The organism is Rhizobium sp. AB2/73, assembly GCF_020871915.1.
GTDB classification, from domain to species: domain Bacteria; phylum Pseudomonadota; class Alphaproteobacteria; order Rhizobiales; family Rhizobiaceae; genus Rhizobium; species Rhizobium dioscoreae.
The window spans coordinates 3142281-3257623 of the sequence record NZ_CP067071.1 but is presented as its reverse complement, the minus strand read 5'-3'; the positions used below and the strand labels follow the sequence as shown (position 1 = coordinate 3257623).

General features: G+C 61.0%; 98 protein-coding genes and 2 riboswitches (2 of these 100 cut by a window edge). Of the genes, 41 read left to right on the top strand and 57 right to left on the bottom strand.

Annotated elements, in window-relative coordinates:
• Positions 1-301: the 3' portion of a CarD family transcriptional regulator gene (locus tag I8E17_RS15985; protein ID WP_069611538.1), read on the top strand. Its footprint begins 272 nt before the window's first position; only the last 301 of its 573 coding nucleotides appear in the window; the start codon falls outside the window, past its left edge; it ends in the stop codon at positions 299-301.
• Positions 302-710: 409 nt separating this feature from the next.
• Entirely contained in the window at positions 711-1574 is an 864-nt protein-coding gene (locus tag I8E17_RS15980; RefSeq protein ID WP_069611539.1) for an RNA polymerase factor sigma-32, read from the top strand.
• A gap of 28 nt (positions 1575-1602) precedes the next feature.
• Here I8E17_RS15980 and I8E17_RS15975 read toward each other — a convergent pair whose 3' ends face one another.
• The 5 genes from I8E17_RS15975 to I8E17_RS15955 all read right to left on the bottom strand — a co-directional run bounded on the left by I8E17_RS15975 (position 1603) and on the right by I8E17_RS15955 (position 8573).
• Positions 1603-3027: a M48 family metalloprotease gene (locus I8E17_RS15975; protein WP_229002121.1), complete on the bottom strand. Its 1425-nt coding sequence runs from the start codon at positions 3025-3027 to the stop codon at positions 1603-1605.
• Positions 3028-3402: 375 nt separating this feature from the next.
• Positions 3403-4131, bottom strand: a complete 729-nt coding sequence (locus I8E17_RS15970; RefSeq protein WP_113367195.1) for an ATP-binding cassette domain-containing protein — start codon at positions 4129-4131, stop codon at positions 3403-3405.
• The gene (gene thiP / locus I8E17_RS15965; protein ID WP_113367230.1) at positions 4124-5761 is read right to left on the bottom strand and encodes a thiamine/thiamine pyrophosphate ABC transporter permease ThiP; all 1638 of its coding nucleotides are present in this window, start codon (positions 5759-5761) and stop codon (positions 4124-4126) included. The genes I8E17_RS15970 and thiP overlap by 8 nt, the downstream gene beginning before the upstream one ends.
• A gap of 10 nt (positions 5762-5771) precedes the next feature.
• Positions 5772-6800: a thiamine ABC transporter substrate binding subunit gene (thiB, locus tag I8E17_RS15960; RefSeq protein WP_113367196.1), complete on the bottom strand. Its 1029-nt coding sequence runs from the start codon at positions 6798-6800 to the stop codon at positions 5772-5774.
• 50 nt (positions 6801-6850) lie between these two features.
• Positions 6851-6967, bottom strand: a riboswitch (TPP riboswitch).
• A gap of 70 nt (positions 6968-7037) precedes the next feature.
• Complete coding sequence (locus tag I8E17_RS15955) at positions 7038-8573, bottom strand: MDR family MFS transporter (protein WP_069611542.1); 1536 nt, start codon at positions 8571-8573, stop codon at positions 7038-7040.
• Between the two features lie 166 nt (positions 8574-8739).
• Between I8E17_RS15955 and I8E17_RS15950 the strand changes: the two genes are divergently transcribed.
• From I8E17_RS15950 to I8E17_RS15930, 5 genes are all read left to right on the top strand, one after another.
• On the top strand, positions 8740-9267 hold the full coding sequence (locus I8E17_RS15950; protein WP_069611543.1) for a MarR family winged helix-turn-helix transcriptional regulator: 528 nt from the start codon (positions 8740-8742) through the stop codon (positions 9265-9267).
• A gap of 72 nt (positions 9268-9339) precedes the next feature.
• Positions 9340-9993 carry a thiamine diphosphokinase gene (locus tag I8E17_RS15945; RefSeq protein ID WP_113331469.1) on the top strand — a complete coding sequence of 218 codons (654 nt, stop codon included), beginning with the start codon at positions 9340-9342 and terminating at the stop codon, positions 9991-9993.
• A gap of 2 nt (positions 9994-9995) precedes the next feature.
• Positions 9996-11825 carry an ABC-F family ATP-binding cassette domain-containing protein gene (locus I8E17_RS15940; RefSeq protein ID WP_113367197.1) on the top strand — a complete coding sequence of 610 codons (1830 nt, stop codon included), beginning with the start codon at positions 9996-9998 and terminating at the stop codon, positions 11823-11825.
• Positions 11826-12147: 322 nt separating this feature from the next.
• Positions 12148-13323 carry an efflux RND transporter periplasmic adaptor subunit gene (locus I8E17_RS15935; protein WP_219511504.1) on the top strand — a complete coding sequence of 392 codons (1176 nt, stop codon included), beginning with the start codon at positions 12148-12150 and terminating at the stop codon, positions 13321-13323.
• The gene (locus tag I8E17_RS15930; protein ID WP_112724167.1) at positions 13320-16496 is read left to right on the top strand and encodes a multidrug efflux RND transporter permease subunit; all 3177 of its coding nucleotides are present in this window, start codon (positions 13320-13322) and stop codon (positions 16494-16496) included. Before I8E17_RS15935 ends, I8E17_RS15930 begins: the two co-directional genes overlap by 4 nt.
• Before the next feature lie 206 nt (positions 16497-16702).
• Here I8E17_RS15930 and I8E17_RS15925 read toward each other — a convergent pair whose 3' ends face one another.
• The 9 genes from I8E17_RS15925 to I8E17_RS15885 form a co-directional block, all read right to left on the bottom strand.
• Positions 16703-17431, bottom strand: a complete 729-nt coding sequence (locus I8E17_RS15925; RefSeq protein WP_113367198.1) for an SIS domain-containing protein — start codon at positions 17429-17431, stop codon at positions 16703-16705.
• A 21-nt stretch (positions 17432-17452) separates the two neighbouring features.
• Positions 17453-18610, bottom strand: coding sequence for an N-acetylglucosamine-6-phosphate deacetylase (gene nagA / locus I8E17_RS15920; protein WP_113367199.1), 1158 nt, complete (start codon positions 18608-18610; stop codon positions 17453-17455).
• Positions 18610-19641: an SIS domain-containing protein gene (locus I8E17_RS15915; RefSeq protein WP_113367200.1), complete on the bottom strand. Its 1032-nt coding sequence runs from the start codon at positions 19639-19641 to the stop codon at positions 18610-18612. Before I8E17_RS15915 ends, nagA begins: the two co-directional genes overlap by 1 nt.
• The gene (locus I8E17_RS15910; protein ID WP_219511416.1) at positions 19638-20411 is read right to left on the bottom strand and encodes a GntR family transcriptional regulator; all 774 of its coding nucleotides are present in this window, start codon (positions 20409-20411) and stop codon (positions 19638-19640) included. Before I8E17_RS15910 ends, I8E17_RS15915 begins: the two co-directional genes overlap by 4 nt.
• Positions 20412-20532: 121 nt before the next feature.
• Positions 20533-21558: an aldose epimerase family protein gene (locus I8E17_RS15905; RefSeq protein ID WP_113367201.1), complete on the bottom strand. Its 1026-nt coding sequence runs from the start codon at positions 21556-21558 to the stop codon at positions 20533-20535.
• A 437-nt stretch (positions 21559-21995) separates the two neighbouring features.
• The gene (locus I8E17_RS15900; protein ID WP_113367202.1) at positions 21996-23189 is read right to left on the bottom strand and encodes a VWA domain-containing protein; all 1194 of its coding nucleotides are present in this window, start codon (positions 23187-23189) and stop codon (positions 21996-21998) included.
• A gap of 3 nt (positions 23190-23192) precedes the next feature.
• Positions 23193-24119, bottom strand: coding sequence for a homoserine O-succinyltransferase (gene metA, locus I8E17_RS15895; protein WP_069611554.1), 927 nt, complete (start codon positions 24117-24119; stop codon positions 23193-23195).
• 48 nt (positions 24120-24167) lie between these two features.
• Positions 24168-24245, bottom strand: a riboswitch (SAM riboswitch).
• A gap of 80 nt (positions 24246-24325) precedes the next feature.
• The gene (locus I8E17_RS15890) at positions 24326-24748 is read right to left on the bottom strand and encodes an NUDIX domain-containing protein (RefSeq protein ID WP_069611555.1); all 423 of its coding nucleotides are present in this window, start codon (positions 24746-24748) and stop codon (positions 24326-24328) included.
• A complete protein-coding gene (locus I8E17_RS15885) occupies positions 24748-25590 on the bottom strand; it encodes a MoxR family ATPase (protein ID WP_113367203.1) in 843 nt (280 codons plus the stop codon). The genes I8E17_RS15890 and I8E17_RS15885 overlap by 1 nt, the downstream gene beginning before the upstream one ends.
• 163 nt (positions 25591-25753) lie before the next feature.
• Here I8E17_RS15885 and I8E17_RS15880 point away from each other — a divergent pair, with 163 nt between their 5' ends.
• Positions 25754-27604 carry an ABC transporter ATP-binding protein/permease gene (locus I8E17_RS15880; protein ID WP_069611557.1) on the top strand — a complete coding sequence of 617 codons (1851 nt, stop codon included), beginning with the start codon at positions 25754-25756 and terminating at the stop codon, positions 27602-27604.
• Positions 27605-27709: 105 nt separating this feature from the next.
• Here I8E17_RS15880 and efp read toward each other — a convergent pair whose 3' ends face one another.
• The gene (gene efp / locus I8E17_RS15875; RefSeq protein ID WP_069611558.1) at positions 27710-28279 is read right to left on the bottom strand and encodes an elongation factor P; all 570 of its coding nucleotides are present in this window, start codon (positions 28277-28279) and stop codon (positions 27710-27712) included.
• A 151-nt stretch (positions 28280-28430) separates the two neighbouring features.
• On the opposite strand from efp, the gene epmA reads away from it, so the two are divergent.
• The 7 genes from epmA to I8E17_RS15840 all read left to right on the top strand — a co-directional run bounded on the left by epmA (position 28431) and on the right by I8E17_RS15840 (position 36774).
• Positions 28431-29495, top strand: coding sequence for an EF-P lysine aminoacylase EpmA (gene epmA / locus I8E17_RS15870; protein ID WP_112724175.1), 1065 nt, complete (start codon positions 28431-28433; stop codon positions 29493-29495).
• Positions 29492-30544 (top strand): lysine-2,3-aminomutase-like protein, encoded by a 1053-nt coding sequence (locus I8E17_RS15865; RefSeq protein ID WP_069611560.1) that lies wholly within the window; start codon positions 29492-29494, stop codon positions 30542-30544. The genes epmA and I8E17_RS15865 overlap by 4 nt, the downstream gene beginning before the upstream one ends.
• Positions 30545-30901: 357 nt before the next feature.
• Positions 30902-31153, top strand: a complete 252-nt coding sequence (locus tag I8E17_RS15860; protein ID WP_069611561.1) for an acyl carrier protein — start codon at positions 30902-30904, stop codon at positions 31151-31153.
• On the top strand, positions 31153-32346 hold the full coding sequence (locus I8E17_RS15855; protein ID WP_069611562.1) for an acyl-CoA dehydrogenase family protein: 1194 nt from the start codon (positions 31153-31155) through the stop codon (positions 32344-32346). Before I8E17_RS15860 ends, I8E17_RS15855 begins: the two co-directional genes overlap by 1 nt.
• Positions 32347-32351: 5 nt before the next feature.
• On the top strand, positions 32352-33260 hold the full coding sequence (locus tag I8E17_RS15850; protein WP_069611563.1) for an amino acid--[acyl-carrier-protein] ligase: 909 nt from the start codon (positions 32352-32354) through the stop codon (positions 33258-33260).
• 8 nt (positions 33261-33268) lie between these two features.
• On the top strand, positions 33269-34228 hold the full coding sequence (locus I8E17_RS15845) for a DUF1839 family protein (RefSeq protein ID WP_112724227.1): 960 nt from the start codon (positions 33269-33271) through the stop codon (positions 34226-34228).
• Positions 34229-34305: 77 nt separating this feature from the next.
• A complete protein-coding gene (locus I8E17_RS15840) occupies positions 34306-36774 on the top strand; it encodes a glycoside hydrolase family 2 protein (protein WP_113367204.1) in 2469 nt (822 codons plus the stop codon).
• Between the two features lie 300 nt (positions 36775-37074).
• Here the strand turns inward: I8E17_RS15840 and ugpC (I8E17_RS15835) are convergent, their stop codons facing one another.
• From ugpC (I8E17_RS15835) to I8E17_RS15810, 6 genes are all read right to left on the bottom strand, one after another.
• Complete coding sequence (gene ugpC / locus I8E17_RS15835) at positions 37075-38154, bottom strand: sn-glycerol-3-phosphate ABC transporter ATP-binding protein UgpC (RefSeq protein WP_069611653.1); 1080 nt, start codon at positions 38152-38154, stop codon at positions 37075-37077.
• 44 nt (positions 38155-38198) lie between these two features.
• On the bottom strand, positions 38199-39269 hold the full coding sequence (locus I8E17_RS15830; RefSeq protein WP_069611565.1) for a Gfo/Idh/MocA family oxidoreductase: 1071 nt from the start codon (positions 39267-39269) through the stop codon (positions 38199-38201).
• 7 nt (positions 39270-39276) lie between these two features.
• Entirely contained in the window at positions 39277-40302 is a 1026-nt protein-coding gene (locus I8E17_RS15825; protein WP_113367205.1) for a Gfo/Idh/MocA family oxidoreductase, read from the bottom strand.
• A 73-nt stretch (positions 40303-40375) separates the two neighbouring features.
• A complete protein-coding gene (locus I8E17_RS15820; RefSeq protein ID WP_229002120.1) occupies positions 40376-41224 on the bottom strand; it encodes a carbohydrate ABC transporter permease in 849 nt (282 codons plus the stop codon).
• Between the two features lie 28 nt (positions 41225-41252).
• Positions 41253-42164 (bottom strand): sugar ABC transporter permease, encoded by a 912-nt coding sequence (locus tag I8E17_RS15815; protein WP_229002119.1) that lies wholly within the window; start codon positions 42162-42164, stop codon positions 41253-41255.
• A 61-nt stretch (positions 42165-42225) separates the two neighbouring features.
• Positions 42226-43509: an ABC transporter substrate-binding protein gene (locus tag I8E17_RS15810; protein WP_112724179.1), complete on the bottom strand. Its 1284-nt coding sequence runs from the start codon at positions 43507-43509 to the stop codon at positions 42226-42228.
• A gap of 180 nt (positions 43510-43689) precedes the next feature.
• On the opposite strand from I8E17_RS15810, the gene I8E17_RS15805 reads away from it, so the two are divergent.
• From I8E17_RS15805 to I8E17_RS15795, 3 genes are all read left to right on the top strand, one after another.
• Positions 43690-44385, top strand: a complete 696-nt coding sequence (locus I8E17_RS15805; protein WP_113367206.1) for a TetR/AcrR family transcriptional regulator — start codon at positions 43690-43692, stop codon at positions 44383-44385.
• Between the two features lie 279 nt (positions 44386-44664).
• Positions 44665-46086, top strand: coding sequence for a mandelate racemase (locus I8E17_RS15800; protein ID WP_113367207.1), 1422 nt, complete (start codon positions 44665-44667; stop codon positions 46084-46086).
• Between the two features lie 385 nt (positions 46087-46471).
• Positions 46472-47734, top strand: coding sequence for a Gfo/Idh/MocA family oxidoreductase (locus tag I8E17_RS15795; RefSeq protein ID WP_113367208.1), 1263 nt, complete (start codon positions 46472-46474; stop codon positions 47732-47734).
• 30 nt (positions 47735-47764) lie between these two features.
• On the opposite strand, the gene I8E17_RS15790 is transcribed toward I8E17_RS15795, so the two are convergent.
• The 4 genes from I8E17_RS15790 to I8E17_RS15775 all read right to left on the bottom strand — a co-directional run bounded on the left by I8E17_RS15790 (position 47765) and on the right by I8E17_RS15775 (position 52513).
• Positions 47765-48352: a transglycosylase SLT domain-containing protein gene (locus I8E17_RS15790; protein ID WP_113367209.1), complete on the bottom strand. Its 588-nt coding sequence runs from the start codon at positions 48350-48352 to the stop codon at positions 47765-47767.
• Positions 48353-48569: 217 nt separating this feature from the next.
• A complete protein-coding gene (locus I8E17_RS15785; RefSeq protein ID WP_113367210.1) occupies positions 48570-49595 on the bottom strand; it encodes a hydroxyacid dehydrogenase in 1026 nt (341 codons plus the stop codon).
• A complete protein-coding gene (locus I8E17_RS15780; protein WP_113367211.1) occupies positions 49592-51448 on the bottom strand; it encodes a DUF2264 domain-containing protein in 1857 nt (618 codons plus the stop codon). The genes I8E17_RS15785 and I8E17_RS15780 overlap by 4 nt, the downstream gene beginning before the upstream one ends.
• Before the next feature lie 42 nt (positions 51449-51490).
• A complete protein-coding gene (locus tag I8E17_RS15775; protein ID WP_113367212.1) occupies positions 51491-52513 on the bottom strand; it encodes a LacI family DNA-binding transcriptional regulator in 1023 nt (340 codons plus the stop codon).
• A 151-nt stretch (positions 52514-52664) separates the two neighbouring features.
• On the opposite strand from I8E17_RS15775, the gene I8E17_RS15770 reads away from it, so the two are divergent.
• The gene (locus I8E17_RS15770) at positions 52665-53960 is read left to right on the top strand and encodes an ABC transporter substrate-binding protein (protein WP_113367213.1); all 1296 of its coding nucleotides are present in this window, start codon (positions 52665-52667) and stop codon (positions 53958-53960) included.
• Positions 53961-54214: 254 nt separating this feature from the next.
• On the opposite strand, the gene I8E17_RS15765 is transcribed toward I8E17_RS15770, so the two are convergent.
• From I8E17_RS15765 to I8E17_RS15720, 10 genes are all read right to left on the bottom strand, one after another.
• Complete coding sequence (locus tag I8E17_RS15765) at positions 54215-55069, bottom strand: 5'-nucleotidase, lipoprotein e(P4) family (protein WP_113367214.1); 855 nt, start codon at positions 55067-55069, stop codon at positions 54215-54217.
• 286 nt (positions 55070-55355) lie between these two features.
• Positions 55356-57086 carry an ABC transporter substrate-binding protein gene (locus tag I8E17_RS15760; RefSeq protein ID WP_069611579.1) on the bottom strand — a complete coding sequence of 577 codons (1731 nt, stop codon included), beginning with the start codon at positions 57084-57086 and terminating at the stop codon, positions 55356-55358.
• A gap of 126 nt (positions 57087-57212) precedes the next feature.
• On the bottom strand, positions 57213-57500 hold the full coding sequence (locus I8E17_RS15755; protein WP_069611580.1) for a DUF2160 domain-containing protein: 288 nt from the start codon (positions 57498-57500) through the stop codon (positions 57213-57215).
• Positions 57501-57512: 12 nt separating this feature from the next.
• Positions 57513-58385 carry a carbohydrate ABC transporter permease gene (locus I8E17_RS15750; protein ID WP_229002118.1) on the bottom strand — a complete coding sequence of 291 codons (873 nt, stop codon included), beginning with the start codon at positions 58383-58385 and terminating at the stop codon, positions 57513-57515.
• A 47-nt stretch (positions 58386-58432) separates the two neighbouring features.
• A complete protein-coding gene (locus tag I8E17_RS15745) occupies positions 58433-59305 on the bottom strand; it encodes a sugar ABC transporter permease (protein ID WP_069611582.1) in 873 nt (290 codons plus the stop codon).
• A 2-nt stretch (positions 59306-59307) separates the two neighbouring features.
• On the bottom strand, positions 59308-60378 hold the full coding sequence (locus tag I8E17_RS15740; protein ID WP_112724189.1) for an ABC transporter ATP-binding protein: 1071 nt from the start codon (positions 60376-60378) through the stop codon (positions 59308-59310).
• A gap of 9 nt (positions 60379-60387) precedes the next feature.
• Positions 60388-61470 (bottom strand): ABC transporter ATP-binding protein, encoded by a 1083-nt coding sequence (locus tag I8E17_RS15735; RefSeq protein WP_113367215.1) that lies wholly within the window; start codon positions 61468-61470, stop codon positions 60388-60390.
• Between the two features lie 757 nt (positions 61471-62227).
• Positions 62228-62869: a ThuA domain-containing protein gene (locus tag I8E17_RS15730; RefSeq protein WP_069611585.1), complete on the bottom strand. Its 642-nt coding sequence runs from the start codon at positions 62867-62869 to the stop codon at positions 62228-62230.
• A gap of 24 nt (positions 62870-62893) precedes the next feature.
• On the bottom strand, positions 62894-63994 hold the full coding sequence (locus I8E17_RS15725) for a Gfo/Idh/MocA family oxidoreductase (RefSeq protein WP_113367216.1): 1101 nt from the start codon (positions 63992-63994) through the stop codon (positions 62894-62896).
• Between the two features lie 40 nt (positions 63995-64034).
• Positions 64035-65237, bottom strand: a complete 1203-nt coding sequence (locus tag I8E17_RS15720) for an ROK family transcriptional regulator (protein WP_113367217.1) — start codon at positions 65235-65237, stop codon at positions 64035-64037.
• A gap of 221 nt (positions 65238-65458) precedes the next feature.
• Between I8E17_RS15720 and I8E17_RS15715 the strand changes: the two genes are divergently transcribed.
• The 4 genes from I8E17_RS15715 to ugpC (I8E17_RS15700) all read left to right on the top strand — a co-directional run bounded on the left by I8E17_RS15715 (position 65459) and on the right by ugpC (I8E17_RS15700) (position 69805).
• The gene (locus I8E17_RS15715; RefSeq protein WP_113367218.1) at positions 65459-66760 is read left to right on the top strand and encodes an extracellular solute-binding protein; all 1302 of its coding nucleotides are present in this window, start codon (positions 65459-65461) and stop codon (positions 66758-66760) included.
• 99 nt (positions 66761-66859) lie between these two features.
• Positions 66860-67771: a sugar ABC transporter permease gene (locus tag I8E17_RS15710; protein WP_229002117.1), complete on the top strand. Its 912-nt coding sequence runs from the start codon at positions 66860-66862 to the stop codon at positions 67769-67771.
• Entirely contained in the window at positions 67764-68612 is an 849-nt protein-coding gene (locus I8E17_RS15705; protein ID WP_112336233.1) for a carbohydrate ABC transporter permease, read from the top strand. The genes I8E17_RS15710 and I8E17_RS15705 overlap by 8 nt, the downstream gene beginning before the upstream one ends.
• A 122-nt stretch (positions 68613-68734) precedes the next feature.
• The gene (ugpC, locus tag I8E17_RS15700; protein ID WP_069611654.1) at positions 68735-69805 is read left to right on the top strand and encodes a sn-glycerol-3-phosphate ABC transporter ATP-binding protein UgpC; all 1071 of its coding nucleotides are present in this window, start codon (positions 68735-68737) and stop codon (positions 69803-69805) included.
• Here ugpC (I8E17_RS15700) and I8E17_RS15695 read toward each other — a convergent pair.
• The 5 genes from I8E17_RS15695 to I8E17_RS15675 form a co-directional block, all read right to left on the bottom strand.
• Positions 69802-70179, bottom strand: a complete 378-nt coding sequence (locus I8E17_RS15695; RefSeq protein ID WP_069611590.1) for a DUF427 domain-containing protein — start codon at positions 70177-70179, stop codon at positions 69802-69804. The genes ugpC (I8E17_RS15700) and I8E17_RS15695 overlap by 4 nt on opposite strands.
• A gap of 107 nt (positions 70180-70286) precedes the next feature.
• Positions 70287-70868, bottom strand: a complete 582-nt coding sequence (locus I8E17_RS15690; protein ID WP_069611655.1) for a TetR family transcriptional regulator — start codon at positions 70866-70868, stop codon at positions 70287-70289.
• A 219-nt stretch (positions 70869-71087) separates the two neighbouring features.
• Positions 71088-72959, bottom strand: a complete 1872-nt coding sequence (locus I8E17_RS15685) for a M23 family metallopeptidase (protein ID WP_069611591.1) — start codon at positions 72957-72959, stop codon at positions 71088-71090.
• 132 nt (positions 72960-73091) lie between these two features.
• On the bottom strand, positions 73092-74450 hold the full coding sequence (locus I8E17_RS15680) for an Nramp family divalent metal transporter (protein ID WP_069611592.1): 1359 nt from the start codon (positions 74448-74450) through the stop codon (positions 73092-73094).
• A gap of 457 nt (positions 74451-74907) precedes the next feature.
• On the bottom strand, positions 74908-75657 hold the full coding sequence (locus tag I8E17_RS15675; RefSeq protein WP_069611656.1) for a tryptophan 2,3-dioxygenase family protein: 750 nt from the start codon (positions 75655-75657) through the stop codon (positions 74908-74910).
• A gap of 146 nt (positions 75658-75803) precedes the next feature.
• On the opposite strand from I8E17_RS15675, the gene I8E17_RS15670 reads away from it, so the two are divergent.
• Positions 75804-76274: an Lrp/AsnC family transcriptional regulator gene (locus I8E17_RS15670; RefSeq protein WP_069611593.1), complete on the top strand. Its 471-nt coding sequence runs from the start codon at positions 75804-75806 to the stop codon at positions 76272-76274.
• Between the two features lie 96 nt (positions 76275-76370).
• Here I8E17_RS15670 and I8E17_RS15665 read toward each other — a convergent pair whose 3' ends face one another.
• Positions 76371-76985 carry a hypothetical protein gene (locus tag I8E17_RS15665; RefSeq protein ID WP_069611594.1) on the bottom strand — a complete coding sequence of 205 codons (615 nt, stop codon included), beginning with the start codon at positions 76983-76985 and terminating at the stop codon, positions 76371-76373.
• A gap of 312 nt (positions 76986-77297) precedes the next feature.
• Between I8E17_RS15665 and I8E17_RS15660 the strand changes: the two genes are divergently transcribed.
• Complete coding sequence (locus tag I8E17_RS15660) at positions 77298-77450, top strand: hypothetical protein (protein WP_173002556.1); 153 nt, start codon at positions 77298-77300, stop codon at positions 77448-77450.
• A 17-nt stretch (positions 77451-77467) separates the two neighbouring features.
• On the opposite strand, the gene hutC is transcribed toward I8E17_RS15660, so the two are convergent.
• Positions 77468-78187, bottom strand: coding sequence for a histidine utilization repressor (hutC, locus tag I8E17_RS15655; protein ID WP_069611657.1), 720 nt, complete (start codon positions 78185-78187; stop codon positions 77468-77470).
• 79 nt (positions 78188-78266) lie between these two features.
• Positions 78267-79610: a formimidoylglutamate deiminase gene (locus I8E17_RS15650; protein ID WP_069611595.1), complete on the bottom strand. Its 1344-nt coding sequence runs from the start codon at positions 79608-79610 to the stop codon at positions 78267-78269.
• Between the two features lie 101 nt (positions 79611-79711).
• On the opposite strand from I8E17_RS15650, the gene hutI reads away from it, so the two are divergent.
• Genes hutI through hutU form a run of 3 tightly spaced genes read left to right on the top strand, consistent with a single transcriptional unit; the run spans position 79712 to position 84199 of the window.
• Positions 79712-80980: an imidazolonepropionase gene (gene hutI, locus I8E17_RS15645; protein ID WP_069611596.1), complete on the top strand. Its 1269-nt coding sequence runs from the start codon at positions 79712-79714 to the stop codon at positions 80978-80980.
• Positions 80977-82512 carry a histidine ammonia-lyase gene (gene hutH / locus I8E17_RS15640; RefSeq protein ID WP_069611597.1) on the top strand — a complete coding sequence of 512 codons (1536 nt, stop codon included), beginning with the start codon at positions 80977-80979 and terminating at the stop codon, positions 82510-82512. The genes hutI and hutH overlap by 4 nt, the downstream gene beginning before the upstream one ends.
• 1 nt (position 82513) lies before the next feature.
• The gene (gene hutU / locus I8E17_RS15635) at positions 82514-84199 is read left to right on the top strand and encodes a urocanate hydratase (protein ID WP_069611598.1); all 1686 of its coding nucleotides are present in this window, start codon (positions 82514-82516) and stop codon (positions 84197-84199) included.
• Positions 84200-84202: 3 nt separating this feature from the next.
• Here hutU and I8E17_RS15630 read toward each other — a convergent pair whose 3' ends face one another.
• Entirely contained in the window at positions 84203-84589 is a 387-nt protein-coding gene (locus tag I8E17_RS15630) for a type II toxin-antitoxin system VapC family toxin (RefSeq protein WP_069611599.1), read from the bottom strand.
• Positions 84586-84858: a type II toxin-antitoxin system Phd/YefM family antitoxin gene (locus I8E17_RS15625; protein WP_069611600.1), complete on the bottom strand. Its 273-nt coding sequence runs from the start codon at positions 84856-84858 to the stop codon at positions 84586-84588. Before I8E17_RS15625 ends, I8E17_RS15630 begins: the two co-directional genes overlap by 4 nt.
• Positions 84859-84948: 90 nt before the next feature.
• Between I8E17_RS15625 and I8E17_RS15620 the strand changes: the two genes are divergently transcribed.
• From I8E17_RS15620 to I8E17_RS15605, 4 genes are all read left to right on the top strand, one after another.
• A complete protein-coding gene (locus tag I8E17_RS15620) occupies positions 84949-85512 on the top strand; it encodes a HutD family protein (protein ID WP_069611658.1) in 564 nt (187 codons plus the stop codon).
• Positions 85513-85590: 78 nt separating this feature from the next.
• A complete protein-coding gene (locus tag I8E17_RS15615; RefSeq protein WP_069611601.1) occupies positions 85591-86253 on the top strand; it encodes a sulfite oxidase-like oxidoreductase in 663 nt (220 codons plus the stop codon).
• 195 nt (positions 86254-86448) lie between these two features.
• Positions 86449-87888 (top strand): MFS transporter, encoded by a 1440-nt coding sequence (locus I8E17_RS15610; RefSeq protein WP_069611602.1) that lies wholly within the window; start codon positions 86449-86451, stop codon positions 87886-87888.
• A gap of 103 nt (positions 87889-87991) precedes the next feature.
• Positions 87992-88297 (top strand): hypothetical protein, encoded by a 306-nt coding sequence (locus tag I8E17_RS15605; protein WP_015341559.1) that lies wholly within the window; start codon positions 87992-87994, stop codon positions 88295-88297.
• 23 nt (positions 88298-88320) lie between these two features.
• Here I8E17_RS15605 and I8E17_RS15600 read toward each other — a convergent pair whose 3' ends face one another.
• Both I8E17_RS15600 and I8E17_RS15595 read right to left on the bottom strand, forming a co-directional pair.
• Positions 88321-88716, bottom strand: a complete 396-nt coding sequence (locus I8E17_RS15600; protein WP_069611603.1) for a type II toxin-antitoxin system VapC family toxin — start codon at positions 88714-88716, stop codon at positions 88321-88323.
• Entirely contained in the window at positions 88716-88943 is a 228-nt protein-coding gene (locus tag I8E17_RS15595; protein WP_069611604.1) for a type II toxin-antitoxin system VapB family antitoxin, read from the bottom strand. Before I8E17_RS15595 ends, I8E17_RS15600 begins: the two co-directional genes overlap by 1 nt.
• A gap of 168 nt (positions 88944-89111) precedes the next feature.
• On the opposite strand from I8E17_RS15595, the gene I8E17_RS15590 reads away from it, so the two are divergent.
• The gene (locus I8E17_RS15590) at positions 89112-90302 is read left to right on the top strand and encodes an acetyl-CoA C-acyltransferase (RefSeq protein WP_069611605.1); all 1191 of its coding nucleotides are present in this window, start codon (positions 89112-89114) and stop codon (positions 90300-90302) included.
• Positions 90303-90449: 147 nt separating this feature from the next.
• On the opposite strand, the gene I8E17_RS15585 is transcribed toward I8E17_RS15590, so the two are convergent.
• Positions 90450-92957: a heavy metal translocating P-type ATPase gene (locus I8E17_RS15585; RefSeq protein ID WP_069611606.1), complete on the bottom strand. Its 2508-nt coding sequence runs from the start codon at positions 92955-92957 to the stop codon at positions 90450-90452.
• 171 nt (positions 92958-93128) lie between these two features.
• On the opposite strand from I8E17_RS15585, the gene I8E17_RS15580 reads away from it, so the two are divergent.
• The 4 genes from I8E17_RS15580 (at position 93129) to I8E17_RS15565 (ending at position 102172) form a co-directional block, all read left to right on the top strand.
• Positions 93129-94238: an RHE_PE00001 family protein gene (locus I8E17_RS15580; protein WP_069611607.1), complete on the top strand. Its 1110-nt coding sequence runs from the start codon at positions 93129-93131 to the stop codon at positions 94236-94238.
• Between the two features lie 214 nt (positions 94239-94452).
• Positions 94453-95949, top strand: a complete 1497-nt coding sequence (locus tag I8E17_RS15575) for an efflux RND transporter periplasmic adaptor subunit (protein ID WP_113367220.1) — start codon at positions 94453-94455, stop codon at positions 95947-95949.
• Positions 95946-99065 (top strand): efflux RND transporter permease subunit, encoded by a 3120-nt coding sequence (locus I8E17_RS15570; RefSeq protein ID WP_069611609.1) that lies wholly within the window; start codon positions 95946-95948, stop codon positions 99063-99065. The genes I8E17_RS15575 and I8E17_RS15570 overlap by 4 nt, the downstream gene beginning before the upstream one ends.
• On the top strand, positions 99062-102172 hold the full coding sequence (locus tag I8E17_RS15565) for an efflux RND transporter permease subunit (protein WP_069611610.1): 3111 nt from the start codon (positions 99062-99064) through the stop codon (positions 102170-102172). The genes I8E17_RS15570 and I8E17_RS15565 overlap by 4 nt, the downstream gene beginning before the upstream one ends.
• A 141-nt stretch (positions 102173-102313) precedes the next feature.
• On the opposite strand, the gene I8E17_RS15560 is transcribed toward I8E17_RS15565, so the two are convergent.
• The 4 genes from I8E17_RS15560 to I8E17_RS15545 form a co-directional block, all read right to left on the bottom strand.
• Entirely contained in the window at positions 102314-102739 is a 426-nt protein-coding gene (locus I8E17_RS15560) for a type II toxin-antitoxin system VapC family toxin (protein WP_069611611.1), read from the bottom strand.
• Positions 102736-102981, bottom strand: a complete 246-nt coding sequence (locus tag I8E17_RS15555; RefSeq protein WP_069611612.1) for a plasmid stabilization protein — start codon at positions 102979-102981, stop codon at positions 102736-102738. The genes I8E17_RS15560 and I8E17_RS15555 overlap by 4 nt, the downstream gene beginning before the upstream one ends.
• Positions 102982-103110: 129 nt before the next feature.
• Entirely contained in the window at positions 103111-106254 is a 3144-nt protein-coding gene (locus I8E17_RS15550) for an efflux RND transporter permease subunit (RefSeq protein ID WP_069611613.1), read from the bottom strand.
• Between the two features lie 9 nt (positions 106255-106263).
• Positions 106264-107568: an efflux RND transporter periplasmic adaptor subunit gene (locus I8E17_RS15545; protein ID WP_069611614.1), complete on the bottom strand. Its 1305-nt coding sequence runs from the start codon at positions 107566-107568 to the stop codon at positions 106264-106266.
• Positions 107569-107669: 101 nt separating this feature from the next.
• Between I8E17_RS15545 and I8E17_RS15540 the strand changes: the two genes are divergently transcribed.
• The gene (locus I8E17_RS15540) at positions 107670-108347 is read left to right on the top strand and encodes a TetR/AcrR family transcriptional regulator (protein ID WP_229002032.1); all 678 of its coding nucleotides are present in this window, start codon (positions 107670-107672) and stop codon (positions 108345-108347) included.
• 206 nt (positions 108348-108553) lie between these two features.
• Here I8E17_RS15540 and I8E17_RS15535 read toward each other — a convergent pair whose 3' ends face one another.
• From I8E17_RS15535 to I8E17_RS15525, 3 genes are all read right to left on the bottom strand, one after another.
• The gene (locus I8E17_RS15535; RefSeq protein ID WP_069611616.1) at positions 108554-108793 is read right to left on the bottom strand and encodes a hypothetical protein; all 240 of its coding nucleotides are present in this window, start codon (positions 108791-108793) and stop codon (positions 108554-108556) included.
• A gap of 433 nt (positions 108794-109226) precedes the next feature.
• Positions 109227-109685 (bottom strand): helix-turn-helix transcriptional regulator, encoded by a 459-nt coding sequence (locus I8E17_RS15530; protein WP_069611617.1) that lies wholly within the window; start codon positions 109683-109685, stop codon positions 109227-109229.
• A 184-nt stretch (positions 109686-109869) separates the two neighbouring features.
• Positions 109870-110178 carry a hypothetical protein gene (locus I8E17_RS15525; protein ID WP_069611618.1) on the bottom strand — a complete coding sequence of 103 codons (309 nt, stop codon included), beginning with the start codon at positions 110176-110178 and terminating at the stop codon, positions 109870-109872.
• A gap of 385 nt (positions 110179-110563) precedes the next feature.
• Between I8E17_RS15525 and I8E17_RS15520 the strand changes: the two genes are divergently transcribed.
• The 3 genes from I8E17_RS15520 to I8E17_RS15510 all read left to right on the top strand — a co-directional run bounded on the left by I8E17_RS15520 (position 110564) and on the right by I8E17_RS15510 (position 113411).
• Positions 110564-111577, top strand: a complete 1014-nt coding sequence (locus tag I8E17_RS15520) for an ABC transporter substrate-binding protein (RefSeq protein ID WP_069611619.1) — start codon at positions 110564-110566, stop codon at positions 111575-111577.
• Positions 111578-111697: 120 nt separating this feature from the next.
• Entirely contained in the window at positions 111698-112516 is an 819-nt protein-coding gene (locus I8E17_RS15515) for an ABC transporter ATP-binding protein (protein WP_069611620.1), read from the top strand.
• Positions 112517-112529: 13 nt separating this feature from the next.
• Positions 112530-113411 carry an ABC transporter permease gene (locus I8E17_RS15510; protein ID WP_069611621.1) on the top strand — a complete coding sequence of 294 codons (882 nt, stop codon included), beginning with the start codon at positions 112530-112532 and terminating at the stop codon, positions 113409-113411.
• Positions 113412-113767: 356 nt separating this feature from the next.
• Here the strand turns inward: I8E17_RS15510 and I8E17_RS15505 are convergent, their stop codons facing one another.
• Positions 113768-115183, bottom strand: a complete 1416-nt coding sequence (locus I8E17_RS15505; protein ID WP_069611623.1) for a sensor histidine kinase — start codon at positions 115181-115183, stop codon at positions 113768-113770.
• On the bottom strand, positions 115173-115343 hold the 3' portion of the coding sequence (locus I8E17_RS15500; protein ID WP_069611659.1) for a response regulator. It continues 498 nt past the right edge of the window; only the last 171 of its 669 coding nucleotides appear in the window; its start codon lies beyond the right edge, outside the window; the stop codon is at positions 115173-115175. The genes I8E17_RS15505 and I8E17_RS15500 overlap by 11 nt, the downstream gene beginning before the upstream one ends.

The following is a 115343-nucleotide window of genomic DNA, read 5'->3' as shown; positions in this document are numbered from 1 at the left end:
CGTAAAGCGCACCATGTGGTCGCGCCGCGCGCAGGAATACGATGCCAAGATCAATTCCGGCGATCTGATCTCGATCGCGGAGGTCGTTCGCGATCTCTATCGTGCCGAGAACCAGCCGGAGCAATCTTATTCGGAGCGCCAGCTTTACGAAGCTGCTCTTGATCGCATGGCGCGCGAAATTGCCGCCGTCAACAAGATGTCGGAAACCGAAGCCGTTCGCCTTGTCGAAACCAATTTGAACAAAGGCCCGAAGCGCGGCAAGGTCGTCGACGACGACGACTCGCAGGACGAAGCCGCATAAGGCCAAGACGCCACCATTGCTTCAAAAACCCGGCCTTCGTGCCGGGTTTTTTTCTTTGGAACCTTTTCCGTTCTGCCGCGTTTAAGCCTCGTGTTGGCGGTCGGTGTGGGTGCTCTCCTGTGGAGAAGGGGTTCCATACAGGCCGTATTGTAGACATTCACGAGGACCGGCCTATGCGTTTTCACTCGAAGCTCCCAGGCGATCTGAAGATGATTAAATTGGCAGACCCGTTCGATGAGATCGAACTAGATTAGTCATCGATGATCCGGCGATCCGGATAATCGATTTCCAATTCGCAATTTCATTCATTGATTTCCATCCGAGCAGCGATGTTCGGAAACGATGCTTGCTGCCCTTTTCGTCGACCGCGGCATAGAGACGATTTGAGGGCGAAACCCAGGAGATGCATATGACGAATATGTCTGCAGATCGGCGCATGATCAAAGTTGCGATGGCTGCTCCCTATCTCGATCGCGACGAAGAACACGATCTCGCCATACGCTGGAAAGACCACGACGATCGCGGTGCCCGCAATCAGATCGCAACCGCCCATATGCGCCTCGTCATTTCCATGGCGGGGAAATTTCGCAATTTCGGGCTGCCGATGAGCGATCTGGTGCAGGAAGGCTATGTCGGACTGCTGGAAGCGGCCGCCCGCTTCGAACCGGAGCGCGAAGTTCGCTTCTCCACCTATGCAAGCTGGTGGATCCGCGCTTCGATCCAGGATTATATCCTGCGTAACTGGTCGATCGTACGCGGCGGCACGAGCTCCGCCCAGAAAGCGCTGTTCTTCAATCTACGCCGCTTGCGCGCCAAGCTTGCCCGCAGCAATTCCAACGTCACCGTCCAGTCCATCCACGAGGAAATCGCCGTCACGCTCGGCGTCAGCCTCGCGGATGTGCAGACGATGGATGCGCGTCTTTCCAGCAGCGATACCTCACTGCAGGCACCCTCCATCTCGGGCGATTCCGAAAGCGCCGAACGCATCGATTTCCTGATCAGCGACGAACCGCTTCCCGACGAGCAGGTCTCCGATATGATCGATGGCGAGCGCCGTCGTGTCTGGCTGGCATCAGCTCTGAAGCATCTCAACGAGCGCGAAATGAAGATCATCCGGGCGCGCCGCCTAGTCGAAGATGGTGCGACGCTCGAAGAGCTCGGCGCCGACCTCGGTATTTCAAAGGAGCGCGTGCGGCAGATCGAAAGCCGCGCCATGGACAAGCTCCGCAATGCGCTTGTCGATGCGGACCCGCGCATGGCAAGCTACGCCTGAGGCAGATCTTCTCCCGGCTGGGAGCGATCTATTCCGAGATAATTTTGACCCTATCGCCCGGCACAATCGTCGCCCCGGTTGGTAGGGCATTGATCAGTTTGAACAGGTCGAGCTTGCGATCGGTGCCCATCATGCGGGCAGCGAGCGTGGTGATAGTGTCGCCAGGCTTGACGGTGACGACACGCACGCGCAACGGCTTCAGCGAGGCCGCCTCCTCCGGCGTCATATGCCGGAAGCTCGCGCGCAGGACATTGGCGGTCTGATCGAGCTGGGCGATATTTCCTTTCGGCACTGCCGTCAGGAAACGGAAGATTTGCGTGCGGTCGCGGATGACAGTCACATCGAAATCCCAGCGATCGGCGGAGGCGCGCGCTGTCGCGGCCGGCATGCCATTGACCGTGATCGACTGAATCGAATTGGGATCGAGGCCCGTGACCCAGCCGCTGGAAATATAGTTCGTCAGATTCTGGCTCTGGGTATCGGCAACGCCATCGAAACGGATGGCGATATCGCCTGGGCCAGTCGCCATGACGGCTTCGACCTTGTTGTCGATGCGGAAGTCGGGCGGCACGTCGAAGCGGATGCCAAGGCCGCCATGCAGGAAGGTCTGGCCGCGCACATAGCCTTCCTCGGGGCTGTCGCCATAGAGCAATCCATCGATGCCGTTGAGATAATAATCGCGGCCGATGTCGCCGACCTTGCCTTCCTCGCCGAATTCGCGGGCATGCGCCTTGGCAAGGTCGATGCGCTGCGGCGTGCTCGGGTGGCTCGAAAGGAAGTCCAGGCTCTGGTCGACGTCGGAATTGGCCGACATGAAGCGGCTGTAGTCTTCCATCGCGTTCAGGAAGCGAGCGGCGGCATAAGGATCGTAGCCGGCTTGGCCGAGCGTGCGGATGCCAATCTCGTCGGCCTGCAGTTCCTGCTGGCGCGAGAAGGCGGCAAGGCGCAGCTTGCCGCGGGCAAGCGCCTGCTTGCCGGCCAGATCGCTCGACAGGACTTCCGAAACGACGCGGCTGGCGATGACTTCGGCTTCCTCGCGTTTCTGTCTTTCGATGCCGTGGTTGGCGGTGACGTGCGCCATTTCATGCGCCAGCACGGCAGCGACTTCTGAAGCGTCGTTGGCGAGCGCCAACAGGCCGCGTGTCACATAGAGATAGCCACCCGGCAGCGCGAAGGCGTTGATCGAGGGAGAATTGAGAATGGTGATGCGGTAGGACTGCTGAGGATTTTCCGACACGCTGGTCAGCGCGCCGGCGATGCGGGCGACGAGCCGCTCGGTCTTGGCGTCCTTATATTCGCCGCCATAGCTTGCGAGGATACGCGGATGTTCGCGAGCGCCCATCTGCGCGCGAGGATCGTTCTTCTGCACTTCAGAAACGATCTGCGGATTGGCGGAGGGAGAAACGCTCGGCTGGTAGGATTGATCCAGCACCGTCTGGCAGCCGTTCAACATTGCCGCGGCCGTAAGGACGGGGACAAAGCGGCGCAAACGGGCTGCGACGGTCGCATCGATCCTTCGTTGTGCTCGCTTGCTCTGCTTCAGGACCTGCATCCTACTCATTTCGCTGTCATGCCGGCTCGGCGCCAAATCCGGTTGATCCTTACCGGGCCGATCATCGTGCGCCGACAAAGGTTACTTCCGCCCCCATCGATCCGCATTTACCCGGACGGTCTCCACCCCTTGCTGTAGCCGATTTTGGCACCGGTTGCATAGCGAGACTCCGTTTAAATGTGGCAGCGTTGTATTTTAGCAAGCATTTCCGAGGACTTTCAGCCGCTTCGCTAGACGAAATTAAGGCAAAACCGGCAGCAAGATGCTGCGACGCAATCAATGTTGCAGAAATGTGGTCAACGCCGGAATGCCGTCTGCCTCCAGAAAAATTTCGAGGGGCGCGGCGAGCTTGATCGTGCCGCCATCGATGAAGACGGCGTGGTCGGCGAGGCGCCGTACTTCGGTCGGATCATGCGAGACAATCAGCACCGTGTTGCAGGTTTCGCGATGCAGGGTTTTCAGGAGTTCGACCATGCCGGAGCGCAGGCCGGGATCGAGAGCGGCGAAGGGTTCGTCGAGCAAAAGGATCGGCTTGTCGCGCACGAGCGCCCTTGCGAAGGCGGCGCGCTGCCGTTCGCCGCCGGAGAGTGTCCCCGGTTTGCGCGTTTCGAAGTTAGGCAGTCCGACGCGCGCCAGAGCTTTCGAGACCCTTTGCCGGTCCTCCTTCGAAAGCTTCAATGACGGGCTGATGCCGAGGCCGACATTGGTGAAGAGATCGAGATGAGCAAAGAGGTTGTTGTCCTGGAAGACGAGCGACACGGGCCGTTCAGCGGGGGGCAGGCCGGTTACGTCCTGTCCGGCAAGCAGAACGCGGCCTCGATCCAGCGGTTCGAAGCCGGCTAGCAAATTGAGGAAGGTCGATTTTCCTGATCCCGACGGCCCGGCGACGGCGATGATCTTGCCCTGTGGCAAATCACAGTCGAAGCGAAAATCATGGGTGCCGAGGCGCAGCTCGACGCCGGCCATGACGATGCCCTGTTCCTTCATGTCGTGGCCGTCAGCCATGTCGCCTGCTTTCGTCATCGCGTGCACCCTGGCCGGCCGTGCCGGCAATGGTCAGGAGAAGACATACCAGGCCAAGGATCAAGGCATATCCATCGGCATCATTGGTGCGGTAGCTGCCGAGCTTGCTGTAGACCAGCCAGGGCAGGGTCATCAGGCTGTCCGAGCCGAAGAGAGCCACGGCGCCGAGATCGCCCAGCGACAGCGCCATGGCAAAGGAGAGGGCAGTGAAGAGCGGCTTGCGCAGGCCGGGCCAATCGATGAGACGAAGGCGGGAAATGCCGCGAAGGCCGAGGCTTGCCGCCAGCCGTTCGGTGCGACGGACATGGACCGCATAGGCTGGCTCGATGACACGGATGACGAAGGGCAGCGCCATCAGTGCGTTGATGACGACGATCAGGATGGCCGCAAAGCGGCTCGGGTCGCCCAAGGGCCGGAGTGCCAGGAACCAGCCGGTCGCCAGCACGATGGGTGGGACCAGCAGGATGAGTGAAGAGCTTCCGCTCAGCACGATTGCCAGGCCGCGGAGGCTGAATGTCTTACGGCGATCCGCCGATATTACTGAGCGGGCGCGAATGATCGCAAAGGATATCAGGACGGCGAGAAGTCCGGCGGCAAGCGCGATTGCAAGACTCGTGAATGCCGCCTGCAGGAAGATCGGCTGGGCGGCAAGCTTCAGAAGATTTGCTTCCAGACCGGTCACGACGATCGAAGCGAGGGGCATGCCGAGAAAGAGCGTAGCGGCCAGCAGCAACGCAGCATCGCCGAATCGCGCAGCCATTCCCTGCCCATCGATGCGCCGCAGGGCGCGGCCGCTGGTGAGGCCATGATCGTCAGGTGCACGAAACAATGTCATGGCGCCGAGGATGACGAGAGTGACGACGATTTGCAGAAGCGACAACATGACGGCGCGGCCGGGATCGAAATCGAAGCGCAGCGCCTGATAGATCGCCACCTCCAGCGTCGTCGCGGCCGGGCCGCCGCCGAGGATCAGGACCAGCGTGAAGCTGGTGGCGCAGAGCATGAAGATCAGCCCTGCGATGCCGGGAATGAGGCCACGCAGGATTGGCCATTCGATGAAGCGGAAGACCGAGGCGGGCCGCATGCCGAGCCCGCCGGCCACAAGCCAATATTCCGCCGGCACGCGCTCCAGCCCGGCAAGCATCAGCCGGCAGGCGAGTGGCATATTGAAGAAGACATGGGCAAGCAGGATGCCGGCAAGGCCGTAAATGCTGACCGGCTGTGAGAGGCCGAGTGCCGATAGCGCCTGATTGATGAGTCCCTGCCGGCCCCAAATGCCGAGCAGGCCGAGCGCGCCGATCAGCACGGGCAGGCCCATCGGCACGGCCATCAGCCGGATGAGCCAAAGCCGGCCGGGAAAGCTCGGCTGGCGCGCCAATGCGCGCGCGACCGGAATGGCGAGCATAACGGAGAGCAGCGTCGAAAGCACCGCCTGCAGCAAGGTGAAACGCAGAACGCGCAGCAAGTAGGGGTCTGCCAGGGGATTGGTGCCGCCGGATTCGATGCCGGCGGCAAGCAGGACGAGCACGGCGATCCCGACGAAGAACACGATGCCGACGAGGCTGACTGCCCCACCGGAAATGGCGCGTTTTCGCTCTGGTGCCGTGAGTATCGTCAAAGCATCAGTCGCCGCTGGTGGCGGCCAGCCATTCGTCGATCCAGGCCTTGCGGTTCTTGTCGACATCGGCGGGGCTCATCAGGAAAGTCTTCGACGGCACCACGAGCTTGTTGAAGGCGTCCGGCAGCGGCTCCGAAGTGGCTGAAACCGGCATCATCCAATTGCTTGTCGGGATGATGTCCTGGAAGCCTGTGGAGATCATGAACTTCAGGAAGTCCCGAGCCAGGTCCTTATTCGGTGAAGACTTGATGAGGCCGGCAACCTCGATCTGGACGTAATGCCCTTCGGAGAAGGCGGCGGCCTGGTAGCGATCCGTCTTGTCCTCGATCATGTGATAGGCCGGCGACGTCGTATAGGAGAGCACCATCGGCGCTTCGCCCTTTGTGAAGAGATCATAGGCCTCCGACCAGCCGGGGGTGACAGTCAGAATGCGGCCCTTGAGCTTTGTCCAAGCATCGGCGGCCTTGTCGCCGTAGATCGACTTGACCCAGAGCAGCAGGCCGAGACCCGGCGTTGAGGTGCGCGGATCCTCGATGACGATCTTCTGACTGGGATCGCCCTCGACGAGATCCTTCATGCTCTTGGGGGGATTCTTGACCGTCTGGCTGTCATAGATCACGGCGAAATGGCCGTAGTCGTAAGGCACGAAAACATTGTCCTTGAAACCGCCGGGAACCTTGAGGGCCGAGGTGTCGACGCCGCTGGCATCGAAGAGGCCGGTATCCTTCGCTTCATCGATGAGATTGGTGTCGAGGCCGAGAACGACATCGGCCTTGGTGCCCGTCCCTTCCAGCTTCAGACGCGAGAGAAGCGCCACGCCATCGGTGACGGCGACGTAATTGACCGTGCAGCCGCAGGTCTTCTCGAAAGCGGCCTTGACCCTGGCGCCCGGACCCCAGTCGGCGGTGAAGCTTTCATAGGTGTAGATGGTCAGGGTCTTGTCGGCTGCTTCGGCCGTCTGAGCAGCAAAAAACGACGTTCCGGCGGCAAAGGCCAGGCCTGCGAAGAATGACAATAGCGAACGGTGTTGCATGACAGCGCCTCCTTTTTGGTTTCGTCTTGAAGGGGAAAAGGGCGCTATGATTTCGTCACGCGTCTAATCCCTCCGCCGGTGTTAGCCGGATCAGGTTCCGCGGGTTGGCCGGTGAAAGCCTCTCAGCCGAAATGTCCGAAGGACATAAGGCACCCCGTTAGAGCATGGGCAGATTTAGCCTTGTGACGAAGGGATGACAAGGGAAATGATGCCCTTGACGATTGCAGCACGAACGGTTTACTCGGCAGCCTCCGCGACCGCCGGGTTTTCGAATTTCTTTGTCGCCCCCGGAAGCTGCACGTTCTTCAGCGTCAGCGCGGTCAAAAGGCCGAGGAGGCAGATGCCGGCGGCGGTCACGAACAGCGGGCTGAAGGCGCTCGCATAGGCATTGGCGACCGCCTCGCGGGTTGCTTCCGGCAAAGCCGCCATCATCTTCGGTGTCAGCTGCTCGATATCGGATACGCCTGATATGGAGATACCGACATTGCCGAGTTTGGCGGCGATGATGGCGCCGTAGATGGAGATGGCGATGGAGGCGCCGCCCATGCGCGATAGCGTGACGGCACCCGTTGCCGCACCGACGTCACGGGACGCGGCTGCATTCTGCACGCCGATAACGGGCACCTGCTGCGCAAGGCCGATGCCGATGCCGTGCAGCAGCATCAGGCCGCCGATGACCACGATGGGCGTACCGGCAGGCAGGAAGGCCAGCGAACCGAATGCGATGGCGCTGCAGGCGGCACTTGCGACGGCGAAGGGCTTGTAGCGCCCTCTCGCGGCAATCAGCCGGCCGGCCGATAGCGAACCGCAGACGATGCCGCCGGTCAGGAGAATGAACAGCAGCCCGGCCATGGAGGGCGAAAGGCCCGTCGTCGTCTGCAGGAAGAGCGCGAAATAATTGACCATGCCGATGGCAACGGCGCCGCTGGTGATCGAGATGATCAGCAGAAGGCCGAATGTCGGGTTGCGGAACAGCGTCATCGGCACGATGGGCTCCGGTGCGCGGCGCTCGATAAAGACCCAGGCGGTGGCGCAGATCACGCCGAAGGCGATGATTCCGAGGCATTGCGGCGACAGCAGCGATCCGAAAAGCTCGGTACCGTCGGCGGCAAGCACGATGCTGGTCGTCGTCAGCGCAAGAACGATTGCGCCGGCATAGTCGATCTTCGGGCGCCGGGCCGGTTTGCGATAGGGAAGCATGGTGGCAAGGCCGGCCAGAACGATAAAGCCGATCGGCACGTTGACGAGGAAGATCGAACGCCAGCCGAAGAGATCGCTCATCGTGCCGCCGAGAACGGGGCCGATGGCGCCGGAAGCCATGAGCACGAGGCTCGAATAGCTCTGGTAGCGGGCGCGTTCCCGCGGCTCGAAGAGGTCGGCGTTGACGGCGAAGATCGACACGAGGATGCCACCGCCGCCGAGGCCTTGAAGGACGCGGGCGGCGATCAGCGTATCCATCGAGACGGCAAGGCCGCAGACGGCGGAGCCGATCGTAAAGATCGCGATGGCCGTCATCATCACATATTTGCGGCCGAAGAGATCGCCGAGCTTGCCGTAGACGGGCATGACGGCGGAGAGCGAAAGAAGATAGGCCGATCCGATCCAGCCGAAGCGCTCCAGATGCCCGAATTCGCCGACGATCGTCGGCAGTGCCGTCGAGACGATCTGGTTATCCAGCGTTGCCATGAACATGGCGGTCATCAGAAACAGGAAAAGAATAAGCCGCCGCTTATGATCCGCCACGAGCGGCGTGAAGCTTGTCTGCATGTCCATGGGGCAGGAAATCCGAACTTGGCCGAAACGTTGCGCGGTCGATCGAATGCGCGGGACGCCCGGTTTTCATAGTTGAGATATATGTGCCATTAGCATATAAATGTCAACAACAGGTGGATGCTGTTTGCATGTTTTATTTCTTTACCGCCTCTGATATGGTGGAAAGATGACATCTGCGACGAATACACGTGAAATTGAAGCCCGAGCCCTGACCGACGACGAGAATCTCCTGCGTATCGGCCATGCGATGACGCGCATGCGTCTGCTGACGGGCCGCCGCATGATCGGCAGGCTTGCCATCCAGAGCGTCGCACCGGGACTTGAGCTGTCTCATCTCGACGTGCTCGATGTCGTGCGGCGGGCGGAAGAGACGGGCGAAGTCACCGTCGGGACGATTGCCGAGATGCTGCGCATCGATCCGTCGCGGGCGAGCCGCATCGTTGCCGACATGGTGACGCGTGGCGTATTGCGGCGCAAGGCATCGCAAGCGGACGCACGGCGTATCGTGGTGGTGTTGACCGCGCTCGGGCAGCGATTGCTGTCGGAGATCCAGGCGCAGAAATATTCCGTCATCGGCAGCATCTTCGCCGATTGGACGCCGGAGGAAATCGAGAATTTCTCGCTGCTGTTCGACCGCTACGTCAGCGGCTACGAGCGGGTTTTCCAGGCGCGCATCAAGGAAACGGACGACTGAGCGGTTGTCGCGGTTGTTCTTGAGCATGGCGCTCTTCCCTAGGGATACGACTTTGCGCTATGGGCTTGCCTCATGAGCCAGTCCACCACCTTCACCATCCTGCTTGGCGGCGAGCTTCGCCTGACGGAGCGATTGCGCGATGCCGTTTCCGGCAGTCGTTTCATTGCGGCCGATGGCGGCATGCGCCATGCGCTCGCGCTCGGGGCGGAGCCGGAGCTGTGGGTCGGCGATTTCGATTCCACGCCTGCCGATCTGCAGGGAGCCTTTCCGAATGTCCCCAGGCAACCCTATCCGGCGGCGAAGGCAGCGACTGATGGCGAGATCGCCGTTTCGGAAGCGATCGATCGCGGTGCCACGAGGCTGATCCTTGCTGGTGCCATGGGTGGCGAGCGGTCGGATCACGCGATCCAGCACCTGCTTTACGGCGTGCATCTGGCCGAAAAGGGCTTCGATATCTTGCTGACCTCCGGTGACGAGGAGGCGGTGCCGCTTCCGCCGGGTGAACTCACGCTGGCGCTGCCGGCTGGCTCGCTGTTTTCAGTCCTCGGATTCAGCGACCTGACGGGTCTCTTCATCGAGAATGCCCGTTACCCCCTGCACGATTTTCATTTGCCCTTCGGCGCGTCGCGCACCATTTCCAATGTGGCGGAAGGCGACGTGCGCTTTTCGCTCGGCAGCGGCAGGGCCATCGTTCTTGCCCGCCCTTATGACCTTTCCGGAGTCTGATCTTGGCCCCTCCCATTCTGAAACTCGACGACATCTTCCTGAGCTTTGGCGGTGCGCCCTTGCTCGCCGGTGCCGGCCTGCAGGTGGAGCCGGGTGACAAGATCTGCCTTGTCGGACGCAATGGTTCCGGCAAGTCGACGCTCCTGAAGATCGCCGCTGGTCTTGTCGAGGCGCAATCGGGCGAAGTCTTCCGTCATCCGTCGTCGACCGTGCGCTATCTCGAGCAGGCACCGGATTTTGCCGGTTACAAGACAGTCGCCGCCTATGCCGAAGCCGGCCTCGGGCCTGGTGATGATCCCTATCGCGTCACTTACCTCCTTTCGCATCTCGGCCTGACCGGCGAGGAAGATCCGAAAAATCTCTCCGGCGGGGAAGCACGCCGTGCGGCGCTTGCCCGTGTTCTGGCGCCGGAGCCGGATATTCTGCTGCTCGACGAGCCGACGAACCATTTGGACCTGCCGACCATCGAATGGCTGGAAGGCGAATTGCAGAAGAGCCGCAGCGCGCTCGTGCTGATCTCGCACGACCGGCGTTTCCTGGAGAAGGTTTCGACCGCGACCGTCTGGCTGGATCGCGGCACCTCGCGCCGGCTGGATAAGGGATTTGCCCATTTCGAGGCCTGGCGCGATCAGGTACTGGAAGCCGAGGAGCTGGAGCAGCACAAGCTCGGCAAGCAGATCGAGCGCGAGGAGCACTGGTTGCGCTACGGCGTGACCGCGCGGCGCAAGCGCAACATGCGCCGTCTCGGCGAGCTGCAGGACATGCGTTCGCGCTACCGCGGCCATAGAGGTGCTTTGGGCACCGTACAGGCGGCTGCTTCCGATGCGCAGGAAAGCGGCAAGCTGGTGATCGAGGCGGACAAGATCACCAAGGCTTATAATGAGCGGGTCATTGTCGCGCCCTTTTCGATCCGTGTGCATCGCGGCGATTGCATCGGTCTCGTCGGCCCGAACGGCGCCGGCAAGACGACGCTTCTGAAGATGCTGACGGGTCAGCTCGAGCCTGATAGCGGCACGGTGAAGCTCGGCACCAATCTGGAGATCGCGACGCTCGACCAGAAGCGCGAGGAGCTGAACCCGGAAGATACGCTCGCCAACTATCTGACCGATGGCCGCGGCGAGAACCTGCTCGTTAATGGCGAGCAGCGGCATGTGACCGGCTACATGAAGGAATTCCTCTTCCAGCCGGAGCAGGCGCGCACGCCGATCAAGAACCTCTCCGGCGGCGAGCGCGCCCGGCTGATGCTGGCGCGCATCCTGTCGCGGCCGACCAATCTCCTGATCCTCGACGAACCGACGAACGATCTCGATATCGAGACGCTCGATCTGCTGCAGGAAATCGTGTCCGGTTTTGCCGGTACGGTCATCCTCGTCAGCCACGATCGCGATTTTCTCGACCGCACTGTGACCTCGACGATCGCGCCTGCCGATCCGGAAGAACCCGATGGGCGCTGGATCGAATATGCCGGCGGCTATTCCGACATGCTCGCCCAGCGCAAGGGAGCGATCGAGGAACGCAGGCGGGCTGAAAAGGCGGCCGAAAAGCCGAAATCGACCGAAGCTTCGGCGCCGGCTTCCGAGGCTTCGAAGGGCAAAGCCAAGCTTTCCTACAAGCAGAAATTCGCGCTCGAAAACCTGCCGAAGGAAATGGCGAAGGTGGAGGCCGAGATTGCCGCGCGCGAGAAGAAGATGGCCGATCCGAACCTCTTTTCCAAGGATGCCGCAACGTTCAACCGTCTTGCCGCGGAGATGGAAAAGCTGCGCGAGAGCCTGACCAGGATGGAAGAGGAATGGCTGGAACTCGAAATGCTGCGCGAGGAGCTGGAGGGCTAAGGCCCATATCCGCTCATCCTATGCGCGTCTTTACTATGCAGTAAAAACAATCGGTTGCGCTCGGTCGCGGCCGGTTCATTCCCTGTTGTCGAATCCGATAAACCGTTTATACATAAACGCATGTTGCCGGACCACGCTCCGGTTGATACCCCCGGGCCGGCGCGGCCCGTGGCGCAAGTTGGGGAAGTCCGAAGCGACCTGGGTTCACTGCGCCTGATGGCGACAGGTTCTTCGTAGAAAGTTGCAGACAAATTTTGTGAGCGCTTACCGTGATGACGGCGCCTGATGCCGCATGCGGTTTTTCGAGGGGGGCTTCATGCCGATGCTGCCGCGTGCCGTTTTGTTCAGCTGTATTCTTGCCGTTTTCTCGGGCGTCCAGGCGCTGGCGCAGGGTGCGCCGCCGGCTCCGCCCGTTACGGTTGCCAAGCCCATCGTTCGCGATGTTGTCGACAGCGACGAGTTCATCGGGCGCTTCCAGGCGGTCGATGAAGTTTCCGTGCGCTCGCGGGTCGGCGGCTATCTGCAGGAAGTGCATTTCAAGGATGGCGCCATGGTCAAGCAGGGCGATCTGCTTTTCGTTATCGACCAGCGGCCATTCGTGACCGCACTGAACGAAGCGACGGCCTCGCTGGAAGTCGCGAAGTCGTCGCTGACGCTCGCCGATGCACAATTCAAGCGCGCGCAATCGCTGTCGACAACGGGTAGCCAGTCGGCGTCAACCCTCGACGACCGCCGCCGCGATCTCGTTTCCGCCGAAGCGAATGTGCGTGGTGCGCAGGCCGCTGTCGATCGCGCCAATCTCGACATGGATTTCACCAAGATCACTGCACCGCTCAGCGGCCGCATCGACCGCCGGCTGATTTCCGTCGGCAATCTCGTGCAGGCCGACCAGACCGTGCTGACGACCATCGTGTCGCTCGACCCCATCGATTTCTATTTCGACGTCGACGAGCGCCGGCTGCTCTCCTATGCCGATGAGGCTCGTAAGAACGGCAGTGCCCTGCAGCAGGGCGGCGGCGGGCTGGATGTGACCGTGACCATCGCCAATTCCCGCCAGAAGCCGTTCAAGGGCAAGCTCGATTTCGCCGAAAACCGCGTCGACAACGAAACCGGCACGATCCGTGTCCGCGCCCGCTTCCCGAACCCTGATCTCATCCTGCAGCCCGGCCTGTTCGGACGCGTTCAGGTGCAAGGCTCGAACAGCTACAAGGCGATCCTGATCCCCGACGAAGCTATCGGCTCGGACCAGAATCAGCGCGTCGTCTATGTCGCCGATACCGCCGGCAATATCACGCCGAAGCCGGTGCGCCTCGGGCCGAAGCTCTATGGCTATCGCGTCATCCGTGACGGCATGACCGGCGACGAGACGATCGTCGTCAACGGGCTGATGCGGATCCGGCCCGGCGCCAAGGTGACACCGCAGCTGATCGAGCTGCCGCAGCAGGCGACGAACGACGAGCCGCCGGCCCAGGCCGATGCACAGGGGACCAGCCAATGAGGTTTTCCCACTTCTTCGTCGATCGGCCGATTTTCGCATCGGTCCTCTCCATCGTGCTGCTGATCGTCGGCGGCATCGCCTATTTCCAATTGCCGGTAGCGCAGTATCCCGAGGTTGCGCCTCCCACCATCGTCATTCGCACCTCCTATCCCGGCGCCGACGCACAGACTATCGCCGATACGGTGGCGACACCGATCGAGCAGGAGGTCAACGGCGTCGAGGACATGCTCTACATGTCCTCCTATTCCAGTGCCGACGGCTCCATGTCGCTGACGGTCACCTTCAAGCTCGGCACCGATCTCGACAAGGCGCAGGTGCTGGTGCAGAACCGCGTCGCCATCGCCGAGCCGCGCCTGCCCGACGACGTCCGCCGCATCGGCATTACGACGGTCAAGAGCTCGCCCGATCTGATGATGGTCGTGCATCTCCTCTCGCCGAACAATCGCTACGACCAGCTCTACATTTCCAACTATGCGCGTACGCGCATCCGCGACATTCTTGTCCGTCTGGACGGTGTCGGCGACGTGCAGCTCTTCGGCGAGCGGCAATATTCGCTGCGCATCTGGCTGGATCCGGAAAAGCTTGCCGCTTACGGCATGACTGCCGGCGATATCGTGCAGGCGCTGCGCGATCAGAACGTGCAGGTGTCGGGCGGCGCGATCGGCGGGCCGCCGGTTTCGGGCACCAACGCCTTCCAATACACCGTCACGACCCAGGGGCGCTTTTCCGACGCACGGCAATTCCGCTACGTCATCGTCAAGGCAACCGGCAACGGTCGTCTCGTGCAGTTGCAGGATGTTGCGCGCATCGAGCTCGGCGCTCAGGATTACGTCACCAACAGCTATCTGAACGGCAGCCCGGCGGTGGCGCTCGGCGTCTTTGCCCGGCCCGGTACCAATGCGCTCGCCGCCGCCGCCGATATCCAGAAGACCATGGAGGACTTGTCGCAGGATTTTCCGCAGGGGCTGGAATACCGCATCATCTACAACCCGACGGAGTTCATCGCCGAGTCGATCCACGAGGTCTACAAGACGATCTTCGAGGCGGCGGTTCTCGTCGCCATCGTTGTGCTGGTTTTCCTGCAATCCTGGCGAACGGCGATCATTCCGATTGTCGCAATCCCCGTTTCGCTAATCGGCACTTTCGCCTTCCTGCTCGCCTTCGGCTTCTCGCTGAACATGCTGACACTGTTCGGCCTGGTGCTCGCCATCGGTATCGTCGTCGACGATGCGATCGTGGTGGTGGAGAATGTCGAGCGCAACCTCGCACTCGGCATGACGCCGAAAGAGGCGTCACATGTGACGATGAACGAGGTCGGTACGGCCGTGCTCGCAATCTCGCTGGTGCTGATTGCGGTCTTCGTGCCGACAGCCTTCATTCCCGGCATTTCCGGGCAGTTCTACCGGCAGTTCGCGGTGACGATCTCGGTCGCGACGGCGATTTCCTGTCTGAACTCGCTGACGCTCTCGCCGGCGATCGCCGCGATTGTCCTTCGTCCGCACAGCCACGAGAAATCCAACAATATCTTCGCGCGCTTCGGCCGTGCCCTGGGTGACGGGTTCAACCGGGGTTTCGAGCGAATGAGCCGCGGCTATTCCTGGATCGTCCGTCACCTCGTCACGACGTGGGCGGCTCTCGCCTGCGCGCTTCTCGTCTTTGCCGGTCTGTTGGCCGGCACATGGTATATGGGTCGAATCGTGCCGCAGGGCTTCGTTCCCACCATGGACCAGGGCTATGCCATCGTCGTCGTGCAGCTACCGGACGGCGCCTCGCTGGCCCGTACCAACGCCGTCATCCAGAAGGCGACCGATATCATCAACAAGACGCCCGGCATCGCCAATGCGGTCGCCTTTGCCGGCTTTAACGGTGCAACCTTCACCAATGCCTCGAATTCGGGTGTCATCTTCACGCCGTTCAAGCCATTTGAGGAGCGGTTGAAGAGCGGCGACACGGCCACCAAGATCATCGGCCAGCTCTTCGGCAGCCTGCAGGGCATCGAGGAGGCTTTCATCATCGCCATTCCGCCGCCGTCGATCCGTGGCATCGGCAATTCCGGCGGCTTCAAGATGCAGATCATGGACCGGGAAAATGCTGACATGCGCCGCATCCTGCCGCTCGCCTATCAGATGATGGGCGTTGCCGCGCAGAATAAGGGCGTCAGCGGCGTCTTCACCACCTTCTCGGCCAACAGCCCGCAATATTTCCTGGCGATCGACCGCGACAAGGCGCGGGCGCTCAATGTGCCGATCCCGAATATCTTCGAGACGCTGTCGATCAATCTCGGCACATCCTATGTCAACGACTTCAACGCCTTCGGCCGCGTTTATCAGGTGCGGGCGCAGGCCGATCAGCAATATCGCATGGACCGTGAGGATATTCTGGCGCTGAAGGTGCGCTCGGCGACCGGAGCGCTCGTGCCGCTCGGTACGCTGGTCGATATCCGGGATACGACCGGGCCGACGCTGGTGCAGCGCTATAACATGTATGTCTCGGTTCCCGTGCAGGGCAATCCGGGGCCGGGCGTCTCCACCGGCTCGGCCCTCGACATCATGGAAGGGATAGCAAAGAACCTCCTGCCTTCGGGCACGACCTTCGAATGGACAGAGCTTGCCTATCAGGAAAAGCATACCGGCAATACCGCGATCTATATCTTCGCCCTGTCGGTCATCTTCGTCTTCCTGGCGCTGTCGGCACAATATGAAAGCTGGATCCTGCCGCTTGCGATTATTCTCATCGTGCCCCTGGCGGTTCTGGCGGCGCTGATCGGCGTGCATCTGAGGGGGATGGACAACAATATCCTCACGCAGATCGGGCTTATCGTGCTGATAGGCCTTGCGGCCAAGAACGCGATCCTGATCGTGGAGTTTGCCCGACAAGCGCAGGCTGAGGGAAAGAGCGCCGTCGAGGCGGCCATCGAGGCCAGCCACCTGCGTCTGCGTCCGATCCTGATGACGGCCTTCGCCTTCATCTTCGGTGTCGTGCCGCTGATGATCGCAACTGGTCCGGGCGCGGAAATGCGGCAATCGCTCGGCACCGCCGTCTTTTCCGGCATGCTCGGCGTGACGCTGTTCGGCCTTTTCCTGACGCCGGTTTTCTATGTCGTCCTGCGCCGGCGGCGCAAGCAGGCGGAAGCCGCGCAGGAGCCTTCGGCCACCGATGCTGCGGCACAATGATGCCTGACGAAGCGGCTGGGTGTTTCACGGGAAACGCTCAGCCTCCCTATCCCATTGTTTTTTCGGGGTTTCAGATAGGAAGCTGCCAAGAGCTTTCCGGTAGCACCTGAGAGCGGTTCAGTTTTTCACTGAGTCAGAGCCGCTCTATCTCTTTGTTTTCACGCAATCCCGGACGGAAAGCCGCTGCGCACGTTCCTGGAATCGCTTTAGAGATGCGGGTTGCGAGGCCGGTATTTCCTGACCAGCTGCTGGTTGGTTTCCTTGGCGCCCGGCATGTTGGCGCTGAGGTAGACGGGGGGATTGCCATCCTTGCAGAGTTCGGCAGCGACATCGGCGAAGATGGCGTTCAGCACCGTGGCGCCGACGGCTGTCGAGGCCGGCCCGACCTTCAGCTCCGTGCCCGGCAGCTCGATCATGGCATCGCCCGGCGGCAAGCCGTTGTCCAGCACGATATCGGCGATATCAGCCAGTCTCCGGCGTCCATTGGCGATGGCGGCCGAATAAGCGAGCGATGTGATGGCGATGACTGTCGCGCCGATTTCGCGGCCATAGTCGGCGGCCTCGATCGGCGCGGCGTTGACACCGGAATTGGAGGCGATGACCAGCACGTCGCCCGGCTGCATGCCATAGCGTTCGAAGACCGGGCGGATAAGTCCTTCGGTGCGCTCATAGACCGAGCTGATGACGGCGCCTTCATGCAGCATGGCAGAGCCCACCAGCACGGGGATGGTGAAGGCGAGGCCGCCGGCGCGATAATGTACCTCCTCGGCCAGCATGTGCGAGTGGCCGGTGCCGAAGACATAGACGCGGCGATCGGCGCGTGCGGCCGCGCAAATGGCGGCCGAAGCCCTGGACATAGGCTCGGCCAGCGTTTCACGCAAGGTTTCCAGCCGGCCGATGAGGGCGGTGAAATAGCTGTCCGTGACTGCGGTCATGCCGAGCCTCCTTTTCAAATTTTAGGCCGAAGGCTGGCCGGAGATCCATGTTTCGGTGACTTCGATGGCGTCGTTGATGTGGACGAGATCGGCGCGGGTTCCCGGCGTCAGATGGCCGCGGTCGGTAAGCCGCAGGAAGCGGGCGGGATAGGACGTCGCCATGCGCAGGGCCTCAGCCAGCGGCAGCTCGAGAATATTGACGCCGTAGCGGATGGTGGAGGCCATATCGACATCGGAGCCCGCCAGCGTGCCGTCATCGAGCGTCAGCTTAGAGCAATAGCCGCCTTTGGTGCGATAGACCGTGCGGCCGTTCAGCGTAAAGCTCGGAAGATCGGTGCCGACGAGCGACATGGCATCCGTGACGAAGAACAGCCGGCCTTCACCGCGCTTTGCACGCAGCGCGACGCGTAGCGCTATCGGATCGACATGATGGCCGTCCGCGATGATGCCGCACCAGGGGGCAGGGTGATCGATCGCCGCACCGACGAGACCGGGTGCGCGATGGCCCATCTGGCTCATGGCGTTGAAAAGATGGGTAACGCCGCGCGCACCGGCATCGAAACGCGCATCGGCGGCCTCCGCCGTGCAATCGCTATGGCCGATGCTGACGATGACGCCGCCTTCGGTGAGTGCCTGCACCTGCCGCTCGGTGACCTGCTCGGCCGCAATCGTCACCAGCAAGGTGCCGATCGCCTCGCGGGCGCGGATGAAGGTCCGGACATCACTGTCTTCGACGGGACGCATCAGCTCGGCAAGATGCGCGCCCTTGCGGGCCGGCGCCAGATGCGGGCCTTCCAGATGCAATCCGGCGACGCCGCGATTGGCTTTCACCGCCTCTATCGCGCCTTCGATCGCTGCCGCGCTCGCGGCCGCGACATCGGTGATCAGCGTCGGCAGTAGCGATGTCGTACCGTAGGGGCGATGTCCTGCGGCGATCATATACATGGAGTCGGCCGAGGGCTCGTCATTCAGCATGCGGCCGCCGCCGCCGTTTACCTGCGCATCGATGAAGCCGGGAGCAAGCACACCGCCGTTCAACGCGATTGTTTCGGCATTGTCGGGCACATCATTGGCACCGGTAATGGCATGGATACGGCCATTACCGATCACCAATGCGCTATCCTCGTGAAACCGGTCGCCATCGAAGATGCGGGCGCCGGTAAAGACCTTGTAATCCATCACATGGTCTCCGTTACCTTGAGAAGATTAGCCGGCTTGTCCGGATCGAAACCCTTGCGACGTGTCACCGACTCTATGAGGCGATAGTAGCACAGCAGCGATACCAGCGGATCGAGCAGGCCGTTACCCGTTGTCGGCATGCGCAGGTTGATGCCGGCAAGCGGTGCGGTCGAGAAGGAGACGGCGGTGGCGCCGAGCTTCTGCAGGCGTTCGAGCGCCTGTGCATTGTTGGCAAAGGCAGCATCGTCGGGCGAGAAGGCGACGATCGGGAATCCCGGCTGCACGAGGCGCATCGGGCCGTGCATGAGTTCGGCCAGCGAGAAGGCTTCGGCGTGCAGGCCGGCGGTTTCCTTGGCCTTCAGAGCTGCTTCCAGTGCGATGGCGAAGGCGGGGCCGCGCCCGCCGGTATAGAGCGAGGAGGCATTGAAAAGCACATCCTCCGCCGCCTTGCCGTCGATGCCCGAGGTGGCGGCAAGCGCTTCCGGCAGTTTGGCAAGGCCATCAACAAGCGCCTTATCCTGCGAAATCGTCGCCGTCACGCCAGCAAGGGCGGCAACAGAGGCGATGAAGGATTTTGTCGCAGCGACGCTCTGTTCCTTGCCAGCATTGAGGCCGAGCACGATGTCGGCTTCCTTGGCGAGCGGGCTGTCGGTGACGTTGACCACGGCGATCGTGGTGGCGCCACCCTTCTTGGCAGCGGCCTGCAGGGCGATGATGTCGGGGCTGCCGCCGGACTGGGAGACGGTGAAGTGGATGCCGCCCTTCAGATGCAGCGGTGCGCCATAGACGGAGGCGATCGATGGGCCGACGGAGGCGACCGGGATGCCGCAGGAGATTTCGAAGAGATATTTGAAGAAAGTAGCGGCATGGTCGGAAGAGCCGCGCGCGGCCGTCGTGATCAGCGATGGACGACCGGTCGAGAAGAGCTTTGCGATCTCGGCGAAAGCGGGTTTTTCCTTTTCAAGCAGCGTCGCAACCACCTCGGGCGATTGGCTGGCTTCCGTCAGCATCAGGGATTGGGTCTCGCTCATAGGTCATCTCCAATTCTCAATTCAGCAACAAAATCATAGGCATCGCCGCGATAATGCGAGCGGGTATATTCAACGACGCGCTGGTCGGCCAGGCGGGAGACGCGTTCGATCAGAAGCGCCGGCGCGCCGGCCTTCACGGTCAGGATCGAGGCGGAGGTCGGGTCGAGCGTCACAGCGGTCAGCCTTTGCTGGGCACGCACCGGCTTGAAACCCTTGGCAGCAAGGGCGTCATATAGCGATCCTTCGGATATGGCATTTTCGCCCAGAAACTTGATGGGAACGACGGCGCGCTCGATGGCGAGTGGCTGGCCATCCGCCAGGCGCAGTCGGTCGAGCCGCAACACGGGCTCATCAAGGCTGAGGCCGAGCAGGAACGATTCCTCCGGCGCCGGTGCGCTGACGGTGCGTGACAGGATGCGTGCCGCCGGTTCGCGGCCGCGCGAGCGCATGTCGGCGGAGAAGGAGGAGAGGCGCCAGAGCGGTTGCTCGATGCGCTCGACATGCTGCGAGACGAAGGTACCGCTGCCGTGGCGGGATTCGATGACACCCGAGGCGAGGAGATCGCGATAGGCGGTACGCACCGTGACGCGGCCGATTTCCAACGCTCCGGCTAAGTCTCGCTCGCCCGGCAACGCCGTGCCCGGCTTCAGCAAACCTTCCTGGATGAGGCCGGTCAGCGCCTGCGCCAGGCGCTTGTAAAGCGGTCCGCTCGCGGTCTCGTCGCTCAAACCGCGATTGTTCAATTCAAGGATCAAACTGGTTCTATCCATAGTGTCTATATAGAACCTATTTAGAACCAATTCACAAGGTGAATCTGGTCGCATCGCAAAAAAGAATCGGCCGGGCGCTTTGGACGCCCGGCCGAAATTTAGGAAAGCCGGCGTTCCCAGCTCAGTTCTTGGTGAAGATGTAATCCGTTTCCTGCCGCAATACCTCGCCCGGGCGGAGCACGGCATTGGGGAAGCCTTGGTGGTTGATCGCGTCGGGCCAGACTTGCGTTTCCAGGCAGAAACCGGCAAACGGGCCGATCTTGCGGCCGTCATGGCCGGGAACCGGCACGTCCAGCTTGAAACCGGTATAAAACTGCACGCCGGGCTCGGTGGTGCGCACCTCGAGCGAGACGCCGGAATTGACGCTGCGGGCAAGGACCACGGACCGCTTGGCGGTACGCTCGGGCGAGAGGCAGAAATTGTGGTCGTAAAGCGCCTGCTCGCTTCCTTCGAAGCGCTTCATCGGCGCCATCTCGCGGAAATCGAAGACAGAGCCTTCGACGGAGCGGATCTCGCCGGTCGGCACCTGCTTGTCATCGGTCGGTGTGTAGTGATCGGCGGCGATCATGATGTCGTGGCCGAGGGCATCGTCGCGGCCGTCGAGATTGAAATAGGCGTGCTGGCAGACATTGGCGAGCGTCGGCTGGTCGGTTGTGGATTCGTAGGTGACCGACAATTCGCCGTTGCCATGGACCCAATAGGTCGCCTGTATCGTGCAATTGCCGGGATAGCCGGCGCGGCCATCGGGATCGACGATCTTCAGGACGACGCGGTCGGTACTATGCTCGACGATGGTCCAGTTGCGCTTGGCGATATTGTCCTTGCCGCCGTGCAGGTGGGTGACGCCCTTTTCGTTGAGCTCCAGCTGATACTGCTTACCATCAAGCGTGAAGCGACCGGCGCCGATGCGGTTGGCGCAGCGGCCGGGCGTGGCGCCGAAATAGGAGGAATGGAGGGGATAATCGGCAAAATTGTCGAAGCCGAGCAGGAGCGCCGGCTCATGGCCATCAAGGCGAAGGTCCTGGATGACCGCGCCCCATGACATGATATGGGCCGTCAGGCCGCCACCGACGATCTTGACGCGATAGACGGTATCCCCATCCGCCGTCATCCCAAAATGTTCCCGCTGCAAAGTGCTTTCCGTCATATCAGCTCATCCATTGCTTTTGAGTATGTGAGGCCAGACCCTGCCTCCATTCGCGCCGTTCCGCAACCAGTTCGATGGCGAAATTTAGAGGTAAGCAGAGGGGGATCAAGGCTCCGTCCGGCTTTCTTTCGAGACGCACGCTGCGCCGGAAGTATGCAATGCCTGTGACAGAGCGGGCGGTTTCTGTAACGGCTCCTCACCCTAACCCTCTCCCCGCTTGCGGCAGGGGTATCGCATATGAGCGGAGATCGCCGCTGTCCCCCTTCTCCCCAGCGGGGAGAAGGTGCCGCCAGGCGGATGAGGGGGTGCCCGCCAAGACCACAAAAATCCATGAATTCAAATCGATAACCCCCTCATCCGACCCTTCGGGCCACCTTCTCCCCGTCAAAACGGGGAGAGGGCCGGGGTGAGGGGCTAAGCGCGGAGGAAGCTTGATGTTAGCGCGACAATTCCCTTGTCGCCTTCTCCAGCCCGCCAAGCGTCAGGGCGTACATGCGGTCGCTCATCAGACGGCGGATGATTGAGATCGAGGTGGTATGGCCCCAATAGCTTTCCGGCACGGGGTTGATCCAGATGCATTTGCGGAAATGGCCGGTCATGCGGGCGATCCAGACCTCACCCGCTTCCTTGTTCCAATGCTCCACCGAGCCTCCGGCTTGGGTGATCTCATAGGGGCTCATGGAGGCATCGCCGACGAAAACCACGCGGTAGTCGGCGCCGAAGGTGCGGATGAGGTCGGTCGTTGCCGTGATGTCGACGCGCCGCCGGCGATTGTCCTTCCACACGCCCTCGTAGAGGCAATTGTGGAAGTAGAAATACTCCATGTGGCGAAACTCCGCGCGGGCGGCGGAGAAGAGTTCCTCCACGACGCGGATATGGTCGTCCATCGAGCCGCCGACATCGAAGAACATCAGAAGCTTGACGGCGTTGCGGCGTTCCGGCCGTGTCTGGACATCGAGATAGCCATGCTCCGCGGTGGAGCGGATGGTGCCGGAGAGGTCCAATTCCTCGGCCGCTCCTTCGCGCACCCAGCGGCGCAGGCGTTTCAGCGCCACCTTGATGTTGCGGGTGCCGAGTGCAACGCCGTCGTCGAGATTCTGGAAGTCGCGCCGATCCCAGACCTTGACCGCCCGGCGATGGCGCGAGGTTTCCTGGCCGATGCGCACGCCTTCCGGATTGTAGCCGTAGGCGCCGAAGGGCGAGGTGCCTGATGTGCCGATCCATTTGGAGCCGCCCTGATGCCGGCCCCTCTGCTCGGCCAGGCGCTCGCGCAGCGTCTGCATCAGCTTGTCGAAGCCGCCGATTGCCTCGATCTGCCGTCTTTCCTCTTCGGTCAGATGCCGCTCGGCAAGCTTGCGCAGCCATTCCTCGGGAATGGCGGTCGGCTCCACCGCTTCTCCATCGGCATTGCCGCCGATCGCCTCGACGCCGCGGAAATAGTCGGCGAAGATCTGGTCGAAGCGGTCGATGAAGCGCTCGTCCTTGATCAGCGTCGCGCGGGCCAGATAGTAGAAGGCCTCGACGTCGTAATCGGCAATCCCTTCTTCCATTCCCTCGAGCAGCGACAGGAATTCCCGGAGCGTCACCGGCACCTTCGCTTCCTTGAGTTTCAGGAAGAAGGGAATGAACAAGCCTCAAGTCCTTTCCTGGCCGATCTCCTCCAGATCATACGGCGTGGTCTGATAGATCTCGTTGATCCAGTTGCCGAAGAACAGGTGCGCATGGCTGCGCCACCGGTTTTGCGGAGGAATTTCCGGATCGTTATGCGGGAAGTAGTTGTGCGGCATCTTGATCGGCACGCCCGCATTCACATCCCGGAAATACTCGTCCGCCAGCGACGTGGAATCATACTCCACGTGATTGAACATGTAGAGCCGGTTGCAAGCCTGTTCGTGCACGAGACAGACGCCCATCTCGCTCGAGTCCATCAGTATTTCCAGTCCAGGCACTTTTTCGATGTCGGCGCGGCGCACTTCCGTCCAGCGAGACACCGGAATGGCGAAATCGTCGGAGAAGCCGTTGAGATAGACCGAGGAGGGCTTCAGGTTCTGGTGGCGATAGACGCCAAAAGCCTTTTCCGTCAGCGTATATTTCGGGACCTTGTGGAAATGGTAGATCGCCGCCATGGCGCCCCAGCAGACGTTCATCGTCGAATGGACGTTGGTGGCCGTCCAGTCCAATATCTCCTGCATCTCGTTCCAGTAGGTGACGTCCTCATATTCCAGCAGCTCGATCGGCGCGCCGGTTATGATGAAGCCGTCGAACTTACGGTGCTTCACTTCTTCCCACGTCTCGTAGAAAGCGAGCAGATGCTCCTGCGAGGTGTTCTTGGCCTTGTGGCCGCCAACGCGCACCAGCGAAAACTCCACCTGCAGCGGCGATGCGCCGACGAGGCGCGCCATCTGGATCTCGGTCTTGATCTTATTCGGCATGAGGTTGAGAAGCCCGATCTGAAGGGGGCGGATATCCTGTCGGAACGCCACCGTTTCGGTCATCACCCGCACACCCTCGTTCTGGAGGGTTTCAAACGCGGGGAGCGTATCGGGAATCTTGATGGGCATCGTTTCACTCGCCAAATACAAAAAAACCGGCCGCGATCATGAATCGCTACCGGTCCGCACGCGGCCCTTTAGCGACTTATTTAACGTGGCTGCAAGCCGGCCGGCCAAATCACCACGAGGGGAATTTCATAAACCTGTCATTCCGGCGGGTCAATGGGGCAAGCGCCGGGGAAAGTCCGGGGCTGAGCTCGGAGGCGCGATGTGGCCTACAGATATTCAAGGAGGGCTTCCATGCCGTAACCCAGGCGATGCCTGGCAGCTTCGATCGGTAGCCAGAAGAAGCGGAAGCCGATCGGGTCGCCACCGTCGAAAGGCGTCATTTCGTAGTGAAGCCAAGTGGCAGGTGCTCGTTCGGAGATATGGCAGCGGAAATAGTGCCGTTGGTGATGGTAATCGCGGCCGTTCTTTTCGAAATGGTAGTCGTGAACGCCCAGCGAATAGAGTTCGTGTGGCGCAAAACCGGTCTCCTCCTCGAATTCGCGCGCCGCGGCCGCTACAATGTCCTCACCGGATTCGACCGTGCCGCCAGGAACCTGGATCTGGACAGTGGGAAAATCTGGCTCATCGAAGACAAGCAGATGCCCATCCCGAACGGCATAGATCAAGACCTTGACGGCATCCGGCCGCATCACTTCCCTTGCCCTCGCGCCATGAAGGCCAGCCGTTCGAAAAGGTGCACATCCTGCTCGTTCTTCAGCAGTGCGCCATGCAGTTTCGGCAACGCGTTCTTCGCATCGGCGCGCAGCGTTTCGGGATCGATATCGTCTGCGACCAGCAGGCGAATCCAGTCAAGCGCTTCGGAGGTCGATGGCTTCTTTTTAAGGCCCGGCACGTCGCGGATTTCGAAGAATTGCGTCAGTGCCGCGTGAACGAGCGCCTGCTTGATGCCGGGATAATGTACCTCGACGCTGCGCGTCAGCGTCCCCATGTCGGGAAAGCGGATATAGTGGAAGAAACAGCGGCGCAGGAAGGCGTCCGGCAGTTCTTTCTCGTTGTTCGAGGTGATGATGACGATCGGGCGGATCGCGGCCCGGATCGTCTCCCCGGTCTCGTAGACATGGAATTCCATGCGGTCGAGTTCCTGCAGGAGATCGTTCGGGAATTCGATATCGGCTTTGTCGATCTCGTCGATCAGCAGCACGCACTTCTTCGGCGAGGTGAAGGCCTGCCAGAGCTTGCCTTGGCGGATATAATTCCTGACATCATGAACTCTGACGTCGCCGAGCTGGCTGTCACGCAGACGTGAAACCGCATCATATTCGTAGAGACCTTGCTGGGCCTTCGTCGTCGATTTGACATTCCACTCGATAAGATCGAGGTCGAGCGCGGCCGCCACCTGGCGTGCAAGTTCGGTCTTGCCCGTACCGGGTTCGCCCTTTACGAGAAGCGGACGCTCCAGTCTTATGGCGGCATTGACGGCGACCATCAGATCCTTGTCGGCGATATAGTCGGCGGTTCCCTGAAATTGCATCGGAAGGCTTTCTCAATCTTTCGAGCGCAAGCTAGTTGCTGGCCTTATTCGGTTCAAGACGCGAAACCGTGTATATAGGAATGTGATCCCACCGATCTATTGCAAGGGTGGACATGAGGGCGGCTCATGATTAACTGACGGGACGCGTGGCAGGGAAGTGCTGATGGCAGTTGATACGCAAGCCAAGCCGAATGTGCAGGGGAACGAACAGGTCGGATACGATTTGAGCCTCTTCTTTCGGTTGAGGATGATGTTTTCCGCGTTCTGGAATTCGCCGGTCCGCATCAAGCTCATTTTTCTTGTCGTCGCGCTTTTCGCAATCATCCTGGTTACGGCCTATGTCCAGGTGCTGCTCAACAATTGGAACGCGCCTTTTTACGATTCGCTGGCGAGACGCGACATTTCCGCCTTCTTCCATCAGCTCGGCGTCTTCGGAATTATCGCAGGATCGCTTCTGGTCCTCAACGTTATCCAGGCCTGGCTCAATCAGATGACCGCGCTCTATATGCGCGAAGGCCTGGCGCGTGATCTCGTCAATCAATGGCTGCAGGCCAAGCGCGCGCTTCGGCTTGCCTCTTCCGGACTGATCGGCGTCAATCCCGACCAGCGCCTGCATGAAGATGCCCGCAATCTCGCGGAAAGCACGACGGGGCTTGCCATCGGCCTGGTGCAGGCGACAATCCTGCTGCTCAGCTTCATCGGCGTGCTCTGGGAGCTTTCCAGCGGCATGGTATTCAAGGTCAATGGCATGAATTTTGCCATCCCTGGCTACATGGTCTGGGCGGCGATCCTCTATGCCGGATCGGCATCGTTCCTCAGCCAATTCGTCGGTCGCCGCCTCGTGCGACTGAATGCGGATCGCTATTCGAAAGAGGCCGAACTGCGCTTTGCGCTCATGCATGCCAACGAGCATATGCCGGCGATCACGATTGCCGGCGGCGAGGAGAATGAGCGCCGCCGGATCAATCTCGACATATCGGCCGTGCTTGCCGTCATCCGTCAGCTTGCCATAGCCAATACCAATCTCACCTGGGTTTCGGCCGGCTACGGCTGGCTGGTGCTGATCATTCCGATCCTCGTTGCCGCGCCCGCCTATTTCTCCGGCGGCCTGACCTTCGGTCAGCTTATGGTGGCGGTCGGCGCCTTCAATCAGGTCAATTCGGCACTGCGCTGGTATGTCGCCAATTTTGGCCCGATCGCCGAATGGCGCGCCACGCTGATGCGTGTGACCGATTTCCGCAAGGCGCTGACGGAGATGGACGACAAGACGCCGATGCCGCACACCCTCGTCTTTGAGAAGGCGGCACCGGGAACGATGGTTTGGACCGACCTGGAAATTTCGACGAAGACCAGCGACGAGGCGACCGAAAACGGCTTCCGGATCGCAGAGGGTACGGTCACGATCAATGCCGGCGAGCATGTGATGATCAACGGCGATCACGGCGTGAACCGCAGGCTGCTGTTCGAGGTGCTGGCGCATCAATGGTATAGTGGTTCCGGCACGGTCAGCCTGCCGCCGATGGACGACATGCTGTTCGTTCCGCACACGCCCTATGTGCCGACCGGCACTCTCAGGGAGGCAATCTGTTTTCCGGACGATCGGGACGCCTATGACGATGCCGCCGTCGATGCCGTCATCGACAAGGTAGGGCTTGGCCGTCTGAAGAGCCGTCTCGATACGCAGGCTCGCTGGGATCGATTGCTCGATACCGAAGAGCAGAAAGCCGTCGGTTTTGCGCATTTGCTGCTCGCAAAGCCGAAATGGATCGTCTTCGACGATGCCATGGAAGGGCTGGAGGCCGAAGTTCAGGCGAAGGCCTTTGCTCTGCTCACCGAACTGGAAGGTGCGACCCTGATCTACATCGGACGCTCCGATGCCTTCATGCATTCCATGTCGCCGCGCGTCCTGCATCTACAGGCCCTGGCTCCGCATGAGCACAGCACCGAGATGCAAACGCCTCCTGAAACCGCCAATGCTATGCAGGCGGATGAGAAAAAGGTCAGTGCTCCGTAAGGCGGTGGGATACGTCTTTGTGTAGCCCTTCTGCTTCAACCGCCCAAAACGCAAAACGCCCCGTCACCAGGACGAGGCGTTCTTCATGCAAGCAGTGGCCGAGGCTCAGTCCTTGGCGCGCTCGACGTAGGAATTGTCTTCCGTTGCGATGACGACACGGGTGCCGGCGTTGATGTGCGGCGGAACCATGGTGCGCACGCCGTTCGAGAGCATGGCCGGCTTGTAGGACGAGGATGCCGTCTGGCCCTTGACGACCGGCTCGGTCTCGGTGATCTCGAGCGTGACATGGCGTGGCAGTTCGAGCGCCAGCGGAACGCCTTCGTGGATCGACAGGATGCAGGTCATGCCTTCCTGGAGGTAGGCCTTCTGGTCGCCCATGGTTTCGGCATCGACGACGACCTGGTCGTAGGTGGCCGGGTTCATGAAGTGGAAGCCTTCGCCGTCTTCATAGAGGTACTGGAAGTTCACGTCTTCCACGAAGGCGCGCTCGACCTGCTCGGTAGTGCGCCAGCGCTCGGAGACCTTCACGCCGTCGACGATGCGGCGCATGTCGACCTGGGTGACCGGCGTACCCTTGCCTGGATGAAAGTTCTGTGCGGTGAGAACGACGTAGAGCTTGCCGTCGACGTCGAGAACGTTGCCCTTGCGGACCGAAGAGGCGATGACCTTGACCATAAGACTTCCTTGTAACGCTGCCTTTTGCGTCGTAGAGGGACTGTCGAAATGCTCTCCGAGACGCAGCTTTTGTTTGCTTGGGGGCGCAACTACCCTAAATCAACGGAAATAGCCACCCCCAAGGCGGCCGGTGCCCTGAAGAAAGCTAGGAATGAAGCCAAAGACGAGCAAGGCGTCCCCCTGGTGGACCCGCAATGTCCATGCGGACCGACGGCCGTTCCTGATCGGCCGCAATGCCATCCAGGCGGCGTTGCGGACTTTCTTCGCGCGCAACGACTTCATCGAGGTGGATACGGCGACGCTGCAGGTATCGCCCGGCAACGAGGCTCATCTGCATGCTTTCGAGACCGAGGCGCTGACGACCGACGGCAAGGCATCGCCTCTTTATCTGCATACATCACCCGAATTTGCCTGCAAGAAGCTGCTTGCGGCGGGTGAGGAGCGCATCGCCTGCTTTGCCCATGTCTATCGCAATCGCGAGCGTGGGCCGCTGCACCATCCGGAATTCACCATGCTGGAATGGTATCGGGCAGGAGAGAGCTACGAAATCCTGATGGGGGATTGTGCCGCGCTGCTGGAGCTGGCAGCCGAGACGGTCGGGGCGAAGAAACTCAGCTATCGCGGCGCGGAGATCGATCCATTTCTCCCGCCCGAGCGCATCAGCGTCGCGGCCGCCTTCGAACGATATGCCGGTATCGATCTCTTCGCCTCCATCGGTCTCGACGGATCGACGGATCGCGAGCGCCTGGCGGCGGATATGCGCAAGGCGGGCATTCGCGTTGCCGACGACGATCTGTGGCAGGATCTTTTCAGCCGCGTATTGGTGGAGAAGATCGAGCCGAATCTGGGCTTCGGACGCGCCACCATTCTCGACGAATATCCCGTTTCCGAGGCGGCGCTTGCGCGGCCATCGGCCAGGGATCATCGCGTTGCCGAGCGTTTCGAGCTCTATGCCTGCGGCGTCGAGCTGGCCAATGCTTTCGGCGAACTCACCAATGCCGAAGAGCAGCGTCGTCGCTTCGAGATCGAAATGGCGGAAAAGCAGCGTGTCTATGGCGAGACCTATCCGCTGGACGAGGAGTTTCTGGAGGCGCTTGCCGTCATGCCCGAGGCGAGCGGCATCGCGCTGGGCTTCGACCGGCTCGTGATGCTGGCAACCGGCGCCTCACGGATCGAGCAGGTGCTGTGGGCACCGGTCGCGGAGTGTGACGCATGAATGTGATGCGCCCGATCCGGACCATCGGAGAGCTTGAGCGCGCCGGGCTGATCGATGCCGATCAGGCAGCGGCGCTGGAAGCGGTGGCGGAACGCTATGCCGTCGCCCTGACGCCGACCGTCACGCGTCTGATCGACCCCGCAAACCCCGCCGATCCTATTGCCCGGCAGTTCGTGCCGGATGCCGCCGAACTCATCGTTACGCCGGCGGAGCGGGCCGATCCGATCGGCGACCACGCGCACAGCCCCGTCGGGGGCATCGTTCATCGCTATCCGGATCGCGTGTTGCTGAAAGCCGTACATGTCTGCCCGGTCTATTGCCGCTTCTGCTTCCGCCGCGAGATGGTCGGGCCACAGGGGCTCGGCACGCTGGATGGCGAGGGGCTGGGCGGCGCCTTTGCCTATATCCGCGACCATAAGGAGATTTGGGAGGTCATCCTGACCGGTGGCGATCCGCTCATTCTCTCGCCGCGCCGGCTGGAAGAAATTCTCGGGCAGCTTGCCGAGATCGACCATGTGAAGATCGTCCGCTTCCATACCCGCATCCCCGTCGTTGACCCGTCAAGGATCGATGCGGCGCTGATTGCGGCTCTGAAGGCGAGCGGCAAGACCATCTATGTGGCGCTGCATGCCAACCATCCACGCGAGCTGACGGAGGAGGCGCGCGCCGCCTGCGCCCGGCTGGTCGATGCGGGCATCGTGCTGGTCAGTCAGTCGGTTCTCCTCAAGGGCATCAATGACGATCCGGACGTGCTGGCGGCGTTAATGAAGGCTTTTGTGGAGACGCGGGTGAAGCCCTATTACCTGCATCATCCGGACCTTGCGCCGGGAACCAGCCACTTCCGCCTGACGATTGCCGAAGGACAAGCAATCGTCGCGGCGCTACGCGGCCGTATTTCCGGCCTTTGCCAGCCCACTTACATTCTCGATATTCCCGGCGGCTACGGCAAGGCCGACATCGGTCAAAGCGCGGTTCGCGAACTTGGCGAGGGGTGCTATTCGATTTCGGATTATAGAGGTGGTGACCACATCTATCCGCCGGAAGGTTAGCACCCGTCGCGAAGGGTCTCTACTTTTGCTGGCGCTCCGATCGGGATTGTATTTTTAGCGTAAACGTTGTGACGAATTTTGGCACGTTAACCGACTTGGGGTCCGCCGCTTTCCAAAAAGCACCACATCTTTACATTAGATGTGTATAATATTAATGCGCGAGCTGCGATTTAGATGGCTTACGCTTGGTAAATTTCAGTCGGAAAAATCTCGAATATAGCAATTTCCTACCAAGTATAAGTTGTTTTTATTTACCACGTCGCTTAGCGGAATGTTCTATTTTGCCTGTTACTTCTCGGCGAAGGAAAAGACTGCGTAACTGCGGTTATGCTTGCCAATGCCAGAAGGGACTAGACTATGAACAAGACGATTCGCGATTTGTTGGCCAAGTTCGGCGCGCTTCCCGTTGCTATCGATCAGATCGAAGATGACGCTGATCTCTATGCGACGGGGCTGTCTTCTTTCGCTTCCGTACAGCTGATGCTCGGCATCGAGGAAGCCTTCGACATAGAGTTTCCCGACAACCTGCTGAACCGCAAGTCCTTCGCCAGTATCGCCGCGATCGAAAGAACCGTCGGTATGATCCTGGACGGCAGAAAGGTCGCCTGATGACTGCGGCGGTCGCTTTACTCGAGGTTGGGTCGGGCGAAGGAGCGGCGGTGCGCGCCGCCCGCGTCGCAGCGATCGCCAGCCAACACGCCGATGCCGTCGATGCCGAGGGCCGGTTCCCGCGCGAAGCCGTCGACGCGATGCGCGCCGAAAAGCTGCTCTCCATCCAGATCCCCGCCGATCTCGGCGGTGAAGGCGCGTCGGTGACCGAAATCGCCGAGCTCTGCTCGATCCTCGGTCAGGCTTGTGCGGCGAGCGCCATGGTCTTCGCCATGCACCAGATCAAGCTTTCGAGCCTGGTCGAGCACGGCGTCGACAGCGATTGGCACCGCGACTTCATGCGCCGCATCGCCAGGGAACAGTTGCTGCTCGCTTCGGCGACGACCGAAGGCGGGATTGGTGGCAATCTGCGCAACAGCATCTGCGCCATCAAGGTCGAAGGCGATACCTGCACCCTCGAAAAGGATGCGACCGTCATTTCCTACGGCGCCCATGCCGACGCCATCCTGATTACCTCGCGCAGCCATGCCGAGGCGGCGTCTTCCGATCAGGTGCTGACCTGCTTCCTTAGGGATCAATACGAACTCAAGCGCACGGTCGAGTGGAACACGCTCGGCATGCGCGGCACCTGCTCCGACGGCTTCCTGTTCAAGGGCGAGGCGCCGGCCAAGCAGATCCTGCCGAAGCCATTTGCCGAGATCGCCGCGCAATCGATGCTGGCAAGCTCGCACCTGCTCTGGAGCGGTGTGTGGTATGGGATTGCCGCCGATGCGGTTTCGCGCGCACAGGCGTTCGTGCGGGCCGCTGCCCGCAAGTCTCCCGGCGCGCCGCCGCCCGGTGCGCTGCGTCTCGCCGAAGCCTCCAGCATGCTGCAGATGGTGAAATCCAATGTGGTTGCCGGGCTGAAGGCCTATGAGGAGGCGAAACTCGATGCGGACCGCCTGTCGTCGATGGCTTTCGCCGTGGCGATGAACAACGTCAAGATCGCATCCTCGGAGATGATCCTGCCGATCATCAATCACGCGATGCTGATCTGCGGCATCATGGGCTACAAGAACGGTACGCCCTACAGCCTCGGCCGCCACCTGCGCGACGCGCACTCGGCACAATTGATGATCTCGAATGACCGCATTCTCGGCAATACGTCGACCATGCTGCTCGTCCACAAACAAGATACCAGCCTGTTGGGGTAACCGTCATGGATATGCAAACATCGTTTCTCGACCGCCTTTTCGACTCCGGCCTTCTGATCGACACCGGCGTTGATGGTCTCTACGGCCGCAGCGGCCAGTTCGAAGACGTTATTTCCGCTTTCGAGCGGCTGATCGACAAATTCGGCGGCGCCGATGGCGCCGAAGCAATCCGCTTTCCGCCCGGCATGAACCGCGCCTTCTTCGAGACGAGCGGCTACATGAAGAGCTTCCCGCAGCTGGCCGGCACGGTGCACAGCTTCTGCGGCAATGAGCTCGACCATATGAGCCTGCTGAAATGCATGGAAGTCGGCGACGACTGGACGAAAGACCAGCAGGCGACCGATATCGTGCTGACGCCGGCCGCCTGCTATCCGCTCTATCCGACCGTTGCCAAGCGCGGCGCCATTCCGGAAAACGGCGCGCTCTACGACCTGCAGTCCTATTGCTTCCGCCACGAGCCCTCCAAGGACCCGGCCCGCCAGCAGCTCTTCCGCATGCGCGAATATGTCTGCATGGGCAGCGAAAAGCATGTGACGGATTTCCGCCAGAGCTGGATGGACCGTGGTGTCGAGATGATGAAGGCCGTCGGCCTCGACGTGACCATCGATGTCGCCAACGATCCGTTCTTCGGCCGGGCCGGTAAGATGCTCGCCAACAACCAGCGCGACCAGAACCTGAAGTTCGAGCTGCTGATCCCGATCACCTCGACCGCCAAGCCGACCGCCTGCATGAGCTTCAACTACCACCAGGATGCCTTCGGTACGAAGTGGGGCCTGAATTTTGCCGATGGCAGCGTCGTGCATACGGCTTGCGTCGGCTTCGGCCTGGAGCGCATCGCGCTGGCGCTGTTTCACACCCACGGTCTCGACGTCAAGGAATGGCCCGAGAGCGTGCGCAAGGCGCTGTGGGGCTGATCGCACCCATGGCTTCCGTGTTTCAGGGACTGGATCCCGCCGCCTACAAGCCACATGCGCTGCACGACAGCGAGCGCATGTGGCCCGAGACCAACTGCTATATCGATCTCTGGATCGAGGTGCTTTCGAGCCTGAAGCTGCCGCCGGAAGCCATGCTCGGCTTCACGCTGGGCCAAGATTTCGAGGGCGACCAGTTCACCTTCTTCAAGGTGCCGCTCGAGGATCTGGAAGCGCTCTATGGCGTGCGCTGCACCGAGCTTGCGATTTACGACAAGGTTGAGAACCATGTCATCGAGCAGATCGGCCGCGGCCGGCTCTGCCTGGTGGAGATGGATTCCTTCTTCATGCCGGACACGCAGGGCGTCGGCTATCGCCGCGAACACGGCAAGACGACGGTCGCGATCAACCGGCTCGATATGGAAGGCCGCACGCTCGATTATTTCCACAATGGCGGCTTCTTCCAGCTGTCGGGCGATGATTTCGACGGACTGTTCCAGCTGCATCTGACGGATGCGGATCTGCCCTTCCTGCCCTATACGGAATTTGCGAAATTTCCGGAGAAGCTACCGGCTGACGCTGGAATCCGCGAGACGGCACGGCAGCTTCTGTCCTTCCATTTCCGCCGTCGTCCCAAGGCCAATCCGATCCGTGCCTTCGCCGAGGTCTTCCCGGCGCAGGTGGAGGCGATCGCCGAACGGCCTTTCGGCTTCTTCCATAAATATGCGTTCAACACGCTGCGTCAGCTCGGCGCCAATTTCGAACTGGCCGGCAGCCATTTCGATTGGCTCGCGGCCGATTTGGGTAACGCGGCTGGCGAAGCGCGGAAAATTTCCGAGACGGCAAAATCGGTGCAGTTCCAGCTTGCCCGTGCCATCACGCGCAAGAAATTCGAGCCGCTGCGCACGGCGCTTGATCCCGCCGCCGATGCATGGGATTCCATGATGAGCGAACTTGAACGGAAGCTTTGACGGGTTTCCGTTCGATCCGTGATACGGCTGGGTTATTTCTGAACATATTGGGGCGGGGGTAATCCCCGAAAGATGTCATGGGCGGGCGCTTGGCGGATCTCGGCGGCGGAATGCGGCTGAGCGAAGGTTGGAATCTGGTACTGACGGAGGCGGGCACCTGCCTCTTACCGTCCGATGTGCCGCTGACCTCAGGTTTCATTCCCGCGCCCGTGCCGGGCACGGTGGCAGAGGCGCTGGAAAAGGTCGGGCGCTTCGACCGGACAAGGCCGCAGCCGCTTCATGATCGCGATGCCTGGTACATCTGCCGTCTGGTGGATGTGGAGGCGGGCGACGCGGTCCTGCGACTGGAGGGGCTGGCGACGCTTTGCGAAGTCTTCCTCAACGGCCAGCAAATCCTTGTTTCCGAAAGCATGTTCGAGGCCCATGACCTCGACGTCACCCTGCTTGGCGGTGACGAGCTGGCGCTCTGCTTCCGCGCGCTGGAGCCGAAGCTTTCCGAGCCCGGGCCACGCGCCCGCTGGCGGCCGCAGATGATCACGCCGCAAGGCCTGCGCATGGTGCGCACGACTTTGCTCGGCCACATGCCCGGCTGGTGTCCGGAGGTTCAGGCAGTCGGTCCGTGGCGGCCGATCTCGCTGCTGCGGCCGAGCGCGCCCGTCATTCGTGATCTCTCCTTGCGGCCGGACCTGCTTGAGAATGGCGAGGGTAGGCTCTATGCCTCGCTCTCGATCGAGGGCGCCGTTGAAGAGCTGCTTTTGCGCTGCGGAGAGATGGAGCAGTCCTTCGAAAAGGATAGCGCCGGCCGCTATACCGCAATCCTGAAAATTCCCGATGTGACGCCCTGGTGGCCGCATACGCATGGCGTGCCGCAACTCCATGATGTCACGCTCGTCGTCGATGGCGTGGAGCATGCGCTCGGAAAGACCGGTTTCCGTCGGCTGTCGGTCGATCGCGGCGCCGATGGCCAGGATTTCGCTCTTGTCGTGAATGGTGAGCGGATTTTCTGCCGCGGCGCGGTCTGGACCACAGCCGATATCGTACGCCTGCCTGGCGGCCGCGACGATTATGAATCCTGGCTGCGGCTGGCGGTTGAAGCCGGCATGAACATGATCCGCATCGGCGGCACCATGGCTTACGAGACGCCGGAGCTCTACCGCCTGTGCGACGAACTTGGCCTGCTGGTCTGGCAGGATTTCATGTTTGCCAATTTCGACTATCCGAAGAATGACAAGGCGTTCAACGCCCATGTCGAGGCGGAGGTTTCGCAGCTTCTGGGCCGTACCCGCCTGTCGCCTTCGCTGGCCATCCTTTGCGGCGGCAGCGAGATCCATCAGCAGGCCGCGATGATGGGCCTGCCGGAACAGTTCTGGAAAAGCCCTGTTGTCGAGGAGATCATCCCGCCGCTGGTGCAATCGCTGCGGCCGGATGTGCCCTATGCCGTCAATTCACCCTCGGGTGGGCCGATGCCGTTTTCGCCGAATGCCGGCGTCACGCATTATTATGGCGTCGGCGCCTATATGCGGCCGCTTGCCGATGCGCGCCGTGCCGACGTCCGCTTCGCCGCAGAGAGTCTGGCTTTCGCGCATGTGCCGCAAGCCCGTACTCTGGGGCAGCATCTGCCGGTTCCCGCAGTCCATAGCCCGCTATGGAAAGAGCGGGTACCGCGCGATCGCGGCGCATCCTGGGATTTCGAGGATGTGCGTGATCATTATCTTCAGGAGCTTTACGGTTTCGAGCCCAACCGGTTGCGGCGGGAAGACCCCGATCTATACCTCAACCTTTCGCGGGCGGTGACCGGTGAAGTAGCCGAGGAGACCTATGCCGAGTGGCGCCGCCAAAGTTCCGGCTGCAACGGCGCGCTCGTCTGGACGCTGCAGGATCTGCTTCCCGGCGCCGGCTGGGGCGTGATCGATTCGACCGGAGAGCCGAAGCCGGTCTGGTATGGGCTGCGCCGCGCCTTCCGGCCAGTGCAGGTGCTGCTGATGGATGAAGGCACGAACGGTCTCGACGTACATGTCATCAACGAGAGCGATGCGGCACTGAACCTCACTGTCGAGGTCTCCTGCCTGCGCGACGGTCGTCAGATCGTCGTGGGCGGAGGCCGCGACTTAGTAATGGAAGCGCGCGGCAGGGAAAAGATAGCGTGCACTGATCTTTTTGGCGCCTTCTTCGACACGACCTATGCTTTCCGTTTCGGACCACCGTCGCATGATGTCACTGTCGCGAGGCTGACGAACTCGGTAACCGGCGCGCTCATCGCTCAGGCCTTCTACTTCCCGCTTGGCAGAACGAAAGCTTTTCACGATGCCGAGATCACTGCATCGGTTCTTCAGGAAGGCGAGGATTGGTATCTGGAGCTGATCAGCGACCGGCTGGCGCAATCGGTGCAGATCGATCTGGAAGCCTATCGGGCCGAGGACGACTGGTTCCATCTTGCGCCGGGCAGCCGGCGGATTCGCCTGTACCGGCGGGAGAGCGTTCCGGCCGATGTCATTCCATCCGGGCAAATCCGCTCCATCGGCAGCCGGCGGATCGTCGAGGTGTAACCAAGGCACGGCAAATGCGGGGACCTATCTCGCCCCTGGCGGGCGAGAAAGTAATTTCATTGGTTTAGGAATTGCGACATTGGAGGCTCAGCGCGTTCAAAGCTCGGCGCAATTTCTAAGCCATTGAAATTGCAAGAGAGGGGGTCCATTCTTGCACCAATAGACTGGAAGCTGATTGCGTCCATGCCTACCCCCGCTCTTGTAAAAACTAAGAATTAGACGAGGGACGAGCCCTCGCCTAATCCTAAGTTTTTACTTTGTCGCCCGCCAGGGGCGAGATAACTCTTCACACCAGCTCTCCTACAGCGTCACCCCATCCGGCCCGAACAGGTGGCAGCGCTCGGGATCGATATGGATGCTGACCGTCTCGCCGGCACGGATGGCTTGCTGATCTTCCAGCGCAACCGTTAGCGCCTGACCGCCATGCAGCGTGACGTAGAGGATCGTCTGGCCGCCGAGATGTTCGACGAGATCGACGCGGGCATTGCCGAGCGCCAGGCCGCGATCGCCGACATTCAGGTGCTCCGGGCGGGCGCCGAGGGTGACGGGTTGTCCTGGCTGCAGGCTGCCCAGCCGGCGCGGCAGGCGCACCGTCTGGCCGGCGAGATCGATGACGGCGGAGCCGTCGTCGGAGGCGACGATCTTGGCATCGAGAAAATTCATCTTTGGCGAGCCGATAAAGCCGGCGACGAACTTGTTCTTTGGCTTGTTATAAAGATCGAGCGGCGCGCCGACCTGTTCGATCTTGCCGCCGTTCAGCACCACGATCTTGTCGGCCATGGTCATCGCCTCGGTCTGGTCGTGGGTGACGTAGATCATGGTGTTGCCGAGGCGCTGGTGCAGGCGGGCGATCTCGACGCGCATCTGAACGCGCAGTTCCGCGTCGAGGTTCGAAAGCGGCTCGTCGAAGAGGAAGATGTTTGGCTCGCGCACGATGGCGCGGCCAATCGCGACGCGCTGGCGCTGGCCGCCGGAGAGCTGTTTCGGCTTGCGTTGCAGCAGCTGCTTGATCTGCAGGATCTCGGCTGCCTTTTCGACGCGCGGCTGGATGTCCTGCTTCTTCATGCCGGCCGTTTCCAGCCCGAAGGCAAGGTTCTTGTAAACGGTCATATGCGGGTAGAGCGCATAGGACTGGAAGACCATGGCGATGCCGCGCTTGGAGGCGGGGACATCGTTCATGCGGCTGCCGTCGAGATAGAGTCCGCCGCCGGAAATCGGCTCGAGGCCGGCTATCATGCGCAGGAGCGTGGACTTGCCGCAGCCGGAGGGGCCGACGAAGACGGTGAATTCCCCCGGCTCGATTTCCAGATCGATCCCGTGAACCACCTGAAGCTCGCCGTAGCGCTTGATAACCTTCTGTAGCGATACGCTTGTCGCCATAGGCGCTCCCTCCTTGTTGGTTCTGATGGCCTGCGGGGCAACGTTCATGACGGCCTCCAGCTCTTGTATTTCTTGGCTTCCGGCCCGACGGGGAAGCGGACCTCGGTGCGGGTTTCCGACGATTCATAGAACGCGGTGACCAGTTCCAGTGCCTGGCGGGCATCGGCCGTGGTCACCGGCAGCGGTCCGCCGGACACCAGCGCCTCATGGAACAGCCTCATCTGCGTGTTGAAACGGTTGGGGATCGGCGACCAGTCGGCGAGCAGCGCATCGATCTTCGCGCCGATCTCGTCATTGGCGGGGACGATCTTCCAGGGATCCTGGCCGGGGCTGTAGGGCTCGTGATTGCTTTCGATCAGGACGTTTTCGAAGGCGAGGCGCAGGCGGCTGATCTGCTCCTGCGACCCGAGTGTGGCGCTGATGGTGGCGAGCGCGCCATTTTCCATCAGCAGGCTGGCGCTGGCGCAATCCTCCACCTCGATATCGTTGACGCGGGTGGCGACACGGCCGAAGAGGCCCGCGATCGGCCCCATCAGATAGGTCAGCATGTCGTGCAGATGGATGGAGTGCGTCATCAGCACGCCGCCGAGTTCGGTATCCCACTTGCCGCGCCAGGGAACCGCATAATAATCGGCGCCGCGCACCCAATGCGTCTCCGACGTGGCGACATAGGGCTTGCCGGCAATACCCGAAGCGATGATGCGCTTGGCCTTCTGGATGCCGTCGCCATAGCGATACTGGAATATCGGCATCAGCCGGCCCTTGGCGATCTTTTCGGCCGCGATGACCGCATCGACATCGGCGAGCGATCCCACAAGTGGCTTTTCGCAGACCACGTGTTTGCCGGCGGCAAGCGCCTGCATGATCAGCTGGAAATGCGAACCGGGCGGCGTGCAGATGTCGACGATGTCGATATCAGGCATGTTGAGGACTTCCGAGAAATCCTTGAGGCGTCTCGCGATGCCGAATTCGTCGCCGACGGCATTCAGGCGTTCCTCGTTGAGATCGCAGAGGACGGCGACTTCGAAGCGATCCGGATGCGGCAGATAACCTTCGACGATGTGGGAGCGGCCGATGCCGAGGCCGATGATCGCGACTTTCTTGATGTCGGACATGACGCAATTACCTTTGAATGCTGTTGAGCGATGTTGCCTCGGCAAGCGCCTGCGCCTTCAGCGCCAACTCCATGGCCTTGAAGCAATGTTCCTGGCCCATGGCCGTTTCGGTGCGGTCTCTGATGTCGGCCACAAGCTGGCGGCCATAGGGCAGCTCGACGCCGCTGCAGTCGATATGCTGCATGCCCTTGCGGTCGGTGAGGAAGAGATGGTCGGTGCCGGGCCGGCCGGCGACGTCGATATATTTGCGCAGCTCGATCGTGCCTTCCGTGCCGACGATGAAGAGGCGGCCGTCGCCCCATGTCGACAGACCATCCGGCGTGAACCAGTCGACGCGGACATAGCCCGTGACGTCGGGCGTCCTCACATGGAAATCGCCATAGTCCTGCAGGCCCGGCGTTTCCGGATTGGCGCGGTTGGACACTGTCGCCGACAGCACCTCGGCTTCGAGGGAGTCTGCAAAGAACAGGAACTGCTCGCACTGATGCGAGGCGATGTCGGCGATGATGCCGCCATAGCGCTTGCGGTCGAAGAACCAGTCTGGCCGGGTGGGTTTGCGGAGCCGATGGGGGCCGAGGCCGGTCGTGTGGATGACCTTGCCGATGGCGCCTGCCTTGACCAATTCGCCTGCCTTGACCGTCGATGCCGTCTCGAAATGCTCGGAATAGAGGATGGAGACGATGCGCTTGGTCTCGGCTTGCACCTTCCGGACGTCCGCGAGCTGATCCAGCGTCACCATGCCGGGCTTGTCGAGCATCACGTCCTTGCCGTGGCGCATGGCCTCGATAGCGAGATCGGCACGCTCACTGGAAATCGCGGCGCTGACGATCAGCGCGATGGAGTGGTCCTCCAGAATTTCGCGCTTGTCAGCGACGCGTTTCGCCTGTGGAAAGCGCTCGGCGAAGGTGGCGGCGAGATCGTCTTCCACTGTATGGAAGGCGACGAGTTCGGCGCCGGCCCGCAGCATGACGTTGACCTGGCCGTAGATATGATCGTGATTGAGGCCGATGGCGGCGAAGCGCAACGCGCTCATGCGACATTTCCTTTCAGTGGGTTTGTTGGTTCGCAGTCCCAAACCTTGGGTATTCGGGACTGCGGGTTCATAATCAGCGTTTGAGGCCGGCGGTCGCGATGCCGTCGATCAGCAACCTCTGAAAGAAGAGGAAGATCAGGAAGACCGGGATCAGCGACAGGCTCGACATGGCAAACAGACCGCTCCAGTCGGAACTTCCGGTGGAGTCTACGAAGGAGCGCAAGCCGAGCTGTACCGTGTAGGTGTTGATGTCCGAAAGGTAGATCAGCGGCCCGAAGAAATCATCCCAGGTCCAGATGAAGGAAAAGATGGCGGCTGTCGCCAGAACGGGAAGCGACAGCGGCAGCATGATGCGCCAGTAGATGCGCCATGGGCTGCAGCCGTCCATCATTGCGGCCTCGTCCAGCTCGCGCGGAATGCCGCGGAAGAACTGCACCATCAGGAAGATGAAGAAGGCATCGACGGCCAGGAATTTCGGCACGACGAGCGGCAGCATGGTCTTCACCCAGCCGAGCTTGAGGAAGAGGATATATTGCGGGATCAGCGTGACGTGATAGGGCAGCATCAGCGTGCCCAGCATCAGCGCGAACCAGAAATTCTTGCCCCAGAAGTTCAGCCGCGCGAAGGCGTAGGCCGCCAGCGAGCAGGAAATGACGTTGCCGATGACCGAAAGCACGGCGATGACGGCCGAATTCCAGACGAATTTGCCGAAGGTGACCTGGCCGCCGAACCAGCCGCGGGCATAGGAGCTGAAATCGAATTGCGAGGGGATCAGCGAGGCCGTGCCGAAGATCTCGTTCTGGTCCTTGATCGAGCCGGACAGCATCCACAGCAGCGGATAGAGCATCACGATCGATGCGGCGATAAGGGCGACATGGATGAGGACGGAGAGGAACCACGGGCGCTCGCGCGGCGGCTTCATGTCCTCGGCAAAATGGGTGAGCTTCGCGTCAGTCATCGTAGTGGACCCAATAACGAGCGGAGAGGAAGGAGAAGGCGGTGAAGATCGCGATGATGATCACCAGGATCCAGGCAAGGGCCGCGGCATAGCCCATGCGGAAATAGCCGAAGGCTTCCTGGTAGAGATAGAGCGTATAGAACAGCGTCGAATCGATCGGCCCGCCGGTGCCGGAGGAAATCACATAGGCCGGCGTGAAGGCTTTGAAGGCATCGATCGTCTGGACCACGGCGTTGAAGAAGATCACGGGCGTCAGAAGCGGCAGGGTGATCTTGAAGAAAATCCGTGCCTTGGAGGCGCCGTCGAGGCTGGCGGCTTCATAAAGATCGGTCGGGATCTGGCGCAAGCCTGCGAGGAAGATGATCATCGGCGAGCCGAACTGCCAGATGGCGAGAATGACGAGCGTATAGAGCGAATAATCGGGATTGGAGATCCAGCTCGGCCCGTTGATGCCGAAGGCGTACCAGAGCAGGGTGTTGACGATGCCGTCTGCGTCGAAGATCTGCCGCCACAGCACGGCGATGGCGACGCTGGAGCCGAGCAATGACGGCAGATAGAAGATGGCACGGTAGACCGGCAGGCCCTTGATGCCGCGGTTGAGCAGCAGCGCCACCAGCAGCGCGAAGGCAAGCTTCAGCGGCACGGAGCAGACGACGTAAAACAGCGTCACCTTCATCGACGACAGGAACTTGTCGTCCGCCGTCGCAATCCGCACATAGTTGTCTATGCCGACGAGATTGGGAGACTGCAGCAGATTGTAGTCGGTAAAGGATAGATAGAGCGAGGCGATCGCCGGTCCGAGGGTCAGTCCGAAAAAGCCGATGAACCACGGCAGAAGAAAGAGATAGCCGGGTGCGTTGCGCGCGAATGCACTCGGCGCCTTATGGGAGGTCTCCACGCGCAACGGCGCGCGCGCGCCGACGGCCAAGCCGCCGGCAACGCTCTTGCTGTTTGTACCCACGGTATCAGCCTCGCGTAATGTTTGCTGCTGCCTTTTCGGTGAACTTCGTGCCAGCGTCCTGCGCGCTGGTTTTGCCGAAGGCCACCTCCTCGGCGATCTTCTTCAGCAGGAAAGCATTCTCGCCGGCGCCGTTCGGTGGGGATGGCGGCAGCGCTCCGACACGCGGTGTCAGCCGGCCGATATAATCGACCACCTGTTTGCTGACGGGATCCAGATCCGGCGTCAGAAGATCGCGGATCTTTTTTGAAGGCGGAACGCCGCGCTCGACTCCGAGTGCCTTCGTGCCTTCCGGGTCTTCGACCAGATAATTGACGAAGGCGACGGCGGCATCCTTGTTCTGGGATGTTGCCGAGACCGACATGAGCATGGAGGGCTTCAGATACTGGCCCGGTTTGCTATCGGCATTGGCCGGATAGGAGACGATATCGAGCTTCTCTTTGACCAGACCCTGAATGGCGACGAACTGATTGGAATGGGCGTAGCTGACGGCCGCCTTTTTGGTCACGAGCATGTCGGTTTCGAGGGTCTGCTGGTCCAGCGCCTGAACGTCGGCTGGCGTGCACGCGCCGATCTCTCGCATATGGCCCCAGAAATCGAACCATTCGGTGGCATCCTTGGCCTCGAAAGCCAGCTTGCCATCAGCCGTGTAGAGCGCCTTGCCGCGCTGGCGCAGCCAGCATTCCAAGGCGGGCTCGCTGCCGCCGGCATCTGCCGTGCCATAGAAGCCGCGGCGTTTCTTGGCAGCCGTCACCTTGGCACAGGCCTCGCCGAGCTGCTCCCATGTCATGCCGTCATGCGGCGGCTCGACGCCGGCCTCTTTCCAGGCGGCCGTATTGACGACGACCATTGAGGAATTCACGCCGAGGCTGACACCGTAGATCTTGTTGTCGACCTTGCCGGAATCGATGTTGGCCGGGCCGAAATCCTCGATCGCCAGGCTCTTGCCGAGATAGGGCGTCATGTCGAGCAGCGCGCCGCGGCGGGCATATTCGAAGATGTAGCGATAATCCATCTGTATGAGGTCGGGCGCATTGCCGCCGCCGGTCTGTGTGGCGAGGCGGGTCCAGTAGCTATCCCAGCCGAAGGATTCGCCGGCAATGGTGATATCCGGGTTCTTGGTCTGATAGGCCTTTACGGCTGCGAATGTCCGATCTGCACGTTCCTTCGATCCCCACCAAAGAAGGCGCATCGCGGTCGCCGCATTGGCGCGGGATAGTCCGATACTGCTGAAAGCTAGCGTAGCTGCCATGCCGGCAAGCAATTGCCGGCGGTCGATCGTCAACGTCATCCTGGTCTCCTCCCCAGCGAACCGATGATTTACGAACTGCTTTGCATGATATAACTATTTGGTTACAAGTTGGATAGAAACGCGACCGCTGTCAAGCGCCAATCGCGCGGCAATCAAAACGATGCGTGCCGGAACCGGCCGCATCCGTCGCTGATGCTACCCTTCGGAAGGAGATCGTCCATGGCGGCCAGGGCGAGACAAGAGACTGAAAATAAAGCACAAGCGGATGCCGACAAGGCCGCGGGCAAGCGGTCGAGAAAGGCATCGCGCAATCCGCAGCGCACCCATGCCACGATCTTGGACGCGGCGACGGAAGAATTTGCCGCGCATGGTTTCGGCGGCGCCCGGATGGATGCGATCGCGGCGCGGGCGCAGACCAACAAGCGTATGCTCTATCATTATTTCGGCGACAAGGAGGGACTCTATCTCGCCGTGCTGGAGGCGAGTTATGCGACGATCCGCAATGCCGAAAAGCAGTTGGATCTGGCGCATCGTCATCCGGAGGAGGGGATGCGGGAGCTGGCCCTGTTCACCTGGCGGCATTTTCTCGCGCATCCTGAGTTTCTGAGCCTGCTTGCCACCGAAAATCTGCATCATGCGCATTATCTGCAGCGCTCCGACAAAGTCTCGGCCATGCATTCGCATCTGATCGACGAACTTGCGGACGTGCTGCGCCGTGGGGAGGCACTTGGCATTTTCCGGCCGGCGGTCGATCCCATATCAGTCTATCTCACGATCGCGGCACTCGGCTTTTTCTATCTGTCTAACCGGCACACCTTGTCGACGATTTTCGCGCGGAAGCTGACGGCGCCGGATGCGCTCAATGACTGGGGCGAGCATATCGTTGCCGTCACGCTTGCTTCAATCCGCGGGTAGTGTTCGGCAGTGCGGCGGTTCGAGAAATTTTCAAAAGGTGATTGACAAGGCCGGAGGTAACGCGCGATCTTGTAACCATATGGTTACATTGCCTGATTGACCAAGCATTTGCTTTTCCTGGTTCTGGAGGGAATTGGGGATGGAGGAGATAGCGTGAGCCTGTCGTTACGATGCCACGTGGCCGGAGATTTGAAGAACCGGTTCTGCAACGAACGAATGCCCTCATTCGGATCCCAAGCAAATAGACTTGCCTGACCATCACAGGAGCTGACTAACACCATGACCGAACCATTGACCATCAGGCTTGTCGAGGCAGAGACATTCGAGCGTCCGGTCAAGCTGCGGCTTCCCTTCCGTTTCGGTGCGGCGACCTTGCGCGAGGCGCGGCAGATCTTTCTGCGCGTGCGCATCGAGGATGCGCAAGGGCGCTCGGCCGAGGGGATGGCCGCCGAGTTGATGGTGCCGAAATGGTTCGACAAATCGCCGGAACTTTCCAATGCGGACAATGAAAACCAGCTGCGGCGTTCGCTGGCGCTAGCGCTCGATTCCTTAGGAGGTGCTGGTGCGGGAACGGCTTTCGGCCTGCATGCCGCCGTCGAGGCCTCGCATCATGCGCAAGCGGCAGCCGAGAAGCTGAACGGGCTAGTCGCATCCTTCGGCCTGGCGCTTGCCAACCGGGCTATTCTCGATGCGCTCTGCCGGCTTGAGGGGCTGACGGTCGCGCAAGCGATCAAGGCGAACCGCCCCGGCATCGATGCTTCCACCGCACGCGATCTCGCGGGCTTTGATCTCTCAGGTTTCCTAGTAAGTTTACAGCCATCGGCAAGCCTTGCTGCCCGCCATACCGTCGGTCTGGTGGATGCCATCGTGCCAGGCGATATTCCGGCAAGCGAGCGGCTGAACGATGGCCTGCCGGAAAGTTTCGAAGAGGCGATCGACGCCTATGGGCTGACGTTCTTCAAAGTGAAGGTGTCGGGCGTTCCCGACGCGGATATCGACCGCCTTTGCCGCGTCGCTGACGTCATCGACGCCAAGGTGCCGAACTATTCGGTGACGCTCGACGGCAACGAACAATTCTCGTCGGCCGAAGCCGTTGCCGATCTGCTTTCCCGTGTGAAGGCAGAGTCGAGGCTGGCAAGATTTGCAGCATCGATCCTGTTCGTCGAGCAGCCGATCGCCCGCGTGCATGCCTTCGAGAAGCCGGTGAAGACGTTGGCTGCCTTCAAGCCGGTGGAAATCGACGAATCCGATGCCGATATCGATGCCTTCGTCACGGCGAAGGGGCTTGGCTATACCGGCATCTCCTCGAAATCCTGCAAAGGCTTCTATCGCTCGCTATTGAACCGGGCGCGCGTCGCGAAATGGAGTGCTGAGGACGGTATCCCCTATTTCATGTCGGCCGAGGATCTGACGACGCAGGGCGGTCTTGCCGTGCAGCAGGATCTGGCGCTCGCTTCCCTCATCGGCATGACGCATATCGAGCGCAACGGTCACCACTATGTCGACGGCATGGCCGGCGCGCCGGAGGCAGAGCAGGCCGCTTTCGCCGAGGTTCATTCCGATCTCTATCGCATCAGCAATGGCCGCACGCGGCTGCGGATCGAGGGGGGACAGCTTGCGATCGGCTCCGTTATCGGTGCTGTCGGTCTCGGCTCGTCGGTTGCGCCGGATTGGGCGGCGATGGAGAGGTCGCCGGCATAGGATTTTGTCAAGGTTATGAGAGTTTTTCCAAACATATTGCCGCGCGTGGCTCTTCACCCCGGCCCTCTGGCCGCAAGCGGTAGGGCAAGCGCATGTGAATTGAGATTGTTGCCACGCACCTCCTTCTCCCCTCGGGGAGAAGGTGCCAACAGGCGGATGAGGGGGTGTCTGCCAAGAATACGAAAATTCCCGCATTCAAAGCAGTCAACCCCCTCATCCGACCCTTCGGGCCACCTTCTCCCCGAGGGGAGAAGGAACTTGCGGCACCGATGTGCTTCAAATGTGCTCTACCGCAAGCGGGGAGAGGGTTGGGGTGAGGGGCATATCACCTGAGTGAAGGCCGCCGAGGCCTCATCATCGCTGTTTGCAGATTGTGGAGGAGCAGATGCAGTCATCGAAGAAACGCTACGCTCTGGTCGGGACGGGTCACCGCGGCACGACCATGTGGGGCAAGGATCTGGTCGAGCGTTGGAGCAACGAGGTGGAGCTCGTGGCGGTCTGCGATCTCAATGCCATGCGGGCAAAGCGGGCGCTGGAGTATATCGGCGCCTCGGTGCCCATCTATACCGACTTCGAAGAATTACTAAGGACGGAAAAGCCGGATCTTGTCATCGTCTGCACCCGCGATTCCACCCATGACGATCTGATCGTCAAGGCAATGGAGGCCGGCGCCGATGTCATCAGCGAGAAGCCGATGACGACGACCGTCGACAAGATCAAGCGCATTCTCAATGCCGAGGCGCGTACCGGCAAGCGGTTGGATATTTCCTTCAATTACCGCTTCGCGCCGACCGCTGCGAAGATCAAGGAGCTGATCAATTCCGGCGCCATCGGCGATGTCACCTCTGTCGATTTCCATTGGTATCTCGATACAAGCCATGGCGCCGATTACTTCCGCCGCTGGCATGCTTATGTCGAAAATTCCGGCAGCCTCTTCGTTCATAAGGCCACGCATCATTTCGACCTTCTGAACTGGTATCTGGATTCCGATCCGGAAACGGTCGCCGCCTTTGCCGATCTCAAGCATTATGGCCGCAAAGGCCCGTTCCGCGGCGAGCGCTGTCGCACCTGCCGGTACAAGGGCGAGTGCGACTATTATCTCGACATCAGTGCAACGCCGCTGCTCGAAAGCCTCTATGAAGACCCCTCATCCGCCGATGGGTATGTGCGCGATGCCTGCGTCTTCCGCGAGGATATCGATATCCCCGATACGATGGTTGCCTCCATCCGCTATCGCAACGGCGTCAACGTCTCCTATTCCCTGAATACCTATATGCCGATCGAAGGGCATCATATCGCCTTCAACGGACACAAGGGCCGAATCGAGCTGCGCCAATACGAGAAGCAGAACTGGACGACGCCGCCGGCCGACGAGATCGTGGTCATGAAGAATTTCGGCGCCGTGGAGCGCATATGGGTGCCGCACTCCTCCGGCGGGCACTATGGCGGCGATGACCGGCTGCGCAACATGTTGCTGCGCTCCGGCCCGAATGACGAACTCAAGCAGCGAGCCGGCTCGCGCGCGGGGGCGATGTCTGTGCTTTGCGGTATCGCCGCGCTACAGAGCAGCCGCACCGGTCAGCAGGTGTCGGTTGCCAATATCTGGGGCGAAGATGGCGGGTTGAACTTGCTGGAGCCGCGGCCTTAGGGCCGCGGTATTGAGCTTCCCGTTTCGAGATCAGCTGCAGCTCGGCAGCTGCTGAGCGTAGATCCGCGTCATGCCGTTGAAGCGCTTGGCGCCGGCAAGAGCGGTTCCATTGCCGCGCCAGGCTCCCTGCAGATAACCCTTGGGGCCTGAGTAATAGGCAAGATAGAGATCGTAGGAATCGTTCAGGGCGATGCCGGTCTGCAGGTGGGTCTGATAATGATACCAGCCGACGAAGTCGATGGCGTCGGCGAAATTGGTGCGGCTTGCTGTCCAGTTGCCCGTCTCGCGCTTGTATTTGTCCCAGGTGCCGTCGAGCGCTTGCGAATAGCCATAGGCCGTCGTCGGGCGCTTCCAGGGAATGAAGCCGAGCAAGTAGCGCCGCGGCGGACGGGCGCGCGGCCGGAAGCCGGATTCGGTATAGATCGTCGCCATCAGGATCGGCACCGGCACACCGTACTTGCGTTCCGTGCGTTCGGCGGCGCGCTGCCAATTGTTGAACCAGCCATCGCGCTGGTCGAAGATCGCGCAGATATTGCGGGTATGGCGGGGTGCGGTGGCGCAGCCTGCCAGTATGCCGAGCAGCATTACGGCCAGAATGGAAAGGACGCGGGTACGCATTACTAGAACCTCTTCATTGCTGCGCCGTGCGTCTTTCAAAAGCACGAGATATGCAGCAACAACCTATCGGCGCATGATCCTTTTCAAAAGTTCGAGGCAGAGCTTTTGGCGGACCGACGCTCATGAGATTGCTAGCGCGGAATGATTAAAAACGGGTTGTTTGCCTGTGCCGAAATGGGGCGATTTCAGGGTTTTTTCATGGATTTGCTGCGCCGCATCATGCCATCAGCGCCATATCCTCGCGGCGGATTTCATAGAGCAGCGGCTTACCCTCGATGAAGCGGATGGCTTCGTCGACCGCCATCTCGCCGAGGCGGGTCCGCTCCAGCCCGACGGCACCGGCAATATGCGGCGTCAGGAAGACGTTCGGCAGCTCGTAAAGCGCCGAGGTGGCTTCCGGAATTTCCGGATCGGTGACGTCGATGATCGCGTCGATGTGGCCGGCTTTCAGCACGGCGATCAGGGCCGCTTCATCGACCAGTGCGCCGCGTGCCGTATTGATGAACGTCGCCCCCTTCTTCATCAGCGAGAGTCGTCGGGCGTCGATCATATGGCGCGTGGCAGGCAGCGAGGGTGCATGCAGCGAGACGATGTCGGCCGATGCCATCAGTGCGTCCAACTCGGCTTTTTCAACACCGAGGCGCGTCGCTTCGGCCGCATCGACCATCGGGTCATAGAGCAGGATGCGGTAGTTGAAGGGGGCAAGCAGTTCGATCACCCGCCGGCCGATCCGCGAGGCGCCGATGATACCGATGGTGCGGCCGTAATTGCCGATCGCTTCGGTCTGCATTGGTACCGTCCGGTTGCGGTTGCGGTCGGCGACGTAGAAATCGCGAAAGCGGAAGACCTTCTTGCCGGCGAAGATGATGGCGGCAAGCGTGAATTCGGCGACCGGCAGGGCATTGGCCTGGGCGGCATGGCTCACCAAGATACCGCGATCGAATAGGCTGTCGCCCACTAGTCCTTTCACCGTTCCTGCGGCATGAACCACCAGCTTCAGATGCGGCGCCTGTGCGAGCGCGGCACCATCGATCATCGGCGCCCCCCAGCCGGTGATCAGGATTTCGGTTTCCGCGAGTAGCTTGGTCGCGCGCACATCGTCGAAGCTTTGCATCGGTGCGGCGTCGAGTACGCGGCCGATGGAATCGAGGCGCTGTATGAGCGCCTCGGGCAGGACGTGCTGTGTGCGCGACGGTAGCATGGCGAATGATATTGCGGGGCGGCTGGAGAGGGATGGCGTCATGGCAGGCGGCCCGGCGCCTCGATGGCGCTGACCGTAACGCCCTTGTCTCTGATGAGGGCGCGCAGCGTGCCGATATCGGGTTTGGCTGGCGGCCTGCTCCAGGCGTGATCGACGGCAGCCGGGTCTTTCTCCGCAAGTACGGCTGAGACGAGAATGGTCTCGCCAGCCGGAATCGTGCCCCGCAATTGCGGCACCAGCGTTTTGGAAACGATGAGGTTGGTGTTTGGGGGCGCTTTCTGCGCGATGCCTTCACGTGTGATCGTCGAGCCGAGATCGAGAATGCCGCTGAAATCCTCTTCGCCGATGGCATAGGCGACTCCGATGGCGGAGGAGAGCGTATCGGACTCGAAATCGCGCCTTGCAATGGCAAAGCCGCCTTCGGCCGTCTGCAGCGGCCGTGGCGTAGCGATCCTGTGCAGTCGGATATGCCAAGGCGAGGCCGGCACCAGCCAGGTTTCCACGGTCACATCCTGATAGGGCGACCATTTGGCATAGAGCGTATCGCCGGCAAGCTTCGCCTCTTCATTGGTCTCGCGCACGCGATAATGCAGGCCGTCGTCGCTGAAGGCGAGCATGCTGTCGAAGACGCCGCCAGCAAAGATGCGCTCGTCGCTTTCAACGCTGAAGCCATAGCGGGCGGAATAGGCGAACTTCGAATATTTCTCCGCACCAAAGCGCATCTGCTGGTTTTCCTGGCCGGAGGAGAGTGCAATGACATCATTCTTGCCGCGCATCAGGACCATGCCGGGGTGTCTTTGCGGGATGATAGCCGGCTCGCTCTCTGGTGGCTTTTCTTCCGCAGTCCAGAACGGATGCGTTTCGGGAAGTACCAGTGGCAGGAAGGCCTTGAAGGCCCAATAGGGGGAGCCGGCGGAATTATAATTCTCTGACATCAACAGGTTGGGATAGGCAAAGCCGATCGGCAGGGTGCCGTCGCGATGGGCGATCGGCTTGTCGGCCCACCAGCGCAGGTGCCGAAGGCAAAGGCCCTTGATCTCGCCCCAAGGCAGCGCCTCAACATCAGCAAAGGCGAGCGCCGACCAGAAGCCGGCGCAGGCGAAGCGATAGGTGAGGCTGCGGCCGAAGGGGATCGTGGCGCCATCGGGCGCGAACCAATGTCGGAAATCTCTCGCGAAAAGGACGGCACGCTCGCGATAGCGGTTGGCGCGGTCGTCATCCACCAGCTTGGAATAGATCAGCCCATAGAAGTGCATGGCGAAGGGAATGTAGTGATCGATGCGGCGGACATTGCCGTCGCGATACCAGCCGTCATCGATGTAGAAACCGTCGAGTTCGTTCAGGTAGCTTTCCGTCAGGCTGCGGTCGAATGAGGCGCGGAGCCGGTCGAGCGCGATATCGACGAAGACGCGGAAGAACTTCCAATTGTTGTCGGCGTAGTCGAAGGTGCGGGCGTGCTTGAGGTAGGCGATCAGATTGTCACGAGCACGTTGGTCGAGCGGCTCCCAGATCTTCTCCGGCACGAGCGCCAGCGCGAAGCCGAGGGCGGCCAGCTCGACCATGCGCTGATCGCGGCCATTGACCGTGCCCCAATATTCCGGATGCTTCGGGTCGACGCCATTGGCGAGGCCTTCGACATAGCGATCCCAATGGCGGAAATCGCCACCGCCGGCGCCGAGCGGCGCCAACCCCCAGAGCGGACGGGCGAAACCTTCGAGATCGGCGGCTGCCCGGTCGAAATGGGCGCCTGCGCCATCGATGCGGACGCGCGCATTGCCCTCGGAAAAATAAGGCAGCAGCGGATTGAACAGATCGGTCAGCGCGCGGCGCATGTCCGTAAGGGTCTTCAGCGGGTTGCCGGCAAGAGGATTGGAGCTGGCGGGGTCATAGATCATCGGTTCGGCTTTCTCGATCGTTTCCGCGGCTGGGATTGGATTTCAGGTTTCGGGTGGCAGCGTGCCGCCGGCAACCGGCGGCACGCCGTGGCAGATGTGGCGGGCCGGCGCATTGCGGTCACGGAAGCGTGCGATCATCAGGCCGATGGCTTCCCGGCCGAGGGCTGCGCGGTCGACGCGCATGGTTGCCAGCCGGGGATTGGTCATCAGGGCACAGGGAAGATCGTCGAAGCCAACGATGGCGAAATCCTCCGGCACCCGCAGACCGGCTTCGGTGGCGGCGTCGAGCACGCCGACGGCGATGAAATCGTTCATGCAGAAGGCGGCGGTATAGCCTTCGCCTGCGGCAAGGACCTCGGCGGTCTTGTCATGGGCTTCCTGGCTGGAGCTGCCCCTGAAATTCATCTGCACGATGCGGCCTTCAGCGCCTTCCACCGAAGCGATCGCCGCCTCGAAGCCGCGGATGCGCTCGCGGATCGTCTGGCGATGCGAGCCGGTCAAATGCAGGATACGGCGATGACCGGCGTTAAGCAGGCGCCGGGTCGCGTTATAGGCGCCGAAGAAATTCGAGGGTGAAACGCCGTCGAAGCGCAGCTTCGGATCGGTGCCGTTGACGAGCACGGTCGGCGTGCCGCTGGCCTCGAGCCATCGGCAAAGCTCCTCCGAGGGATCGATGCCGACGAGGAAGAGGCCCTCGGCACCGGCGGTCTGCAGATATTCTTTCACCAGTTCCGGTTCCGTCCTTGCCTCCCGGATGAGTCGGATATCGAAGCGCATGCCGCGCTCGGTGGCGCCTGCGCGCAGGCCTTCGAGGATGCCTTCATAGAAGACGCTCAAACCGCCGGTGACGCTGTCGCTGGCGATCAATGCCAAGCCGCCGGCCGCCGTTTCGGCTGCCGTCTTCAGCGGATAGCCGAGATCGCTTGCCACCTTGAAGATGTGCTGGCGGATCGTCTCGCTGATGCCGGGTTCATTGGTGAGGACCCGCGACACCGTCGAGACGGAGACGCCGGCGGCAATGGCGATGTCTGCCTGCCTGATGCGTTTGGAGCGAGTATCGTTCATATCGCAAACGCTATGCAAACTTATGCAAATTTGCAATAAAAAGATTTTTTATTGCACAGTGCAATGAAGTTGCATATCGTCGCGCTGACTTGTCCGCTGAAGGCGTCGGGGAGATCGCCGCGGATGACAACGCAAGAGAAGGAGGAATCTCATGCGCATGAATCGTCGTTCTTTCATCATCGGAGCTGCCGGAACCGCGGCTGGCCTTGCCCTTGGGGGAGGCGCAATGCCCGCCTTTGCCGATACGACGCAGCTCCGGGCCATGTGGTGGGGTTCGCCCGATCGCGGCAAGCGCACGGTCGCCGTTGCCGAACTGTTTCACAGCAAGAACCCCGATCTGTCCGTCGTCGGCGAGAGCATCAGCGGCGACGGCTATTGGGCGAAGCTTGCCACCGGCATGGCCAGCCAGAACATCGCCGATGTCTTCCAGCTCGAGCCAAGCACGATCTCCGACTATTCCAAGCGTGGCGCCTGCATGCCGCTCGACCAATTCGTGCCCTCGACACTGAATGTCGACAGTTTCGGCAAGGACGTGCTGAAGCTGACCACGGTCGACAACAAGCTTTATGGCGTCGGTCTTGGGCTGAATTCCTTCGCGATGTTTTATGATGAGGACATGTTCAAGAAAACCGGCCTGACGCCGCCCGGTCCGACCACGACATGGGCCGAATATGCCGATCTCGCCGTGGAAATGACCAAGGCTGCCGGCAAGCGCGGCTATTGGGGCGGTCCTTATGGCGCGCGCTACAATTATGTGCTCGATGTCTGGCTGCGCCAGCGCGGCAAGAGCCTCTTTACGGAGGAGGGCGGGCTCGGCTTTGGCGTCGACGATGCCAAGGAATGGTACAGCTACTGGGAAGAGCTGCGCAAACGCGGCGGTACGGTCTCCGCCGATGTGCAGACGCTCGACCAGAACGTTATCGAGAGCAATTGCCTGGCGCTCGGCAAATCGGCCATCGGCATGGCCTATTCCAACCAGCTCGTCGGCTATCAGCTTGTCGTCAAAAGCAAGCTCGCCATCACCATGCTTCCACGCGAGAAGAAGGATGGCCCCTCCGGCCATTACTATCGTCCGGCGCTGATCTGGAGTGTGGGCGCCACCAGCAAGAATGGCGAAGCAGCCGCCAAATTCATCAATTTCTTCGTCAATGATGTCGAGGCTGGCAAGATCCTCGGTGTCGAACGCGGCGTGCCGATGTCGCCCGCCGTACGCGCCGCCATCCTGCCGACGCTCAATCCGGTGGAGCAGCAGACGGTGCACTATATCGAGCTGCTGAAGGATCAGGTCGGAACCTATCCCGTGCCGGCGCCGCTCGGCTCCCAGGAATTCGACGCGAACGTCGCCCGCCCCGTCGCCGATCAGCTCGCCTTCGGCAAGATCACGGTCGCCGAGGCGGCGAAGCGGCTGGTGGAAGAAGGTGCGGCGAAATTGAAGCGGAAGGGTTGAGTGGAGTTTATCCGGGCTTTGTTATATGCCGCGCCGCTGTCACCCCCCTCTGTCACTTCGTGACATCTCCCCCACAAGGGGGGAGATCGGTAACTCGCGGGCATGCCGTACCTCAAGGAAACTCGAATCCGGTCAAATGCTGTTTATTGTTTTACGAGTGACGAGCGGCAAACTCCTAACGATCTCCCCCCTTGTGGGGCAGATGTCCCGGTAGGGACAGAGGGGGGGTGTCGCACTCTCCTCAAAGTCTGCCTTTACTTCCCATCCCAGGGCTTCAGTGCATCCTGCTTCATCCTGCGCTGTTCTTCCGGCGCAAGCTTGTAATCCCCCTTATAGGGTGCGCTTTCGAACGAGCCATAGGTCGGATTTGCGATGGCGATCCAGTCATGGCCGAAATGCGCGGCATTGGCCTCGAAGACCTTCTGGCGCTCTTCGACCGTACCCTTGTAGTCGTCGGTGAAGTCGCCGAAATTGTCGCCGAACATCAGGAGAATGCGATAGTTCTTGGCGATGAAGGCGCGGCGCGTGCCCTTGGCCGAACCCCAGTCCGGCTGCTCCTTGGCGCTCAGGAAAGTGTCGACATTGTCGCCCATCGGAAAACCGAAGCGCTTCATTTCTTCAACGGTCGGTCCTTCCTCATCGGCGGTGCGGTTGGTGACGTAGAAGACCTTCACGCCTTTTGATGCTGCATATTGGGTAAATTCTACAGCGCCGGGAATCGGCTTGTCCTGCTGGGCATTCACATATTGCGTCCAGGTTTCCGGCTTGAAGCTCGTACCCGCCGTGATGTTACGCGCCTGGTAGGGCGAGGTGTTAAGGATGGTGTCGTCGACATCGAGGATGATGGCGGGCGGAAAGTCCTGAAAATTACCTGTTTGCTCGGCCGGAGCCGCGGTCCAGTTCTTGTCGGCCAGCGCTTCGTCGAGCCTGATACGGCCGAGCGCATAGGCACCAAGCGCGTTGGCCTGCGCCTCCACCGACGTCTGATCCCAAAGAACGGCATTGAGATTGTCGTCGGGCATGGCGGCCGGCAGATCGGCGGCCAAAGCCGGCAAGGCGGACGCGAGGCCGATCACGAATGTCAGGCGCCCTAGATATCTATTTTCCACTCCGTTCTCCTTTATGAAATTCTGGAAATCAACTCATCGCATCAACGATTTCAAATAGGCGTCAAAGTCTTGATCCGGGTAAGGATAGTTTGCGCGCAGACGGAATGTGTCAAGTATATGACGGTTGGCGGATCCGGGTTCAGTTGATTTTGATTTGCGGTCCCCCTGTGCCAGACGCTTCCATGCGGCGGCGTTTTCGACACAGGCCGTGCTGGAGCTCTGAAACAATAAAAAATGCCGGGGTCCTTTCAGACCCCGGCACCGCCGCATCTCCAAGTGCGGTTGCTTATTTCTTCGCGTCGGCCCAGCTCTTGACCAGCTCGTCGTAGTTGACGGTGATGGGCTTTTCCTTTTCGTTGGCGATCTTCAGCTGCGGAGCGAGATGGCCGTTCTTGACGGCATCGGCGTTCCAGTAGGCAAGATCGTGCTCTTCGGCGAGCTTCGGGCCGATGTCGCCCTGAACGCCTGCGCGTTCCAGGCGCTGCATGACGCGTTCCTGATCGGCGCAAAGTGCATCCATTGCTCCTTGCGCATCCTTGGCACCGGAAGCGGCATCGCCGATCGCCTGCCACCAGAGCTGTGCGAGCTTCGGATAGTCAGGCACGTTCGTGCCGGTTGGCGACCACTGCACGCGGGCCGGCGAGCGGTAGAACTCGATCAGACCGCCGAGTTCCGGCGCGCGCTTGGTGAAGCTCTTGTCGCGGATGGTGGATTCGCGGATGAAGGTGAGGCCGACATGGCTCTTCTTCACGTCCACCGTCTTGGAGGTGACGAACTGCGCATAGAGCCATGCGGCCTTGGCGCGGTCGACCGGGGTCGACTTCATCAGCGTCCAGGAGCCGACGTCCTGATAGCCGAGCTTCATGCCGTCCTTCCAGTAGACGCCATGTGGCGACGGCGCCATGCGCCACTTCGGCGTGCCATCCGAATTCATGACCGGCAGGCCGGGCTTGACCATGTCGGCGGTGAAGGCCGTGTACCAGAAGATCTGCTGGGCGATATTGCCCTGTGCCGGAACCGGGCCGGATTCCGAGAAGGTCATGCCTTGGGCTTCCGCCGGAGCGTATGCCTTCAGCCAGTCGAGATATTTCTGGATCGAATAGACCGCAGCCGGGCCGTTGGTATCGCCGCCGCGGGCAACGCAGGAGCCGACGGGACGGGAATTGGCATCGACCTTGATGCCCCATTCGTCAACCGGCAGACCGTTCGGCAGGCCCTTGTCGCCGTTGCCGGCCATGGAAAGCCAGGCATCGGTGAAGCGCCAGCCGAGCGACGGGTCCTTCTTGCCGTAGTCCATGTGGCCGAAGACCTTCTTTCCGTCGACATCGCGACCGGTGAAGAACTGGGCGATATCCTCATAGGCAGACCAGTTGACCGGTACGCCGAGCTCATAGCCATATTTGGCCTTGAAATCAGCCTTGTTCTTCGGGTCGTTGAACCAGTCGTAACGGAACCAGTAGAGGTTGGCGAACTGCTGGTCGGGGAGCTGATAGAGCTTCTTGTCGGGAGCGGTCGTGAAGCTGGTGCCGATGAAATCGGCGATGTCGAGATTGGGATTGGTGACGTCCTTGCCCTCGCCAGCCATCCAGTCGGTCAGGTTGCGCACCTGCTTGTAGCGCCAGTGCGTGCCGATCAGGTCGGAATCATTCACCCAGCCGTCATAGAGGTTCTGGCCGGTCTGCATCTGCGTCTGGATCTTCTCGACGACGTCGCCTTCCTGGATGACGTCGTGGGTGACCTTGATGCCTGTTATGGCGGTGAAGGCCGGGGCCAGAACCTGCGATTCATACTGGTGGGTCGTCAGGGTTTCCGACACGACCTTGATTTCCATGCCCTGAAAAGGCTTGGCCGCATCGATGAACCACTGCATTTCCTTTTCCTGGTCGGCGCGCGAGAGCGTCGAGAGATCGCCGATCTCCTTGTCCAGGAATGCCTTGGCTTCGTTCATGCCGGCATGCGCCGTGCCGGCGAGCGCCAGCAAGGCAACTGCCGTTGTCGTCAAGAGATGCCGTCGCATATATTCCTCCCTACAGGTTGCGAGTGCATTGTCAGCCAGCCGGATTTCCGGCCATCTGCATCGATTTGCCTTACTGCTCCGCATGACCGAATGGGCAACGGGGCGGTAACAGGTTGAACTTCCGCGTCAGACCAGACGGAAGACGCCGATGGCGTAGACCACGGAAAGAGCAAGAGCCCACCACAGGCTGGGGCCTCCCAGACCCAGCCAGGCGAGATGGATGAAGGCGGCGCCGAGCAGCGAAATGAACAGCCGGTCGCCGCGCGTCGTTTCGAAGCGCAGGATGCCGAGGCGCGGATGGCCGCCGGGCGAAACATACTCCCACACAGCCATGCCGATCAGCAGCAGCAGGATCGTCGCGAAAAACAGCGCCGTCGGCAGCGTCCAGGCCATCCAGGAAAAGTCTGTATTCATGGCGGTTTTCCTTTAGACGCGGCCGAGCGCGAAGCCCTTGGCGATGTAGTTGCGGACGAAATAGATGACGAGCGCGCCGGGGACCAAGGTCAGCACGCCGGCGGCGGCAAGCAGGCCCCAATCCATGCCGGCGGCCGAGACGGTGCGCGTCATGATGGCGGCGATCGGCTTGGCGTCGGTCGTGGTCAAGGTGCGGGCGATCAGCAGCTCCACCCAGGAGAACATGAAGCAGAAGAAGGCGGCGACGCCGATGCCGCTTGCGATCAGCGGAATGAAGATCCTGATGAAGAAGCGCGGGAACGAATAGCCGTCGATATAGGCCGTCTCGTCGATCTCCTTCGGCACGCCGGACATGAAGCCTTCGAGAATCCAGACCGCCAGCGGCACGTTGAAGAGGCAGTGCGCCAGCGCCACGGCGATATGGGTGTCGATCAGGCCGAAGGCCGAATAGAGCTGGAAGAAGGGGAGCGCAAAGACCGCCGGCGGCGCCATGCGGTTCGTCAGCAGCCAGAAGAAGACGTGCTTGTCGCCGAGGAAGCGGTAGCGCGAGAAGGCATAGGCTGCGGGAAGGGCGCAGGCGACCGAGATCACCATGTTCATGACGACATAGGTGATCGAGTTGATGTAGCCCTTGTACCAGGACGGATCGGTGAAGATGATCGTGTAATTGCGCAGCGTCGGCTGGTGCGGATAGAGCGTCAGGCCGCTGACGATCTCTTCATTGGTCTTGAAGCTCATATTGACGAGCCAGTAGATCGGCAACAGCAGGAAGATGATGTAGATCGTCGGCACCAGCCACGCCCACCGCCCCTTTTCGCCGTGACGGCGGGCAACCTGCGTGCCCGTCGCAACGATCGCATTTGCCGCGGCATCGGAAGCGGCCATCTTGTGCATCGCGGCGGCATCGGCCGTGGTGAATAGAGGTTTGCCGCTCATCGGCTCGCTCCCGCATCGTAATTGGTCATGACGGTGTAGAAGACCCAGGAGAGCAGCAGCACGATCAGGAAGTAGATCAGCGACATGGCTGCGGCAGGGCCGAGGTCGAACTGGCCGAGCGCCATCTTCACGAGATCGATCGACAGGAAGGTCGTGGAATTGCCGGGGCCGCCGCCCGTCACGACGAAGGGTTCGGTGTAGATCATGAAACTATCCATGAAGCGCAGCAGCACGGCGATCAGCAGCACCCGGTTCATCTTCGGCAGCTGGATATAGCGGAAGACGGACCAGCGCGAGGCGCCGTCGATCTTGGCCGCCTGGTAGAAGGCATCCGGAATGGAGGCGAGGCCGGCATAGCAGAGCAGTACGACAAGGCTCGTCCAATGCCAGACGTCCATGATGATGATCGTTGCCCAGGCGTCCGCCGGATCGGAGACATAATTGTAGTCGATGCCGAGATTGACGAGGACATAGCCCATCAAGCCGATGTCGCTGCGGCCGAAGACCTGCCAGATCGTGCCGACGACGTTCCACGGGATGAGCAGTGGCAAGGCCATCAGCACCAGGCAGACTGGAACGCCGATGCCCTTTTTCGGCATGTTGAGCGCGATGAAGATGCCGAGTGGTACCTCGATCGCCAGGATGACGAAAGAGAAGATCAGGTTGCGGATCATCGAATCCCAGAAACGCCCGGAATGGAGGATCTCCTCGAACCACTGCGTGCCCGCCCAGAAGAATTGATTGTTTCCGAAGGTGTCCTGCACCGAATAGTTCACGACGGTCATCAGCGGAATGACGGCGGAAAAGCCGACGAGCAGCAGAACCGGAATGAGCATGAACCAGGCTTTGTTGTTCCAGGTCTTCTCCATCGTCAGGCTCCCATCTCGATGCGCCAGGAGTCGGCATAGATATTGATGCCGGCCGGATCGAAGGCGATATGCGGCTCGGCCGGCACCGTCTGGTCTTCGCCGATGACGGCGACGATGTCCTGGCCGTCGAGCTTGGCGCGGACCACCTTGCGGCGGCCGAGATCCTCGACCTTGGTGACGGTGGCGGGCATGCCCTCGCGGCCGATGCGGACGAATTCGGGACGAATGCCGAGTTCGGAACGGCCGGCCCGCTTTTCCTTAGGCGCGCCGGGCAGCGCGATCGTGCGGTTGCCGAGGCGTGCACTGTTGCCTTCGATTTCGACAGGCATGACGTTCATGCCGGGCGAACCGATGAAATAACCGACGAATGTGTGGCGAGGGCGCTCGAAAAGGTCGTTCGGCGTACCGATCTGCACCACTTCGCCATTGTACATGACCACCACCTTGTCGGCGAAGGTCAGCGCCTCCGTCTGGTCGTGGGTGACATAGACCATGGTGAAGCCGAAGCGGCGGTGGAGCTGCTTCAGCTGCGAGCGCAGCACCCACTTCATATGCGGGTCGATGACGGTCAGCGGCTCGTCGAACAGGATGGCGTTCACGTCCGAGCGCACCAGGCCGCGGCCGAGCGAGATTTTCTGCTTGGCATCGGCCGTCAGGCCGCGCGCCTTGCGATGAGCGCTGTCGGAAAGGCCGATCATCTCGATGATCTCATCGACCTTGCGCTTCACCTCCGCTTCCGGAACATGCCGGTTGCGCAGCGGGAAGGCGAGGTTGTCGTAGACGGTCATCGTGTCATAGACGACGGGGAACTGGAAGACCTGCGCAATGTTGCGCTCCTGGGTCGATAGCCGGGTCACGTCCTTGCCGTCGAACAGGATGCGGCCTTCGGAGGCCTGCACCAGGCCGGACACGATGTTGAGAAGCGTGGTCTTGCCGCAGCCGGAAGGGCCGAGCAGGGCATAGGCGCTGCCGTCTTCCCAGCTGTGGTTCACTTCCTTCAACGCATAATCGGCGTCGGATTTGGGGTGGTCATTGTACGCGTGCCTGATGTGGTCAAGATCGATGCGGGCCATTGTCTCTCCTCAGGCGGCTTGTTGCAGGGCGGGAGCGACGGCGGCGCCATCGGTGTCGAAGACCATGATGTGGCGCGGATCGATATAGACATCGATCGCATCGTCGACATCGATATCCTGCACGCCCTGCGTCAGCATCACCCAGCGCTGACCGGCAAAATCGATATGGATGAAGCTCTCCGAGCCGGTGATCTCGGTCACCATGACACGCGCCGGGGCGGCGACGGCTTCCGGCATCTGCGGTGCGAGCGCGAGATGATGCGGCTGGAAGGCGATCGTGTAGCGGCCGTCCGGCCGGTCTTCCAAACCTTTTGGTACGGGCAGGTGGATATTGCCATCAAGCACGAATTCGCGGCCGCGCTTGTCGAGCGCGATCGTGTTCAGCGGCGGATCGGCAAAGGTGGTGGCGGTAATCAGGTCCCGGGGATTGCGGAAGACATCGATCGTCGGCCCGAATTGCGTGATGCGGCCTTCCGCCAGGGTCGCCGTATTGCCGCCGAGAAGCAGCGCTTCGGACGGTTCAGTGGTAGCGTAGACGAAAATCGCGCCGGATTCGGCAAAAATCTTCGGCAGTTCGGCGCGCAGCTCCTCACGCAGCTTGTAATCGAGATTGGCAAGCGGTTCGTCCAGCAGCACCAACCCGGCATTCTTGACGATGGCGCGCGCCAGCGCCGTACGCTGTTGCTGGCCGCCGGAAAGGCTCAAGGGGAGGCGATCAAGGAAGGGGCCGAGGCGCAAAAGATCGGCTGCCTTTTTCACTTCCTGGTCGATGGTCGCGGCACTTTTGCCGCTCAATCGCATCGGCGAGGCGATGTTGTCGTAGACAGTCATGGCGGGATAGTTGATGAATTGCTGGTAGACCATGGCGACGTTGCGGCGCTGCACCGGCTGGCCGGTGACATCGGCGCCGTCGACATGGATCGTGCCAGTGGTCGGCTTGTCGAGGCCGGCCATCAGCCGCATCAGCGACGTCTTGCCAGACAGCGTCGGTCCCAGCAGCACGTTCAGCGTGCCGCGCTGCAGCGTCAGATTTGTTTCCGCAATATGCGTTTCGCCGCCGACAGACTTCGATACGCCCCTGAGTTCAAGCACGATAGATTCCTTCCATGCGCCGCATATCGATGCTGCCGCGAGGATCGCGAAGAGACTGATCCGTCCGGAAATGCCGTCGCCGGGCGGTGTCTATTGCTGAGATTATGGTTGTCGGGAGGTGGATTGTGCCGATCTGTTTGCGGAAATATCGCATCGGCTTGAATGGTGCCGCGCGAGGTCAATGGCGGTGCGGCCGATGCCGCAAACCAAGCCGTTTTCCGTATCGATCTGATTTTCGGACAATTACTCCTCCCCTTGTTTCGATTTGCATCCCTCACGCGAAAACCGAAACAAGAATGACGATAAATGAAGATAAAGGAATGTCAAACGAAAACTGACCGCATTTCAGTTTCGCTTCATGAATCTCGTCTCCGGCGTGCTTTAGCGATTTATTATCGATCTGGTAAGCAATTGATCGGAATTGCAAATGGAGGCTGGTGCCCCTTTCGATGCGTCCACTCGCATCATGGCCGGACGGAGCCTGATCGCCCGTCCGAACAGTCGTGCGCTTCGGAGCCTGGCACTGTGTGCGAGGCAGGATCTGCAATATCCAGTGGTGAATAGGGAAGGTGATCGATGGCAGGATGCGGGATGGAGCTCATGTCCAAGCTCCATTCACGGGCGTCAACCCTGCCTGCTTATCATTTGCTCTAAACGGTGAAATCTGCCATGCGCTCGCTCGCGCCGCCATCGTTTACCGACGCAGAACCGCCCCTCAAGCATTATGAGGAGCGGCAGTTTTCGAAATGGACAGGCTTTAGCGCGCCGCCCAGTTGGCGCCGCGGCGGAAGATGGTCTTCATCTGCGGGACGTCGAATTCCTTGGCCTGATGTCCGAGCGAGGAATAGAAAACGCGGCCCTGGCCGTATTTGCGCTTCCATGCGACCGGCATGACGACGCCGTCGATCCAGTAGGCATGATCGCCGGTGAAGGTGGTGGTCGCCAGTACCTCGTTGGAGGGATCGACATGCATGTAATATTGCTCCGACGTGTAGGGGAAATCGGTGATCCCCTCCATGATCGGATCGTCCGGGCGGGTGATATTGACCGTGTAGTCGATGATGTTGCCGGGATGGGCGACCCACTGGCCGCCGATGATGAACTGGTATTCGACGCTTTCGCGGAAACTATCGCCAGCGCCGCCATGATATCCGGCGATGCCAACGCCGTTTTCGATCGCAGCGGCAAGGTTCTTGACCTCCTCCTTCTCGATCTTCGACATGGTAACGATCGGCACGATCAGGCTGAGATCATGGATCGAAGGGTCGGCAAAGGCCTCAGTGCTGTTTTCGAGATAGACCTTGAAACCGTCCTCTTCCAGCATGTCGCGGATGATGTGGGCGCATTCCTGCGGTTCGTGGCCGCTCCAGCCGCCCCAGACGATAAGTGCTTCACGCATGATAATCCTCCTGAAATTACTTGGTTAGCGGCCGATCTGCCCATCCACCAGGGATTCGGACAGAGGGGCGGGACGCTCCGTTTGCGTCGTGATGGGGACCGTGCGACCCGTATCGGAAGCCGTCTGGAAGGCTTCCATGACCTCGAGCACATGCAGCGCCAGGCTGCCATTGGCGCGGTGCGGACGGTTCGAGCGGATGGCGTGCGCCAGATCGGCGACGCCGAGCGAACGGTAATTGCCGTCGGCATAGGGCGCGGTGATCTCGCGCTCGGCAAATTCGCCGCCCTTCTTCAGAAACTCCACCGGCCCACCGAACCGGTTGGGATCGGGCACGATCAGCGTGCCTTCGGTGCCGTAGACTTCGAGCGGCACATGCTTGTGGCCGGCGACATCGAAGCTCATGCCGATCTGGACCACTGCGCCATTGGCAAAGGCCATGACGCCGGCAACATGCGTCGGCACATGCACGGGGATGCGCTCGCCATTACGAGGTTCGCTGGTGATGATGCGCTCCTTGCGCGGGGTGACGGCAAAACCGGCGACTTGGGAAACGGGGCCGAGCAGGTTGACCAGATCGGTAATGTAATAGGGACCCATATCGAGCATCGGGCCGCCGCCGACTTCATAATAGAAAGCCGGATTCGGATGCCAGCGCTCATGGCCCGGGCACATGAAGGTAGCGGTGCCACCGACCGGGATGCCGATCGCGCCCTCGTCGATGATGGCGCGCGCCGTCTGGTGGCCGCCGCCGAGGAAGGTATCGGGGGCAGCGCCGATGCGCAGCCCCTTGGCGGCAGCGGCATCCGCCAGCTTCTTGCCTTCGGCGAAATTGATGCCGAGCGGCTTTTCCGAATAAGTGTGTTTGCCGGCTTCGAGCGCCTGCAGACCGACGGCGACATGTGCCTTCGGAATGGTCAGGTTGACGATGATCTCGATCGATGGGTCCGCCAGCAGCGTGGCGATGTCGACCGCTTTCAGGCCGAATTCAGCGGCCTTTGCCTCGGCGAGCTCGCGATTGAGGTCGGCGACACCTTTGATGTCGAGAATGGGAAAGGATTTCATGGCGGTGAGATAGGCGCCGGAAATGTTCCCGCAGCCGATGATGCCGATGCCGACCTTGTTCATAAGATTCCTCCAGATGAATTGTCTTTGCTGTCTTGCGAAATCACAGGGCCGGTGCCGGTCCCGTCGTTCCCCAAGGCGATTCGTAGAGTTCCCGCAGTGCGACGACGGCGGCACCCTGCGCCCAGGTCTCGTCGGTGGACTGGTCGAAAACCAGTTCGGTCACGCCCCTTATCGATGGCGGAATAGCCAGTGAATAGGCCTCCCGCAGGCTGTCGAGGAAGGGCTGGCCGAGCGCCAGGCTCGAGCCCACGAGAATGACGCGCGGCGGGGCAAACAGCGTGACGATGTTGGCGAGCGCCATGCCGCAGGCTTCGCCGGCACGAATGGCAGCATTGATCAGCGAGACATCCTCGGCATCGATCAGCGTCTTGGCATGCGCCATTCCGCGCCCGAGGCGGATGGCTTCGGCAAAACGGCCGCTGGGCTGGTCGCCGAGAATGGCGCTTTCGCCGGCAAGGCTTGCCAGACGAATGATCCCCTGTGGTCCCATGCCGAGAACGAGATCGCCGAGATTGTGGCTGAGGCCGCCGGCGCCGCGAAAGAGCTGGCCGCCATGCAGAACACCCAGGCCCAGCGTCTGCTCTAGCGACACCAGCACCATGTCGTCCAGGTCCCTGGCCTTGCCGAACCAGTGATGCGCAAGCGTGATGGCATGTGCATCGCTTTCGACGATAGTGGTCACGCCCAGCCGCTCGGACATTTCCTTGGCGAAATCGACTCCCGTCTCGCGAAAGATCGGACTGGTGCGGACATGGCCGGTGCGGTGCTCGACGACACCAGGCAGGCCGAGGCAGACGGAATCGATCTCGTCCAGCGCGAGATTGGCATCGACGACGCAGCGGCGCACGCCATCCTCCAGGAGATCGGCGATGACGCCGATCGGCTGCCGGTCGACACGCAGCGCCAGTGTCAGCGTCGAGAGAACCTCGCCGCAAAAGTCCGTCACCACGAAGACCATGCGGTTGGCGGCAATTTTCGCGCCGACGACGCGTGCGGCATCCGGATTGAGTTCCAGCATGACGCGGGGCCGGCCGCGGGCTGCCGCCTCGCGCAGGTCGCCTTCGGTGCGAGCCAGGATCAGCCCGTCATCCAGCAGCGACGCGGTGATCGCCGACACTGTAGTGGTCGAAAGCTGGGTGCGGTCGCTGATTTCGATACGTGCGATGGAGCCCGCTCGCCGGATCGTATCCAGCACATTGAAGCGGTTTATCGCCCGCATAAGCTCGGGATCTGCTGTTTTCATGAGAATGGCGCCGAATGACGGACCCGCTCGGCTGCGGCCTGATATTTTTAACGGAATGCGAATTAAATAGCCTATGGCCTTTGCCCAATGTCAAGCCATTTCGCAGGCGGTCTGCCGAAAATTTAACGTTTGCGGTTGACATTTCAGCAAAGCTCCGTTGAATTATTCCGCATAAGGGAAAAAATATTTGAGGCTCTTGGTTCCCTTGGGAGGAGAAAATCATGATCCATCTACGTGGGGCCAAAGCCCTTCGCATCGCGGCTGTCGCCGCCACGACCGGACTGGCGATTCTCGCCGGCGCGACGGGTGCCGCTGCCGACACAGTCGTCAAATGGCTGCATCTGGAAACCGATCCGAATTATGTCGCCGTCTGGCGCAAGATCGCGGATCAGTATGAGGCCAAGCATCCCGGCACGAAGATCGAAATGCAGTTCCTTGCCAATGAGGCTTTCAAGGCAAAGCTGCCGACATTGCTGCAATCGAAGGACGCGCCCGATTTCTTCTTCAGTTGGGGCGGTGGTGTGCTGAAGCAACAGCAGCAGACCGGCACGCTGCTGGACCTGACTTCGGCAATGAACGCGAAGGATGGCGCCTGGCTCAAGAGCTACAATCAGGCTGCCGTCAAGGGCCTGACCTTCGACGGCAAAATCAGCGCCGTTCCGTATAAGCTCGGCACGGTTTCCTTCTTCTACAATAAGGCGCTGTTCGCCAAGGCTGGCGTCGATGCGAGCGCTATCAAGACCTGGGACGATTATCTGGCCGCAGTCAAAAAGATCAAGGCTGCCGGTATCGCGCCGATCGCCGGCGGCGGCGGGGAGAAATGGCCGATCCATTTCTACTGGAGCTATCTGGTGATGCGCGACGGCGGTCAGCAGGTCTTCAGCGATGCCAAGAACGGCAAGGGCAACGGCTTCAACGATCCGGCGATCATCAAGGCTGGCGAGCAGCTTGCCGAACTCGGCAAGCTCGAACCTTTCCAGCCCGGCTATCTCGGCACCACATGGCCGCAGGCGCTCGGCGTTTTCGGCGACGGCAAGGCTGCAATGATCCTCGGCTTCGAAAATACGGTTGCCAACCAGCGCACCAATTCCGGGAACGGCAAGGGCCTAGCGGATGACAATATCGGCCGCTTCGCCTTCCCGGCCGTGACCGGCGGTGCCGGCCTTCCGACTGATACGCTCGGCGGGCTGAACGGCTGGGCCGTCACCAAGAAAGCCCCGCCCGAGGCGCTCGATTTCCTCGCCTATCTCACCAATGCCGAAAACGAGCGCAGCATGGCGCAAGCCGGCATGATCATCCCGGTTGCCGTCGGCGCCGAAGATGGCGTCAAGGGTCCGCTGATGCATGAGGCTGCCGACCAGCTGGCGCATTCGACCTGGCATCAGAACTTCTTCGATCAGGATCTCGGCCCCTCGGTCGGCCGCGTCGTCAACGATGTAGCTGTCGGCATCGTCTCCGGCCAGATTTCGCCCAAGGATGGCGCGCAGCAGGTCCAGGATGCCTTCGAGCAGGACCAGCTCTAGCGCCCTCCGGCGCCGGCCGCTCCCTTGTGCCGGCGCCGGTTCTTCTTTGAACTGCAATCGTCGAGACTGCCCATGACCGATGTCAGTGCCACGACCACTATGCCCTCCGTTGCAAGAGCGAAACCGGCTGCGAAGCGAAAATCGCCGGCTGCGCGTGGCCGCCTGCCCGTCATCCTGCTGTTCCTGCCACCGGCGCTGCTGCTTTTCACCATCTTCGTCATCCTGCCGATGGGAGAAGCGGCCTGGTACAGCCTCTATCGCTGGAATGGCTACGGGCCGCCGACCGAGTTCGTCGGGCTGCGCAATTTCCAGGTTCTCTTCAAAAACGGCGCCTTCCTGACGTCGCTAAAGAACAATGCACTGATCATCGTCGTGTCGATCGCCATCCAGGTGCCGCTTGCCATTTGGCTGGCGACGATGCTGGCGCACCGCATTCGCGGCGTCGTTCTTTTCCGGCTGATCTTCTTTCTGCCTTACGTGCTGGCCGAAGTGGCCGCCGGTCTGATCTGGCGCTTCGTCTATGACGGCGACTACGGCCTGTTTGCCGCGATCGCGCATTTCCTCGGCACGCCGACGCCCTACGTGCTCGCCGATAAGGATCTCGCGATGTATGCCGTGCTCGGCGTGATCGTATGGAAATATTTCGGCTTCCACATGATGCTGTTCATCGCCGGCATGCAGTCGCTGGACAAGAGCGTGCTAGAGGCGGCCGAGATCGACGGCGCTACCGGCTGGCAGAAGTTCCGCTACGTGACGCTGCCATTGCTCGGTTCGACGCTGCGCCTTTCCGTCTTCTTCGCCGTCGTCGGATCGCTGCAGCTCTTCGACATGATCATGCCGCTCACCGGCGGCGGCCCGTTCAACTCGACCCAGACGATGGTGACCTTCCTCTACAATTTCGGCGTCACCCGCATGCAGGTCGGACTCGGCAGCGCCGTTGGCGTCGTGCTGTTCGTGATCTGCGTCACCCTCGCCTTCGGCTACAAACGGATATTTATGCGCAATGACTGATCTGGCCTCATCCGTTCGACTGACCACCGGCACGAAGATCTATCTCTATGTGTCGCTGACCATCATTGCCGCGATCGTGCTGATCCCGCTGCTGACGACCGCGCTCGGCGGCTTCAAGACACTCGGCGATCTCCGTACCAACCCGTTTGGTCTGCCGGCCGAATGGCATTTCGAAAATTATACCGGCATTCTGTTCGGCGACCGCTACTGGCGGCAGATGATGAATTCCCTGATCATCGCCGTGCTGACAGTGTTCCTGACGCTGTCGGTTTCGGCCATGGCCGCCTTCGCCTTCGCGCATGTGAAATTCTTCGGCTCGAACTTCCTGCTGAACTATTTCCTGATCGGCCTGATGTTTCCGGCGGCGACTGCGATCCTGCCGCTCTTCATCCGCATTCGCGATCTCGGCCTGCTCAACACCTATTGGGGCGTCGTGCTGCCGCAGGTGGCGTTCGGCCTCGGCATGAGCATCCTGCTCTTCCGGAACTATTTTCGAAACCTCCCGGAAGAATTGTTCCAGGCGGCCTTTGTCGATGGCTGCGGCTATATCCGCTTCTTCTGGCACATCTCGCTGCCGCTTTCGCGGCCGATCATCGCGACCGTCAGCATCATCTCCTTCGTCGGCAGCTGGAACAGCTATATCCTGCCGCTGATCATGTTGAACTCGGATTCGATCTATCCCTGGCCGCTCGGCATGATGGTCTATAGCGGCGAATTCGGCACGGAATGGGAGCTGGTGCTCGCCTTCATCACGCTGACCATCCTGCCCACGATCATCGTCTTCTTCCTGGCGCAGAAGCACATCATTGCTGGCCTCACCGCTGGCGCCGTGAAATCCTGAGCCTAGAGCGGTTCAGCTTTCATGGAAACTCTGGACCGCTCTATCTTTTTGTTTTGACGCAATTCCGGACGGAAAACCGCTTCACACTTTTCCTGGAATTGCTCTCATCGGAGCACAACAACATGGCATCCGTCGAACTGCACAACATCCACAAGGCCTATGGGGCGCTGACCGTCATTCACGATATCTCGCTTTCGATCGAGGACGGAGAGTTCATCGCCCTCGTCGGCCCCTCCGGCTGCGGCAAATCCACGCTTCTGCGGATGATCGCCGGATTGGAGGAAATCACCGATGGCGACGTGTCGATCGGCGGGCAGGTGGTCAACGCCATGACGCCGCGCGAGCGCAATATCGCCATGGTCTTTCAGTCCTACGCGCTCTATCCGCATATGACGGTTGCCGAGAATATGGGCTTTAACCTGAAGCTCTCGGGCGAGACCAAACAGGTGATCGAGCAGCGTGTCAATGAAGCCGCGCGCATGCTCGATCTTACCAAGCTGCTCGACCGCAAACCGGCGCAGCTTTCCGGCGGTCAGCGCCAGCGCGTCGCCATGGGCCGCGCCATCGTGCGCAATCCCGCCGTCTTCCTGTTCGACGAGCCGCTTTCCAACCTCGATGCGAAGCTGCGCGTGCAGATGCGCTCCGAGATCAAGGCACTGCATCAGAAGGTGCAGACCACTTCGATCTACGTCACCCATGACCAGATCGAGGCGATGACGCTGGCCGACCGGATCGTGGTGTTGAACCAGGGCCGGATCGAACAGCAAGGCACGCCGATCGAGCTTTACCGCAAGCCGGCCAACCTCTTCGTCGCCGGCTTCATCGGCTCGCCGGCCATGAATTTCCTCGACGGCACGGTCGAGGGTGTCGATGGCGCGCCGGCCGTGCGGCTGAAGGACAGCACGCCGATCCGCATTGCCGGGGAACGCATGGTAAAGGCGGGCCAGAGCGTGAAGGTTGGTTTGAGGCCCGAGCATCTTAGCCTTGCAAGTGCCGGTTCACCCCTTACGGGTCAGACGCTGCTGGTCGAGCCGACCGGCGCCCAGACGCACGTGCTCTTCGACCTTGCCGGCGAACAGGTGACGGCCGTTGTCGATGGCGAGGCGCCGGTGCGCTATGGGCAGCCGCTGAATGTCTCGGTGAGCCCGGAGCAGGTCTATGTCTTCGACGCCGCGAGTGGCCTTGCGCTTTAAGTTCTCACATCGATGGAATCGACGCGATCGGGATAGAAGGCCATGTAATCCTTGATCCGGCTGACGGACGCATAGGGGTTTTCATAGCTCCAAATGGCGTTCACCGAGCGCTCGCCGCCGGCCGGAATGCTGTAATAGGAGCATTCGCCCTTGTAGGGGCAGTAGGTTTCGTGGCTCGTCTTTTCCAGCAGCGACATGTCGACATCCCTGCGCGGGATATAGATGACGGCCGGATAGGATGCTTCCTTGAGCGACAACGCCTCATGCGTATCGGCGATCACCTTGCCGGCGACGGAGACGATGACATGGGCGTGCTTGTCCTCGATTGTGATCGGATGATCCGGACCAGGGATCTTGACTGCTCTTTCGGACATGGTTGGATTTCCTGAGATGAGTTGCAGGAGACGGCTCGAGATATTCAAACGAAACCGAACCGGCATGTCTTTGTTCCGGAAGATATAAGAAGGCCCTGCCCGGATTATCAGCCCTTGCGCGCACCCCAGCGCAACCCGTCCATCAGGAGGCGTACGAGGCGGCGGGATCGATCGTACCATTCCGGTGAATCGGGCATGGAATAGGTGCCGGAAAGTGCCTGCAGCACGTCGGTACTGTCGACGTCGGTGCGGATCGCGCCGGCGGCGACTGCGCGGTCGATGAGACTTGCGAGCGCGACCGGCACCTTGCCGTAACTGTCGGCGAAGAGCTTGGAATTGCTGTTGAAAAGGATGCGCAGGCTGTCGGCCATGCCCCGCTTCGTCGCGATGTAACCGACGAAGCGATGCATCCATTCCTCCAGAGCTTCATCCGGTGGGCGCTCGCGTGAAAGTTCTTCGGCGGCATCACACAGTGCTTCGACTTCGTGATGATAAACCGCTTCCACCAGATGTTCCCGGCTCGGAAAATGGCGATAGAGCGTGCCAATGCCGACATCCGCGCGGCGAGCTATGTCTTCCAGGGAGGCGGCGGTGCCGTGGCTGGCGAAAGCTTGTGCTGCAACTTCGATCAGCTTGTCATAGTTGCGTCGCGCATCGGCGCGCAGACGCCTGCTTTCATTCGGCAGCATGGGCTTTGGTTCCGGCAACGGCTTGCGCGCCAATTTCTGCTCCTTGCAGGTTACCACATGAGGATATCCGGCATCGCGTCAGACAGTGCGCGGCGATATCTTCTCCACGGCGAAATACAGAAGGATTGTTATCGCATTCGTCATCGAGGCGCCATTGCCGCTCGCGGGAATCGGGCTTGCAAGGATCGGGAAGGACGTTCGTGCGGATTTCTGGCCGGCTTATGGAGACGGCGCGCCGAAATGGCTCGGTCCAAAGCCCGATCCCAAATTCGGTCCGAAGTCCGATCCTGAATTCGGCCCGAAGCTCGGCCCCTGCTCGAAGTTGGCGAAGGGCGCGGAGGGATTGCCGTGAGCCGGCGGAACATCGAGGTAGCTCATGATGTTCTCGACATGGCTGACCTGTGAGCGCAGGCTGTCGAGGGACTTGCCGGTCAGATTGGTGCCGGCGGGCAATTGCGCTGTCAGCGGATTTTCGTAACGGCCGTTGACGCGCAGCTCGTAATAGAGGTGCGGGCCGGTGGAGTAGCCCGTCGAGCCGACATAGGCGATGACCTGGCCCTGGGTGACGCGCTGGCCGACGCGAAGATCCGACGGCGTTGCCGAAATATGGGCATAAGTGGTCTCGTAGCCGCCGTCGTGGCGGATGCGGACATATTTGCCGTAGCCGGTTTCCCAGGAGATCTTTTCGACGACGCCGTCGCCGGCGGCCTGGATGGGGCTTCCCATCGGCGCACGGAAATCGACGCCGTTGTGGAATTTCTTCACGCCGAGAATGGGATGGATGCGCCAGGCAAAACCATCGCCGAGCGTGCCGTTCGGCACGGGCCGATGCACGAGCGACTTGGCGATCGAGCGGCCGCGCTCGTCATAGAATTCCGAAGAGCCTTCGCCTTCGTTCTTATGCAGATAGAAGCGATGCGTGTCGCCATCGGCATGGAATTCGATGAACATCAGCTCGTTCCGGCCGTCGTCCGACTTGCGGAAGAGCAGATCGACGCTATCGGGAGCATCGTCGATGCTGGTGAGCGAAATGCCCTTGGCCTTGGCGAGCTTGATAAGCTGTGAAGCATACTCCTTGGTCAGGCCGGCTCTTTCGAGCTTGTCGCTGACTGCCTGCTCGTCGCTCTCGTCGACACCCTTCAAATCGACCGCGGCGACCTCTGTCGAGGATGGAGCGTCTGCCTGGCTTTCGCTGTAGAGCGTGGAAAACAGCCTGTCATTGGCCATCGGAACAAAGCCGTTGGCATCATCGCGGGCAACGACGCGCTCCGGCGTCTTGTCGCCGCTGAGGCGCGCCATGATCAGCTTCGGTCTGGCATTGGGTCCTTTTTTCTCAAGCAGCAGCTCGAGGCTGTCGCCGGGAGAAACCGTATCGGTTTCCAGCGCGCGCTGCAGCTCGTCGCCGGCATCGCTGCCGAGGCCCGCAGACGCCAGGATATCCTGCAGATCCTGCTTGTCCTTCGGCATGGATACGAGCCTGTGGAACTCGCGCCCGGCTTCGCCGGTCGTCGCGCGCGATACGCTGACGTTCAACGGTACGCCGCGAACCGGAAAGCGAGAGCGGCGCACGGCATCGTAATGCGTGGTCTGCGGATAGATGCCGTGGCGGATATCGGAAAGCGAAGGCGGCGAAAATGCCACATTGTCGGCTCGCTCGTCGCCGTAGGAGGCACTGATGGCGCCCCCGCCGTCACGCGCCAGGGCGGTTTCGTCGGATTTGAAGACCAGCGTCGTGCGATGATAGGTGAAAATGCGGGTTTCGCCGCTGGATAGTTTTTCGGCCACCTGCGCAAAGCGGGCGCCGTCGAAACGCTGTTTTGCCGCCAGCCGGCTGGCTTTGCGCATGGCTGGCTGAGAGCGCGCGAGCTGGGCCGTGCGCACCGGCGTCGCCCGTTCGATCGTGTGACGCGCCAGCAGGGGATAGAGCACGGTGGCGAGCAGGCCGAAGGAGGCAGTGCCTGCGAGACCGATGACGATCAGGTGACGAAGATGGGCAGAGCGCGGCAGAAAGGGAATATGAAAATCGTGATGCGGCCGCGCCTGGATCGCAGCCTCTGCAGGAAATTGAACGCGCAATGGACTTTCGGCCATGAAGTGAGGAACCCTGCAGATTGCGGTGGGCCCAAACTAGGGCAAATCATGGCAGAATCTAGGCAAATATTACGAGTCGGTTAACTGCCGTGATCATCCACAGGGCGAGATTTGCGCGTTCAAGATGATTCGTCAACCGAAGATGGTGTCGTAGAGCAGTTTGAAGTTCAGCGCCAGGATGATCGCGGCGACTATCCACGAGAGAACCGCGACGCTTCTGGGGATGACGAAACTGCCCATTTTCTCGCGATTCGTGACGAATTGGACCAGGGGAATGACGGCGAAGGGCAGTTGCATCGAGAGTATGACCTGGCTCAGCACAAGCAGGTTCGCAGTGCCTTTTTCACCATAAATGGCGGTCACACACACAACCGGAATAATTGCGAGGCCGCGGGTCAAAAGTCGCCTTGCCCAGTGCGGAATCCTGAGCCGGAGAAAGCCTTCCATCACGATCTGGCCGGCAAGGGTCGCCGTTACGGTCGAGTTGAGTCCGGATGCGAGCAATGCGATCGCAAAAAGGGTGGAGGCGATACCGAGGCCGAGCAGCGGCGACAACAGCTCGTAGGCCTGACCGATCTCGGCGACGTCGGAATGGCCGCTGGTGTGGAAGGCGGCAGCTGCGACGATCAGGATCGCGGCATTGACGAAGAGCGCCAGCATCAGGGCGACGGTGCTGTCGATGGTTGCCCATTTGATCGCATCGCGACGGCCCTCTTCAGTGCGTTTGTAGGCGCGGGTCTGGACGATGGAGGAATGCAGATAGAGATTGTGCGGCATGACCGTCGCGCCGATGATACCCATGGCGATATAGAGCATCTCGTGATTGGTGACGATTTCGGGCGAGGGGATGAAGCCTTGGAGGATCGCGGCCACCGGCGGTGCGGCCGCGGCGATCTGGATGGCAAAACAGATGGCGATGACGGTCAGCAGCGCGATGACGAAAGCTTCGAGGTAGCGGAAGCCTTTGCTCATCAGCAGCAGCAACAAAAATGCGTCGAGCGCGGTGATCAGCGCGCCGCCGATCAGCGGAATTCCGAAGAGCAGCTGCAATGCGATCGCCGTACCGATGACTTCGGCTAGGTCGCAGGCAATGATGGCGAGTTCACAGGCGAACCACAGTGCCAGATTGACCGGCCGTGGATAGTGATCGCGACAGGCTTGGGCGAGATCACGGCCGGTGGCGATGCCGAGCCTTGCGGAAAGCGCCTGCAGCAGGATCGCCATCAGGTTCGACAGCATGATGACGGTGAGAAGCGTATAGCCGAACTGCGCGCCGCCGGCGAGATCGGTCGCCCAGTTGCCGGGGTCCATATAGCCGACGGAGATCATGTAGCCGGGACCGACGAAAGCCATCAGGCGCCGAATCCAGCTGCCGCCGTGAGGAACCTTAACCGTGGCATTGACTTCCGGAAGGCTCGGACGATCGTCCTCGTCGCGGCTGGCAAACTGCCATGCGCGCCCCTGTGCTGCTGCTTCCTGTACTTGTGTCATGTGGGGCTCCGGGAGGATCGTGCTGTGAGACTACTAAATAAATATGACTGATATCAAAATTATGCAATAGGCTATATTTCAATGGTCATTGCATCGCTTTCGGCCGAGGCTGTGGCCTGCCGGTCGTTTGCTAAAGCATGTCGCGCAAAAGTGTGCAGCGGTTTTGCGACAACGACATGCACAAAATCAAAGACCTAAAGCGCGGGAAACGACTCTGAAAGATCGCGACGCGCTTTAGGAGACTGGTGTCGGGGTGGACGGCGCTGGCAATGCCTGCGTCTGTGAAGGGAAGGTTGGATCAACCAGGGGGTTGCGAGCGGCGAGACGGTGTCATTTTGCCCATGGCGGGTCGATGCGTCGTCCTGGAGCGTGAGAGCCGAGGCTTGGCGCAGCTCGCTTAATCTTGTCCGGGCGGCCTCCGCCATCGAAGCGGCGGAAGGCGGTCGCCGGTTAGAACCTATTCGGCCGCGTCGTGCTTGGAAATGGAATCGCGGACGACGCCATATTGGCCACCCCAGCGATCGGTCATTTCGTGGCGAATATCCCACAGATCGGGGAAGAAGCGATGGCGCGTGCCGGCCTGCAGCAGCTCCACGGGACGACCTTTCAACGATTTAGAGCCGAGGCCGATGGAACGCTGGATCAGATAGATGTGATTGGCGCGGAATTTCTGGAACAGTTCGTCATACTCGACCAGCGCTTCGGCCACGACGTAGCTGTCGCCGTGATCGTATTTGTCGTCATAGATATCCGCGACCGTCAGGCCGGCGGCATCGAGATAGTTCGCCTTGAAGGCGTGCCAGAGATCCGGTGGCATGCGCAGCAGAAACCCGAAGCCGGGCGATTCTTGGCCGCTGCCATTGCCGAGTTGCAGACGGATTTGCTGATATTCCTTCGGGGACATGGTTTCCAGAAGATCGAGCTGGGTCGTCATCATGCGCATGATCCGGTGCACGCGGCCCATAAGGGTCACGACGCGATGCGTGTTGCGCTCCTCCATGAAGCCGATGACATCGACCAGCGTATAGGCCATCAGCTTCATCCAGAGTTCTTCGACCTGATGGACGATCTGGAACTGCAGTTCGTCGCCGTTGACCATGCCGTTCAGCGGCTTTTGACAGGCGAGCAGCTTGTCGCACTGCAGGTAGACGCCATAGTCGCGCATTTCGGGCGCCTCGATGCGCGCATAATAGTCTTTCTTCTGCATCTTCGTCCCCTTTGTTCCGGCCTTCGGCCCAGCATATTTGCTCGCTTTCAAGGATACGAAATTCAGCTTGAACATTGTTCCTATTTGTCATCCATTTCGGAGGAAATAGAGTACGATCGATCATCTGTGCGGCTATGGAGAGAACGATGGAGTTGGATGCCTTAGATCGTAAGATCATTACCGCGCTGGAGGCTGATGCCCGCCTCTCATTTGCTGCGCTTGCCGATCTGGCCGGTCTCAGCAAGACGCCATGCTGGAAGCGCGTAAAAGCGCTGGAGGAAGCGGGTGTGATCCGGGGATACAGGACGCTTCTCGACCCGGCCAAGCTCGGCTTCGGGCTGGAGGCTTTCGTGCAGGTGTCGATCGATGTCGAGCGCTTCGATGCCTTCGAAGCCGCCGTACGCCGCCATCCTCTGATTTGGCGCTGTCATGCGACAACGGGCGAGGCGGATTATCTCTTGCATATTCTGGCGACCGATATGGCGGCGCTCGACCGGTTGCTTCGGCAGGAGCTCAACCGGCTGCCGGGCGTCCGGCATACCGTGACGTCGATGTCGACGCGGGAGATCAAGTCGGACATTTCGTTGGCCGAGGCCATGCTGCATGTCGGCGAATAACTATCGGCCGTCGTCATATGGCGTCGAGCCGACGACACGGCGTATCAGTCGTTCGCCGACATCGACAAGGGAAAAGGAGTTGCTGGATCGAAGCGATCACATCGGCGGCACGGTGCCGTTGAGGCCGACGGCAACCCGATCGGCGGAGACGGTGGTTTTGCCGGTTTGCTCGCCGGTGATGAAGACGCCGGCGCCGGGCTTCAGATCGGCTTTGGTTGCCGACGTCAGAGTCACGACGGGCGTGCCATCCGGGATCTTGATCTTGCGTTCGCCGCCCTTGTAGGTGAGGGTCAATGTCGGGCCGCTGACGGACGTCACGGCATTGGCGACCGTGGCGTTGGTCATCGAGCTGTTCGGCGCTGAATCCCAGGGGCGGTCGCCTTCGCCGGTTCCCTTCATCGAGGCCGGGAAGATGACGACTTCGATCGCGCCATTGATGCCGCTGTCGGTCGGCTGCGAGGCGATGCCGACGAAGTCGCCAGGCTTGATGTCGCTGACGGCGGCCTTGACGACGCCGCCGACGTTCCAGCCGGGTTTCAGCGCGACTGTCATGTCCTTGCCGTCGCGGGACTTGACCTTGAGCGTGTCGCCATCGAGGCTTTCCACGGTGCCACGCACCCTCACACGCTCGGCAGCCTCGGCGCTTTGCAACGCGGCAAGCATGGCGACGGAGAGCGTCAGCGCAGCCGCGATCAGACGTTTGCGATCCATGGGTGGGGTCTCCCTTGAGATATCGGCCGCGCGATGCGCCGAACGTGCGTGATAAGAAGGTTGGAATTGGTCGACGGAAGCCGCGGGGTGGCTTCGAAGCCGTCTACATTGTGATCCTATGCGCCGCTTCCATCAGCCGCCATTCAAACAAGCGTGAGATTGCCATCCCATTCGGCGCGGGCAGAAATTCCTGGAAAAGGCCCATTTTTTCGCAGAACATCAAGCATTGCTTAACGTTTACCGTTAGACTGCGCTGGTTATCTCGAATTCCCTATCGCGCTTGTCGCTGGGCTGGGGAGATTGGAGAACGAAATGACCGCGATTCGTCCGCTTTTGATCGGAATCCTCCTGATTCTGGCACTGGTTCTGATTGCGCTCAGTATCCTGCTGGTCGATCCTGCCCAGCCTGTCCGGCAATCCGATAGTCTCATTCCGCCGCCGACAGAGTCGCCGCAGCGCCCCTAAGTTGGCGCCGGGAATGGTCAGCTTGCCGGCGTAAAGCGTGCCACGAGACTGTGGCGATCACCGGGATAGGTGAGGCGGACATGGGTTATCGGGCCGGCGGCGCTCCAGGTGCGCCGCTCGACGACGAGGCATGCCGTCCCTTTCTGGATATCGAGGTTGGCGGCCGCGTCGCCTTCGGCCGATATTGCGCGGATCTGATGTTCGGCGGTGCTCCACGGCACTTGGTTGAGCAGCCAGGGGCCCGGCGGCAGTGTTTCGAAGTCGGCCTTCGCCGCTTCCGGCACCGCGTCGAGATTGATGACACGGTTTTCCAGGCAGAAAGGGCGCGGGCCGGCATAGTGGATGCAGGTGATCTCTATCACCGGGATAGAGCCGACGAACTGCAGCCTGCGAGCGTCCTCCGGCCGCCCGCGCCGCTCGGCACGCTTTATCAGCCTGTGGGAGTAGGGCAGATTGAGCGACAGGACCTCGGACTTGATATCGTGAATCTCAAGCACGGCAGATTGTGCCTGCGGATGCGTGACGAAGCTGCCCGAACGCTTTCGCCGCTCGATCAGGCCGGCTCGTGCGAGCTGGGTCAACACCTTGTTCACCGTCATGCGCGAGCAGTCATACTGCTCCGCGAGGTCCATCTCGAACGGGATGCGGTGTCCTGGAGGCCAGGCGCCGGAAACGATCCGGCCCTCGATATCGCTCAGGATGCGCTGATGGAGGGTCGCCTCTTTGCTCGTGGTCATGCCACCCATCTGTTCCGTGTGAGACATGGGATTTCCCGCAAGTTATTTAGGGGTCAATCAATGGGAGGAAAAGCGGTTTTTAACCGATAAGTTCAGCCATCGCCTTGCGGAATCGCGCCGAGATTGCCTCCCGCTTGATATGACGGCCGCCTTCGACCTGCTTGCGGCCCAGCGTCCAGACGCGATCGACCTTGACGCCACCGGCAAACGTCCAGTGATCGAGAATGCGGTCGCCGGAGAGATAGGGTACCGCGCTCACATCGAGCGAAACGATGTCGGCGTGGTTGCCGACGGCAAGGCCGGCCGGCGCCTTGAGAGCCGTACCGCCGCCCGCCAGCGCGCCGTCGAACAGCATGCGGGCGGTCGAACCGCCTGATGTTGCGATGACGTTGCGGGCGCGTAGCGCCAGGCGCTGCGAATATTCGAGCTGCCGCAACTCCTCCGGCACGGAGATGAGAATATTGGAATCGGAACCGACGCCGTAGTGGCCGCCTTCTTCCAAGAATAGCGGTGCCGGGAACACGCCGTCGCCGAGATTGGCTTCGGTGATCGGGCAAAGTCCGGCGATCGCGCCGCTCCTTGCCATGCGCCGCGTCTCATCCTCGGTCATGTGCGTGGCGTGGATCAGGCACCAGCGCTCATTGACGGGTGCATTGTCGAGCAGCCATTGCACCGGCCGAGCACCCGACCAGGCGATGCAGTCTTCCACTTCCTTCACCTGCTCGGCGACGTGGACATGGATCGGCCCGTCGCCGGCGATCGGCACGAGCTTTGCCAGCTCTTCCGGCGTCACGGCCCGCAGGCTGTGCGGCGCGATGCCGAGCTCGGCGCCGGAGAGGCGGCTCGTCACTGCGCGGCAGCCTGCCATGAGGGCTTCGAAGCTTTCGATGGAATTGATGAAGCGGCGCTGGCCTTCAATGGGGGCCGCACCGCCGAAGCCGGAATGGGCGTAAAAAACCGGAAGCAGCGTCAGCGCAATGCCAGTTTCGGCGCTGGCGGCGCCGATGCGCTCAGCCAGTTCGGCGATATTGGCATAATGGCTGCCGTCCTTGTCATGATGCAGGTAGTGGAATTCGCCGACGCGGGAGAAGCCGGCTTCCAGCATCTCAATGTAGAGCTGCGCGGCAACCGCCTCGACATGATCCGGGGTCATCGACAGAGCGAATTTGTACATGACGGTGCGCCAGCTCCAGAAGCTGTCGTTCGCCGGGCCGCGGACTTCGGCAAGGCCGGCCATGGCGCGCTGGAAGGCATGGCTGTGCAGGTTCGGCATCGCCGGAACCAGAACATTCTGCCTGTCATCACCGGCTTCGGCAGCGACATCGGTCGCGATCTCGGCGATGCGGCCGCCTTCGAGGGTCAGCCGCACATTCTCGTGCCACCCGTCGCCAAGCAGTGCCGAGCGTGCATGAAGTCTCGTCATGGTCTCACCCTTTCCTTTCGGACATGGAGTCCAAAATCCCTCTTGTCAGCCTTTCGATTATGTATATACATTATGAGCCAACGAGGAAAGGCGTAAAGCTGATGGGTGGGAATAATTTTTCCGAAGATGGCCCCAACAATGGCAAGGAAAACGGTGGAGCAAGCCGCGTCTGGCGCAATGCTCGCCTTGCGACCTTGAAAGAGGGCGTGGCCCGGCTCGGCACCATCGAGAAGGGCGCGATCCTGACCAGGGGCGGCCGTATCGTCTTTGCCGGCAGCGAAGCCGATCTGCCCGATATGTCAGGCGCCGAAAGCATCGACCTTGAAGGGCGCTGGGTGACACCCGGGCTCGTGGATTGCCATACGCATATCGTCTATGGCGGCAATCGTGCCCGCGAATTCGAGATGCGGCTGGAAGGCGCGAGCTACGAAGAAATCGCGCGTGCCGGCGGCGGCATCGTCTCCTCCGTCAATGCAACGCGGGCGCTGTCGGTGGATGAGCTTGTCGCCGTCGCCTTGCCGCGCCTCGATACGCTACTGTCCGAAGGCCTAACGACAATCGAAGTAAAGTCGGGCTACGGCCTCAACATTGAATCCGAGCTGAAGATGCTGCGGGCCGCGCGCAAGCTGGAGACAGTCCGCCCGGTTCGCGTTGTGACTTCTTATCTCGGTGCGCACGCGACCCCGGCTGAGTACAAGGGGCGTAACGGCGACTATATCACTGACGTCGTGCTGCCCGGCTTGAAACAGGCGCATGCCGAAGGTCTCGTCGATGCCGTCGACGGCTTCTGCGAAGGCATCGCCTTTTCCACGGCGGAAATCGCCCGTGTCTTCGATCTTGCCAAGTCGCTCGGTATTCCGGTGAAGCTGCATGCCGAACAACTTTCCAATCTTGGCGGTGCCAAGCTTGCCGCTTCTTACGGTGCGCTTTCAGCCGATCACGTCGAATATCTCGATGAGGACGGCGTCAAGGAAATGGCTGCGGCGGGTACGGTTGCCGTGCTTCTTCCCGGCGCCTTCTATGCCATCAACGAGAAACAGAAGCCGCCGGTTCAGGCCCTGCGTGATGCGGGCGTCTCGATTGCCATTGCGACCGACTCCAATCCCGGCACTTCGCCGCTGACTTCGCTGCTGCTGACCATGAATATGGCTGCTACCCTTTTCCGCCTGACGGTCGAGGAATGCATCGCCGGCGCAACGCGCGAAGGCGCTCGCGCCCTTGGGCTGCTCTCCGAAACGGGCACACTCGAATCCGGCAAGTCGGCCGATTTTGCCATCTGGGATGTCGAAAGCCTGGCGGAGCTTGTCTACCGCATCGGCTTCAATCCGCTCCATGCACATGTCTTCAAGGGAAAGAGGTTCAACCGATGACTGTCGTTCTCCATCCAGGTTCCGTCTCGCTGCAGCAGCTGGCGACGATCTATTGGAGCGGTGAGCCGGCTAAGCTCGATGCGTCCTTCGATGCCGGCATCGCCAAGGCGGCCGCCCGTATCGCGGAGATCGCTGCCGGCAATGCGCCGGTTTATGGCATCAATACCGGCTTCGGCAAGCTGGCTTCCATCAAAATTGACAGCGCCGATGTCGCAACGCTGCAGCGCAATCTCATCCTCTCGCATTGCTGCGGCGTCGGCCAGCCGCTGCCTGAAAACGTCGTTCGCCTCATCATGGCGCTGAAGCTCATTTCGCTCGGGCGCGGTGCCTCCGGCGTTCGGCTGGAACTCGTGCGGCTGATTGAAGGCATGCTCGAAAAGGGCGTCGTTCCCGTCATTCCCGAAAAGGGTTCCGTCGGTGCTTCGGGCGATCTCGCGCCGCTCGCGCATATGACCGCCGTCATGATGGGGCATGGGGAAGCTTTTTATGCCGGTGAACAGCTTTCCGGCGCGGCCGCGCTTGAAAAGGCCGGCTTGAAGCCGGTCGTGCTCGCCGCCAAAGAAGGCTTGGCACTCATAAACGGCACGCAGGTATCGACCGGTCTTGCGCTTGCGGGTCTCTTCCGTGCCCATCGTGCCGCCCAGGCCGCTCTCATTACCGGCGCGATGTCGACGGATGCGGCGATGGGTTCCTCCGCCCCGTTCCATCCCGATATCCATACGCTGCGTGGCCATAAGGGCCAGATCGATACCGCCGCCGCCCTTCGCGGCCTGCTCGCCGGTTCGGTGATCCGCGAAAGCCATATCGAAGGCGACGAGCGTGTGCAGGATCCCTATTGCATCCGCTGCCAGCCGCAGGTGGATGGCGCCTGCCTCGATCTTCTGCGTTCCGTCGGCCGCACGCTTCAAATCGAGGCCAATGCCGTCACCGACAATCCGCTTGTCCTGTCTGACAATTCTGTCGTTTCCGGCGGCAATTTCCATGCCGAACCGGTCGCCTTTGCCGCCGATCAGATTGCGATCGCCGTTTGCGAAATCGGCGCGATCGCACAGCGCCGCATTGCGCTGCTCGTCGATCCCGCGCTCAGCTACGGCCTGCCGGCCTTCCTCGCCAAGAAGCCAGGCCTGAACTCGGGCCTAATGATTGCCGAAGTGACCTCGGCGGCGCTGATGTCCGAAAACAAGCAGATGTCGCATCCGGCCTCCGTCGACTCGACCCCGACCTCAGCCAACCAGGAAGACCATGTTTCCATGGCCTGTCATGGCGCGCGCCGCCTGCTCCAAATGACCGAAAACCTCTTCGGCATCATCGGCATCGAAGCGCTGACGGCTGCCCAGGGCGTCGAGCTGCGTGCGCCGCTGACGACCAGCCCGGAACTGACCCTTGCCATTGCTTCGATCCGCGCCGCCGTGCCGTCGCTGGAAGAGGACCGCTACATGGCAAATGATCTCAAAGCCGCCAGCGAGCTCATCGGTTCCGGCGCACTCAATGCCTCGATTTCAACCGACATCCTGCCCTCCTTGGAGATGTGACATGACCAACCCACGCCATAATATCCGCGAGATCCGCGCGCCTCGTGGTCCCGAGCTCAACGCCAAGAGCTGGCTGACCGAAGCGCCGCTGCGCATGCTGATGAACAATCTCGATCCGGACGTTGCGGAAAACCCGAACGAACTGGTCGTCTATGGCGGCATCGGCCGCGCCGCCCGCACCTGGGACGATTTCGACCGTATCGCTGTGACGCTGAAGACGCTCAACGAAGACGAGACGCTGCTCGTGCAGTCCGGCAAGCCGGTCGCTGTGTTCCGCACCCACAAGGATGCGCCGCGCGTGCTGATCGCCAACTCCAACCTCGTGCCGCACTGGGCGACCTGGGATCACTTCAACGAGCTGGATAAGAAGGGTCTTGCCATGTATGGCCAGATGACGGCCGGTTCGTGGATCTACATCGGCACGCAGGGCATCGTGCAGGGCACCTACGAAACCTTCGTCGAAGCGGGCCGCCAGCACTATAACGGCAATCTCAAGGGCAAGTGGATCCTGACCGGCGGCCTCGGCGGCATGGGCGGCGCACAGCCGCTGGCGGCCGTCATGGCCGGCGCCTGCTGCCTTGCCGTCGAATCAGACGAAACCCGCATCGATTTCCGCCTGCGTACCCGTTACGTCGACGAAAAGGCAAAGACACTCGACGAAGCGCTTGCCCTGATCGACAAGTGGACGAAGGCCGGCGAAGCCAAATCCGTCGGCCTGCTCGGCAATGCCGCCGAAATCTTCCCAGAACTGGTAAAGCGCATGAAGGCCGGTGGCCCGCGTCCGGATATCGTCACCGACCAGACCTCCGCCCACGATCCGCTGAACGGCTATCTGCCGATCGGCTGGACGGTCGCCGAACATCGGGCCAAGCGCGAGAGCGATCCGAAGGCCGTCGAAGCCGCCGCCCGTGCCTCCATGAAGGTGCATGTCGAAGCCATGGTCGCTTTCTGGGATGCCGGCGTGCCGACGCTCGACTACGGCAACAACATCCGCCAAGTCGCAAAGGAAGAGGGCTTCGAAAACGCCTTCGCTTTCCCGGGCTTCGTGCCGGCCTATATCCGCCCACTTTTCTGCCGCGGCATCGGCCCTTTTCGCTGGGCTGCCCTCTCGGGTGATCCGGAGGATATCTACAAGACCGACGCCAAGGTGAAGGAGCTGCTGCCTGACAACAAGCACCTGCACAACTGGCTGGACATGGCGCGCGAACGAATCGCATTCCAGGGCCTGCCCGCGCGCATTTGCTGGGTCGGTCTCGGCGATCGCCACCGCCTCGGCCTCGCCTTCAACGAAATGGTCAGGAACGGCGAGCTGAAGGCTCCCGTCGTTATCGGCCGCGACCATCTCGACTCCGGCTCGGTCGCCTCGCCGAACCGCGAAACGGAAGCCATGAAGGACGGCTCGGACGCCGTTTCCGACTGGCCGCTGCTCAACGCCCTACTCAACACCGCATCGGGCGCCACCTGGGTATCGTTGCACCACGGCGGCGGTGTCGGCATGGGCTTTTCCCAGCACTCCGGCATGGTCATCTGCGCCGACGGTACGGATGATGCGGCCACGCGCCTGGAGCGCGTTCTCTGGAACGACCCGGCGACCGGCGTCATGCGCCATGCCGATGCCGGCTACGACATCGCGCTTGATTGGGCCAAGAAGCAGGGCCTGCGCCTGCCTGCCATCCTGGGGAACTAAGGCCTAGACCAGCCGCACAAGGCCGCCGTAGCTTGCGACGGTCTTGTCGGCGGTTATCAGGGAAAGGCCTTCAACGAAGGCTTGGGCAACAAGAATTCGGTCGAAAGGATCCTTATGAATATCAGGCAGATCCGCGACCGCAGTTGCATGTTCACCCAGAACTGGAAGTTCTTGGTAGCCATTTTCGAGCAGATTTTCGCGAAGCTTGCGGGCATCGATGGTAAAGTCTGCCCGAGCACGTCCGGTCTTGATTGCCACTTCCCATATGCTGACGGTCGAAAATACAATCGTATTGTCGATATCTTCAATCAGATTGCGGGCTTTCTCCGGCAATCGTTGGGACATACCGGTCATCCAAAGCAGAATATGCGTATCGACAAGAAGCCTCATTTTTCTTTGATGTCTTTGAAATCGTTGAGATTCCCATAAAACATCTCTTCGATTTCATCGGCCATCATCGTGTCGAAGTCTTCGGGGACGGTAAATTGGCCATCCATGAAACCGATGCGACGCTTCTTTGGTGCCTCTTTCTCTTCGAGGGGTACGACCTTCACCATCGGCTTGCCCGCCTTGGCGATGATGAAAGCTTCGCCCTTTGCGGCTTTTTCGATCAGCCGCGACAAATGCGTCTTCGCCTCGTGAATATTGACGGTTTCCATGGCAGGCTCCGAATGGACTTAGTCCACTAAACTTAGTTTACTCCGAATCGAATTGCAATGATGGGACAGGAATAGATGGCAATGCCGAAAATCACGCTTCTCCGCAGTGATCATCATCGTCGCATGCCCTGGAAAAACGGCGGCGGGGAAACGGTGGAGATCGCCGTTTCGCCCGCTGGCGCCGGACTTGCCGACTTCGACTGGCGCGTCAGCATGGCGACCGTCGCCACGGACGGGCCGTTCTCGGTCTTTCCCGGCATCGATCGTACGCTGTCCATTCTCGATGGCGAAGGCATGACGCTCTTCATTGAGGGGCGCGCGCCCGAACGCCTCACACAGGCAAGCGAGCCGCTGCCCTTCGCTGCCGATGCGTCGACTTCGGCGACGCTGATCGATGGCACGATCATGGATCTCAATGTCATGACGCGACGGGGCCGTTTTATGCATTCCGTGCGGCGTGTTGCTATAGATGGACCTAGGGAGGTCGCTTTCGAGACCGGGACCAATCTGGTTCTTTGCCATCGCGGCAATGCCGAAATCGATGGCATGGCGCTTGATGTGGGCGATTGCCTTTTGATTTCCAACGACAGTGCCGGGCGGCACTCGATCTCGGGCAAGGCGCAGCTGTTCCATATCGCTATCGCGGCAATATAGTCAGCTATCTGCCGTTCCTTGACTTGACACCCGCCTGGCTCGGTTATCCTATTTCTGCGCAGCAGAGAGGACACCTGCATGAGCGACGATCAGATTCCCGCCGATAGCAAGCTCACCACATCCAAGCGCCGATGGGCGGCGGAGGGCAAGTTTCTGACGGGGCGCGTCAGCCGGCCGGAGACGGAGCGGTTGCCACCGGGGCAGCATCTCGTAAAGAACTGGCCGGTGCTCGATCTCGGCGTGCAGCCGCAGATTTCTCTGTCGAGTTGGCGGCTCGATGTAATCGGCTTTGTGGAAAATCGACTCAGCCTCGATTGGGCTGCTTTCCAGGCGATAGAGCAAAGTACCCGTGTCAGCGATATTCATTGCGTGACGACCTGGTCACGCTACGACAATCGCTGGGAAGGGGTTTCGACACGCGATCTCCTCGATCTCGCCATGCCGACGGCGGAGGCGCAGCATGTGCTGCTGACGAGCTATGATGGCTATACCACCAACCTGCCGCTATCGGATTTCGCCGCCGAAGATGCGATTCTGGCCACCGCCTGGGAGGGCCAGCCGCTGACCGGCGAGCATGGCGGCCCGATGCGCCTCGTCGTGCCGCATCTCTATTTCTGGAAGAGCGCCAAGTGGCTGAACCGCATCGAGCTTATCGGTGCCGACAGGGCCGGCTTCTGGGAGAAGAACGGCTATCACATGTATGGCGACCCTTGGCGGGAGCAGCGTTACTCGGACGATTGACGCTCCCGGCGCCTTGCGGGTGAGTGCCCTGCGCTGGCCCTCCCGAATCGCGGTTCTTATGCCACCGTGGCAATTTTTGATGGCGACGGTCGGGTTTGTGGCTTTGCAAGCCACCATCATGGGCGTATTCAATGATCGTATGATTGCGGCCGACAATATACGGCTCCCTTGAACGCCTATGTCCGAATTCAGATCATGACCGTTGCCCGGACCATAGAAGAGCCTTCCGAAGCAAGTTTCGGCCGGCAGTCCCGCATTATCGCCTTCGTCGTCGCAGTCTCCTTCTTCATGCAGATTCTGGACGGCACCATCGTCACCACTTCGTTGCCGCAGATGGCGGCAACCTTTGGAGTCGAACCAGTGTCGATGAGCATCGGCATCACGGTCTATCTGCTGACCATGGCCGCCTTCGTGCCGCTGGCCGGCTGGGCTGGCGATCGCTACGGTGCACGGCGGGTGTTCCTGGCGTCGATCACCATCTTCACCGTTGCATCGCTGTTCTGCGGTCTTTCCGGGAATTTGACCGAGTTCATCATTGCCCGCGCCGTGCAGGGTGTCGGCAGCGCGCTGATGACGCCTGTCGGCCGCATCATCGTGCTGAAAAACGCGCGCAAGTCCGATCTGGTGCATGCGATGTCGATGATCACCTGGCCGGCGCTGACGGCGCCTGTCATCGGCCCCGTGCTCGGCAGCTTCATCACCACCTATCTCAGCTGGCATTGGAACTTCCTGATCAATATCCCGATCGGCATTATCGGCCTTGGTCTCGTCGTGCGCTTCGTGCCGGATCAGCGGGAGGAAAAGGTCGCCCGCCTCGATTTCGTCGGCTTCCTGCAATCGGCGGCGGGGCTGACATTCCTGCTTGCCGGCCTTGAATTCGTGGTGCAGGGCACGACAGGGCTGGCGCCCAGCATGGGGTTGATCGCTGCAGGCGTGGTGTTTTCCATCATTGCCACCCGGCATTTTATGAGGGTCGACGCGCCCTTGCTCGATCTCTCCGCTTTCAAGGTGCAGACCTTCGCCATGTCGACGCTTTCGGCCGGTACGGCGAGCCGTGTGGCGATCAACGCCACGCCGTTCCTGATCCCGCTGCTCTTCCAGGTCGGCTTCGGGCGCACGGCGATCGATGCCGGCACCTATCTGCTCTTCTATTTCGCCGGCAATCTCGGCATGAAGGCAATCACTACGCAGATGTTGAGAATCTTCGGTTTTCGCAACGTGCTCGTCGTCAATGGCCTGATCTCATCAGCCAGCATTGCCGGATGCGCGTTTCTGTCTCCATCGACGCCGGAGCTGGTGATATATTGCCTGCTATTCATCGCTGGACTTTCGCGGTCGATGAATTTCACGGCGCTGAATACGCTGGGGTTTGCCGATATTCATGCCGCGCAGCGCAGCTCCGCCTCGACATTGTCGAGCATGCTGCAGCAGGTTTCGCTGCTGCTTGGCGTTGCCGTCGCTGCTGCGGTTCTCAATCTCTCGCGCACGATTCATGGTGGGGAAACGCTTTCGCTTGTCGATTTTCGCTGGGCTTTCCTCATCGTTGGCCTTATCGGTGGCATCTCCGCATTGCGTTTTATCAGCCTGCCGCACGATGCCGGCGCAGAGGTATCCCGCCATAAAGTGAAGACCTGATCAAAACCTTCAAATTCTTAACGATATTGACAGGCAAGCCGCTGTAAAATGGCCTGCCGGTTCCCATATGAAACTCGCGTCAACTCCCACAGGAGGCAGTCCCATGCTGCTCAGAACCCTCGCTATCTCCGCTCTCGTCGTCGGCGTATCCAGTGCCGCCATGGCCGAGCAGGTGCACAAGCATCATCCCAAGCGCGTCAATGTCGAGGCGTTCCAGGCCGATGTCGGAAGCGTCGATCATTCGAAGGATGCAATCCTTCCGGACGGCACGATCAACACCGATCCATCCGTAACCGGCCCGATCCGCGCCGGCGATTCCATTTCCCGCCTGCAATGCGCCGCTGCGCCCAACTCCGTCGGCGCTCGTTCGAGCACCTATAGCGCGGGCTCCGCTTCGCTTTGCCCGTAACGGCTTGATGGCTCGAGCTGGTTTTAAGCCAGCTCGATATCCGTCTGCTTGAACCGGTCGCTTTTCGACAATAGCGGCTGGCGATAATAGCGAGCGCAGGCATAGGTCAAGCAATCGTCAAGGCTGAGGCGCGCTATATGGTCGCCTTGGCCATAGCGCTCGTAGGCTTCCGCCGCCAAGGTGGCGGCGCGGGGCGGCACAGCAAGCAGCTGAACGTTCATAAGCTGCAGAAACGTGCGGACAGCTTCGCCGGCCTCGGTCGGCGACAATCCCAAAGCATCGGAGACAAGGATCGCGGCATTCGCTGCGACAAGCGGCGAGGTCATTCGCGCCGTTGCCGGCTGCATGCGGATCGCGAAGGCGCGCGCCTCTTCCTCGTCGGTCATCATTGCCGAGAGCACTGAAGCGTCGATAAACATCAAATCTCTTCCGCTTTGCCGGCGCTTTCGATTTTGGCGATGGCCTTCTGTTTGAGATTGCGGCAGAAAGCCACGGCGACATCGGCAAGCGCCGGCTTGGTCAGCTCCTCATCCAGCGCCTTCTGCAAAGCAAGCCGCACGGCTTCCGTCTTGGTCGTGGCCTTGGTCAGCGCCTGATAGCGGCGCGCCAATCTGTCGATGGTGTCGTCCTTAATGTAAAGCGGCATGGAATATCCCTTGAAACTCTACGGATATCCTTAAGCCCTCTGCGCGAGGAGGGCAATCATGCGCGCCGCCCGGCAGTATCCTATTTTCTGCGATATTTAGATGACGATCATCATCTAACGTGATAGGAAGGATCCGAAGATATGGTTTGCTATCCGTGAGGAGATGTCATGTCCGCCACCGATCCCATCGTCATCGTTTCCGCTACCCGCACGCCCCTTGGCCGTTTCCAGGGAGATCTCTCGCCCTTGCAGGCGCACGAGCTTGGCGCGCATGTTATCCGCGCGGCGCTGGCGCGTGCCGGTCTTTCGGCGGAGAAAGTGGATGAGGTTCTGTTCGGCTGCGTCCTGCCTGCAGGACAGGGGCAGGCGCCGGCCCGGCAGGCTGCGCGCGGGGCTGGCCTGCCGGACGCCGTCGGCGCCACCACGATCAACAAGGTCTGCGGTTCCGGCATGAAGGCGACCATGTTGGCGCATGACCTACTTCTCGCTGGTTCGGCCTCGATCGCCGTTGCCGGCGGCATGGAATCCATGTCGAATGCGCCCTATCTGCTGGCCGAGGCACGCGGCGGCTATCGCATGGGCCATGACCGCATCTTCGATCATATGATGCTTGACGGGCTCGAGGACGCCTATGAGAAGGGCCGTTCCATGGGCGATTTCGGCGAGCTGGCGGTTGAGGCCTATCAGTTCAGCCGCGACGATCAGGATGCTTACGCGGTCGAGACCTTATCGCGCGCCCGTGCCGCAACGGAGAACGGCGCCTTCGAAGCCGAAATCACCCCGGTTTCGGTGATGGCGAAAGGCGGTCCGGTAACGGTCGCCAAGGACGAACATCCGCAGAAGGTTTCACCTGAAAAGATCCCGACGCTCAAGCCCGCCTTCCGCAAGGATGGCACGATTACGGCGGCCAGCGCCTCGGCCAATGCCGATGGCGCGGCCGCGCTCATCCTGACGCGCCGCTCGCTCGCCGAGCGCGAGGGGTTGCCGATCCTTGCCGAAATCAAGGCGCATGCGACGCATTCTCAGGAACCGGCCTGGTACACCACCGCGCCGATCCCGGCGATACGCAAGCTGCTCGACAAGACGGGCTGGAAGATCGGCGATGTCGATCTCTTCGAGATCAACGAGGCCTTCGCCGTCGTCGCCATGGCTGCGGCGAAAGAGCTCGGCATTGCACGCGATCGTCTGAACATCAATGGCGGCGCATGTGCGCTTGGCCACCCCATCGGTGCCACCGGGGCGCGTCTCATCGTGACGCTGCTGCATGCGCTCGAGCGTCAGGGTGCAAGGAAGGGCGTCGCGGCCCTTTGCATCGGCGGCGGCGAGGCAACGGCGATTGCTGTGGAGCGGGTTGGGTAAGTGAATTGGGGCAAGTCAGGTGCATCTGCCGATGCCGCGCATACGGGAATAGCCCCTCATCCTAGCCCTCTCCCCGCTTGCGGGGAGAGGGCAGGGGTGAGGGGCGGCGTGGGTGCGGAGAGGGCGAACAAAACGCGGTCGATGTCCTCATTTCACCAGCCGCAACCTCAGCGCATTGCCGATCACCGAGACCGACGACAGGCTCATCGCCGCGGCCGCGATCATCGGTGACAGCAGCAGGCCGAAGACGGGGTAGAGCACACCGGCTGCGAGCGGCACGCCGAGCGCATTGTAGCCGAAAGCGAAGGCAAGATTCTGTTTGATGTTGCGGATCGTCGCTTCCGAGAGATGGCGCGCCCGCACGATGCCGTTGAGATCGCCCTTCACCAGCGTGATGCCGGCGCTTTCCATGGCCACGTCGGCGCCCGTGCCCATGGCGATGCCGACATCGGCTGATGCAAGTGCCGGAGCATCATTGACGCCGTCGCCGGCCATGGCAACGATGCGGCCTTTGGCGCGTAGTTCGTCGATCAACGCCTTCTTGCCCTCCGGCAGCATGTCGGCGCGCACTTCGTCGATCCCAAGCTGCTTCGCGACGGCAGCGGCGGTCTTGCCGTTATCGCCGGTTGCCATGACGATCGTCAGGCCGCTCTCATGCAGCGCTTTGATGGCGGCGGCCGTGGTCGGCTTGATCCGGTCGGCGACGGCGACCAGGCCGGCAAGCTTACTGTCGATGGCGACGAACATAACGGTCTTGCCTTCGCCGCGCAGGCGCTCCGTTTCGGCCTTCAAATCATCGATCGAAACGCCAAGATCGGACATCATCGCCGCGTTGCCAAGCGCGATCGCGGTTTCGCCGGTGTGGCCCTCGACGCCTTTGCCTGTCACCGCCGCAAAGCCGGAGATCTCGACGAAGTGCGCCTTGCGCTCCTCGGCGCCGGCGACGATCGCTTCGGCAAGCGGGTGTTCTGAGCCGCGCTCCAAGCTGGCAGCAAGCGAGAGCAGGCGGGCCTCGTCTGTGCCTATCGCGGGGACGATGTCGGTCAGATTCGGCTTGCCCTCGGTCAGCGTGCCTGTCTTGTCGACGATCAGTGTGTCCACCTTGGCGAAGCGTTCCAGCGCCTCAGCATCGCGCACCAGTACGCCCTCGTGTGCGCCTCGGCCCGTGGCGATCATGATCGACATGGGGGTTGCCAGCCCCAGCGCACAGGGGCAGGCGATGATGAGCACCGCAACGGCGGCAAGCAGCGCATGCGCCAGCCTCGGCTCCGGCCCAACAAAGGCCCAGATGGCGAAGGCGATAATGGCGGCCGCGACCACAGCCGGCACGAAGACGGCGGAGACGCGATCGACCATCGTCTGGATCGGCGCGCGCGAGCGCTGCGCCTTGGCGACAAGCTCGACGATACGCGAGAGGGTGGTCTCGGCGCCGACCTTTTCGGCCTGCATGATGAGTGCGCCGTTCCTGTTGATGGTGCCGCCGGTCACGGCGTCGCCCTTGGCCTTTTCGACCGGCAGAGGTTCGCCCGTAATCATCGATTCGTCGACAGTTGATTGTCCTTCGATGACGGAGCCATCCACAGGGACGCGTTCACCCGGACGCACACGCAGCCGGTCGCCGGCTTGGATCTCATCCACAGGCACATCGGTTTCGCTGCCGTCGGCGCCGATGCGCCGTGCTGTTTTCGGGGCGAGATCGAGAAGCGCGCGAATGGCCGAGCCGGTGCGTTCGCGGGCCTTCAGTTCGAGCACCTGGCCGACGAAGACCAGCGCGACGATGATGGAAGCCGCCTCGAAATAGACCGGCACGCTCTCACCATGGCCTCGGAAGCTCATGGGAAACAGGCCGGGAGCGAGCGTGGCGATGACGCTGTAGAGATAGGCGGTGCCGACGCCGAGGCCGATCAGTGTCCACATATTGGGGCTGCGGTTGACGAGCGAATTCCAGGCGCGGCGGAAGAAGGGCAGCGCTGCCCAAAGCACGACCGGTGTTGCGAGAATAAGCTCGATCCAGGTGGCGATCGGCTCGCCGATCCAGTCGCGAATGGGAAGGCCGATCATCGGCCCCATGCTAATGGCAAGCAGCGGCAGCGACAGGGCGGCGCTGATCCAGAGCCGGCGCGTGAAATCGACAAGCTCCGGGTTCGGGCCGTGATCGGCGGCGGGGACTCCCATGGGTTCCAGCGCCATGCCGCATTTCGGGCAGTCGCCAGGATGGTCGCTGATCACCTCGGGATGCATCGGGCAGGTATAGAGCGTGCCCTTCGGCACCGGCTTTGGCGCCGGCTTGTTGCCATCGAGATAAGCCGATGGCTCCGCTTCGAACTTCGCCTTGCAGCCGGCCGAGCAGAAATAGAATTTTTCGCCCTCGTGCTTCAGGAAGTGGCGGGCGGTGGCACGGTCCACCGGCATCCCGCAGACCGGGTCTTTCGCCGTGAGGTAGTTTTCCGGTGCAGCCTGGAACTTTGCACGGCAGCCGTCACTGCAGAAGTGGAAAGTACGGCCGCCATAATCCAGCGATGGTTTGCCAGCATCGGGATCGACGGTCATGCCGCAGACGGGATCGCGGATCACCACATCCTGAATGTCGGCATCATGATGATGGTGATGACCGTGGCCATGATGGCCGTGATCGTGCTCGTTGTGCGGTGCCATGTCATACTCCTTTGCCCGAAAGGGCGTCGGAAAGCCTTATGAACCTTCCCATCGCTGGAAGGTCAAGACGGAAAATAGTGATTGCCATCCACAGTTCACAGGGTTGCCTTCCTATCTCGCCGCGAACGGCGATGATAAGTTCCGTTAGACCGATGCAATGATATGATTCCAATGCGATATGATCTGACCGCGCTGCCACTTGCCACGCTTCTGCCTGCCATCGTCAAGGCGGAGGATATGTTGGCGCGGCTGGATGAGCGTGTCTTGAGGCATGCGGTGGCGGATGGTTTTCGCGAGCGGGGCCACTTTTTCGATGCTGCTGGTGCGCTCTGGGTCGGCGGCGAACTCGTGCATGTGGAGGATCTTGTCCTGCATGATGCGCGCATGGATACGCGCACACCGACGCACGAGTTGACCATCGCCCATGCGGTGCTGCGTAGCAGGCGCCGCCTTTGGACCGCCGATCCTTCCTGGGGCCTGGAGGCGGCGGGTCTTGCCGTCCTGCGCGGTGACGTCGGCGAAGCCGAAGAGACCATCGCGCCGCGTTCGACGCCTGCCCCGGCCGTGGAGCCGGACGAGCCGGTGGATGAGGAAGACGATTTCGGCGTTGATTTCGCCGAGATCGACGCGATCCTCGCCCGATCCGACAAGATCCTGAATGGCGGCGTTCCGGAAGCTCGGCAGCCGACCGTTGATGCTGACGATCCCCTTGCACTCATCCGTGATGAGGATTGGGATGAGGACGAGAGGCTGGAGAGCTGGCGCGCTGTCATTCGCGAGGCGGATCTGCTGCCACCCGCTCTCGGCGCGGCGGTGCTTTTCGATGCCTGGGAGCGAATAGAGCCACTGCGGCGGCAGCATTGGCTCGGCGGCTTGCTGGTCAGCGCCTATCTGCGCAGCCGGGGCAAGGTCACATCCCATCTCTTTTGCCTGAATGTCGGCCTGAAAGCCGTCCGTCACGACCGCCGGCGTGCGCCAGATCGCACCACGCGGCTGGCAGCCTTTCTCGATGCCATGGCGCTTTCGGCCGATTCGGGCCTGAAGGAGCTCGATCGCCTTTCGCTTGCGCGGCTGCAGATGGAGCTCCGGCTCAAGGATCGGCGGTCCAACAGCAGCTTGCCCGAAGTTATCGATATTGTGCTGTCGAGGCCGATCGTTTCGGCGAAGATGATCGCGCGTCACGTCGGCGTCACCTCCAGAGGTGCGCTCAATCTGGTGGCCGAACTCGGCCTGCGCGAGATGACAGGCCGTGGTCGCTACCGTGGCTGGGGTGTGCTTTGAGGCGCTGCAGCGGCTTGCGCGGGTAGACGCGTCCACCTTGCAACCACAACCCCAGTTTTTCGTCCAATGTTACAGTTTGTTACGCTAAGTGGCGCTAAAATGGACAAAATTTAATGGCCATACCAAATTCCTAAGCGGCACGATGCAAGCTAAGGTCGCGCCATGAATATCGGGGCATCGTCGATCACCCCGAGCTTTGAAGGAAGGTGCGTGAATGGCTCGGACGTTTCGGGTCGTCGTGTGGTTGGCTGTGATTGGCGCGGTTGGGTACGGCGCCTATGCGACCCGCGATCGTTGGCTTGGGCCGGCGGAGAAACTGCTCGGTTATCAGAGCGCGACTGCGCCCGGCGAGCAAGCCCAGGGTGAGCGCCGCGGAGGTCAGGGGCAGGGCGGCGGCAGACGGCGCAGCATGTCGCAGTTCAGTGGACCGGTTCCAGTGCTCGCCGCCGATGCGACGACGACCGATGTCCCCGTTTACATTAACGGTGTTGGGTCGGTGAAGGCCCTGAATACAGTAACGGTGCGCCCGCAGGTCAGCGGACGAATTGTCGAAATCAATTTCGTCGAGGGCCAGGACATCAAGAAGGGCGACGTCATCGCCCGCATCGACGATTCCGTCTATAAGGCACAGCTCGACCAGGCGATCGCCAAGAAGGCGCAGGACGAAGCTTTGCTTGCAGGCGCCCAGCGCGATCTAGCCCGCTACCAGATGATGGTGAAGAGCGCATCCGGCACGCAGCAACAGGTCGATACGCAGACCTCGCTGGTGGCGCAATATACCGCACAGGTCCAGGCGGATGTGGCAGCCATCGAGAGCGCGCAGGCAACGCTCGATTATACGACGATCAGGGCAGCCTTCGACGGGCGCACCGGCATCCGCAACGTCGATGTCGGCAATCTCGTCAGCTCCTCGGATGCGACCGGCATCGTGACACTCTCGCAGATCAAGCCGATCTCCGTGCTGTTTTCCATTCCGCAGCAACAGCTTGCCCGCGTCAATGCGGCCAGTGCGGCCGGAACGCTTGCCGTTCAGGCCATGGGCAATGATGGTGAGACAGTGGTCGACCACGGTTCGCTTGGGGTGGTCGACAATCAGGTCGATCCCACCACCGGCACGGTCAAGCTGAAGGCGAATTTCCCCAACGACAAGCTGGCGCTGTGGCCCGGCGCCTTCGTCAATGCCCGCCTGCTCGTGGAGACGCTGAAGGGCGTTACCGTCATTCCGAGCGGCGCCGTGCAGCGCGGCCCGAACGGCACCTTCGTCTATATCATCAGCCAAGATCAGACCGTTGCGATGAAGCCGGTGAAGGTGCGCCAGCAGGACGATACGCTTGCGGTCATCGCCGATGGTGTGACGCCCGGCGACAAGGTGGTGACGACCGGTTTCGCGCGGCTTCAGAATGGGTCGAAGGTGCAGATTTCGACCAATCCGGATCAGGCGTCGCCGGCTGCTCCGTCAACCGACAATAGCGGGCAGCCTGTTGCAGAGAACGACCGACAGAATGCTGGTCCGGGCACCGCAAATGCGGGCGAACGTCCGCATCGCCGCCACAACGGCCAGGGTGGTCAAGGTGGGCCGGGCGGTGCCGGCGGTCATAATGGCCATCGCGGCCAGGATGGTCAACCAGCCGCCGATGGCGAACAGGGTGCGGATACGGGCGGCGGCTCGGCCTCCAACAATTCCTCGGCTACGCCGACGCAGCAACAATGAACGTCTCGTCGCTCTTCATATCCAGGCCGATCGCCACCTCGCTTCTCGGGGTGGCGGTGCTGTTGGGCGGCATTCTCGGCTTTCTCTTCCTGCCGGTCGCGCCCTTACCGCAAGTGGATTTTCCGACGATACAGGTGACGACGCAGCTTCCAGGTGCCGATCCCGATACGATGGCGGCGCTTGTGACGGCGCCGCTGGAGCGGCCGCTCGGCCAGATCCCGTCGCTGGCTTCGATGACCTCGTCGAGCGCCTTCGGCATCAGCCAGATCACGCTGCAATTCGATCTTGGCCGCGATATCGATGGCGCGGCGCAGGATGTTCAGGCGGCGATCAATGCCGCCGGATCGACCTTGCCGCGCACGCTCCCCTATCCTCCGACCTATTCGAAGGTGAACCCCGCCGATACGCCGATCGTGACGCTGGCTCTGCGCTCCAACAGCTATTCGATCCGCGAGCTTAGCGATTTTGCCGATACCATGATGGCGCAGCGTCTGAGCGAAGTGTCGGGGGTCGGCGATGTCAATATCCAAGGCGGCGTCAAGCCCGCCATCCGCATCCAGGCGGATCTGCCGCGTCTTGCCTCCTATGGACTTGCCCTGGAGGACATCCGCACGGCGATCACCAATGCCAGCGTTGCCGGTGCGAAGGGTTCGCTTGACGGCACGCAGCAAAGCTTCACGCTTGCCGCCAACGACCAGATCGTCGATCCGAACGTCTATAAATCGGTCATCGTTGCCTACCGCAACAGCGCGCCGGTGCAATTGAAGGACGTCGCAACCGTCGTCGAAGGACTGGAAAACAACCGTGTCGGCGCCTGGTATCAGGGCCAGCCCGCCGTCATTCTCGATATCATGCGCCAGCCGGGCGCCAACGTTATCCAGACGGTCGAGAATGTGCTGAAGCAGATCCCGAAGCTGAAGCAGGCGATGCCGGCCGGCGTTTCCCTCGATATCGTCAATGATCGCACCGAGACCATCCGCGCTTCGATTCATGATGTGCAGTGGACGCTGGTTATCAGTATCGGCCTCGTCATCCTGGTCGTCCTGCTCTTCCTGCGGACGATGACGGCGACCTTCATTGCCGGCGTCGCGCTGCCGCTGTCGCTGATTGCCACTTTCGGCGTCATGTGGTTTGCCGGCTTCAGCCTCGACAATCTCTCGCTGATGGCACTGACCATCGGCACCGGCTTCGTCGTCGACGACGCCATAGTGATGATCGAGAACATCGCGCGCCATATCGAAGAGGGCGAAAACCCGATGCAGGCGGCGCTGAAGGGCGCCGGCGAGATCGGCTTCACCATCATCTCGCTCACCGTCTCGCTGGTTGCGGTGTTCATTCCACTGCTGTTCATGACTGGCATCGTCGGGCGCATGTTCCGCGAATTCGCGCTGACGCTCACCATTGCCGTCGTCGTATCGGCCGTGGTCTCGCTGACGCTCACGCCGATGATGTGCGCGCGCATCCTGCGCAAGCCAAAAGAGCATCAGGGCGGCTTTCTGGCCGGTGCCGACCGTTTCACCGACTGGATGGTTGAAGGCTATCGGCGCAGCCTTGTCTGGGCCGTGGATCGCAGCCGTCTCATGCTGCTGGTGACGGTGGTGACGCTGGCTGCAACGATCGCGCTTTATGTCGTCATCCCCAAAGGCTTTCTGCCGGCGCAGGATACGGGTCTCATCACCGCCGTCATCGAAGCCGAGCCGACGACCTCCTTCGAAACCATGAAGCAGATCCAGGCTGATGTGACCGACCGGCTGCGCAAGGATCCGGATGTCGCCGGCGTCGTTGCCGTCATAGGCGCCAGCGCCAGCAATCTGACGCTCAATACCGGCAATCTCAGTCTCGTGCTGAAGCCGCGGAGTGAGCGTAACGCGTCCGCCGATCAGATCATCGAGAGGATGCGCGGCGAGGTGACGGGCTTGCCCGGCATCCACGTCACCTTCCAGAGCGTGCGCGACATCTCGATCAGCACCAGGGCCAGCCGTGCGCCCTACCAATATACCCTGACGGGCACGGACACGAATACGGTGGTCGACTGGGCGCAGAAGCTCGCCCAGCGGCTGCAGGAAAGCCCGAAGCTGATGGATGTCGCCTCCGAAGTGGAGATGGGCGGCGGGCGCATCTTCGTCGATGTCAATCGCGAGACCGCCTCGCGGCTCGGCGTGTCCATGCAGGCCGTCAGCGATACGCTGAACGACGCTTTCGGCCAGCGGCAGATCGCGACGATCTATGGCCAGGCCAATCAGTATCGCGTCATTCTGGAGGCGGCACCGCAATACCAGTCGGATCCGAAATCGCTCGACAAGCTCTATGTCGCCGGCGCCAGCGATACGCAGGTGCCGCTCAACGCCTTCACCACGGCGAGTTTCACGACCGCGCCACTGGTCATCAGCCATGATGAACAGTTCCCGGCCGTGACACTTAGCTTCGATCTCGCCAAGGGGGCGTCGCTCAGCGATGCCGTCGCCGAGATCAAGGCGGCGGAGCTGGATATCGGCATGCCCGATAATATCCAGCGCAAATATTCCGGCGATGCCGAAGAGTTTGCCTCCTCGCTTGCGGGTGAGCCCTGGCTGATCCTGGCGGCCGTCGTGACGATCTATATCGTGCTCGGCCTGCTCTATGAGAGCGCCGTGCATCCGGTGACGATCCTCTCGACGCTGCCTTCGGCCGGTGTCGGCGCGCTGCTGGCGCTGATGCTGTTCGGGCAGGATCTGTCGATTATCGCGCTCATCGGCATCGTGCTCCTGATGGGTATCGTCAAGAAGAACGCGATCATGATGATCGACTTCGCATTGGAGGCGGAGCGCAAGGAAGGCCTGGAGCCACGCGAGGCCATCCTCAAAGCCTCGATCCTGCGTTTTCGGCCGATCATGATGACCACGCTCGCAGCTCTCTTCGGTGCCCTGCCGCTGGCGCTGGCCCAGGGTACGGGGGCGGAGCTGCGTATTCCGCTTGGCATCACCATCATCGGCGGTCTCGTGTTGTCACAACTCCTGACGCTCTATACGACGCCGGTGATCTATCTCGCCTTCGAGCGCCTGCGCGCCAAGATCGTCGGCCGGACCAGCGGAACGCCGAGCGCCGAGATGAACGAATTGGCGGGTGGCGAGAGATGAACATCTCCGAGCCGTTTATCAAACGCCCTGTCGGGACGACGCTTCTGGCGATCGGGCTGATGATCCTCGGCATCGTTGCCTATCGCTTCCTGCCGGTCGCGAGCCTGCCGACCGTCGATCTGCCGACAATCGTCGTTTCCTCAAGCCGCCCAGGGGCCGATCCGGCCAGCATGGCGGCGAGCGTGGCCGCCCCTCTGGAGCGTCATCTCGGAACCATTGCCGGCGTTACGCAATTGACGTCCGTCAGCTCGCTCGGCTCGAGCACGATCATCGTCCAGTTCGATCTCTCGCGCAGCGTCGATGGTGCGGCGCAGGACGTGCAGGCGGCGTTGAACGCGGCCGCGACGGACCTGCCCGGCGATCTGCCTACACTCCCGTCCTTCCGCAAGATCAATCCGGCAGCGGCCCCGGTTCTCATCCTGGCGCTGACGTCGGATAATGTCTCTCCGAGCGCTATTTATGATGCAGCTGATACCGTGGTGGTGCAGCGTATTTCGCAGGTGGACGGCGTCGGCGGAGTGACCGTGAGCGGCGCCGACCAGCCCGCCATCCGCGTGCGGCTGGATCCGGACCGGCTTTCCGCCATGGGCCTGTCGCTCGATGCCGTGCGCACCGCGATCGTCAATGCCAACGTGCTCGGCCCCTTCGGCTCGATCGACGGTGCCGGCGGCGCTTTCTCCGTCGCCGTCAACAGCCAGTTGAAGACGCCGGAAGCCTTCGGCCGCATCGTGGTGCGTAGCGGCGACGGCACGGCGGTTCGCCTCTCCGATATCGCCACCGTCGAGCCGGGTGTGCGCAACAGCCGTTCGGATGCGTGGTATGACGGCAAGCCCGCCGTGCTGCTCAACATCACCAAGCAGGCGGATGCGAACGTCATCGCCACCGTCGATGGCGTCAAGCAGCTGATCCCCGAACTGCAGCGGCTCATTCCCGCCGGTGTGAATATCTCGATCCTTTCTGATCGCACCACAACGATCCATGCGAGCGTCAACGACATGCAGTGGACGCTGCTTGCCACCATTTGTCTGGTCATGGCCGTCGTCTTCGTGTTCCTGCGGCGCGCTACCCCCACAGTCGCTGCCGGCGTCACTGTGCCACTGTCGCTCGCCGGTACTTTTGCCGCGATGTGGCTCTTCGGGCTGTCGATCGACAATCTCTCGCTGATGGCGCTTGCCGTATCCGTCGGCTTCGTCGTCGACGATGCCATCGTCATGATCGAGAATATCTATGCCAATCTGGAAACGGGCATGAAGCCGATGCGGGCGGCGCTCGAAGGCGCCAAGCAGATCGGCTTCACGGTCATCTCGATCAGCCTGTCGTTGCTTGCCGCCTTCATTCCGCTATTCTTCATGGGCGGCATCGTCGGCCGCTTCTTCCAGACCTTCTCGCTGACGCTCGGCTTTACCATCGTCGTTTCGACGCTCGTGTCCCTGACGCTGACGCCGATGATCTGCGGTCATCGCCTGCGCCAGCATGATATCGATGCCCGGCCTGGCCTGTTCGGCCGCATCGTCGAGGGCACGCTGGGTGCCGTTACAAGCTTTTACGGCCGCACGCTGCGGGCGGTGCTGCACCACCGCCTCCTTTCGGTCGCCGTCATCATCGCCTGTGTGGTCATGTCGGGCTATCTCTACGTCAAGGTTCCGAAGGGCTTCATTCCGCAGGATGATACGGGTTTCATCCAAGGCGGTACGCAGGCTGCGACCGATATTTCCTATCCCGCCATGGTGAAGCTTCAGCAGCAGGCTGCGGATATCGCTTCGAAGGATCCCGCCGTTTCCGGTATTGGCTCTTCCGTCGGCGGTGGCGGCTTTTCCAACTCCATCAATCGTGGCCAGCTTTTCATCTCGCTGAAGCCGGAATCGGAGCGTGCGCCAACGGCCGAGATCATAGACAGGCTGCGCAAACAGCTGATGGCCGTTCCCGGCCTCAGCACCTTCCTGTTTTCGCCAGGCGATATCCGCGCCGGCGCGCGCCAGTCGCAATCGCAGTATCAGTTTACGCTCTGGGGCGCGAATTACGACGAGCTAGTGGAATGGGCGCCCAAGGTGCTGGAGCGGATGCAGGCCCTGCCGGGGTTGACCGATGTCGCGACCGACAGACAGCCCAACGGCCTGCAGGCGACCGTCAATATCGACCGAAGTATGGCCTCCCAGCTCGGCGTCAACATCCAGTCTATCGATTCCGCGCTCAACAATGCCTTCGCGCAGCGGCAGATCTCGACGATCTACACGCAGCGTAACCAGTATCGCGTCGTGCTGGAGGCGGACCCGAATTATGCGCTCGATCCGCATGACATTTCGAAGCTCTACGTGCCGGCCGCCGGCGGTACGCAGGTGCCGTTAAGCGCAGTGGCGTCGATCGACCGCACGCTGGCGCCGCTGGTAGTCAATCACCAGGGTCAATATCCCTCCGTCACCATCTCCTACAATCTGGCGCTCAATACGCCGCTGCAGGTCGCCAACGATGCCATCCAGAAGGCGGTGCTGGACATGCATCTGCCCGACACGCTGCACGCGGATTTCGCCGGCGATGCGGCGAGCATCACCCAATCTTCCGGCAGCCAGCCGCTCTTGCTGCTGGCGGCACTGCTGACGGTCTATATCGTCCTCGGCATCCTCTATGAAAGCCTGGCGCATCCGCTGACCATCATCTCGACACTGCCGTCCGCCGGTCTCGGCGCGCTGCTGGCGCTTGCGATCAGCGGCACCGAGCTGACGATCATCGCCTTCATCGGCATCATCCTGCTGATCGGCATTGTCAAGAAGAACGGCATCATGATGGTGGATTTTGCCCTGCAGGGCGAGCGCGCGCTCGGCCTGTCCTCAGAGGAAGCCATCTATCAGGCATGCCTCAAGCGTTTCCGACCGATCCTGATGACGACGCTTGCAGCACTTATGGGCGCCATTCCGCTGATTATCGCAACCGGCCCCGGCGCGGAGTTGCGACGCCCACTCGGGATCACCATCGTCGGCGGTCTCGTCGTGTCGCAGGTGCTGACGCTCTATACGACGCCGATCATCTACCTGATGCTTGCCAAGCTGCATGCGAAATGGTCGCCGAAGGCGCAAGCTTCGGCACCGCCAATATCGCCGCAATCAACTTGAGCGGTTAGAGCGTGATGCTGAAAAGTGTGAGGCGATTTCGAACGACATAACGCTCTACTTCTTTGATTCTAGAGCAGATTCAGATTTTAGGTCGATTCGACCTAAAATCATCCGGCTCTAGTGGTGCATGGATGGACCGGATCAGCCCTTATAGTCCCAGGGATTGACGATAGTTATTCCGGTGTCCAGGAAATCGGACACATTGCGGGTGGCAAGGGTTGCTCCTCGCGACGCTACAATTGCGGCGATCTGAGCATCGAATTGGCTGATCGGCTTGCCGGCCCGACGCCGCGATGTTGCAATGAAGGAATAAGCTCCCGCGGCTTCGCTATCGAAGGGGAGAACTCTTCCGGCGAAATCCTCTTCGAATATGGGGAGAATACCAGCTTCCAATTCGCTTCGGCGTCGGCCCGCAGGCAGCAGCCGGAGACCGTAAAGGATTTCCGCCTGCGTCGTTGCCGTTGTAAAGATGGCGAGAGGAGGCTGGGCGGCGAGCCACGCTTCAACCATTGGCGATGGTGATGGTGCCAATAGGTCAGAAATGATATCTGTGTCGAGAACGATCATGGATCGAGATCGACCGGGCGGATTGGTTCACGTGGAGCCATATCCAGCACGACCCCACCACTTGCAGCCATGCGGCGACGGATAGTCTCGGCCAAATTGGGTTGACGCTTTTCTTCCGTCGATAAGGCCGCCCGCAGAATGTCTCGCGCCTCATCCTCCATCGATCGCCCGTGTGCGGCGGCGCGAATGCGCAGTCGCGTCTTTAAGTGATCGTCGATGTTGCGGATCGTCATACTGGCCATAGAAATACCCTGTCATCAATGATTGCATATTAATCATTGATGACAAATTTGGCAATTCAAGACGAAACATCCGATGCCTGATCGAGATCTCCACTCGCTCTCTTTCGAGAGAGAGCGAGTGGAGAGGCCTTAATGCGCCACGTCAGGGTTGGTGGCCTCCGGAGCTGCCGTCGACCGAACATTGCCCTTGAAGATGCGGCGGACGGAGACGAAGAGCAGCGGGATGAAGAAGATGCCGAGCACGGTCGCCGAGATCATGCCGCCCATGACGCCGATACCGATCGAGTTCTGGCTACCGGAACCGGCCCCGTTCGCGACCGCCAGCGGCAGCACGCCGAGGATGAAGGCAAGCGAGGTCATCAGGATCGGTCGCAAGCGCTGGCGGGACGCTTCCAATGTTGCGTCGATCAGGCTTTTGCCCTGGTTCTGCTGCTCGATGGCGAATTCGACGATCAGGATGGCGTTCTTTGCCGCCAGACCGATTGTCGTCAACAGGCCCACCTTGAAGTAGACGTCGTTCGACTGACCGAAGATGGTGGCTGCCAAGAGCGCGCCGAAGATGCCGATCGGGACCGACAGCATGACGGCAAGCGGGATCGACCAGCTCTCATAGAGGGCGGCAAGCGCCAGGAAGACGACCAGAATCGAAATCGCGTAGAGCTGGGTTGCTTGGTTACCCGAAAGCTTTTCCTGGGCAGACAGGCTGGTCCATTCGTGGCTGAAGCCGGGCGGCAGGCTTGCCATGATCTTGTCGATCTCGTTCATGGCGTCGCCCGAGGAGACGCCGGGCGCCGCGGAGCCGAGGATTTCGACCGCGGACGAGCCGTTATAGCGCTCCAGACGCGGTGAACCATAGGTCCATTCGCCGCTCGAAAAAGCGGAGAATGGCACCATGTCGCCGCCGGAATTGCGCACATACCAGCGGCCCAGGTCTTCGGGCTGCATGCGGAAATCCTTGTCGGCCTGGACATACACCTTCTTGACGCGGCCGCGGTCGATGAAGTCGTTGACGTAGGTGCCGCCCCAGGCCGTCGACAGCGTCGTGTCGATATCCGAAAGGCCGATGTTCAGTGCACTCGCCTTTTCCTGATCGATGTTTACGGAATATTGCGGCGTGTCTTCCTGGCCGTTCGGGCGAGTGCCGAACAGCTTGTGGTTCTTTGCCGCGGCCCCAAGCAGTTGGTTGCGAGCCGCTATGAGCGCTTCATGGCCGGCGCCGTTGATATCCTTGATGAAGAAATCGAAGCCGCTCGAGCTGCCGAAGCCGGGGATCGCCGGCGGTGCCAGCGCGAAGACGCTACCGTCCTTGATCTTGGAAAAGGCTCCCATGGCGCGACCGGCGATGGCTTGTGCCTTCGACTGCGGCGTCTTGCGCTGATCGAAATCCTTCAATCTGACGAAGACGAGGCCGACATTCTGGCCCTGACCGCTGAATCCGAATCCGGCGACCGCGAATGCGCCCTCGACATAGTCCTTCTCGTTGTTGAGATAATAATCTCTCACCTGATCGAGCACCGCCCAGGTACGGGAATCCGTGGCGCCTGGAGGCAGCTGGATCGCCGTCAGCAGAATGCCCTGGTCTTCGTCCGGAAGGAAGGAGCTCGGCAGCCGGTTGAACAGGACGGCCACTGCGCCGCCGATCAAGACGAACACCAGCAGGAAGACGATGCTCAGCCGGATCATGCCGTGCACGCCGCGCTGATATCCTCTCGTTCCCCGCTCGAAATTGCGGTTGAACCAGCCGAACACGCCCTTTTCCTTCGCGCCATGTTTGGGCTGCCTGAGAATGGTGGCGCAAAGAGCTGGCGTGAGGATCAAGGCGACGATGACGGACAGCACCATCGCCGAAACGATCGTCACGGAAAACTGCCGGTAGATGATGCCGACCGAACCGGAGAAGAAGGCCATCGGGATGAACACGGCCGACAAGACCGTGGCGATGCCGATCAGCGCGCCGGTGATTTCCTGCATCGACTTGATCGTCGCCTCGCGCGGCGACAATCCCTCTTCCTCCATCACGCGCTCGACATTTTCGACGACGACAATGGCGTCGTCGACCAGAAGGCCGATCGCCAGCACCATGCCGAACATGGTCAATGTGTTGATGGAATAGCCGAACATTGCCAGCACGCCGAAGGTGCCGAGCAGGACGACCGGGACGGCGAGCGTCGGGATCAGCGTGGCGCGCAGGTTCTGCAGGAAGACGAACATGACGATGAAGACGAGCACGATGGCTTCGAACAGCGTCTTGACCACGTCCTCGATCGACAGCTTCACGAAGGGCGTCGTATCGTAGGGATAGACGATCTCCACGTTCGGCGGCAGGGTCTCGCTCATATTGCCGATGGCTGTCCGCACCGCTTCGGCCGTATTGATGGCGTTGGCGCCGGAGGCGAGCATCACCGCGAGACCGGCGGAGGGATGACCGTTATAGGTGGTCGACGTCGTATAGCTGTCTGCTCCGAGTTCCACGGTGGCGACATCGTTGATGCGCACCAGCGAGCCGTCGGACTGGCTTTTCAGGATGATGTTTTCGAACTGCTGCGGCGTCTGCAGGCGGCTCTTTGCGGTGACCGTCGCATTGAGCTGCTGGCCCTTGCGCTGCGGCAAGGCACCCAGCTGGCCAGCCGAGACCTGCGAGTTCTGGGCCTGGATTGCGCTCGTTACGTCGCTCACCATCAGCTGATATTTGGCAAGCTTGTCCGGATCCACCCAGATGCGCATGGCATAGCCGGCACCGAAGATCTGCGTATTGCCGACGCCTTCGATACGCTTCAGCGTGTCGTTCAGGGTGCTGGAGACGTAATCGGCAAGATCGTTCGAGTTGAGCTTGCCATCCGTCGACACGAAGCCGACGACCATCAGAAAGTTCGAGGTCGACTTCGAAACGGTGATGCCGGTATTTTGAACGGTCTGCGGCAGCTGAGCGGTGACGAGCTGCAGCTTGTTCTGCACCTGCATCTGCGCGACGTCGGGATCGGCCTTGTTGGTGAAGGTCAACGAGATCGAGGCCTGACCCGTCGAGGTCGAGGTCGATGTCATGTAGTCGAGATTGTCGATCCCGGTCATGCCCTGCTCGATGACCTTGGTCACCGAGTTTTCGACGGTTGCGGCGTCAGCCCCTGAATAGGTGGCGCTGATGCTGACTGTCGTCGGGGCGATCTGCGGATATTGCGAAATCGACAGCGTGAAGATCGAAAGTGTGCCCGCCAGCATGATGACGATGGCGATCACCCAGGCGAAGATCGGCCTGTCGATGAAAAAACGAGACATCGTCTAACCTCACTTCTGGACGCCGGAGGCGGCTTTCATATCGGTCTTTTCCAACCCGGCCTGCTCCGCGGACGGCTTGCTATCGGCGGCCGCCTGCTTCACTTCGCCAGTCGCATCGTCAATCGTTACCGGAGAAACGGTGACTTCCTGACCGTCGCGAACACGCTGGACGCCTTCGACGATCACGCGATCGCCATCGGCAACGCCCTGGTTGACAAGCCAGCTGTTGCCGATGCTGCGTTCCACCTTCAGCACCCGCTGCTGCACCTTGCCCTCGGCGGTCACGAACATGGCGATCGGTTCGCCCTTCGTGTTGCGGGTCACGGCACGCTGCGGCACGAGGAAGCTGTTTTCGGCAATGCCTTCCTGAATGGTGGCGCGCACATACATGCCCGGCAGCAGGATGCGATCCGGATTGGGGAAGACGGCGCGCACGGTGATGGTGCCGACCGTTTCCGCAACGGAGGATTCGGCAAATTCCAGTTTGCCGGTTTCCTTGTATTGGCTGCCGTCCTCAAGCGTCAGATGCACGGAAACGTTGTCGCCGCTCGTTTTCAGCCGACCGTCGGCGACGGCGCGGCGGAATTCGAGCAGGTTGGTGCTCGACTGCGTGACATCGACATTGATTGGATCGAGCTGACGGATGGTGGTCAGCGCCGTCGTCTGATCGGCTGTGACGAGCGCGCCGACGGTAACGGTGGAGGCATCGACGCGGCCGGAGATCGGCGCTCTCATCTTGGTATAATCGAGATTGATGCGAGCTGTCTCCAGTGCCGCCTTGGCAGAGGCGACATCGGCCTGTGCCTGGACGAGCGTAGACTGCGCGTCATCGAAATCCTGCTTGCTGACCGCGTTTTGCGCGCTCAGGCCCTTGTAGCGGTCGAGCTTGGCCTGGGCGCTGGGCACGGCGCCCTCCGCCTTCTGCAACGAGGCTGCGGCGCTGTCATACGATGCCTGGTAGGAGGACGGATCGATCTCATAGAGCACATCGCCTTCCCGGACCTCGCTGCCCTCCTTGAAGTTGCGGCTGCGGATGATGCCACCAACCTGCGGCCGCACTTCGGCGACGAGGTAGGCGCTGGTGCGGCCAGGCAGTTCGGCGGTGATGGCAACGGATTGCGGATGCAGTGACATCGCGCTCACTTCCGTCTTGACGGCGGGAGCAGTGCTCTGGGCGGAATTCTGCTGGTTGCAGCCCACCAGCAACATCGCGGCGACAATTCCGACGGCGGTCAGCGAGCCGCGGCCAGCCGGAAGGCGGGCTGATATCACCGGATATGCGGGTACAGAAGTGGGAGGGGCGAGCTTTCGCACGTTGCTATTTCCTGTTGCCTTATTTATAGTACCAAGTCGTACAGAAAATATTTGTACTGCTTCAAATGTCAATCGTATTCGACTGTTGGGGTCAAGACGGTGTGCTGACAAAGGAACGAGCAGCCAAGGCCGACCAGGTCGCCAAGCGCCGGCCGCGCGGCCGCCCGAAAACCGTAAACGACGATGCGCGCCGCGCGGAGATCGTCGCGGAGGCGCGCGCAACCTTCTATGAGCTGGGTTACGGCGGCACAACCATGGATCTGGTTGCTGCCCGGTGCCGCATTTCGAAGCAGACCCTCTACAGGTTGTTTCCGAGCAAGACCGATCTCTTCGCGGCCATCATCGCCGAGCATCGCGCATCGATGCTGGCCCTGCCGCGGCCTGCAGACGAGAATTTGCCGTTCGACAAGGCTCTCGAACTGATATTCATGATCGACATCGATGAAGATCAGGAGCGCGAACGGGACGCCTTCATTCAACTTGCCATCAGTGAGTCGCAGCAATCTCCGGAAATCGCCAGGCTGCTGCATACTTATGGCGCCAGACAATCACAGCAGCTGCTGGCGGATTGGCTTATCGAGCAGCAGCGGCGCGGTTTGATCGAAATTGCCGATGCGGCGAGCGGAGCGCGCATGTTGATGAGCGTGATCTTCGATGCGATGATTTCGAGGCCGGGTCGTCCGAAGGATTGGCCGGACCGCGAAACGCGGTTGCGCCATTTGCGCCATTGCATCGGGATTTTCACCGCCGGCGTCCAGCCGCGCACACGTGGCTGCTGAAGCGCCGCGATCTTTTGAATTCGCTTCTTGCGCGCGGGGTTTTGATTTTATGGAGGTCATTGTCGCAAAGCCGCTGCAGGCTTCTGCGCGACATGCTTTCGGTCGGCTGTCCCCGACGATCTTGGCTCACGAAGAAAATGCCGACATGGCCCGCTGAGCCATACCGGCATCGTTCCGTATCCGGCAAAGGCCGGGATTACTTTAATTCAGTGTGCCACCACGTTTGCCGTGTCCGTTCCCTCTTCGAACAGGGGATTGGGCAAGCCATTTTCATACATTTCCTGCAGCACGGCCCCGAGCGCCAAGTCCAGGCACCAGACCGGGAATTCCGCATTCAGGTTTTTGGCGCTCTGCCGTGCATAAGTGATGAGCCGAGCGATTGAGGCCAGTTCCTTGAGCGAGTCCGGATCCTGGTGCGCTGCGTCGATCGGAAGTGCTGCTGTCATTTCGTACCCTCTATTGCCCCCGTTCCTGGCAGACGAATCGTGTCTGGCCGGAAACATGAGCAAACCGTAGCGGATGTTTTGCAACTTGGCGCGTGACATGCAGCGTGACACGATGCGTGATTGCTGCAAAATTTTGCTTTTGCAATTTCAAGGCGTGAAATACGGCATGCAAGGAGCAGGAGGGTGCCTCGCGTGGACCATTTGCGCGCAAGATCCGCCTATGCTTCCACCATCAACGTGATTTTGGTGCCGCCTGGATGTCAATCTTGGCGGCCCGCTTCGCGCCGATGCCAGGCTGGACGGACTGGAATTCGGGGAGAGTTCAGGGCCCAACGAGAGTCGCGATCCTTCGGATTCGCTCCTTGCGCTTCATGGCCTTGATCTCGCGCATGTCGTCCTCGCAAAACCGCTGCGCACTTTTGCGCAAAATGCTTTAGTTGCGCAGGCCAACCGCTACGTTCGTTGCGCGCGGAAGATGGTCCGGCAGCGCATCGGAAGTGCTTGCCAGCGATTTGATCAGCGTCAGCACGGACTGGCGAATGCTTGGATCGTTGATTTTCATGAACGCCTTGTTGAGGCTCAGGCCCTCTTTGGACGTCAGGAAATCCGACAGATCCTCCAGCCCGTTGATCGCGCCGAGGCCGTCGGTGTTCAGCGGCTGCGAATTGTCCTGCTGGAAGAAGAAGGCAACCGGTACGGCGAGCACGCCGGCAATGGCCTGCAGTCGGCTGGCGCCGATGCGATTGGTGCCCTTTTCGTATTTTTGCACCTGCTGAAACGTCACGCCGATCTGTTCGGCAAGCCGCTCCTGGCTCATGCCAAGCATAAGACGGCGCGTGCGGACGCGAGAGCCTACATAGGCATCGATCGGGTTCGGTACTTTTGCACTCACTGCGCAATCTCCTTATTCATATAGGGCTGGCGGATTACACCATACTTTGGCCCTTTATGACAAAGGGCGCGTGCTCTATGCCCGCGAAATGTGCGTTAAATGTGGGTGGAGCTCAACTAAAAGTCTTTTTCTATTAAGTTTTGTAACTCCGTACACGCATAAACCGCAGAAAAGCCGATTCGCGTCAATGCGGATTGAAGACCGAGGACGGCTTGCAATTATAGACAGGGCAGGCCGGGTTATCCTTCGTCGGCACGTAGGTGCGGCTGGCATAGTCGGAGATGTCGCATTGCCCGCGGCCAGCCACATAGCGGTCGTAGAGAACGGGGCCGCCACGGGACGATGGATAGCGCAATATCACCGCGCCTTCGGCGGCAATCAGTTGCTGCACCGATGCGCAACTCTTGCCGAGCGACTCATAGCGGGAAATTGCCGATGCCGGCCCGGCTATCGCCATCACCGTCAGAATAAGGGCTGCGGCAATGATCCTCATCGATGGTTCCTCCCAGCGAAAGCGCTCGATCTAAAATAGTCGCGATACGGGAAATGCCAAGATGCAATGACGCTTCCCGTTGTACGGAAATCCCTTGCCGTGCTTTCCGAATTCTCCAAGAATGTGCAGGGCAAGTCGATCTTCTGTCGAAGACCTATACGACCGAGTTCGTCAAGAACGCCGAATAGGGCGCAGTGGCGTTTCCGGCGCCGGCGGCATAGTCGAGCCGCCGGCATCCGCGCTCATAAAATTGCAATGTTCCCCCGCAGGGTTGCGCATTGAAAGCTGACTGAAAGGTTACTCGCGCTAGTCTCGCGGAGCTTCGTGGAGGAAGCGCCTTTCCAGAGCGTCTTTTGGCGCAAGAATAAAACAGGAGGAGACATTGATGCGTCCATCGCGCACCTTTTTTCATACCGTAGCCCTTTCCCTCGTCATGACAGCTGCTTCGCTTGCAGCCACGGCGGCCAATGCTGCCGACAAGATTTCCATCATGGTGGGCGGCTACGAAAAGCAGATCTATCTGCCGGCCAAGCTCGCCGAATCCCTCGGCTACTTCAAGGATGAAGGCCTCGAGGTCGAGCTTCTCAACGAATCCGCCGGCGTCGACGCCGAAAACCAGCTGTTGGCGGGCGCCGTTCAGGGCGTCGTCGGTTTCTACGATCACTGCGTCGACCTGCAGGCCAAGGGCAAGTTCATCAAGTCCGTCGTGCAGTTCAGCCAGGCACCGGGCGAAGTCGAGTTGGTTTCGGCCAAATATCCGGATATCAAGTCCTTCGCCGACCTCAAGGGCAAGCGCGCCGGCGTGACCGGCCTCGGCTCGTCAACCAATTTCCTGACACTTTACATGGCATCGAAGGCGGGCCTCTCCCCGGCTGACATCACGCCTGTGCCGGTCGGCGCCGGCCAGACCTTCATCGCCGCCATGCAGCAGGATGCCATCCAGGTGGGCATGACCACCGAGCCGACGATCTCGCGCCTGCTGAAGACCGGCGAAGCCAAGATCCTCGTCGATCTGCGCACGCTGAAGGGCACCGAGGAAGCGCTCGGCGGTACCTATCCGGCCGCATCGCTCTATATGGATGCCGCATGGGTCGATGCCCATAAGGAAGAAGTGCAGAAGCTTGCGAACGCCTTCGTCAAGACGCTGCGCTTCATCCATACCCATTCCGCCGCTGAAATTGCCGAAAAGATGCCGAAGGACTTCTACGTCGGCGACAAGGAAGGCTACATCAAGGCTCTCGACGCCGGCAAGGAAATGTTCACGGCCGACGGCGTGATGCCGGAAGATGGTCCGAAGACGGTTCTCGCCGTGCTCTCGCAGTTCTCCAAGAACGTCAAGGGCAAGACGATCGACCTGTCGAAGACCTACACGACGGAGTTCGTGAAGAACGTCAAGTAAGCAGTCTTTGCGCCGCTTCCGGTCGTTTTCAGACAGGTTCCGGAAGCGGCGGTTCAAGAGACTTCGCAGTTCACCGGGCTTTGCGTGCACGCCCTAAAGGCACGCGTCAGGATCAGCACCATGCAACAGGATGAACGCCGTACCCCGGCGATCGAACTCATCAATGTCAGCCGCCGTTTCGTATCGCCGACCGGCAAGTCGCTGACCGCACTGCGCGATTTCAACATGACCGTCGAGCGCGGCGAATTCGTCGCCGTTGTCGGGCCGACGGGCTGCGGCAAGTCGACGACGCTCAATCTCGTCACGGGCCTTGCCAAGCCGAGCGCCGGCGAAGTCCGCCTGATGGGCGGCCCGGTCGACGGTATCGACCGGCGCGTCGGTTTCGCCTTCCAGACAGATGCGCTCTTCCCCTGGCAGAATGTCATCGAAAACGTCATGGCCGGCCCGCTGTTCCGCGGCAAGTCTAAGGCCGAAGCTGAGAAGATGGCTAAGGATTGGCTTGCCCGCGTCGGCCTTTCCAAGTTCCTGCATCACTATCCGCATCAGCTGTCGGGCGGCATGCGCAAGCGCGTGTCGCTGGCGCAGACCTTCATCAACGAGCCGGAAATCCTGCTGATGGACGAGCCTTTCTCGGCGCTCGACGTGCAGACGCGCACGGTCATGCACGAGGAGCTGCTGAAGCTCTGGGCCGAGCGCCAGGCCTCGGTCGTCTTCGTCACGCATGATCTCGAAGAGGCCGTCGCGCTCGCCGACAAGGTTTACGTGCTGACAGCCGGGCCGGCGACAGTGAAATCGGTCTACACGATCGACCTGCCGCGCCCGCGCGTCGTCGCGGAAATCCGCTACGAGCAGAACTTCATCGATTATTGCAAGACGATCTGGGACGACCTGCGCGAAGAGGTCGAAACCAGCTATCGCCGTGCCGCGGAAGCGGCATAAGGGAGGATTGACCATGGCAAATACAGCTCTCGAAGCAGGCAATGCCCCGATCTTCCGCGCCGGCACCTCGGACGCGGAAATCGAAGCCGCAGCGCTGAAGGCGCTCGCTCGTCGCAAGTATGTCGTCAAGGCATGGCAGATCGGCATTCTGCTTGCCATCCTCGGCCTCTGGCAGCTTGCCTCCGACCTGCACTGGATCGATCCGTTCTTCTATTCTAGCCCCTATGGCATCGCGCTGCGCCTCTGGGAGTGGATCGTCGACGGTACCGAGAGCGGCTCGCTCTGGTATCACCTCGGCGTCACCATGGAAGAAGCGCTGATCGGCTTTATCATCGGCTCGGTGACCGGCGTTCTCGTCGGCGTCGCCCTCGGCCGCAACAAGCTCGCCTCCGATATCCTGTCGATCTACATCAAGGCCATCAACTCGATCCCGCGCGTCGTTCTCGCGCCGATCTTCGTGATGATCATGGGTCTCGGCCTGGCGTCGAAGGTGGCGCTCGCCTTCATCATGGTGTTCTTCGTCGTATTCGCCAATGCCTTTCAGGGTGTTCGTGAAGCCGACCGCAACATGATCGCCAATGCCCGCATTCTCGGCGCTTCGAACTGGCGGGTCACCCGCAACGTCATCCTGCCCTCGGCGATGAGCTGGATTTTTGCAAGCCTGCACATTTCCTTCTCTTTCGCCATCATCGGCGCGATCGTCGGCGAGTTCGTCGGGTCGCTGGCCGGTATCGGCTACCTGATCTCGATCGCCAAGGGCACCTATGACGCAGCCGGCCTCTATGCCGCGATCATCCTGGTGATGATCGTCACGCTCGGCGCCGAATATGTGATGACGCTCATCGAAAACCGCATCACCCGCTGGCGTCCGCAGCAGAGCCTCGACACGCATTAAGGGTCGATTTTCTGGCACCTCCCAAGGCCAGGGCCGGGCGTTTCGCCCGGCCTTTTTGTTGTGCCGACGTAGCGACTCCTTCTCCCCGCTTGCGGCAGGGCTATCGCATATGGAGGCGGGTGAGCACCATAAGCTTCTTCTCCCCTTGGAGAGAAGGTGGCCCGAAGGGTCGGATGAGGGGGTTATCGATTTGAATTCATGGATTTTGGTGGTCTTGGCGGACACTCCCTCATCCGCCTGGCGGCACCTTCTCGCCGCTGGGGAGAAGGAGGACGGCGGTGATCGCCGCTCATATGCAATACCCCTGCCGCTTGCGGGGAGAGGGGACTACCCCGCCATCAGCGCCGCCCGCACTTTCAAACAGCCGGCAGCCGCACGCTGACCAGCAGCCCGCCGCCGGGTGCGTCATCTAGCCTGACCGAGCCGCCCGCGCCATCGACGACTTCGCGGACGATGGCGAGGCCGAGGCCGCTGCCCTCCGGCTCGGTGCCCATGATGCGATAGAAGCGTTCGAAAACCTGGGTGCGTTCGGCTTCCGGGATGCCCGGCCCGTTGTCCTCCACCCATAACAGGGCCGTATCGCCTTCCCGACCGACGCCGACCGTCACGCGGCCACCCGGCTGCGTGTAGCGGAGCGCATTGTCGACGAGATTGACGAGCATTTCGCGCAGCATGGTGCCATCGCCCTCGACATGCGCCGCCGTCTCATCCGCCTCGAGTCCAAGATCGATATTGCGCCGCAGGGCTTCCTCGGCGAGCGTTTCCAGCACGCGCCGGGCCGTTTCCGCCAGATCAATCGTGTCGTTTCGCGGCCGGCGGCTGCCGGGCTCAGCGCGTGAAAGCGTCAGGAGCTGGCTGGCGAGCCGCGTCACTTGTCGCGTGCTGGACCGCAATGCCGTCAGCGCCTCGTCGCGCCTGATATTGTCGGTCTCGCGCGCAGCAAAGCTTGCCTGCGTCGAGATCAGGGCGAGCGGTGTCCGCAGCTGGTGAGCGGCATTCGAGACGAAGCGACGCTGTGCCGCCATCTGGTTCTGCACCCGCTCCATATGATCGTTCAGGGCGTGGACGAGCGGCCGAAGCTCGTTCTGCACCATGTGAGGGTCGAGCGGATCGAGGCGCTGGCGACCACGTTCGCGCACGGCGTCACGCAGGCGCAGCACGGGGGCAAGCCCGCGCTGCAGGCCGATGATGGTCACCAACCCGGCAAGCAGGACAAGCGCGAGCTGCTTGGTGAAATCGGACAGCCAAAGCCTGCGGCGCATGGCATACTGGCTGTTATGGGTAACGGCAACGGTGACGGAAATCGTGCTGTCCTGATCAAGGCCAACAACCGGGTGGCTCAGCATGAGTACGCGGACGCGGTCGGTCCGAAATGTCATGTCCTCGCCGCTAAAATCCCGCTTCGGCCGTGGCAGATCGGGAAAACCGGCGATGAGATTCCCCCACGCCGTGACCACCTGATAGAAGACGCGGTCGCCATAGCCGGTATCGAACATTTCAAGCGCTGCTGGAGGAATGTCGATCTGCACGGTGCCGCTCCCGTCGACATGGGTCGCTTCCGCGATGACGCGAGCGGAGGCGAGGAGCGTGCGGTCGGTGACAAGATCGGCCGTCGCATCGGCCGAACGGAAGCTTAAATAAAGGTTGATGCAGATCGCGCCGATCAGGGTCAATACGACCCAGGCAAACAGCTGCGCGCGCAGGCTCGTCGTCAGCGCGCGAAGGCTGCGGCCGACGATTCCCTTCGACGCGGGGGCTTCATCATTGCGCATGGCGAAGGAGGTAACCCAAGCCGCGCAGTGTCGCGATCTGCACTGAGCTGCCTTCGAGCTTCTTGCGGACGCGATGCACATAGATCTCGATGGCGCTGGTATCGGCGAGATCGTCGAAGCCGAAGACACTTCCGGAGAGTGTCGCCTTGGTGACGGTCGT

Excerpts from the sequence above, each read along its gene's own strand:
- I8E17_RS15980 (WP_069611539.1), top strand. The coding sequence starts at position 711 with ATGACGAATATGTCTGCAGATCGGCGCATGATCAAAGTTGCGATGGCT.
- I8E17_RS15975 (WP_229002121.1), bottom strand. The coding sequence starts at position 3,027 with ATGTTGAACGGCTGCCAGACGGTGCTGGATCAATCCTACCAGCCGAGC.
- I8E17_RS15970 (WP_113367195.1), bottom strand. The coding sequence starts at position 4,131 with ATGGCTGACGGCCACGACATGAAGGAACAGGGCATCGTCATGGCCGGC.
- thiB (WP_113367196.1), bottom strand. The coding sequence starts at position 6,800 with ATGCAACACCGTTCGCTATTGTCATTCTTCGCAGGCCTGGCCTTTGCC.
- I8E17_RS15955 (WP_069611542.1), bottom strand. The coding sequence starts at position 8,573 with ATGGACATGCAGACAAGCTTCACGCCGCTCGTGGCGGATCATAAGCGG.
- I8E17_RS15950 (WP_069611543.1), top strand. The coding sequence starts at position 8,740 with ATGACATCTGCGACGAATACACGTGAAATTGAAGCCCGAGCCCTGACC.
- I8E17_RS15945 (WP_113331469.1), top strand. The coding sequence starts at position 9,340 with ATGAGCCAGTCCACCACCTTCACCATCCTGCTTGGCGGCGAGCTTCGC.
- I8E17_RS15935 (WP_219511504.1), top strand. The coding sequence starts at position 12,148 with ATGCTGCCGCGTGCCGTTTTGTTCAGCTGTATTCTTGCCGTTTTCTCG.
- I8E17_RS15930 (WP_112724167.1), top strand. The coding sequence starts at position 13,320 with ATGAGGTTTTCCCACTTCTTCGTCGATCGGCCGATTTTCGCATCGGTC.
- I8E17_RS15925 (WP_113367198.1), bottom strand. The coding sequence starts at position 17,431 with ATGACCGCAGTCACGGACAGCTATTTCACCGCCCTCATCGGCCGGCTG.
- nagA (WP_113367199.1), bottom strand. The coding sequence starts at position 18,610 with ATGGATTACAAGGTCTTTACCGGCGCCCGCATCTTCGATGGCGACCGG.
- I8E17_RS15915 (WP_113367200.1), bottom strand. The coding sequence starts at position 19,641 with ATGAGCGAGACCCAATCCCTGATGCTGACGGAAGCCAGCCAATCGCCC.
- I8E17_RS15910 (WP_219511416.1), bottom strand. The coding sequence starts at position 20,411 with ATGGATAGAACCAGTTTGATCCTTGAATTGAACAATCGCGGTTTGAGC.
- I8E17_RS15905 (WP_113367201.1), bottom strand. The coding sequence starts at position 21,558 with ATGACGGAAAGCACTTTGCAGCGGGAACATTTTGGGATGACGGCGGAT.
- metA (WP_069611554.1), bottom strand. The coding sequence starts at position 24,119 with ATGCCCATCAAGATTCCCGATACGCTCCCCGCGTTTGAAACCCTCCAG.
- I8E17_RS15890 (WP_069611555.1), bottom strand. The coding sequence starts at position 24,748 with ATGCGGCCGGATGCCGTCAAGGTCTTGATCTATGCCGTTCGGGATGGG.
- I8E17_RS15885 (WP_113367203.1), bottom strand. The coding sequence starts at position 25,590 with ATGCAATTTCAGGGAACCGCCGACTATATCGCCGACAAGGATCTGATG.
- I8E17_RS15880 (WP_069611557.1), top strand. The coding sequence starts at position 25,754 with ATGGCAGTTGATACGCAAGCCAAGCCGAATGTGCAGGGGAACGAACAG.
- efp (WP_069611558.1), bottom strand. The coding sequence starts at position 28,279 with ATGGTCAAGGTCATCGCCTCTTCGGTCCGCAAGGGCAACGTTCTCGAC.
- epmA (WP_112724175.1), top strand. The coding sequence starts at position 28,431 with ATGAAGCCAAAGACGAGCAAGGCGTCCCCCTGGTGGACCCGCAATGTC.
- I8E17_RS15865 (WP_069611560.1), top strand. The coding sequence starts at position 29,492 with ATGAATGTGATGCGCCCGATCCGGACCATCGGAGAGCTTGAGCGCGCC.
- I8E17_RS15860 (WP_069611561.1), top strand. The coding sequence starts at position 30,902 with ATGAACAAGACGATTCGCGATTTGTTGGCCAAGTTCGGCGCGCTTCCC.
- I8E17_RS15855 (WP_069611562.1), top strand. The coding sequence starts at position 31,153 with ATGACTGCGGCGGTCGCTTTACTCGAGGTTGGGTCGGGCGAAGGAGCG.
- I8E17_RS15850 (WP_069611563.1), top strand. The coding sequence starts at position 32,352 with ATGGATATGCAAACATCGTTTCTCGACCGCCTTTTCGACTCCGGCCTT.
- I8E17_RS15845 (WP_112724227.1), top strand. The coding sequence starts at position 33,269 with ATGGCTTCCGTGTTTCAGGGACTGGATCCCGCCGCCTACAAGCCACAT.
- I8E17_RS15840 (WP_113367204.1), top strand. The coding sequence starts at position 34,306 with ATGGGCGGGCGCTTGGCGGATCTCGGCGGCGGAATGCGGCTGAGCGAA.
- ugpC (WP_069611653.1), bottom strand. The coding sequence starts at position 38,154 with ATGGCGACAAGCGTATCGCTACAGAAGGTTATCAAGCGCTACGGCGAG.
- I8E17_RS15830 (WP_069611565.1), bottom strand. The coding sequence starts at position 39,269 with ATGTCCGACATCAAGAAAGTCGCGATCATCGGCCTCGGCATCGGCCGC.
- I8E17_RS15825 (WP_113367205.1), bottom strand. The coding sequence starts at position 40,302 with ATGAGCGCGTTGCGCTTCGCCGCCATCGGCCTCAATCACGATCATATC.
- I8E17_RS15820 (WP_229002120.1), bottom strand. The coding sequence starts at position 41,224 with ATGAAGCCGCCGCGCGAGCGCCCGTGGTTCCTCTCCGTCCTCATCCAT.
- I8E17_RS15810 (WP_112724179.1), bottom strand. The coding sequence starts at position 43,509 with ATGACGTTGACGATCGACCGCCGGCAATTGCTTGCCGGCATGGCAGCT.
- I8E17_RS15805 (WP_113367206.1), top strand. The coding sequence starts at position 43,690 with ATGGCGGCCAGGGCGAGACAAGAGACTGAAAATAAAGCACAAGCGGAT.
- I8E17_RS15800 (WP_113367207.1), top strand. The coding sequence starts at position 44,665 with ATGACCGAACCATTGACCATCAGGCTTGTCGAGGCAGAGACATTCGAG.
- I8E17_RS15795 (WP_113367208.1), top strand. The coding sequence starts at position 46,472 with ATGCAGTCATCGAAGAAACGCTACGCTCTGGTCGGGACGGGTCACCGC.
- I8E17_RS15790 (WP_113367209.1), bottom strand. The coding sequence starts at position 48,352 with ATGCGTACCCGCGTCCTTTCCATTCTGGCCGTAATGCTGCTCGGCATA.
- I8E17_RS15785 (WP_113367210.1), bottom strand. The coding sequence starts at position 49,595 with ATGACGCCATCCCTCTCCAGCCGCCCCGCAATATCATTCGCCATGCTA.
- I8E17_RS15780 (WP_113367211.1), bottom strand. The coding sequence starts at position 51,448 with ATGATCTATGACCCCGCCAGCTCCAATCCTCTTGCCGGCAACCCGCTG.
- I8E17_RS15775 (WP_113367212.1), bottom strand. The coding sequence starts at position 52,513 with ATGAACGATACTCGCTCCAAACGCATCAGGCAGGCAGACATCGCCATT.
- I8E17_RS15770 (WP_113367213.1), top strand. The coding sequence starts at position 52,665 with ATGCGCATGAATCGTCGTTCTTTCATCATCGGAGCTGCCGGAACCGCG.
- I8E17_RS15760 (WP_069611579.1), bottom strand. The coding sequence starts at position 57,086 with ATGCGACGGCATCTCTTGACGACAACGGCAGTTGCCTTGCTGGCGCTC.
- I8E17_RS15755 (WP_069611580.1), bottom strand. The coding sequence starts at position 57,500 with ATGAATACAGACTTTTCCTGGATGGCCTGGACGCTGCCGACGGCGCTG.
- I8E17_RS15750 (WP_229002118.1), bottom strand. The coding sequence starts at position 58,385 with ATGGCCGCTTCCGATGCCGCGGCAAATGCGATCGTTGCGACGGGCACG.
- I8E17_RS15745 (WP_069611582.1), bottom strand. The coding sequence starts at position 59,305 with ATGGAGAAGACCTGGAACAACAAAGCCTGGTTCATGCTCATTCCGGTT.
- I8E17_RS15740 (WP_112724189.1), bottom strand. The coding sequence starts at position 60,378 with ATGGCCCGCATCGATCTTGACCACATCAGGCACGCGTACAATGACCAC.
- I8E17_RS15730 (WP_069611585.1), bottom strand. The coding sequence starts at position 62,869 with ATGCGTGAAGCACTTATCGTCTGGGGCGGCTGGAGCGGCCACGAACCG.
- I8E17_RS15725 (WP_113367216.1), bottom strand. The coding sequence starts at position 63,994 with ATGAACAAGGTCGGCATCGGCATCATCGGCTGCGGGAACATTTCCGGC.
- I8E17_RS15720 (WP_113367217.1), bottom strand. The coding sequence starts at position 65,237 with ATGAAAACAGCAGATCCCGAGCTTATGCGGGCGATAAACCGCTTCAAT.
- I8E17_RS15715 (WP_113367218.1), top strand. The coding sequence starts at position 65,459 with ATGATCCATCTACGTGGGGCCAAAGCCCTTCGCATCGCGGCTGTCGCC.
- I8E17_RS15710 (WP_229002117.1), top strand. The coding sequence starts at position 66,860 with ATGCCCTCCGTTGCAAGAGCGAAACCGGCTGCGAAGCGAAAATCGCCG.
- I8E17_RS15705 (WP_112336233.1), top strand. The coding sequence starts at position 67,764 with ATGACTGATCTGGCCTCATCCGTTCGACTGACCACCGGCACGAAGATC.
- ugpC (WP_069611654.1), top strand. The coding sequence starts at position 68,735 with ATGGCATCCGTCGAACTGCACAACATCCACAAGGCCTATGGGGCGCTG.
- I8E17_RS15695 (WP_069611590.1), bottom strand. The coding sequence starts at position 70,179 with ATGTCCGAAAGAGCAGTCAAGATCCCTGGTCCGGATCATCCGATCACA.
- I8E17_RS15690 (WP_069611655.1), bottom strand. The coding sequence starts at position 70,868 with ATGCTGCCGAATGAAAGCAGGCGTCTGCGCGCCGATGCGCGACGCAAC.
- I8E17_RS15685 (WP_069611591.1), bottom strand. The coding sequence starts at position 72,959 with ATGGCCGAAAGTCCATTGCGCGTTCAATTTCCTGCAGAGGCTGCGATC.
- I8E17_RS15680 (WP_069611592.1), bottom strand. The coding sequence starts at position 74,450 with ATGACACAAGTACAGGAAGCAGCAGCACAGGGGCGCGCATGGCAGTTT.
- I8E17_RS15675 (WP_069611656.1), bottom strand. The coding sequence starts at position 75,657 with ATGCAGAAGAAAGACTATTATGCGCGCATCGAGGCGCCCGAAATGCGC.
- I8E17_RS15670 (WP_069611593.1), top strand. The coding sequence starts at position 75,804 with ATGGAGTTGGATGCCTTAGATCGTAAGATCATTACCGCGCTGGAGGCT.
- I8E17_RS15665 (WP_069611594.1), bottom strand. The coding sequence starts at position 76,985 with ATGGATCGCAAACGTCTGATCGCGGCTGCGCTGACGCTCTCCGTCGCC.
- I8E17_RS15660 (WP_173002556.1), top strand. The coding sequence starts at position 77,298 with ATGACCGCGATTCGTCCGCTTTTGATCGGAATCCTCCTGATTCTGGCA.
- hutC (WP_069611657.1), bottom strand. The coding sequence starts at position 78,187 with ATGACCACGAGCAAAGAGGCGACCCTCCATCAGCGCATCCTGAGCGAT.
- I8E17_RS15650 (WP_069611595.1), bottom strand. The coding sequence starts at position 79,610 with ATGACGAGACTTCATGCACGCTCGGCACTGCTTGGCGACGGGTGGCAC.
- hutI (WP_069611596.1), top strand. The coding sequence starts at position 79,712 with ATGGGTGGGAATAATTTTTCCGAAGATGGCCCCAACAATGGCAAGGAA.
- hutH (WP_069611597.1), top strand. The coding sequence starts at position 80,977 with ATGACTGTCGTTCTCCATCCAGGTTCCGTCTCGCTGCAGCAGCTGGCG.
- hutU (WP_069611598.1), top strand. The coding sequence starts at position 82,514 with ATGACCAACCCACGCCATAATATCCGCGAGATCCGCGCGCCTCGTGGT.
- I8E17_RS15630 (WP_069611599.1), bottom strand. The coding sequence starts at position 84,589 with ATGAGGCTTCTTGTCGATACGCATATTCTGCTTTGGATGACCGGTATG.
- I8E17_RS15625 (WP_069611600.1), bottom strand. The coding sequence starts at position 84,858 with ATGGAAACCGTCAATATTCACGAGGCGAAGACGCATTTGTCGCGGCTG.
- I8E17_RS15615 (WP_069611601.1), top strand. The coding sequence starts at position 85,591 with ATGAGCGACGATCAGATTCCCGCCGATAGCAAGCTCACCACATCCAAG.
- I8E17_RS15610 (WP_069611602.1), top strand. The coding sequence starts at position 86,449 with ATGACCGTTGCCCGGACCATAGAAGAGCCTTCCGAAGCAAGTTTCGGC.
- I8E17_RS15605 (WP_015341559.1), top strand. The coding sequence starts at position 87,992 with ATGCTGCTCAGAACCCTCGCTATCTCCGCTCTCGTCGTCGGCGTATCC.
- I8E17_RS15600 (WP_069611603.1), bottom strand. The coding sequence starts at position 88,716 with ATGTTTATCGACGCTTCAGTGCTCTCGGCAATGATGACCGACGAGGAA.
- I8E17_RS15595 (WP_069611604.1), bottom strand. The coding sequence starts at position 88,943 with ATGCCGCTTTACATTAAGGACGACACCATCGACAGATTGGCGCGCCGC.
- I8E17_RS15590 (WP_069611605.1), top strand. The coding sequence starts at position 89,112 with ATGTCCGCCACCGATCCCATCGTCATCGTTTCCGCTACCCGCACGCCC.
- I8E17_RS15585 (WP_069611606.1), bottom strand. The coding sequence starts at position 92,957 with ATGGCACCGCACAACGAGCACGATCACGGCCATCATGGCCACGGTCAT.
- I8E17_RS15580 (WP_069611607.1), top strand. The coding sequence starts at position 93,129 with ATGCGATATGATCTGACCGCGCTGCCACTTGCCACGCTTCTGCCTGCC.
- I8E17_RS15575 (WP_113367220.1), top strand. The coding sequence starts at position 94,453 with ATGGCTCGGACGTTTCGGGTCGTCGTGTGGTTGGCTGTGATTGGCGCG.
- I8E17_RS15570 (WP_069611609.1), top strand. The coding sequence starts at position 95,946 with ATGAACGTCTCGTCGCTCTTCATATCCAGGCCGATCGCCACCTCGCTT.
- I8E17_RS15565 (WP_069611610.1), top strand. The coding sequence starts at position 99,062 with ATGAACATCTCCGAGCCGTTTATCAAACGCCCTGTCGGGACGACGCTT.
- I8E17_RS15560 (WP_069611611.1), bottom strand. The coding sequence starts at position 102,739 with ATGATCGTTCTCGACACAGATATCATTTCTGACCTATTGGCACCATCA.
- I8E17_RS15555 (WP_069611612.1), bottom strand. The coding sequence starts at position 102,981 with ATGGCCAGTATGACGATCCGCAACATCGACGATCACTTAAAGACGCGA.
- I8E17_RS15550 (WP_069611613.1), bottom strand. The coding sequence starts at position 106,254 with ATGTCTCGTTTTTTCATCGACAGGCCGATCTTCGCCTGGGTGATCGCC.
- I8E17_RS15535 (WP_069611616.1), bottom strand. The coding sequence starts at position 108,793 with ATGACAGCAGCACTTCCGATCGACGCAGCGCACCAGGATCCGGACTCG.
- I8E17_RS15525 (WP_069611618.1), bottom strand. The coding sequence starts at position 110,178 with ATGAGGATCATTGCCGCAGCCCTTATTCTGACGGTGATGGCGATAGCC.
- I8E17_RS15520 (WP_069611619.1), top strand. The coding sequence starts at position 110,564 with ATGCGTCCATCGCGCACCTTTTTTCATACCGTAGCCCTTTCCCTCGTC.
- I8E17_RS15515 (WP_069611620.1), top strand. The coding sequence starts at position 111,698 with ATGCAACAGGATGAACGCCGTACCCCGGCGATCGAACTCATCAATGTC.
- I8E17_RS15510 (WP_069611621.1), top strand. The coding sequence starts at position 112,530 with ATGGCAAATACAGCTCTCGAAGCAGGCAATGCCCCGATCTTCCGCGCC.
- I8E17_RS15505 (WP_069611623.1), bottom strand. The coding sequence starts at position 115,183 with ATGCGCAATGATGAAGCCCCCGCGTCGAAGGGAATCGTCGGCCGCAGC.